The following is a 113,640-nucleotide window of genomic DNA, read 5'->3' as shown; positions in this document are numbered from 1 at the left end:
AAGGTCACCGCGCCGGCATGGTGCGGGCCTATGGCCATATCGAGAAGCTGACCAATCTCGACCAGCTGCCGGCCACCGGTTTCCAGATTTCCTGCTTCCCGTTCAAGATCCACAAGGCCTCGGCCGGCTTCTGCCGGGCGGTCGCGATCTTCGAGAACTGAGCGCCATGAAACTCGTCACTTTCGCCGGCGCCCAGGGCCGGCAACGCGTCGGCGTGGTCGTTGGCGACGCTGGCGCCGAACGGGTGCTGGATCTCGCCGCCGCGGCGACGCGCTCCGGCAAGCCGGAGCAGGCCTTCGGCTCCATGCTGGCGCTGATCGACGCAGGGCCCGCCGGGCTCGATCTCGCCCACGCCCTGGTCGGGACAGGTGCCGGCGACGAGGACCTGTCGCAACCGCTCGGCGCCACCAGGCTGCTGGCACCGGTGCCCGTGCCGCCGCAAATGCGCGACTTCTCGGTCTTTCCCGGCCATATCATCAATGCGCCCGTCGGCATGCGCCGGATGGTCGCCCGGATGAAAGGCGACGAGGCCGGTGCGCTGGCGGTGACACCCGATGCCGACGTGCCGCAGGTCTATCGCGACAAGCCGATCTACTACATCACCAATCGCTTCAGCGTGGTCGGCACCGGCACCGAGGTGGTCTGGCCGCCCTATAGCCGGATGATGGATTTCGAGCTCGAATTCGGCATCGTCCTCGGCAAGGGCGGCGCCGACATCGCCAGGGACCGGGCCAGGGAGCACATCTTCGGCTACACGATCTTCAACGACTTCTCGGCGCGCGACGCCCAGATCGCCGAGATGCAGGGCATGCTCGGCCCGGCCAAGGGCAAGAGCTTCGACGCCGGCAATGCCATGGGCCCCTATCTCGTCACCGCCGACGCGGTGAAAGACCCCTATGCGCTGAGGGCTGTCGCCAAGATCAACGGCGAGACCTGGACCGATACGACCACCGCGGGAATGCTGCATTCGTTCGAGGACATGATCGCTTATGTCTCGCGATCCGAGACGCTGCATGCCGGCGAGTTCTTTGGTTCCGGCACGGTCGGCGGCGGCTGCGGGCTGGAGCTCGACCGCTTTCTCAAGGCCGGCGACGTGGTCGAGCTGACGGTCGAGGGACTGGGCACGCTGACCAACCGGGTCGTCAGAAAAGACGCCTGACCGGCGGCTTTACGTCACCCCCGAGCAAAAGCGAGAGCTTTTGCGGGGCGAGCCCGCAGGGCGAGGGAAGGGGGTCCAGGGCAGCATGAACGACCCCGCGGCTTCATCACTTGAATGCCAACCGACGGCATCGCCCGTCGACTCCTGGATCCCCTTCCCCTCGCTTCGCCCGGCCCCGGCAAAGCAATTGCTTTGCCTTGGGATGACGCCGGAGCATTCAAAACAGGACAGCGTCAGTCAGGACGCTCACAGGGCGAGGAAACCCATGGCGAACAATCCGATCGACGGTTTCACGGTCGACCGCAGCCAGATCGGCTATGTCGGCGAGGGGCTGCAGCGCCCCGAATGCATCCTGGCCGAACGCGACGGCTCGCTATGGGCGGCCGACGCCCGCGGCGGCGTCGTCCATATCCGCCCGGACGGCACGCAGAGCCTGATCACCCAGAGCGAGGCGAGCGCCTTTTCCGGGGCGACCGACGAGGCCACCCGCTTCACCGTCGGCACCTTGCCGAACGGCCTCGCCTTCGCGCGCAACGGCGACATCGTCATCTCCAATTTCGGCACCGACCGGCTGGAGATCATGAACCGGACGACCGGTGAGACCAAGGTGCTCGCCGATACGATCGACGGAAGGCCGATCGGCAAGGTCAATTTCGTGCTGCGCGACAGCAAGGACCGGCTGTGGCTGACCATCTCGACCCGTATCGTCAACTGGATGCAGGCGGTGTCGCCCAAGATCGCCGACGGCTATATCGCGCTCTACGACCAGGGGCGCCTTCGGGTGGTGGCCGACAACATCGCCTTCACCAACGAGATCCGCTTCGACGCCAGGGAGGAATGGCTCTACGCGGTCGAGACCTCGGGGCCGAAGATCACCCGCTTCCGGCTCCAGGACGACGGCAGCCTGACCGACCGCCAGACCTTCGGTCCGGAGGATCATGGCGCGCCGATCGACGGCATCGCCTTCGATGCCTTCGGCAATCTCTGGGGCACCCATGTGATGATGGACCGCATCTTCGCCATCACCCCGGAAGGCGAGTTACGCATCCTGCTCGACGACCACGACCCGTGGACCAGCCGGCAGTTGATGACCGCATTCTACAAGGGCGAGGCGGGGCCCGAACACATGCTGGCCGCCGGCGGCCGCATCGCGCCGTGGTTCGCCTCGGTCACCTTCGGCGGCCCGGACCTGAAGACGGTCTATATCGGCTCGCTGCGCGGCACCCGCATCCCGTTCTTCCGCTCACCGGTCGCGGGCCTGCCCATGGTGCACTGGAACGAGCGCTAATACCGCGGCACATCGGGACAGGCCCATTTTGGTGCAAGCAAGTCGTGGATGCCCGGGACAAGCCCGGGCAAGACGATGTGTTGAACTCGATGTGTTGAACTCGATGTGTTGAGTTCACGACAGGTTCGATGTCGGCGCGTACCCGGCGCACGGTTGATCCAGTGCCCGTCGCTCCAAGGACAATTCTCGTCTTGGCCAGGCTTGTCCCGGCCATCCACGTCTTCATCCCGACTGTTCATGGAGAACCGCCCCTTCGGGACCGGCCTGGTCAAGGAAATGGGCGGGCCGAGGCAATTCTCGTCCGGGTCCGCCAGCCCACGCCGACCAGACCTTGATCGGCCGGATGTTGACGACCGAAGAAGTCCGCGAAAATCGTTGTTACGCCTATGCGGTGCAACGGTAAGCGTCGCCTCCTGCCCTCACGCCGTGGCGGTCGCCTGCGCCGCCTGCCGTTCCGCGGCCTTGTCGAGCAGGGACTGGCGCCAGTTTTGCAACGTCTGACGCTCCTCGTCGGTCATGCCGAGCACGGTCAGGCCGTCGTCCAGCAGCAACGCCTCGCTGCCCGGCCGGCCGACCACCGCCAGTGCCTTGGTGCCTTCCGGGTTGAGGAAGAACGGCCAGGCACCGGCCTCGAAGCGGACCGCGGTTTCCTTGCCGAGCGAGGGACCCGACGGCGTGTAGCGCCATGTGCGCCCCTTGTCGCCCTCGTCCCGATGGCCATGAATGTCGGCGATAACAGGCGTCATGACCGTATTGTGCAGCGGCTTGAACGGCTTGTTGATGCTCGCCCCGCGGCTGAACGCCTGCCGGAGCAGGGCGAAGCCGCCGCCGACGCACAAGATGATCATGCCGGCGGCCAGCAGGACCCGATCCCAGAGGTGATCGAGGGCGAGCGAGGTGGTGACCATGGCGGGATTGCCCTGCCTCTGCACGACATGGGTCGTGTAAGAGCCGAAATGCAAGTCGATGAACGCGAAATGGGTCTCTTCCCTGACCGGCCCACCGGCGGTGCGCCGCTCGATCGTCGCGTCGCATAAATGCAGAATGAGCTTGCTGCGGCACTTGCCGGTGACGACGCGCGCATTGTCCGCCGGCTCGTCATTGCCGTTGATCTGGAAGTCCTGAATCAGGCCCGGCACCGAGAGATAGACGAGGCCGCCGGCCAAGGCCATCAGGACGAAAAAGAAGAAGATTGCGGCGATCTTGCTGGTGGGTTTGGGCAGCGTGACCGGCAGGGGCCTGGTCGGGAAAATCGGATTAGCCATGGCATCCTCACGTCTGGAACGGCGGCCGAGGCGTCGACACCGTCACAACCGGTGGCGAATCTCCCTGGGGAAGATGCGCAATCTTGCCGCGAACCACGCTTGTTTCAATCTTTGTCCGTGCCACCCTGGTCTTCCTGCCGCGCAGGGCGGCATGACGCTCCTGACCGCCCGGCCTCTCGACCTCAGATCACGACATGACGCGCACGTCCCGGCCGTCCATAATGGCGCCCGACTCGTTTGAGGCTTCCCTGACCATGCACGCCGACCATCACCGCCCCGTCCGCGAAGGCGACCGCGTCTTTCTCGTCGACGCCTCGTCCTTCGTCTTCCGTTCCTATTTCCAGTCGATGAACCAGGACCGGAAATACAATTCCCGGTCGGACGGGTTGCCGACCGGCGCGGTCAGGCTGTTCGCCACCAAGATCCTGCAATTCGTCCAGGATGGTGCGCTGGGCGTGAAGCCGACCCATCTCGCCATGATCCTGGACAAGAGCGAGAACTCGTTCCGCAAGGCGCTCTATCCCGCCTACAAGGGCAACCGGCCGCCGCCGCCGGAGGACCTGGTGCCGCAGTTCCCGCTGATGCGCGACGCCATCCGCGCTTTCGGCCTGCACCCGATCGAACAGGACACCTACGAGGCCGACGACCTGATCGCCACCTATGCCGAACAGGCCAAGGGCCGCGGCGCGGACGTGCTGATCATCTCCGCCGACAAGGACCTGATGCAATTGGTCGGGCCGCGCGTCGCTTTCTACGATCCGGAAAGCGGCATCCGCGGCAAGCCCGGCTACCGGCCCGAGCGCCTGCTGATCCACGGCGACCGCTTCGAGCGCTGGAACGTGCCGGTCGACAAGCTCGGCGAGGTCTCGGAATATTGGGAAGGCCAGCCGCCGGAGAAGATCGTCGACATCCAGGCGCTGGAAGGCGACACCTCCGACAATGTGCCGGGCGCACCGGGCATCGGCCGCAAGACGGCGGCCCAGCTGATCGCCGAATTCGGCGATGTCGAGACGCTGCTGGCCCGCGCGACCGAGATCAAGCAGCCGAAGCGGCGCGAGACCCTGACCGACCCGCAGGTGATCGAGAAGGTGCGCCTGTCGCGCAAGCTGGTCGAACTGGTGCGCGACGTGAATGTCGAGATCCCGCTCGACGATACCGGCCTGGAACAGCCCGACGGCAAGACCCTGGTGGCCTTCCTGAAGGCGCTGGAATTCACCACCATCACCCGCCGGGTCGCCGAGCTCTACGGCGTCGATGCCAGCCAGATCGAACCGGACCCGCGGCTCGCCGTGGTCGCGGGCGCGCCCCGGATTGCGGCCGCCGCGCCGGGGACCGCTGACGGCGCCGCTGCGACGCCGGCCGCCGACGCCGCCTCCGGCGACATCGAGGCGACGCCACAGGCGCTCGCCGCGCGTATCGCCCAGACGCTGAAGGCCACCGCGGTCGATCGCTCCGGCTATCTCTGCGTCACCACGCTCGACGCGCTCGATGCCTTCATCGCCGCGGCGCGCGAGGCCGGCGTGGTGGCGCTCGACACCGAAACCACCTCACTCGACGCGATGAGCGCCGAACTGGTCGGCTTCTCGCTGGCGACCGCCGCCGGCAAGGCCTGTTATGTGCCGCTCAACCATCGCGCCGGCAGCGAAGGCCTGTTCGATTCCGGGCTGGTGCCGGACCAGATCCCGGTCCGCGCCGCGCTCGACCGGCTGAAGGCGCTCGCCGAGGACCCGGGCGTCCTGAAGATCGGGCAGAACCTGAAATACGACCTGCTGATCCTCGGCCGCTACGGCGTCCAGGTGGCGCCCTATGACGACACCATGCTGATCTCCTATGTGCTCGACGGCGGGCGCGGCAGCCACGGCATGGATGCCCTCTCCGAGCGCCATCTCGGCCACGAGACGATCGCTTATTCGACGGTCGCCGGCTCGGGCAAGAACGCCGTCACCTTCGACCGCGTGCCGCTCGACAAGGCCACCGCCTATGCCGCCGAGGACGCCGACGTGACGCTCCGGCTCTGGCAGGTGCTCAAGCCCCGCCTGCCGGCCGAAGCCAAGACCAATGTCTACGAGACGCTGGAGCGGCCGCTGGCCGCGGTGCTCGCACGCATGGAGCGGCGCGGCATCCTGGTCGACCGCCAGGTGCTGGCGCGGCTGTCCGGCGATTTCGCCCAGACCGCGGCGCGGGTCGAGGCCGAGATCCAGGTGCTCGCCGGCGAACCGCTCAATCCGGGCTCACCCAAGCAGCTCGGCGACATCCTGTTCGGCAAGATGGGCCTGCCCGGCGGCACCAAGACCAAGACCGGCGCCTGGTCGACGGCGGCCGGCGTGCTGGAGGATCTGGCCGAGCAGGGCCACGAACTGCCGCAGAAGATCCTCGACTGGCGCACGGTGTCGAAGCTGAAATCGACCTATACCGATGCGCTGCCGACCTACATGAATGCCGAGACCGGACGGGTGCACACCTCGTTCTCGCTCGCCGCCACCACCACCGGCCGGCTGTCGTCCTCGGAACCCAACATCCAGAACATTCCGGTTCGCACCGAGGAAGGCCGCAAGATCCGTACCGCCTTCATCGCCGCGCCCGGCATGAAGCTGGTTTCGGCCGATTACAGCCAGATCGAGCTGCGCGTGCTCGCCCATATCGCCGACATCCCGCAATTGCGCCAGGCCTTTGCCGACGGCGTCGACATTCACGCCATGACCGCTTCCGAAATGTTCGGCGTTCCGGTCAAGGGCATGGACCCCCTGGTGCGCCGGCGCGCCAAGGCGATCAATTTCGGCATCATCTACGGCATTTCGGCCTTCGGCCTGGCCAATCAGCTAGGCATCGCCCGCGAGGAGGCCGGCGCCTATATCAAGAAATATTTCGAGCGGTTCCCGGGTATCCGCGACTATATGGACGCGACCAAGGCGTTCTGCCGCGAGAACGGTTATGTCGAGACGATCTTCGGCCGGCGCTGCCACTTTCCAGCGATCAAGTCGGGCAATCCGTCCGAGCGTGCCTTCGTCGAACGCCAGGCGATCAATGCGCCGATCCAGGGATCGGCCGCCGACGTCATCCGCCGCGCCATGATCCGCATGGAAGCCGCCCTAGCCGCCGCCAAGCTCGACGCGCTCATGCTGCTGCAGGTGCATGACGAACTGGTGTTCGAGGTGCCCGAGACTGAGGTCGACCGCACCTTGCCGGTGGTCCGCCGGGTGATGGAGGAGGCGCCCTTCCCGGCGCTGCAGCTGAAAGTGCCGCTCGCCGTCGATGCGCGCGCCGCCGCCAACTGGGACGAGGCGCACTGAGGCGCGCGCAAGGAACCCGCTTTCACGGCGCCGAACATGTGGCCTTCGGCGCCGGGGCGATCGACCTCGTCAACGCGAGGCCAAGCCATGGACGCCTGGCCATCCGCGGCCCGGCAGGAGGCTATTTCGCCTGGGCCAGGCGCTTCAGCGCGCCGCGCGCCATGAAGCCGGCGCTGATATAGGTAATGACGAAAGCAATCACGAAGGCGCCCGCCAGACCCAGCGCGGCGATCGACAGGTCGAGCCTCGCCCGCCCCAGTCCGAGCATGGCGGCGAGGTTGCCGAAGCTGACGAAGCCGAAGGTGGCATAGGCCTGGATCAGCACCGCCGTGACATTGACGAACAGGGCGATACCGGCCGCGCTCACCGAGAACCGCAGCTTTTCGCCGGTGGTCATGACCCGGCCCGTGGCCCGCACGAACACGTCGAAGGCCGGCGCCAGGGCGACCACCAGCGTAATGATCCCCATCGAACTGGGAACCTGGAAATTCAGCAGCGCCGTGACCGCGTAGACGATGGCGACACACAACACGAAGGCCATCGCAAATCGGACGATAGCCGGTGTAACGCTGGCCGGTTCAGTGGCGGAAGGGGTCATCGGCAGAGCTCTATATTTTGCAAATTGATACTGTAATTTGTGAAACGACGCCGTCATCATGCAGAATGCCGGCCTCGCTCCCCGGTTGTTTTCCAGATTCCGGGGATCCGGTCCATGGCCCGAACCGGGATCGAGACATTCGGAAATGCCGGTTCGGCCAGCTCGGGGAGCAGACATATCGGCCCTATCGTGCCGCCGGCGGTCGCACGCATAAGAAAAATGGCAGGCCGAAATGCGCTTCGGCCTGCCATCCTCAACGCGTCCCGCCCGGGCAAAGCGATCGTTTCCGCGCTCCGCGGGCGCCGGGCCCCATTCGGCCGGCGTCGGCCCCTGGGGGAAAGCCGACGTCAGGAGGCCCCGCGCGTCATGCCCTGGGGAAGACGACGGCGACGAAATGGGTCCCGCCGACTGTCTTGATCTTCAGCAGCACGGCCTTCTTGCCGTCCTGCTTCGCCGCGGCGATGTCCGCGGTCACATCCGCCGGCCGGGCAACCGTCTTGCCGGAAACCTCGAGGATGACGTCACCGTCCGAGATCCCCTTGCTTGCGCCCGCGCCATTGGGATCGACCCCGACAACCACCACGCCCTGGTCGCCCGCGCCGGGCACCTGGTTGGCCGGCGCCAATTGAAGGCCGAGGACCGGTGCGCCATTGTCCTGCTGCACGTCCGTCCTGGCGACCTGCTCGGGCCCCTGCGTGCCCAACGCCAGATCGGCGGTCTGCTCGCGTCCGTCGCGAAGGAACGTCAACCGGATCTTGTCACCGGGCTTCAGAGCACCGATCTCGCGGGTGAGCTCGCGGGCATCCTTGATCAACCGGCCATTCAGCCCGGTGATCACGTCGCCCGATTTCAGTCCGGCCCCGGCGGCGGCGGTGCCGGGCTCTGCCCGGTCGACCAGCGCGCCACGGGCGTCCCGAAGCCCGAGGCCGTCGGCGATGTCCTGGCTGACCGGCTGGACTTGCACGCCGAGATAGCCGCGCGACACCACGCCGCCATGTTCGAGCGAATTGATCACGGTGCCGACCGTGCTGGCCGGGATGGCGAAGGCCAGGCCGACGCTACCGCCGGACGGCGAGAAGATCGCGGTGTTCACCCCCACCACCTCGCCCCGCAGATTGAAGGTCGGGCCGCCGGAATTGCCCTTGTTGATCGGCGCGTCGATCTGGAGGTAATTGTCGTAGGGACCGGAGCCGATATCTCGGCCATCGGCCGAGACGATGCCGGCCGTCACCGTGCCGCCAAGGCCGAAGGGGTTGCCGATCGCGACCACCCAATCGCCCACCTTCGGAGCCTCCTTGGCCAGCGACACGAAGGGATAGTCGCCTCTTTCGGTGACTTTCAGCAGCGCCAGGTCGGTTTTCTGATCGGTACCGACAACGCTGGCGTCAAGTGTGCGGCCGTCATCCGTCGTGACGGTCACCGTCCTGGCACTGCCGACGACATGGTTGTTGGTCACGACATAGCCATCGGCCGAAATGAAGAAGCCGGAGCCGAGCGCGATGCCGCGCTGGGGCGCCTGGCGTGGCGCGGCGCCGCCATTCTGCTCGCCGAAGCGCTTGAAGAACTGCTGGATCTCCGGCGGCAGGTTGTTCAGCTGGCCGGACTGATCCCCCGGTTCGGCGGCTACGTTCACGACATTGACCCTGATCGCGACGACCGCCGGCTTGATGCGCGCAACCAGGGGCGAGAAGGACGGCATGGCCTGGGCCTGCAGGTCGGAGGTCACGACCGCCGCGGCCCTGGCCGGTGCGACGGGCGACAGAATTGCGCCTCCGACGGCGCCCGATACGACAAGCGTCAACGCCGCCACCGATGCCATCAGGCGATTGCGCCCGCGGCGCGTGATATTCGAGTTGAAGCTTGCCATAGCTTGCCTCCTCCGCTGGGAGGATCGCGACATGCGGTCCATGATCCAACCATGGACCGGCCCGCCTCTCCGCGAGATGGCCGCCGGGTTACGCTTTATTTAATCTTCCGGGGCGCGCCACCGGCCGGCCAGCCGCGCCAGCCTGTCGGGTGACGCAAGGTCTTTGCCGGCACCGACGAAGGCCGCGCCCCCCGAAAATGAGACGGCCGCGGCGGGACCTCCGCGAGCCCTCCGGCATTCGCCGCCAAGGTCTCTAGCGCCGGTCAGCCAGCACCTGGGCGATGGCCGCGCGCAGCTCCGGGATGCCCTGGCCCTTGCGGCTGGAGGTGGCGATGATCTCCGGGAAAGCCGCCGCCCGCTTCTTCAGGGCCTCGAGCGTGGTGGCAACCAGTGCCTCGAGTGCGGGAACGGCAATCTGATCGGCCTTGGTCAGCACGATCTGATAGGACACCGCCGATTTGCCGAGTTCGTCGAGCACCTGGATATCGACCGGCTTCAGCCCGTGGCGGGCATCGACCAGGACATAGACGCGGGCGAGGTTCTGCCGGCCGCGCAGGTAGTCGTGGATCAGCTTCGTCCACTCCTTCACCTTGGCTTCGGGCGCCGCGGCAAAACCGTAACCCGGCATGTCGACGATGATCAGGTCGGTCGGCGCGCCCTGCTCCGGCGGCACGTGGAAAAAGTTCAGCTCCTGGGTGCGGCCAGGCGTGTTCGAGGTCCGCGCCAGGCTGTTCTGGTTGACCAGCGCATTGATCAGGCTGGACTTGCCGACATTCGAGCGCCCGGCAAAGGCGATCTCGGTGCCGTTCATCGGCGGCAGGTGCTGCATGTTCGGCGTGCCGCGCCAGAAGTCCCATGGCCGGGCGAACAGCTTGCGGCCGGTTTCGATCAGGTTGTCGCTCACGCGCCGTCTCCGATAGGCCGATGCGCACCGCTGCCGGCCCGCAACCGAGCCGGGCCGGTCACGGCCGGCGCGGCTCTCGCATAAGAAAAGGCCCCCGCGGCGGATATTATCCGTCGCGGGGGCCTGATGAATAGCCGTCCTGACGTCAGGTCGCCGGCTTCTTGCCCGCGCCGAACATCGACTTGACGTTGTCCCAGAGCTCCAGCTTGACGCCGTAGCGACGCATGATCACCGCCTGCTGCAGCACGGAAAGCGTGTTGTTCCAGGCCCAGTAGATCACCAGGCCGGCCGGGAAGGAGGCCAGCATGAAGGTGAACATGATCGGCATCCACTTGAAGAAGGTGGCCTGGATCGGATCGGTCGGCGCCGGATTCATCTGCATCTGCACCCACATCGTCACACCCATGATGAGCGGCCAGACGCCGATCAGCAGGAAATGCGGCACGGTGAAGGGCAGGAGCCCGAACAGGTTGAACAGCGAGGTCGGATCGGGCGCCGAGAGATCGTGGATCCAGCCGAAGAACGGCGCGTGCCGCATTTCGATGGTGATGAACAGCACCTTGTAGAGCGCGAAGAACACCGGGATCTGGATGACGATCGGCCAGCAGCCGGCCAGCGGGTTGATCTTCTCGCGCTTGTAGAGCGCCATCAGCTCCTGCTGCTGCTTCATCTTGTCGTCCGCGAAGCGGTCGCGGATTTCCATCATCTCGGGCTGCACCTTCTTCATCATGGTGATGGAGGCGTAGCTCTTGTTGGCCAGCGGGAAGAACAGGCCCTTGACCAGCAGCGTGACCAGCAGGATGGCGATGCCGAAATTGCCGGTCTTGAGGAAGATCCAGTCCATCACCGTGAACAGCGGCTTGGTGATGAAATAGAACCAGCCCCAGTCGATCAGCCGGTCGAAACGGTCGACGTTCAGGCTGTTGGCATAGCCGTCGACGACGGCGACTTCCTTGGCGCCGGCGAACAGGCGCGTGGCGGTCTCGGCGGTCGCGCCGGGCGCAATGGTCAGCGCCGGCTTGAGGTAGTCGGTCTGATAGCTTTTCAGCCCATTGGCCTGGAAGAACTTGAAGCTCGAATCGGTGTCGGTGGTCTGATCCGGGATCAGGGCGGCGGCCCAATATTTGTCGGTCATGCCGAGCCAGCCGCCGCGCGACTTGAAGCTCTGGGTGCGGGCCGTCTCGATGGCGGAATAACCGACCTCCTGCAGGCCCTTGTCGCCGAACACGCCGATCAGGCCTTCGTGCAGGATGTAATAACCCGAGGTCTGCGGCGTGCCGTGACGCGAGATCAGCCCATAGGGATGCAGCGTCGCCGGAGCGGTGCCGGCATTGACCACGGCGTCACGCACCGTGACCATATAGGTCGGGTCGATCTCGAAGGTGCGGCGGAAGGTCAGGCCCTGGCCGTTGTCCCAGGTCAGCGTCACCGGGCTCGAAGGCGTCAGCTTGCCGCTGCCGACCTGGGTCCACGTGGTCTGGGCGTTGGGCACGGCGATGGTCTGGCCGGCGCCGGCGACGAAGCCGAATTCCGCATAGAAGGGCTGGCGGTGGTTGAGCGGGTCGATCGGCGAGCCCTGCGGCGACAGCAGAATGACATTGGCGCTGGTCTTGTCGACCGTCTCGCGATAGGTCGCCAGCACGAGATCGTCGACGCGCGCGCCGACGAGATTGATCGAACCGGTCAGCCGCGGCGTCTCGATGGCGACACGCGGGGTCGCGGCGATGACCTGCTCGCGCGACTGGCTGACGACGGCGGCCGGCGCCACCGTGCCGGGCGCGGCCGGAGCGGTCGCGGCACCGGGCACGGGGGCCGCCCCGGGGGCGGGCGCAGTGCCCGGCGTGGGCTGGGTGGCGGCCGGCTGCTGGGCCTGCTGCTGACGCTGCGCCTCGCGCTGCCGTTCCATCTGCGGCATGCCGATGAAATATTGCCAGCCGACCAGCACCAGAATGGAGAGCACGATCGCGAGAATGTAGTTGCGGTTGTTGTCAGCCATCGGTCCGTCCGGGTGCGGTCGGGGGGAAATCGGGGTGATTAGCGCCCCTTGGGCGCGGCCGCGCGCCGAAGCGCCTCGGCCAGATCGGTGAGCAGCGTGTCGAAGGGACGGTCGAGGGCGGCACGATTGAGCACCAGCACATAATCGGACCCCGGCCGCGCAGCCTCGCGCGTGCCGAGCCGCACGACCTCCCTGAGGCGGCGGCGCATGCGGTTGCGTTCGACGGCGCCACCGGTCTTCTTCGTGACCGTGAAACCGAAACGCGGAGCAGCGGCATCGCCGCGCTGACGTTCCTGCAAGACAAAGGCCGCCGTTGCGACACGGCGGCCCTTGGAACAGGCGATGAAATCGGCGCGACGGACGAGGCGGCTGGGCGGTGTGAAACCGGTCATCGTCGCCCTCCCGTCAGGCGAAACGGCCGAAAGATCGGCCGTGACGGGTCACGCCGACAAGCGCTTGCGGCCACGCGCGCGGCGCGCCGAAAGAATACGCTGACCGCCCTTGGTAGCCATGCGGGCGCGGAAGCCATGCCGGCGCTTGCGCACGAGCTTGGAGGGTTGGTAGGTGCGTTTCACGGGACATCTCCGCGCGGGTCTTGATCAAAGCGATCGGATGGGGTTCAGGGTGGCTCGCCTGCGGCAGTTCGAGAAACGAACGACGCCCCGGGCGCGGGCCGCTCCCAAGTCGGCCGGGTTATAAGCAGGACCCCGCCGAAAAGTCAACGCATCAGACGGGGTGCCGTTGCCGCAGGCCGCAAGACGGCCGAAGCCGCCGGGCCGCCGGCCTCAGGTCAGCGGGATCCCGGCGACATGCAGCCGGAACGCCCGACGCTCCAGCATCGCCGCGTACCAGCGGTCGAGATGGGGAAGCGTCGGCGCGTCCGGGATCAAGGCATAATAACGGAAGGCCACGACACCGAGCGGGATATCGGCAACCGAGAAAGTATTGCCGACGACGTGGCTGTGCCGGCCGAGCTCGGCATCGAGAATGGTCATGGCGGCGATCGACTTGACCCGGCCGTCCTCGATCGCGGCATGGTCGCGCTTGGCGGGCTCGGTGCGCACCAGCCCCCAGAACACCGGGGTGAGCGCCGGCATGGCCTCGGTCTGCTGCCAGTCCATCCACATGTCGACGCGCGCCTTGTCGGCGAGCGCGGCCGGCATCAGGCGGCCATGCTTGCGCGCGAGATGCCGGCACACGGCATTCGATTCCCACAACACGACGCCGTCATCCTCGACCGTCGGCACCCGGCCGTTCGGGTTCTTGGCGCGATAGTCCGGTTCATTGACCACGCCGAACTGGCGGCCCGCGTCGACCCGTCGATGGGCGAGCCCGAGCTCGCCGACACACCACATCACCTTCTGCACGTTGGACGAATTGGTGCGGCCCCAGATCTTCAGCATGGTCCATTCCTATCGCTGGCAGGTCGGACAGTAGAACGTCGATCTGTTCGACTGCACCATGCGGCGAACAATGTTCCCGCAACCGGGCTTCACGCAAGCCTCGCCTTCGCGGTCATAGACCTGGAACCGGTGCTGGAAATAGCCGAGCTCGCCGGAAGGCTGGGCGTGGTCGCGCAAGGTCGAGCCGCCGGCCTCCAGCGCCTCGGCGATGACGTCATGGATGACCGGCACCAGGCGCGCGAGGCCGGCACTGGGCGCGCCAGCCTTGGTGACCATGGTCCCGGCCTTGCGGGTCGGCGCGAGGCCCGCGCGGAACAAGGCCTCGCAAACATAGATATTGCCGAGGCCGGCAATGATCGACTGATCGAGCAGGGCCGCCTTCAGCGGCGCCTGCTTGTCCTTGAACCGGCCGGCGAGATAATCCGCCGACAGGCTGTTGCCGGTGGGCTCGACGCCGAGATGGGCAAACAGCGGATGCTCGGGCAGGCGGGCGCGATCGGTGAGCAGCATGAAGCCGAAGCGGCGCGGGTCGTTGTAGGTCACCGTGGCGCCGGAACTCAGATGCAGCACGACATGGTCGTGGGTGGCATTGCGCGAGCGCTCGTGATGGAAATCGCCGGCGACCTCCTGCTCGATGCGGAACGAGCCGGACATGCCGAGATGCATGATCACCACCTCGCCGCCATCCAGGTCGACCAGCAGGTATTTGGCGCGCCGCCCGAGGCTCTCGATGCGCCGGCCGGTGAGCCGCGCGCCGAAATTCTCGGGGAAGGGAAAACGCAGGTCCTTGCGGCGCACCTCGGCGCGGCTGATCGTCGCCCCTTCCATGACAGGGGCGAGGCCGCGGCGAACGGTTTCGACTTCAGGCAATTCGGGCATGGGCTGCTCGCCGTCCGGTTTCGCCGCGGGCGGGCGGACGTCGCTCCCGCGGTCCACTCGTCATAGCGTCGGCCGGGAGGTTCCGCTATGGTCCCGCCGGATTCACGAGGCTCCCCGATGACCGCCGCCGCCCATGACACCGATTTCGGCTTTCGCCGCGTCGATCTCGACGCCAAGCAGGGCTTGGTCGACGACGTCTTCCACAAGGTGGCCGGCCGCTACGACCTGATGAACGACCTGATGTCGGCCGGCCTGCACCGGGTCTGGAAGGACGTGATGGTGAACCGGCTGGGCATTTCCCGGACCCGGCCTTTCGCCCATCTCGACGTCGCGGGCGGCACCGGCGACGTCGCCTTCAAGGTGGTTGGCGCCGGCGCCGAAGCCCATGCGACGGTCTGCGACATCAATGGCGAGATGCTCAAGGTCGGCAAGCAGCGCGCCGAAAAGCGGGGGCTGGAAAGCCGCGTCGAATTCGTCCAGGGCAATGCCGAGGCGCTGCCGTTTCCATCGGGCTCGTTCGACGGCTACACGATCGCCTTCGGCATTCGCAACGTGCCGCGCATCCAGCTGGCGCTCGACGAGGCCTATCGGGTGCTGAAGCCCGGCGGCCGCCTGCTGGTACTGGAATTCTCGCCCGAGGTGATCCCCGGCATCGACCGCGTCTACGACTTCTATTCGTTCAACGTCATTCCGCCGCTCGGCAGGCTGGTGACCGGCGATGCCGAACCCTACCAGTATCTGGTCGAATCGATCCGCAAGTTCCCGCGTCCCGAGGCTTTCGCCGAGATGATCCGCAAGGCCGGTTTCGGCCGTGTCGAGATCACCCCGATGACCGGCGGCATCGTCTGCCTGCACGGCGGCTGGAAGGTCTGATCTTGCTCGGCGGACTTGTTCATATCCTGCGGCTCGGCCGCGCCGGCTTCGTCTTTGCCCGCGAGGGCGTGTTCGGACTGGTCGATCCGGAAACCCTGCCGCGGCCGGCCCGGCTCGGCCTGCGCGTCGCGCGCCTGATCGAGCGGCGGCGGTCGCGCACCCGTTCCGACAAGCTGACCGCCGCCCTGACGCGGCTCGGGCCGACCTATGTCAAGCTCGGCCAGTTCCTGTCGACCCGGCCCGACGTGGTGGGCCCGGCGATCGCCCGCGACCTGGAAGCATTGCAGGACCAGGTGCCGCCCTTCGACCAGGCCGAAGCCGAACGGATCGTCGGCGAAACGCTGGGGCAGCCGGTCTCCGAGCTGTTCGCCACCTTCGGGCCGCCGATCGCGGCGGCCTCGGTCGCCCAGGTCCACAAGGCCCGCACCCGCGACAACGGCGTCGAGCGCGACGTCGCGGTCAAGGTCCTGCGGCCGGGCGTCGCCGACCGGTTCCGCGCCGATCTCTCCGATTATTATTTCGCCGCGCGCTTTGCCGAGCGTTTCGCGCCCGACAGCCGGCGGCTGCGTCCCATCGGCATCGTCGACACGCTCGCCCGCTCGATGGCGATCGAACTCGACATGCGCCTGGAGGCGGCCGCCGCCTCCGAGATGGCCGAGCGGACCAAGGACGATCCGGGCTTTCGTGTGCCCGAAGTCGACTGGAACCGCACCGGCAAGCTGGTGCTGACCACCGAATGGATCGACGGACTGCGGCTGAACGATCGCGACGGGCTGGCCAAAGCCGGCATCGACCCGGAAGCCCTCGGCCGCACGGTGATCCAGAGCTTCCTGCGCCACGCGCTGCGTGACGGCTTTTTCCATGCCGACATGCACCAGGGCAACCTGTTCGCCGATACCGGCGGCAATCTGGTCGCGGTCGATTTCGGCATCATGGGGCGGATCGGACCGAAGGAACGGCGCTTTCTGGCCGAAATCCTGCTCGGCTTCATCACCAAGAACTATCGGCGCGTCGCCGAAGTGCATTTCGAGGCCGGCTATGTGCCGGCCCACCATTCGATCGACGAATTCGCCCAGGCGATCCGGGCGATCGGCGAGCCGATCCATTCCCGGACCGCCGATCAGATTTCGATGGCGAAACTGCTGTCGCTGCTGTTCGAAGTGACGGCGATCTTCGAGATGACCACCCGCACCGAGCTGATCCTGCTGCAGAAGACCATGGTGGTGGTCGAAGGCGTGGCGCGCTCGCTCGACCCCAAGCTCGACATGTGGTCGACCGCCGAACCGGTGGTGCGCGAATGGATCACCCGCAATCTCGGTCCGGTCGGACGGCTGCAGGATGTCGGCGAGGGCGCGCTGACGCTCGGCAAGATCGTCAGCGACGTGCCCATGCTGCTCGCCCGCGCCGCCATGCTGTCGGAGCGGATCGACGAACTGACCCGCGACGGCTTCGTGCTGGCACCGCAATCGCTGAAGGGCATCGGCGAGGCGGAAGCGCGGCGCAACCGCTGGGGCACGGTGGCGCTCTGGCTGATCGCCGCCCTGCTCGCCGCCCATCTGCTGCTCGACTGAAGCGCGACCTTCCGGTTGCCGCCGGCTGCGACTATGTTCTGTCATGGCTCAGTTATTGACCCCCGATACCGCCGTCGACCGCCTGGAACAGCTCTATGCCGAGGCGACCGGCGCGTTGCGCGCCGCGCTGGCGCGGTTCCTGGCCGGCGGACCACCGCCCTCGACCGAGGAGCGCGCGCAATTCGTCTATCCCGAGCTCGCCGTCACCTATGCGCCCGACCGGGCGGCACCGCGCAACCGGCGCGCCTACGGGAAATTCGCCCATCCCGGCCTTTACACCACGACGGTGACCCATCCCGGCGAGTTTCGCCGCTACCTGCTCGATCAGTTGCGCCCGCTGGTGTCCGAATATGGCGCCGTCATCGAGGTCAGACCGAGCACGCAGGAAATCCCCTACCCCTACGTGCTCGACGGCGGCAATGAATTCTCCGCCGGCAACGCCACGCCGGGAGAGCTCGCCCGGTTCTTTCCCGTGCCGCTGCTGGCGCTGGTCGGCGACGAGATCGCCGACGGCACCTATGACGGCCCGGCGGTCAGCGGCCGGCCGCTGTCGCTGTTCGACGCGGTCAGGGTCGACTATTCGCTGCGCCGCATCATCCATTATACCGGCACCGACTGGCGGTCGGTGCAGCCCTGGATCCTGCTGACCAATTATCACCGCTATGTCGACCAGTTCGTCGCCTGGGCGGTCGAGGAAATCGCCGAAGGCCGGGCGCTCCGGCTGATCGCGCCGGGCGGGCTCAGCGTCGACGCCAGCAATCTGGAGGGCGCGGTCGAGCGGATCAGCGCCTCCGCCTGGCATCGCTTCCAGATGCCGGCCTATCATCTGGAACGGACCGGCACGCCGGGGGTGACGCTGGTCAATATCGGCGTCGGGCCGTCCAACGCCAAGAACATGACCGATCACCTGGCGGTGCTCCGGCCGCATTGCTGGCTGATGGTCGGCCATTGCGGCGGCCTGCGCCAGGCCCAGGAGATCGGCGACTACGTGCTCGCCCATGCCTATCTCCGGCGCGACCGCATCCTCGACGCGCTGGTGCCGCCGGAAATTCCCATTCCGGCGCTCGCCGAGATCCAGACCGCCTTGCAGGAGGCCTGCGCGGCGGTGACCGGGGCAAGCGGCGACACGCTGAAGCACCGGCTGCGCACCGGCACCGTGGTGACCAATGACGACCGGAACTGGGAGCTGCGCTATACCCAGGAAAAGCGGCTGATCAACCTGTCGCGCGCCATCGCGGTCGACATGGAAAGCGGCACGATCGCCGCCCAGGGCTACCGGCTCAGGGTGCCCTACGGCACGCTGCTCTGCGTCTCCGACAAGCCGCTGCACGGCGAGATCAAGCTGCCCGGCGCCGCCAATGCCTTTTATGCCAATGCGGTCGCCCAGCACCTGCTGGTCGGGCTCGACGCGATCGAGCGGCTGAAGCGGACCGGTGGCGCGATTCACTCGCGCAAGCTCAGGAGTTTCGACGAACCGCCGTTCCGCTGACCTTTCAGCACGAACCAAAGGCGATCTTGATCGGCCTCGACAACCGGTTAGGGTCGTGCTCCCCTCGCGACCGGGCTCATCCCACCATGCTCCAGTCCAAACGTATCCTTCTGATCATCGGCGGCGGCATCGCCGCCTACAAGTCGCTGGAGCTGATCCGCCGATTGCAGGATCGCGGCGCCAGCGTGCACTGCATCCTGACCAGGGCCGGCGCCGAATTCGTCACGCCGCTGTCGGTCGGCTCGCTCAGCGGCGCCAAGGTGCATCAGGAGCTGTTCTCGCTGACCGACGAGGCCGAGATGGGCCATATCGAGCTGTCGCGCGACGCCGACCTGCTGGTGGTGGCGCCGGCCACCGCCGACCTGATGGCCAAGATGGCCCATGGGCTGGCGAGCGACCTCGCCTCGACGACGCTGCTCGCCACCGACAAGCGGGTGCTGCTGGCGCCGGCGATGAATGTGCGCATGTGGCTGCACCCGGCGACCCAGCGCAATCTCGCGATCCTGAAAGCCGACGGCGTCGCGGTGGTCGGCCCCAATGACGGCGGCATGGCCTGCGGCGAGTTCGGCCCCGGCCGGATGGCCGAGCCGCATGAGATCATCGCGGCGATCGAGCGGATGATGCTGGACCCGGCGGTCAGCCGGCCGCTCCTCGGCAAGCGGGTGGTGGTGACGTCGGGACCGACGCGCGAGCCGATCGATCCGGTGCGCTACATCTCCAACAACTCCTCGGGCAAGCAGGGCCATGCCATCGCCAAGGCGGCGGCCGAAGCCGGCGCCGAGGTGATCCTGGTGACCGGCCCGGTCAGCCTGCCGGACCCGGTCGGCGTCACCGTCGTGCATGTCGAAAGCGCCCGCGACATGATGACGGCGGTCGAACAGGCCCTGCCGGCCAGCATCGGCGTCTTTGCCGCGGCGGTCGCCGACTGGCGGGTGGCCGAGACGGCGGGCGCCAAGCTGAAGAAGGGGCCGGCGGGCCCGCCGAGCCTCGCCTTCGTCGAGAACCCGGACATCCTGGCGACCATCGCCAAGCACCCGACCAAACGCCCACAGCTGGTCGTCGGCTTCGCCGCCGAGACCGAGGCGGTCATCGACAATGCCCGGGCGAAACTCGCCCGCAAGGGCGCCGACCTGATCGTCGCCAATGACGTCGGCACGGCGACCGGCACCTTCGGCGGCGATGCCAATACGGTTCACATCGTGTCGGCCGACGGCGTCGAAACCTGGGCCAGGCAATCCAAGGACGACGTCGCGCGGGCGCTTGTCAGCCTGATCGCCAAGAAGCTCTAGCGGAAACGTCGACCGCAGCTTTGACCCGGCTTTCGAGCGCGGTTCGGACCGAAGCTTCGGGCGAGGCCTTGAACGGCGTCGCCAAAAAACAATCTGAGCGCGAAAATAGAGGTATCATGACCACGCCCCTGCCGATCCCGGTGCAACGGCTCGCCCATGCCGAAGGCCTGCCCCTGCCGGCCGCCCAGACCAGCGGCAGCGCCGGCATGGACCTGGTCGCGGCGCTGCCCGAAACCGAGCCGGTGACGCTCGCGCCCCGCGCCAGGGCGGCCGTGCCCACCGGCCTCGTCCTGGCCATCCCCGAAGGCTTCGAAGGCCAGGTCCGGCCTCGGTCCGGCCTGGCTTTGAAGCATGGCCTGACGGTCGCCAACGCCCCCGGCACGGTCGACGCCGACTACCGCGGCGAGGTCAAGGTGATCCTGATCAACCTCGGCGAAGAGGCTGTGACAATCCGCCGCGGCGAGCGGATCGCCCAGCTGATCATCGCGCCGGTCACCCGAGCGGAACTGTATCTGACTGATACATTGGATGAAACAGGACGCGGAGCCGGCGGCTTCGGCTCGACCGGACGTTGAGGGCGCGACCCCTGCGCTGCAATCAGAGGTCGTATGCAAAACTTGCCTATTATGAGTCGGGCGACATGTGCTCCCTTTCCGTAAAGGGAAACCAACGTTAGTCCCGGACGTTGAGGTTTGCATGCCCATCCTGTCTCGTCGCGGCCGGCTAGCGATAGCTGCCGTTCTCGATATCGCGATCCACGGCCGCCACGCGCCCGTGGCCGCAAAAGCTTTGGCGCAGCGGCACGCTTTGCCGCCGCGCCACCTGGAACCCCTGCTGCAGGGGCTCGTCCGTGCCGGCATCCTGAAAGGGCTGCGCGGTCCGCGCGGCGGTTATGATATTGCCCGCGACCGGCGCAAGATCAGCTGTGGCGAGATCGTCCGCGCCGTCGCGACCCATGGCGACGACGAAGCCGAGAGCATGACCTTGCTGGTTTCGACGGTGATCGAGCCGGCGATCGCCGAGGCCGAAAGCCGGTTCTACGCCGCGCTCGACCGGATCTCGATCGCCGAGCTCTGCGCCTCGGCCGAAGGGCAGTCCAGGCCGTCACTGGCGCTGGCCTGAGGCGCGCCCGGGCGAATCACCGGATCCGCCGGGCAAGTTCCCGGCGGCGCCGCTATCTGGCCGTGATCGGGGTTCGGCTCAGGCTGCCCGCGACATCACCCGGGCGAGCCGCTCCAGCGCGCCGTCGAGCGTCTCGTCTTTCTTGGCGAAGCAGAAGCGCACCACCGAGGTCACCGGCGTCTCGGCATAAAAGGCCGAGACCGGAATGGCGGCGACGCCGTGGTCGGTGACCAGCTTCCGGCAGAAGGCGACGTCATCGGTGATCCCGGCGGAAGCCAGATCGATATTGATGAAATAGGTCGCGGCGCTCGGAAGAACCTGGAAGCCGGCCTGTGCGAGGCCACCGGCGAACCGGTCGCGGGAGCGTTGCAGATCGGCGCGCATGCCGTTGAAATAGCCGTCGTCCTTGGCCAGCCCATAAGCGACCGCCGCCTGAAGGTTGGGCGGCGTGGTGAAGGTGAGGAACTGGTGGGCCTTGGCCAGCACCTTCATGAGGGCGGGCGCCGCCGCCACGAAACCGACCTTCCAGCCGGTCAGCGAGAAGATCTTGCCGGCTGAACCGATCTTCACCGCCCGCTCACGCAAGGCATCGACGGCCAGCACCGAAACGTGCCGGGCACCGTCGAAAATCACGTGTTCCCAGACCTCGTCGGACACCACGGTCGCGCCGAAACGCTCGCAGAAGCGGCCGAGCAGTTCCAGGTCCTCGCGCGGAAACACCGAAGCCGAGGGGTTGAGCGGGTTGTTGAACAGCACGACCTTGGTCCTGGCCGTGAACACCGCGGCGAGATCGGCCTCGCTGAAGCGCCAATGCGGCGGCCTGAGCGTGACGAAGCGCGGCACCCCGCCGGCGCGGCGCACCAGCGGCAGATAGGCGTCATACATCGGCTGGAACAGCACGACCTCGTCGCCCGGCTCGATCAGCGCAAACAGCGCGCCGGCGATGGCCTCGGTGGCGCCGGAGGTGATCATCACCTCCTGGTCGGGATTGAGCGACAGTCCCTGGAAGCGCGCGTAATGGGTGGAAACCGCCTGGCGCAGCTCGGGCAGGCCCATCATCGGCGGATATTGGTTCCAGCCGGAGACGACCGCGTCGGCGGCCTTCTGGCGGACATCGGCCGGACCCGGATCATCCGGGAAGCCCTGGCCGAGATTGATCGCGCCGGTCTCGCGGGCGAGTTGCGACATGACTTCGAAGACGGTGGTCGGAAGATCGGCGAAAATCGGGTTCATGACAGCACCGGGAAGACGGATCGTTCGTTACAACGAACGGGACGATCGGTATGCAGAAAGGCCGAAAAAGAGTCAATTCACGCGGCGGCCGGAGCCACCGGAGCCAGGACGGGCCGCGCGACGAAGGTCATGCGATGCGGCGTCAGCCCGAGATTGACCGGATGACGCTCCGCCGAAAAGCCGTGCGCGGCGAACAGGCCGAGCATATCGGCCTGGGAATAGGTCGACAGCCCGAGCTCGCTGCGGATCTTGCGATAGGGCGACACCGCGGTCGCGGCGAGGCCGGCGATCGAGGCGAACAGGAAGCCCTGGCCGAAGCCGTTGCGCAGGAGCGAGCCGACATCAGCGACAATGCCGGTATCGGGCGAGATGACATCGGCGATCACCAATTGCCCCGAGGGCTTCAGCTTGGCCTTGAAACGGTCCAGCAAGGTGCCCAGCTCGGCGCGGGTGAGATATTGGATCAGCGAGCTGACCACCACCAGGTCGGCCTCGTGGTCGCCGAGCACGTCGTCCAGATCTTCCGGCAGCACGCTGGCGACATTGGGCAAGGCACCGAAATGGTCGCGCAGCCTGGCGACCACCGAGGGCGCGCCGTCGCACAGCACGAGACGGCCCACCGCAGCGGCGACACGGCCGGCATCCAGCGCCTCGCCGCAGGCATAGTCGAGCACCACCGCGCCGGGACCGGCGCGGCTTTCCGCGAGATGCCGGAGGATGCCGTCGGCAATGGCGCGGTAGTGCACGGCCTTGTGCCTGGCGTTCACGTAGATCGCGTGCTCGCCGTCCCAGAAGGAGCGCCAGTCGGTCATCGCAGCCGCCTCAATGCGAGGACCCCGTCAATTTGTCCGACAGCGCCAGGAACACGCCCGACACCACGAAAACGACGTGGATCAGAATGAGCCAGGTCACCTCGCGGTCGCTCATGGCGGCGATATTCATGAAGGCCTTCAGGAGATGGATGGCGGAAATGGCGACGATGGAGGCCAGAAGCTTCAGCTTCAGGGCCGAAAAATCGATCGTGCCCATCCATTCCGGCCGCTCGTCCGCGGGGATGTCGTGCATCCTCGAGATGAAGTTCTCGTAGCCGGAGAACACCACCATGACCACCAGATTGCCGGCCAGAGACAGGTCGACCAGCGTCAGGATGCCGAGGATGACGTCGGACTCCTTGGCGCTCGGGATGATCATGACGAGATGCGCGAGTTCGCGCAGGAAGGTGATCACCAGCAGCGCCAGGCCAATGACCAGGCCGAGATAGAACGGCGCCATCAGCCAGCGGCTGGCGAACAGAACCTTCTCGACACGCCGCGCGACGGAGGCTGGAGATCGTGGGACCGCAGATGCCTGGGCCGGGCTGGGCGACGCTTCGGTCATGTGGCTTTTTTTGCACGCGGCAGACGGTCGGGCAAGAGCGCGCCCGTCCCGCGCACCGGGCTATTCGCCCTCGCCGAACCGGTCGGCGACCAGCACCGCGATGGCATCGACCGCTTCCGAGGCCTCCCGCCCGGTGGCCCTGACGGTGATCGAGGTGCCGATACCGGCCGCCAGCATCATCAGGCCCATGATCGAGGTGCCGTCCACCGTCTCGCCGCAGCGCGACACGCTCACCGCCGCGTCGAACCGATCGGCGCAGGCGACGAACTTGGCCGAGGCGCGCGCATGCAGGCCGCGCTTGTTGAGGATCGGCACTTCACGGACGATCTCGCCTTCGGCGGCCGGCGCTTCCGGCGGACAGTCAGCTTCGTCATCCACCATGGCCAAATCCTTTGCTCCTCCGCCGGCGCCTGTCGGCGCTCTCGCCTTGTCGTCCGCGATCGCCCGCATCGTGCTCAATGACCCGCGAGCACGCGGCTGGCGATGTTGATATATTTGCGGCCCGCCTCCTGGGCGTGCAGCACGGCTTCCTGCAGCGGCTTCTCGCCGCGCACGGTCGCGAGCTTGACCAGCATCGGCAGGTTGATGCCGGCGATCACCTCGACCGCGCGGCCGTTCATGACCGAAATGGCGAGATTGGACGGCGTGCCGCCGAACATGTCGGTGAGAACAGCCACGCCGTCGCCGGTATCGACATGATCGACGGCTGCGATGATGTCGCGGCGGCGCTGATCCATATCGTCGCTCGGCCCGATAGCGACCGTTTCGACCTGACGCTGCGGTCCCACCACATGTTCCATGGCGGCGCGGAACTCGACGGCGAGTTGACCATGCGTGACGATGACGAGACCGATCATCCGGCACTCCGCGCGCCACGACCCGCGCGCAAGATCACAAAAGAGGCGGATATCATCACCATGTCACCGGAGAGCGCAAGGTCCACCCTTGCGAACGATTGCAGATTGGTGCGCCGCAGCAACACAAGCCTCATGTCAACGCCTCCCCTGCAATAGCGAGAGCACAAGCGGCAACGGATCGCAACCCGGGGCCACCGGGAGCCGCGACACTATGACACCGTCGATCACGGTTTTCAGCGCCAGGACGTCCGGCATGCGGGCGCCATCGGCGGCATCCAGGTCGACCACCAGCCCGACCACCGCCACGGCCTCGTAGCGGCAGGCCAGCACGCCGCGCCCACGTTCCTCGACCAGGCCGGCGATGCGCTCGGGCGCGCGGACCAGCAGCCGGCCATGGGCCGCCTCGAGACGGACGCGGTCATCGGCCACCAGGCGGGCGAAAGACAGGCCGCCGGTGTGTGCCGCGTCGAGCAGGCCGAGCACCAGGCGCGACTTGCCCGCCCCCGACGCGCCGCGGATCAGCACCGCCTTGGCGCCCGCCAGCACGGCGCTCGCGTGAACCGTCCGGCCGGCGCCTTCCGCCACGATCAGACCGCCGGAAGCCGGACGACGAAACGCGCCCCGAGGCTGGTCGGCTCGCCTTCGTCGTCGGCCGGTCCGGGCCGGTTTTCGGCCCAGATGCGGCCGCCATGGGCCTCGACGATCTGCCGCGAGATCGACAGGCCGAGGCCGGAATTCTGGCCGTAATCCTGGTGCGGACGATCGGTGTAGAAGCGCTCGAAAATGCGCTGCAAGGCATCCGGGCGGATCCCCGGCCCGTCATCCTCGACGGTGATCTCGACGGCGCCCTTCAGCTTGCGGGCGGTGACCCGCACCTCGCCGCCCTCGGCCGAGAACGAGCGGGCATTGTCGACCAGATTGGTGACCACCTGGCTGATCCGGCTGTCATGGCCGGGCACCACGAAATCCTGCGGCCGGCCGCCTTCGAACTTCAGCGAGACCTTGACGCCGTCGGCGCGCTTGACCTCGTTGGCAATGGTGACGAGCGTGCCGAGCAGCTTGGCCAGATCGACCTTGGTGGCCTCCTGGCGCTGCAGCTCGGCATCCAGGCGGCTGGCGTCCGAAATGTCGGTGATCAGCCGGTCCAGCCGCTTGACGTCGTGCTGGATGACCTCGAGCAGCCGCGCGCGCGAGGTGTCCGACTTGGCCAGCGGCAAGGTCTCGACGGCCGAGCGCAGCGAGGTCAGCGGGTTCTTCAGCTCGTGGGCGACATCGGCGGCGAAGCTCTCGATCGAGGCGATGCGGGCATAAAGCGCGTCGGTCATGTCGCGCAGCGACCGCGAGAGATGGCCGATCTCGTCGCGGCGATGGCTGAAGTCGGGGATCTCCTCGCGCGACCGGTGATGGCGGCGCACCTTCTCGGCGCCGCCGGCGAGCTTGCGCACCGGACCGGCAATGGTGCGCGCCATCAGGATCGACAGGACCACCATGACGAAGGCGGCGACCAGGAACACCCTGAGCACCTGGAAGCGCTCGGCATCGATCACCGCGTCGATCTCGCCGCCCTGGGTGTTGAGCAGCAGCACGCCGAGCACGCCGCGGAAGCGCTGCACCGGGATCGCCACCGAGACGATGACCTCGCCGCGGTCATTGACCCGCACCATGCTGCCCTTCTGGCCGCTGAGCGCCTGGGCGACCTCCGGATAGATCTTGCCATTGCGGAAGCCGACGTCCCGATAGATCGGGAAATCGCCGCCGCCGCGCAGGAACCGGCGCACCTCGTTCCACCATTTCTCGTAGAAGGGCGGCTTCTGGCCGATCGGCGGCAGGTCGAAGGTCGAGATGTCGCCGCGGCCATAGAGGTTGCGGCTGTCGAGGATCAGGTTGCCTTCGCGGTCATAGATGCGCGCCTGGGTCTCGGTGGGCCCGGTGAGGCGGCGCAGCACCGGCGCGACCCGCTCCGGATTGATCGGAAATTCCAGCAGCGCCGCGGGATCGTCGACCGAGGCGCCGGAGCCGCCGAGCTGCATCTCGAACAGCTTGTCGGGGTCGATCGGAATGACCGAACCGTCGACCGCGGCCGAGGCGGCGATCGCCCCGGCGATGATTTCGCCCTGCACCAGCAGGCTCTGGACGCGCGACTCGATCAGCCCGGCGCGAAACTGCGACAGCCAGAGAATGCCCGAGACCAGCGCCACCAGGCCTGCCAGGTTGAGCAGCACGATGCGGCGGGTCAGGCTGGAGAACGAGCGGTTCAGCACCGCCCGCATGCCGCGCGCCAGGACCCGGACGAAGCGCGTCCAGGGCCGGGCCGCCCGCGCGTTCAGGAGCGCGGATGGGCCGTCGAGAGCGCTTGGGGGCGTCCGATCGAGCATTGGCGTTGCAGCGAGGCGGTTCGCCTCACTCCTTGAAGCGGTAGCCGACGCCGTAAAGCGTCTCGATCATCTCGAAGTCGTCGTCGACCACCTTGAACTTCTTGCGCAGGCGCTTGATGTGGCTGTCGATCGTGCGATCGTCGACATAGACCTGATCGTCATAGGCCGCGTCCATCAGCGCGTTGCGGCTCTTTACCACCCCGGGCCGCGTGGCGAGCGCCTGGAGGATCAGGAACTCGGTGACGGTGAGCGTCACCTGATGGCCGTCCCAGGTGCAGGTATGCCGCTCGGGATCCATGCGCAGCTTGCCGCGCTCCAGCACCTTGGCGTCGGTCTTCGGCTCGGCGGCGGGATCCTTGGCCTGGGCGCGGCGCAGCACCGCCTTGACGCGCTCGACCAGCAGGCGCTGCGAGAACGGCTTCCGGATGAAATCGTCGGCGCCCATCTTCAGGCCGAACAGCTCGTCGATCTCCTCGTCCTTGGAGGTCAGGAAGATCACCGGCATGTCGGTCTTCTGGCGCAGCCGGCGCAGCAGCTCCATGCCGTCCATGCGCGGCATCTTGATGTCGAGAATGGCGAGGTCCGGCGGGGATTGCTTGAATCCGTCGAGCGCGGAAGCCCCGTCATTATAGGTGACGATCCGGTAACCTTCGGCTTCGAGCGCGATCGCGACCGAGGTCAGAATATTCCGGTCGTCGTCGACGAGTGCGATGGTCGGCATTGTTCAACCTTGAATGGGGGCAAAGACCTGCCGTTCGAACGGGCTAAGCATGGCGGAAATAGGGTTCGCCTAGGATAATGCCATGGCAGAGCGATGTCATGGGCCGATTCGACCCGATTCAGGCCCGAATCCGCCGGCAGAGGGTGCGCCGCGAACGCCTCGCCGTCAAAGCAAAAGGCCGGGGGCATGCCCCGGCCTTGCGATCAGGACCTTGCCGTCAGGCTTATTTCGGCAGGGCGACCGGCGTATCGGCCTGCTGCGCCAGATAGGCCAGGAGGTCGGCGCGCTGCTGCTCCGAGCGGATGCCGGCGAACGACATGGTGGTGCCGGGAATGGCGGTGCGCGGCGCGCCCAGGAAGGCGAACAGCGCCTCGAAGCTCCAGGGCTCGGCGTTCTTGCCCTTCATCGCGGCGGAATAGTTGAAGCCCGGCGAGGCGGCATGGGGCCGGGTGACGATGCCGTAAAGGTTCGGGCCGGCGCCGTTCGGGCCACCCTTGGCGGCGTTGTGGCAGGCCTGGCACTGACGGAACACCGCGGCGCCGTTCGCCGGATTGGCGGAGGCCATCACTTCCGCGATCGGCTTGGCCGGAGCGGCCGGGGCCGCCGGCGCGCCGGCGGTCGGGGCCGCGGCGACCGCCACCTCGAAACCGGGCTTTGCCGGCTTCGTCGGCTTGAAGATCACGTCGTTGGCGAGAATGCTGCCGCCAAGCGTGCTCGTGCCCACCAGCAGCAGAGCCATCGCGATCTTGTTGAATTCAAATCCGTCCATCGGGACAAGCTCCAGGCAACCGGCGACGCGTCGAGTTCATGAGGATGCGCGAAAACCGCGCGGATGGGGCCGGCCAATTCGGGGCGGACACTATCCAATTTGCTCCTCTGGAGGCAACCCGTATAAGCACGCTTCTCGCATGCTACTTTTTGACGCCTCCAAACTGGCCTTCTACCCCAAAAAACGCTGATGACAACCTCTATCGTCCTGATCCCGGCGCGCATGAGCGCCTCGCGCCTGCCGGGCAAGCCGCTGGCCGACATCGCCGGCCAGCCGATGATCGTGCAGGTCATGCGCCGCGCCGAGGCCGCCGGCGTCGGTCCGGTGGTGGTGGCGACCGATTCGGCCGAAATCATTGCCGCGGTGGAGGCCGCCGGCGGACGCGCCGTGATGACCCGTGCGGATCATCACACCGGCTCCGACCGGATCCACGAGGCCCTGAACCTGGTCGACCCGGAGGGGCGGGTCGAGCGCATCGTCAATGTCCAGGGCGACCTGCCGACCATCGACCCGCGCGTGGTGCGCGCCTCGGCCGACCTGCTCGACGACCCCGCGGTCGATATCGGCACGCTCGCCGCGGTGATCACGCGCCACGAGGAGATCAACAATCCCAACGTGGTCAAGGTGGTCGGCACGCCGCTGAACGAGCGCCGGCTCAGGGCGCTCTATTTCACCCGCGCCACGGCGCCCTCGGGCGACGGCCCGCTCTATCACCATATCGGCCTCTACGCCTATCGGCGCACCGCCCTCGACCGTTTCGTCGCGCTGCCGCCGGCGCCGCTCGAAAGGCGCGAGCGGCTGGAGCAGCTGCGCGCGCTGGAACACGGCATGCGCATCGACGTCGCCGTCGTCGATGCCGTGCCGCTCGGCGTCGACACTCCTGCCGATCTCGAACGGGCCCGTGCGCTGCTCGCGACATCCTGATAGATCGACGATGACCCAGACCGAAGATCGCCCCACCGAAGACCAATCCCCTGAGCGGAGCTCGCGTCCCATGATCCTCGCGCCGAAGCGCATCTCCTTCCAGGGAGAACTCGGAGCCAACTCGCACATCGCGGCGAAGGACGTCTTTCCGGACGCCGACGTGCTGCCCTGCCCGAGCTTCGAGGACGCTTTCGCCGCCGTGCAGAACGGCGAGGCCGATCTCGGCATGATCCCGATCGAAAACTCGATCGCCGGCCGGGTCGGCGACGTGCACCACTTGCTGCCGCGCGCGGGGCTGAGCATCATCGGCGAATATTTCCTGCCGATCCGCTTCCAGCTGATGGCCATCAAGGGCGCGTCGCTCGCCACCATCAAGACCGCGCGCAGCCACATCATGGGCATCGGCCAATGCCGGCTGATGATCCGCAAGCTCGGCCTGAAACCGGTGGTTTCCGGCGACACGGCCGGCTCGGCACGCGAGGTGGCCGAGGCCGGCGATCCGACCCAGGCGGCGATCGCGCCGCGGCTCGCGGCCGAAGTCTATGGCCTCGACATCCTGGCCGAGGACATCGAGGACGCCGCCCACAACACCACGCGCTTCGTCATCCTGTCGCGCCAGAAGATCTGGGCCGCGCCCAACCAGAACTGCCTGACCAGCTTCGTCTTCCAGGTGCGCAACGTGCCGGCGGCACTCTACAAGGCCATGGGCGGGTTTGCCACCAATGGCGTCAACATGACCAAGCTGGAAAGCCACATGATCGACGGCCGCTTCGTGGCGACCCAGTTCTACGCGGAGATCGAAGGCCATCCGGACGACCGGTCGGTGAAACTGGCGCTGGAAGAACTCGCCTTCTTCGCCAAGGAGCTGACCATTCTCGGCGTCTATCCGCAGAACCCATGGCGGAACGAAGTGGAAAAGCAGATCGCCGAGTAAGACCGCAAAGGTTCGCCAGAAAACCCGAATCGCGGCAATGTCGCCGGGGCAACGGGCTTGCGTCATGGATTACGAGACATTTCGCCTCGCGGTGGCGCTGGCCGATAGCGGCGACCTCGGCGAGGCCGGCACGCGCGCCGGCGGCGTCGGCAAGCGCACGGTGACGGCGCGCATCGCGCAGCTGGAGCGGCGCATCGGCGCGCTGCTGTTCGACCATTCCGGCAAATCGATCCGGCTGACGCCGGCCGGCGAAGCCTTTGTCGGCGAGGCGCGCCTGGCGCTGGCGGCTTCCGAACGGGCCGAACGGCTGGCCCGCGCGGTCGCCGACCGGCCGGAAACCATTGCCATCGGGGTCGCGTCCGGCGCGCTGTTCGGACCGGTCCGCGACATTGTCGAGGATCCCGCCTGGGCCGAGGCGGGACTTGCACCTGATATCCACGACATGCCGGCCGGCGACCAGCTGCAGGCGCTCGCCGACGGCCGGCTGGTGCTCGGCTTTCTCGCCCCGCCCTTCGCCGCGACGCCCCGGCTCGACCATCGCATCGTCGCCGTGTCGAAATGGTCGGCGGCGGTGCCCGAGGCCGACGCCCACCTGCGCAAGACGGTCAGCCTGGCCAATCTCGCGCGCAAGCCGCTGGTCATGCTGGCGCGCGACCAGGCGCCGCTGATCCATGACGGGCTTCTCGCCGCGCTCAGGGCGACCGGCGCCGATCCCTATGTCGCCCAGACCGGCCGGGAATGGTCCTCGGTGCTCGCCATGGTGGCGCTCGGCCTCGGCTCGACGCTGGTGCCCTCGACCATCGCCAAGCGCCTGACCATCGACGGCGCGACCATCCTGCCGCTGATCGAGGCGAACGACCTGCCGCCCTGGACGACGGCCTGCGCCTGGATGCCCCAGCCGCCCGGCTCGCGCGGGGCGCAAGCCATCGCACTGGTCCGGAGCCGTTTCGGCTGAAGCTCGGCCGGCTCAGCTCTTCAGCACCAGGCCGCCGTCGACGAAGGCCCGAATCAGGTGATGGGCGATCGCCACCGGCGGCGGGCAGGAGAACCGTTCCGGGTGCTGGCGGGCGAGCATCATCCAGCACTCCTCGCGGGTGAACCAGCGCGCGTCCTCGAGCTCGTCGGTGTCGATCTCGATCTCCCGTGAAGTCGCTTCCGCATGGCAGCCGATCATCAGCGAGCCCGGGAACGGCCAGGGCTGATCGAAGAGATAGCCGACCCGGCCGACCGAAATATGCGCCTCTTCCATGATTTCACGGCGCACCGCATCGGCGATCGTCTCGCCCGGCTCGAGGAAACCGGCGAGCGCCGAATACATGCCGGGCGGAAAGCGGCGCTGGCGGCCCATCAGGCAACGGTCGCCGTCGACCGCCAGCATGATCACCACCGGGTCGGTGCGCGGAAAATGCACGGCCTGGCAGGTCGGACAATCGCGCCGCCAGCCGGCCTGGGTCATGGTCGAGGGCGCCCCGCATTTGCCGCAGAAACGGTGATTCGAATGCCAGTAGAGCAGCGCCTTGCCCTCGGCCATCGGCCCGAGGTGATGCGGCTCGACGAGGCCTGCCACCGCGATCGAGCGCATGTCGGTGATCAACAGGCTCGGATCGGCGACCTTCACCTCGGGCAGGCGATAGGCCTCCGGGTCGGGCTTGGCGAAATCCGGCAGGAGCCTGGCGAAACGGGGCGCGCCGTTGGCCAGGCCGAGAAAGGCGGTCTCCAGGCCCGGACCGAAAGGCTCGGCCTCGGCGAGCGTGAACAAGGGGTCGCCCATGTCGCCATTGCGCCGGAGCACCGGGGTCTCGCCGCCGAACAGGTAGAGCCGGGCGCGCGGGTCGGCGAGCGTCGCGGCCACCCAGGCCTCGTCGCCGCGCTTGGCGCTCATCCGGTCGAGATTGTTTTCGGTATAGCCGAGCGTGATCGCGGGCAGTTTCGGCAGCGGGTCGAAATCGGACATCGGGAACTTCTTTTCGATCTGAAGGGGCTGACGCTCGCACGGCTCATCGGCCCGAGCAACGCGTCAGCCGGAGACGAGCCTTGCGGCCAGCGCCGCGACCAGGCCGGCGCGCGGCGCGTCGCCATAGGGCTGGGCCGGCGCCTTGCCCCAGACCGGGCCGGGCCAGGCCGGGTCGCCGCGGAACCGGGCGATGACATGGACGTGAAGCTGCGGCACCATATTGCCGAGCGCCGCCACGTTGAGCTTGTCGCAACGGGTCATGCCCCGCAGCACGTCGGAGGCGGCCGCGATCTCGTCCATCAGGGCGATACGGTCGGCCCGCGCCAGATCGGCGATTTCCACAGCCCCGTCGCGGCGCGGAATCAGGATGAGCCAGGGATAGGTGGCATCGTTCATCAGCCTGATATGACAAAGTGAAAGGTCGGTCACCGGCACCGAGTCGGCGGCCAGCCGCGGGTCGATATCGAGGTCGTGCGGTTCGGTGGTCATGGCAGATGCCTTTCGAATCGGCTTGAGTTCGGCGTCCCGACGCTCCATATAGACCCTGGGAGGTTGGCGGTGGACGAGACTCTCGCCAACCCGGTCAGGTCCGGAAGGAAGCAGCCGTAACGAGCCCGTTTCGGGTCGCGTGCCAGCCTCCCACTTCAACCCATGTCGAGCACGTTATGGATTCCACGCCCGAGAACGAACCCGGGTTCGATCTCGGGGTGACAGAGCCCGCGGCAGGCGCGAGCTACCGGGTGCTCGCCCGCAAATACCGCCCGCAGAGCTTCGAGGACCTGATCGGCCAGGAGGCCATGGTCCGGACCCTGTCGAATGCCTTCGACACCGGCCGGATCGCCCAGGCCTATGTGTTCACCGGCGTGCGCGGTGTCGGCAAGACCACCACCGCCCGCATTCTCGCCCGCGCGCTCAACTACGAGCTGCCCGGCGAAGTCGACAAGCCGTCGATCCATCTGGCCCGGCCCGGCATCCATTGCCAGGCGATCATGGAAGGCCGCCATGTCGACGTGATGGAAATCGACGCGGCCTCCCATACCGGTATCGACGACGTCCGGGCGATCACCGACGGCGCGCGCTACGCACCGGTCTCGGCCCGCTACAAGGTCTATATCGTCGACGAGGTCCACATGCTCTCGGAGAAGGCGTGGAACGCCTTCCTGAAGACGCTGGAGGAACCGCCGGCCCATGTGAAATTCATGTTCGCCACCACCGAGATCCGCAAGGTACCGGTGACCGTGCTGTCGCGCTGCCAGCGCTTCGACCTCCGGCGCGTCGACGCCGACGTGCTGGTGCGCCATTTGCAGACGATCAGCGGCAAGGAAAAGGTCGAGGTCGACGCCGACGCGCTCGGCCTGATCGCGCGCGCCGGCGAGGGCTCGGTGCGCGACAGCCTGTCGATCCTCGACCAGGCGATCGCCCATGGCGCCGGCAAGGTCAGCTCCGACGAGGTCCGCCGGATGCTCGGTCTCGCCGACCGGGCGCGCGTCATCGACCTGTTCGAGCACCTGATGTCGGGCAATGTCGCGGCGGCCATGGCCGAGCTGAAAAGCCAGTATGACGACGGCGCCGACCCGGAAATCGTGCTGACGGAACTCGCCGAATTCGTCCATTTCGTCACCCGCGTGAAGGTGGTGCCGCAGGCCGCCGACGATCTCTCGTTCAGCGAGACCGAGCGCGACCGCGGCCGCATCTGCGCGGCCAAGCTGTCGCATCGGGTGCTGACACGCGCCTGGCAGATGCTGATGAAGGGCATCGAGGAGGTCGGCCGCTCGCCGAAGCCCTTCGCCTCCGCCGATATGGTGCTGGTCAGGATCGCTTATGCCGCCGACCTGCCGACGCCGGACGAGGCGCTGCGCATGCTGGCCGACGGGGCGATGGGATCCGGCGCCGCGCCGGCGCCCCGCGCGCCGTCGGGCGGCAATCTCGGAAATGGCGGCAATATCAGCCAGGGTGGCGGCGGCGCGGCCAGCGCGGCGCTTGCCCCGCGGCTGCAGTCGGTCGCCATGCCGGAGCGCGCGCCAATCGCGATGCAGACGCCGATGCAGGCGCCCATGGCGCCGCCGGTCCAGGCCGGCATCGTGCTCGGCTCGTTTCCCGAGGTGGTCAAACTCGTCAATGACAAGCGCGACATCCTGCTCAAGGGCGCGCTCGAACGCGACGTGCATCTGGTGCGCTGCGAGGATGGGCGGCTCGACATCCGGCTGACGCGCCAGGCGGCCCCGACGCTGGCCGGCGACATCCAGAAGAAACTGTCCGACTGGACCGGCAAGCGCTGGATGGTCACGGTGTCCTCGGAGGAGGGCGAGCCGACCTTGCGCGAGCAGCAGGAGGCGGCCCAGGCCGATCGCGAACGCGGCGTGCGCGCGCATCCAACCGTCCAGGCCATCCTGGCGCGCTTTCCGGGTGCCGAGATCGTCTCGGTCCGGCCGCTGAACGATCAGACCGGCGGCGCGGTCGCGGCCCCCGTCGAGCCCGACGACGACGACGACAGCTGGGAGCCGGTGGCTCCCTGGGACGATGATTTCTGATTTGAGGATGACGCCATGAAAGACATCATGGGCTTGATGAAGCAGGCGCAGGCCATGCAGGCGAAGCTGCAGGAAGCGCAGGCCGACATGGAGCGCACCGAGGTCGAAGGCTCGTCCGGTGGCGGCCTGGTCAAGGTGCGGTTGACCGCCAAGGGCGACATGAGGGGCCTGTCGATCGACGCCTCGCTGTTGAAGGCGGACGAGAAGGAAATCGTCGAGGACCTGATCGTCGCCGCCCATGCCGACGCGCGCAAGAAGGCCGAGGTGGTGATGGCCGAACGCATGAAGGCGGTGACCGGCGGCCTGCCGCTGCCGCCGGGGATGAAACTGCCGTTCTGAGGCGGGGCGGGGTGGTCGTCGAGTGAGGGCCAGCGCTTTCACGTCACTCGGCACCAACGTCACCCCCGGCGAGCGAAGCTCGAAGGACGGCCGGCCGAATTGCAGTGTGGAGCACCTGCTTCGTCCCGATGCATTCCACCTCGCGAGCCTTTTTCGGCCCGCGAGAACCGACCTTCCCTTCGCCCGAGACGAGATCCGATGCAGAGACGTGTCACCGGCCCGGAGATCGAGCGGCTGATCCAGTTGCTGGCCAAGCTGCCGGGCCTCGGGCCCCGGTCGGCCAGGCGCGCCGCGCTGCACCTGGTCAAGAAGCGCGAGAGCCTGATGCAGCCGCTCACCGCGGCGCTGGAGGAGGCGCTGGCCAAAATCGTCATTTGCTCGACCTGCGGCAATGTCGACACCTCCGACCCCTGCACGGTGTGCAGCGATCCGCGCCGCGACGGCTCGGTCATCGTGGTGGTGGAAGACGTGTCGGATCTCTGGGCGCTGGAACGCGCCAGCGCCATCAACGCCAAATACCACGTGCTCGGCGGCACCTTGTCGCCGCTCGACGGCGTCGGGCCGCAGGACCTCAATATCGAGGGCCTGCTGACCCGGGTGCGCGAGGGCGGCGTACGCGAGGTGATCCTGGCGGTGAACGCCACGGTCGACGGGCAGACCACCGCCCATTACGTCACCGACCTGCTCGCCCATACCGACGTGAAGGTGACGCGGCTGGCGCATGGCGTGCCGGTCGGCGGCGAGCTCGACTATCTCGACGAGGGTACGATCACCGCGGCCATCCGCTCGCGCACCGCGTTCTGAACCAAGTCTTCACGGTATCAAGCGGTCACAGGATCAGGTCCCGGCGCGCCACCCGTGCCGCGGTCTCGCGCGCACCGGTGCGGAACAAGCTGTCGAGCGCCCGGGTCACCGGTTCGACGACGCGCGGATCGACCGCGAAATCGGCGCCGAAGATCTCGCGGGTCGCGAGCAGCGCCGGCGCGAGCCTCGCCGCCACCGGTCCGGCCTCGGCGGCGACCGCCTTGAGCCGGTCGGCCAGCGGATCACGCAGGTCGATGGCGACACCTGTCTCGTCCACCGCCGTCACGTAACGCATCCAGGCGGCGATGCCGAGCGCCATGACGCCGATCGGCTGGCCGAGCGCCAGCCGCTCGCGGGCCGGTCCGACGAGGCGCTGCGGCAATTTCTGCGAACCGTCCATGGCGATCTGCCAGGTGCGGTGGCGCAGCGCCGGATTGGCGAAACGCAGCCGGAGGTTCCGCTTGTAGTTTTCCAGGTCGAAACCCGGCAGCGGCCGCAAGGTCGGCGTCGCCTCGTCCATCAGACGGGTCACGACGCTCAGGATGCCGGCATCGGCAACGGCATCGGCGACCGTCTCATAGCCGGCGAGATAACCGAGATAGGCGAGCGTCGAATGAGCACCGTTGAGCAAGCGGAGCTTCATCAGTTCATAGGGCGCGACGTCGCCGACCATTTCGACGCCGCTGGCGGCGAGATCCGGCCGTCCCGCCGGAAAATGATCCTCCACCACCCATTGCCAGAATGGCTCGGCCACCACCGGCCAGGCATCGGCGACGCCGAGCGCGCCGTCGATCTCGACGCGGTCGGCATCGGTGGTCGCCGGCACGATGCGGTCGACCATGGTCGAGGGACAGGCGAGCTCGGCTTCGACCCAGTGGCCGAGATCGGCGTCGCGCAGGCCGGCAAAGCGCGTCAGCACCCGCTTCACGGTCTCGCCATTGGCCGGCAGGTTGTCGCAGGACAGCACGGTGAAGGGAGCATGGCCGGCACGACGGCGGCGGCGCAGCGCCTCGACCAGATAGCCCGGGGCCGAGCGCGGCAGGTCATGGGCGAGATCGTGCCTGATATCGGGATGATCCTCGGCGAGCGCACCGGTCGCCGGGTCGTGGCAATAGCCCTTTTCAGTCACCGTCAGGGAGACGATGCGCACCGCCGGGTCGGCGAGCCTCGCCAGCAGCCGTTCGGGATCTTCCGGCGCCACCAGCACCTTGGAGATCGCGCCGATCACCCGGAAACGGGTCGGTTCCGCCGAGCGGATGCCCAGCGTGTAGAGCCCATCCTGGGGCTTCAGCGCATCGCGGGTGTCGCCGGCGCGCAGCGACGCGCCGACAATGCCCCAGGCGGTTTCGCCGGCGGCCAGGCGATCGTCGATCACCACGGCCTGATGGGCGCGATGGAAGGCGCCGATGCCGAGATGGACGATGCCGGTGGAAACGGCGGTCCGGTCATAGGCGGGGCGGGCAATGCCGGCGGGAAGGCCGCCGAGACTCGCATCGGAGAGACGACTTGCATCGGAGAGACGGGTCACAGCCGGTAAGCCTTCTTCGCGAGGCCATAGGCGAGGTCATGCGCCAGGTCGCCGGCCTCGTCCTCGTCGAGCCGTCCGGACAGCACGAGTTCGGCGAGATGGGCGCAATCGACACGGCGGGCGACATCGTGGCGCGCCGGGATCGACGGGAAGGCCCGGGTGTCGTCGTTGAAGCCGACGGTGTTGTAGAAACCGGCGGTCTCGATCGCCAGGTCCTTGAAGCGCTTCATGCCTTCGACCGAATCGTAGAACCACCAGGGCGGCCCGAGACGCAGCGCCGGATAGTGTCCGGCGAGCGGCGCGAGCTCGCGCGAATAGGCGGTTTCGTCGAGGGTGAACAGGATGATGGTCAGGCCGGGCTCGTTGCCGAAGGCGTCGAGCAGCGGCTTCAGGGCGCCGACATAGTCGGTGGGCCCTGGAATATCGGCGCCCATGTCGCGGCCGAAACGGGCAAAGACCTGGCTGTTGTGATTACGCCGCGAGCCCGGATGGATCTGCAGGACCAGTCCGTCGTCGAGGCTCATGCGCGCCATTTCGGTGAGCATCTGGCCACGGAACAGGTCGGCCTCGTCGGCGCCGGCCTCCCCCGTGACGATGCGATGGAACAGGCGCTCGATCTCGACCGGGCCGAGATTGGCCGTCCGCGCCGAGGGATGACCGTGGTCGGAGGCGGTGGCGCCATGGGCCTTGAAAAAGGCCCGGCGCTTGCGATGGGCGGCGAGATAGCCGGTCCAGGTCGCGGTGTCCTCGCCGGTAATCTCGCCGAGCTTCCTGACATTGTCGCGGAAGCCCTCGAAATCGGGATCGACCACCGCGTCAGGACGGTAGGTGGTGACGACGCGGCCGGTCCAGCCGGACGCGGCGATCTTGGCATGCCATTGGAGATCGTCGAGCGCGCCTTCGGTGGTGGCGATCACCTCGATGTCGAAGGTCTTGAACAGGGCCCGCGGCCGGTAAGCGGGCGTCTGCAGCGCCGCGGCGATGCGCTCATAGGCGGCATCGGCATTGGCGGCCGAGAGCCGCTCGTCGAGACCGAACAGGGCGGCGAAGGCATGGTCGAGCCAGAGCCTGGTCGGGGTCGCCCGCAGCAGGTGATAATGGCCGGCGAACAATCGCCAGATCTTGCGCGGATCGGTCTCGACGGCCGAACCGTCCTTGGCGGCGATGCCGAGCGCCTCCATCGGCACGCCCTGCGAATAGAGCATGCGGAACACGTAGTGATCCGGGATGACGAAGAGCCTGGCCGGATCGGCGAAGGGTTCGTCCTCGGCATACCAGCGCGGGTCGGTATGGCCATGGGGCGAGATGATCGGCAGCTCGGCGACGCTGTCATAGAGCCGCCGGGCGACCGCCCGGGCCTCGGGTTCGATCGGCAGCAGCCGATCCGGCGAACAGATGCGGCTTGCAGCGGGCGGCAGCCTCAGCGGCGTCATGCGACCTCCTCAGCGGGCTCGTTCGGCCCGACGATGATCATTTGGACATGGGTGAGATGGGCGAGCATGGCGGCGCGTGCCGCCGCCGGATCACGGCGCGCCAGCGCGGCGACGACCGCCTGGTGATCGGCAAGCGTCATCCGGCGGTTCTCCGGCAGGCCGGTGCGCGCCGAGACCACTTCGAACAAGGGCGAGAACATCCGGTCCCACAGCCCTTCGACGATCGACACCAGCACGGTATTGCCGGTCGCCCGGGCAATGGCGACGTGAAAGGTCCGGTCGACGGTCTGGCTGGCGCGGTGATCGGGGCTCGCGGCGAGCTCGGCGATCAAGGCCTCGAGCGCCGCGACATCGGCGGGAGAGCCAAGGGCCGCGGCGAGCGCCGCGATTTCCGGCTCGATCAGGCGCCGGGCCTGGATCAGCTCATGCGGGCTCGGCCCGGCATCGAAGGCGACAACGCGCGACGGCGGCGCCTCGCTGACCGTGATGCCCGAACCGGTCCTGACCTCGACCAGGCCGGCGATCTCCAGCGCGATCATCGCCTCGCGCACGGTCGGGCGGCTGACGCCGAACATGCGGGCGAGTTCGCGTTCCGCCGGCAGCCGCTCGCCCGGTTTCAGGTCGCCACGGGCAACGAGATCGGCGACCTGGCGGGCGACGCGCTCATAGAGCCTGTCCTGATCAACGGCTTGAAACGGCGACACCAGGGTCTCCCGACGTGAGCCGGGCAAGCTAATGGGGCGCCGCGATTTGTCAAATGGTCAGGTGGTAAGGCCAATTTTCAAGAGGGCGCAGCGCAGCCTGACGAGCCATGCCTCGCGGCAGAGCCGCGGCCGGCTCATGGGTGATCTGATGCTGCGTTCGGAGGAGCTCGGGCACCGGAAGAAATTCGCGCGCTTGCCCGGCTCTCGACCCAAGCGATGCCCTTGCGCGCTTTCAAGCCGTCTCGGCCCGCACCCGCTTGCCCGGCCCGGCCACCGGCACGACGCTTTCGCCTTCGCCCAGCCGGACGAAGACATAGTCGCAGCGGCCGTCGTCGATGATCTGCACGCGATGGATGACGCCCTTGCCGAAAAAGCCGAAATCCCCCGCCGACATGATCGACGACTTGCCGGCATCGCCCCAGTCGATGCGGCAGCGGCCGGAGGTCAGATACATGATGCTGTCGTAATTGGCGTGGTGGTGCCATTGGCCCGGCTCGTCGCGGGCCGTGACGTCGCAATAGCCGACCCAGATGTCGTCATTGACGAAGGCCTTCTCGCGCAGCTGGCCGCGCGTGACCGGGCCCGGCTCGCGCTGGTCGGGCCGCACGAAGATGAGATCGTCGGGGAACATGTCGGGCCCCGGACCGCTGCGAACGCGCGGTCCCGGCTGGTCGACCGCGACGACGCTCTCACCCTCGCCCAGCCGGACGAAGACATAGTCGCAGCGGCCGTCGTCGATGATCTGCACGCGGTGGATGACGCCCTTGCCGAAAAAGCCGAAATCGCCGGCCGCCATGATCGCCGACTTGCCGGCATCGCCCCATTCGATGCGGCAGCGACCCGACATCAGATACATGATGCTGTCGTAATTGGCGTGGTGATGCCATTGGCCGGGCTCGTCGCGGGCGGTGATGTCGCAATAGCCGACCCAGATGTCGTCATTGACGAAGGCCTTTTCGCGCAGCTGGCCGCGCGTGATGGGCCCCGGCTCGCGCTGGTCCGGCCGAACGAAGATCAGGTCGTCCGGGAACATCGAATGGGCTGCAAACATGGAATCGCTCATGGTCCACCTTGGCGTCGAAAGAGCCGGGGTCACGGAAGCGCAGGCAGCCGGCGGCGCACAGGACCACTTTCGACGACCCCGCTGGTCCACCTCCGCGATACCCGACGATGGCCGCGGCCTGCGACTGGTCTTGTCGCTCAACGCAAACCGGTCATGTGTCGGCCGGAAGACGGCTCCTAACATGACCTGGCTGCGGCAACGGCCGGCAGGTCGCCGTGAACCCCCGGCATGAGACGGCTGCCTGCCGATGAAATGCCCCGAGACGTCAAGGGCCTGGTCGGTGAAAGATGCACGCCATATTCCGCAGCATTCCGCTTTCGGCCGGGTCGGTCACGCGGCAGCTCACCGCTGGAATTCGCGACAAGATCACCGGCGGCCATATCCCGATTCATACCCGCATGCCCTCGCAGCGGGCGCTTGCGAAACTGCTCGGCGTCTCGCGTGGCGTCGTCGTCACGGTCTATGAACAGCTGATGATCGACGGCCTGCTGGTCTCCCGGAACGGCTCGGGGACCTTCGTCGATTTCGACTACCGGCCGAAGGTCGAAGCGCCGCGGATTCGCTATTCCGGCCGGATCGCGAGCTTCCACGAGCATTCGCGCGACGCCGCGCGTTCGACCGGCACATTATTGCTGCCGGGCAACAACCATCCCGATCTGTTTCCGCTGATGCAATGGCGGGCGGCCGAGCGCCTCGCCGAGAACGCGGCGCGCTCGGTGCGCACCCATCGGACCGACACCCTGTGGCAGATCAAATCCTTCGTCAGCAGCCGGCTCAGGATATCCAGCAACGTTCATGCCCATCCCGACAACATCCTTGTGACCAAGGGGACGTGGCCGTCCCTGTCCTTGCTCGGCATGGCGCTGGCAAACCCGGGAGAACGCTGCGTCGTCGAGGACCCCGGACATCCCATGTCCTGCGCGGCCCTGCGATTTTCTGGCCTCGACATCGTCCCCGTCGGTAGCGACGCCGAGGGGCCTCTGCCGTTCGACCTCGATCCGGCCGGCGTCCGAATGATCCTCACCGCATCGGCCGTTCAGTTTCCAACGGGAACGCGGGTCAGCCTCGACCGAAAACGGCAGATCGTCGCCTGGGCGCGCGCTCATCGCATCATGATCGTGGAGGATGACTACGAAGGCTGCCTGGGCGTCTATACCGAGAACCGAGCCCCCTACTATTCGCTGATCGAGCAAGGCGGCGCGATCTATGTCGGCTCGCTGAGCAAGTTCTTTTCCTACCGCAACCAGCTGGGGTTTCTGCTCGCTCCGAAAGACATCGTCGATACCTTGCAAAACCTTCAGTCGTTCCTTGGCCTGTCGCCCGAGAGCGGCTCCTTGTCGGTCATGGCCGAATTCATCGGCCGGGGTTTCATGGACGACCATATCGACAATGTCAGAACCAAGATGGCCGAACGGAAGAAGCTGTTCTTCGACGCATGGCGAGAGGCCGATCTGGCGCCGGGCGAGCACTTTTCCGATAGCCCCGGCATTCACGTCACGATCCCGAGCCTAGCGGCCAGCGGCGGCTTTCGACACAGAGGTCAGGGATCGCCCGGTGGCATTCTGGGCGCCAGGAATGTCGGCGAATACTCCATGACGGGACGTCACACCGGCAAACTGGCCATCGGCCTGTCGAAGATCACTGCCCGCAATATCCATTTCATCATCGCTCAGCTGGCCCGGCGCTACGCGAGGTCATGACGACGCGTGACTGCGACTGCGTGCAATGGGCCGGCCACTGTCGGCCGCGGCTCGGGCGGCATGGCCGGTCCGGTCGGCAAAAGTGGTCCTGTGCAAGGCCTGCCAGCCGGTCTGAGATCGTGCGGAACAGGCCTGCCTGCCCGGAGGACCCCCATGTTGAGCCGTCGTTCCCTTCTGTCGGTCGCGGCAGCCTCGGTGGTGGCGCCGGCCGTCGCGCAGTCGACACGCGAGAAAACCCTGAAGTTCGTGCCGCAGGCGGGTCTCTCCTCGCTCGACCCGATCTGGACGACCGCCGCGGTCGTCCAGAACCACGGCTTCTACGTCTTCGACACGCTTTATGGGCTTGATGCCAAATTCAACGTCGTCCCTCAGATGGCGGCGGGACATGGCGTCTCCGACGACAAGCTGACCTGGACGGTGACGCTGCGCGACGGGCTGACCTTCCATGACGGCGCAACGGTCCGCGCCATCGACTGCATCGCCAGCCTGAAACGCTGGGCGGCGCGCGACGTGCTCGGCCAGTTGCTCGCGGCAACGGTCAACGAATGGATCGCCAGGGACGACAAGACGCTGGTCATCCGGCTCAAGCAGCCCTTCCCGCTGATGCTGTTCGCCCTGGCGAAACCCGCGACCAACGTGCCGTTCATCATGCCCGAGCGTCTGGCGATGACCGACCCCCTGAAACAGATCACCGAGATGGTCGGCTCCGGCCCCTATCGTTTTCTCGCCGAGGACTTCGTGTCCGGCACGCGCGCGGCCTATGCGAAGTTCGCGGGCTACCGCCCGGCTCCGGGAAGCCCTGAGCGAACCTCCGGCGCCAAGATCGCGCATTTCGAGCGGATCGAATGGACCGCCATGCCTGACAGCGCCACGGCGCTCGCGGCGCTCCAGACCGGCGAGATCGACTGGTGGGAGCAGGTGCTCGCCGACACGGTGCCGCTGTTGAAACGCAACCGCAACATCGTCGTCGGCGACGGTGATCCGAACGGTTATATCGGCGTCGTCAGGTTCAACAGCGCGCAGGCGCCGTTCAACAACGCCAAGCTGCGCGAAGCGGTGCTGCGCGCCGTCAACCAGGCCGATTATCTCGGCGCGATCACCAATAACGACCCGACCGCCTACCAGACCTGCCATACCACCATTCCATGCGGCACGCCCTATAGCGTCACGCCGGCCAGCAGTGGGATGTCCGAGGCGCCGGATCTCGCCCGTGCCCGCGAACTGGTCAAGGCATCGGGGTATGATGGCGAAAAGATCGTCATCCTGAACCCCGCGGACTTCCCGACGATCCGGCCGATGGGCCAGATCACCCATGACACGCTGTCGAAACTCGGCCTCAATTCGGAGCTTCTGGAGACCGACTGGGGTACGGTGCTGCAGCGGCGCGGCAGCCGCGAGCCGGCGGACAAGGGTGGCTGGAGCATTTTCCACACCTGGTTCCAAGCGGTCGGCAATACCTTGCCGCCCATGCTCAGCTACACGCGCGGCCAGGGTGCCGCCGGATGGTTCGGCTGGTATGAAAGCAAGACTGCCGAGACGCTGAACCAGCAATGGCTGGCGGCCAGCACCGAGGAGGAACGCCTCAAGCTGGCAGGCGATATCCAGAACGTCGCGGCACAGGAGGCACCCGTCGTGCCGCTCGGCCTGTTCAAGATCCGCACGGCCTATCGCAACAGCCTCACCGGCATGGTCGAGGGCGTCAGCCCGTTCCCCTGGGGCGTTCGCCGCGTCTGAGCGGCGAGAGCGAGGCTCGTCTTTGATCGCGAGGTTGCGCTGCCGCCTGGTCCCGGCGCGTCGGCGATCTTGACAGTTCGTTTTGCGTTGTGCGTATATCGCTCTTATGTGCGCTTAGTGCACAATGAACATCAAGAGCGATGGACGCCCCGATGCAGATCTATTTCCACGAGACGCTCGATCCGGTGCGCGCGCCGGGCGCGCATAGCCGCTATCTCGACCAGCTCGGCGAGATCGTGCATCGCGAGGGCAATGCGGAGGGGTCCGCCGGCGGCGAATTGATCGCCATGTGGATCCCGATCTTCCTGACCGGCCATTGGCCGCAAATGGTGTCGTTCTGGCAGGGGCCGGGCAGTTGGGACGGTTTCGGCGCCCATTTCGACAGCCACCAGGACCTGTTCCACAAGCCGTTGGAACGCTGGTATGGCGAGCGCAGCGGCGGCTTCGACCGCGTGCTGGTCGGTACCGACTATACCCCGACACGCGAGGCGCTGATCGAAAGCGGCCGGCGCGCGCCGGTGGTGCTGCACCAGACCATTCGCTTGAAACCGGGCGGGGCCGCCGGCTATCTCGCTCGCCTCGGCGAGGCGCGTCAGGCCATCGGCACGGCCTATGGTTTCAGCCTGCTCGGCGCCTATGAGGTCGCCTTCCGCAATGGCGGCGAAGTCATTCTGCTCTGGTCCTTCCCCGACGTCCTGTCGGTGACGCGGGCCGAATCCCGGCCTGAGGATTTTCCCGCATGGGCCGCCTGGATCCGGCAGTCGCACGAGCTCGAACAGGATCATGTCGGCGTGGTCATGCGGCCGACCGACTGGTCCTTCGTGAAGTGACCGCCCCGCCTCCGACCGGAACGACAGCAATGGGAGATGATGCGATGAACAGGCGCAATATGGTCGTCGGCGGCCTCGGCCTGACCACCCTCGCGGGCGATGCGACGGCGCAGCCGAGCGCGCCGCGGCGCGCGCCGATCGTGCTGGTGCACGGCGCCTGGCACGGCGGCTGGTGCTGGTCGCGCGTCAAGCCGCGGCTCGCCGCCGCCGGCCACCCGGTCAGCAGCCCGACACTGACCGGGCTCGGTGAAAGACGGCATCTGATCTCGCGATCCGTGGTGCTCGACACCCATATCCAGGACGTGGTGCAGCATATCGAGAACGAGGAGCTGAACGACGTCGTGCTGGTCGGCCACAGCTATGGCGGTTTCGTCGTCACCGGTGCCGTCGAACTCCTGGGCGCACGGGTATCGCATCTCATCCTGCTCGACGCCTTCTTTCCGCTCGATGGCGAGACGGTGAACACATATGCCGGCGAACAAGCGACCATCGAGCGCAACGCCAAGGCCGTCCTCGACCCCAACTGGAACATCCCGCCGCTCGGCGCCGCCGCTTTCGGTGTCACCGACAAGGCCGACGCCGCCTGGGTCGATGGCCGGACAAGCGCACAGCCGTTCGGTACCTATGCCCAGCCGATCCGCCTGCCGAAGGGCGTCGGTCACCTGGCGCGCCGATCCTATATTTCCTGCGACGACCCCGGCGTGGCGTTCTTCGAGGCGACGCGAAACCGGATCAAGGCCGACCCATCCTGGCATTTTGCCGGATTGAAGGCGCCGCATGACGCGATGGTCACCCATCCGCAGCTGCTTTCGGATACGCTGCTGCAGCTGATCGCCTGAGGTGGTGCACGTGACACCCGCTTCCGCTACCAATCCGCCGCGCCTCTTATCGCTGGCGCATCTGACCGTCATCGATGCCGGACCGGTCGAACTGATCCGGGCCGCCGCCGCCGGCGGCTTCGACCACGTCGGCCTCAGGATCGTCGCCCCCACCCCTTCCGACCGGATCGTGCCCGTCATCGGCGATGAGGCGATGATCCGCGCGGTCCTGGCTGAAATGGCGGCGACCGGCGTCGGCATCCTCGACGTCGAGGCGATCTGGCTGACGCCGGACACGGATCCCGCCGCCTTCATGGCCATCGCCGAAACCGCCGCCCAGCTCGGCGCGGCCCAGGTGCTGGCCATCGGCCATGACCCGGAGCGGCATCGGCTGGTCGAGAACTTCGCCAGGCTCGCGGAAACCGCGCGCGCCCATGGCCTCGGCACGCAGCTCGAATTCATTCCCTATTGCGTGATCAACAGCATCGCCGCGGCGCAGGCGGTGATCGATGCCGCCGGCATCCCCGGCACCGGCGTCATGGTCGACGCGCTGCATCTCGCGCGCTCGGGCGGCAAGGCCGCCGATCTCGCCGCCATTGCGCCCGACAGCCTCCGCTATATCCAGCTTTGCGACGCCCGCCGCGATCCGCCCTTTCCCGACGACCTGCGCCGGGAGGCGCGCGGGGACCGGTTCTATCCGGGCGACGGCGACCTCGATCCCGCCGGCCTGCTCGCGGTCCTGCCGGCCTGCATGCCGCTCAGCATCGAGGCCCCGGTGGCAGCTCACGCCGGACTTTCGGTCATCGAACGCGCCCGGCTTTGCGGCGAGCGCACCCGTGCCACGCTCGAGGCGCTCGGCCAGCGCTGACAGGCCGGCGCCGTCAATCGACGCGCAATCCGAGCTCGCGGATCAGCCCGCCCCAGCGCACCGTCTCGGCGGCGATCAGCGCGCCGAACTGCTGCGGCGTGCCGCCGATCGGCTCGATGCCGAGCAGGGCCAGCTTCTGGCGAACATCGGGCGCCTGAAGCGCCACATTGATCGCCGCGTTCAGCCGCCTGACCAGGGCCGGATCGGTGCCGGCGGGCGCCAGGATGCCGAACCAGCCGGTGACGTCGAAACCCGGCCGGACCGCCTCCGCGACGGTCGGCACGTCGGGCAGGATGCTCGATCGCGTGGCGGTGCTGACCGCCAGGGCCCTGAGATCACCCGAGTTCAACAGCCCGACGGCGCCCGACAGCGTGTCGAACTGGAAGTCGATGACATTGCCCATCAAGGCGACATTGGCCGGACCCGAGCCGGGAAAATTGATGACGACCGCGTCGAAGCCGACCTCCTTGCGCAGCAGCATGGCCGAGAGCGCCGTCAAGGTCGCGCCGCCACCGCCGGTGCCGAAATTGAGCTTGCCCGGATTGGCGCGGGCGGCATCGAGCAGGTCCTGCAAGGTCCGGTAGCGCGACTTGCCGTTGACCAGCACGACGATCGGCGACTGGGCGAGCGCGATGACCGGCGCGAAATCCTTCTGGTTGTCGAAGCTCAGATTGGGATAGAGCGCCGGCGCGCCGGCATGGCCGCTGGTGACCAGCAGCAAGTTGGCGCCGTCCGGCTGGGCCTTGGCGACCGCCGCGGCGGCAAGCGTGCCGCCGGCACCCGCCCGGTTGACCACCACGACGGTCTGGCCATTGGTTTCGCGCAGCTTTTCGGCGACCACCCGGGCCAGGACATCGGCCGGGCCGCCGGCGGCAAAGCCGACATGCAAATTGATCGGGCGGTTGAGCAGCGGTTGCTGCGCCGGCGCCGGGGCGGGCGCCAGAACGAGCCCGAGCAAGGTCGCGGCGGCGAAGCGGATCATGGCGAGTTTCCTCATGGCTTTCGTCGGTTTCTTGTTGGGATATCAGGCATTGCGGCGCAGAAACGGCACCAGCAGTGCCAGCACATCGTCGGGCGCTTCCTCGGCCTGCAAGTGGCCGGCATCGACGGCGGCGCCCTCGACCTGGTCGGCCCAGCCTCGCCAGATATCGGCGGGTGTCTCGCCGGTTTCGTGGCGGCCGGCCTCCCAGGTGACCAGCACCGGGCAACCGAGCTTACGTCCCGCCGCGCGGTCGGCCTTGTCGTGGTCGTGGTCGATTGTCGCGGCCGCGCGGTAGTCGTTCATCATGGCATGGCGGACGGCCGGGCGCCGGATCGCTGCGCGATAGGCCGCGACCGCCTCGGGCGCCAGCCTGTCACGATAGCGGGTCATCTTGCGCAAGGTGCGGTCGAGGAAATCGTCGGGATCGGCGCCAATGAAACGCTCCGGCAGGTCGAAGGCCTGGGCGAACAGGAACCAGTGCCACGCCCCCATGGCGAAGCCCATGTCGACCCGCTGCCAGACGTCGATGGTCGGCACGACGGTGAGCGACACGAAGGCCCTGACATCGGCGGGGCGGTCCAAGGCCAGACGGTAACCGACCCGGGCGCCGCGATCATGGGCGACCACGGCGTAGCGATCGAAGCCGAACCGCGCCATGACCGCGACCTGGTCCAGCGCCAGGGCCCGCTTCGCCATGCTTTCCGGCCCCGCGACGTGAACCGAGACGGTGCTGTCGCCATAACCGCGCAGATCCGGCGCGACGACGGTGAAATCGCGCGCCAGCACCGGCGCGATCCGGTGCCAGGCCATATGGGTCTGCGGATAGCCGTGCAGCAGCAGGACCGGCGGGCCGGAGCCGGCGATGGCGACCCGGATCGCGGCCTCGCCGGTCTCCACCGTATGATAGGCAAATCCATCGAGCATGGCGGGCCTGCGGGCTCAAAGTTGCGGCGGCGGCCGATAGCCGCGCCGGCTGCCCGGCGTCAGCGCGCCGAAGCGCGGCCAGCGGATCGGCGCGCCGACATCGTCGAGCAACGCCTGCAGGTCGGCGAGCCGGCCGGCATCGGCCCGCACCGCGCGTGGCGGCAGGCCGTGTTTCACGGCATAGGCCGCCAAGGTCCCGACCGCCTCCCCGATGCTCCACTCGACCACATGGACCCGGTAGGCGCCGCTGGTGATGCGCGTGGTGCCGAGATTCTTGCAGGCCGGCAGCAGGTTTTCGACACGCACCGGGATGAGCGCGCCGAGCGGGATCTCGAAGGGATAGCTGTCGATGTCGACGGTGTCGCGGGCCCGGGTGGTCGGCGGATGCAGGTCGATGCGATAAGCACCGATGCCGACGCTGTCGAAGAAGCTCTCGGCGGCGGTCGCGCCCGGCCGCGCGGCGACGCCGATATGCTGCTCCCTGACGGTGAACTCGGCTCTGATCCGGCGGCCCTCGCGGTAATAGACCTGCTTGGCCAGGCCATCCGACGTGCCGAGCACGTCGCCGCGCGGGCGCAGGCCCGGATAGCCGTAGCCCCGGTCGTGGCGTGGCGCCTCGGTCTGCATCCAGTAGAGGAAGGACAGGCTGAACTGCCGGCACTCTTCGAGCGCCGCGTCGCGTGCTTCCGGCGAGACGCCGATGACCGGCTTCAGCCAGTAATCCATCTGCGGCCAGTTCGCGAGCGTGATGTCGCTTGCATAAGTGCCGGGCTCGAAGCTGCGCCGGCAGGCGATGCGGCGGGCATGCCAGAGATCGAACAGATAGTCCTCGTCGCTGTCGCCGGCGAACAGGGCGCGTTTCAGCGGCTGATGGGTGACATGGTTGCTGACCGTCCAGTCGAACTGCCGGTTCGGCCAGAAATCGAGCTTCAGGTCGCGGAACTCGGCATAACGCGCCGGGCGGGTGATGGTGTGGTCCTCACCGGGCAAATGGTCCATGGCGAAACACCAGGTCAGCGCCTGCTGGTCCATGGGATCGGCGACCTGCAAGGCGTGCAATTCGCCGGTCTCGGCGGCGGATTCGGCGCCGATGACATGCTCGACCCCGGCAAGTTCCAGAAGTTCGCCGGTTTCGGTGGCGTCGACCACCAGCACGGCCTCGATGTCGATGTGCCCACCGGTCTCGAGGTTGCGGAAGGTCAGGCCGGAGATGCGGTCGCCGTCCCGATGGGCGGTGACCGCCGCGTGCCGGCGCAACACGGTGAGCCGGCCGGCGCTTTCATAGGGCGCCAGCATGTCGTCGATGACCCGGACCGCCACTTTCGGCTCGTGGCAAAGCGTGCCGACATTGCCCATGCCGGGATTGAAGGGAGCGCGGCCGCGAGCTTCCGCCGTCACCGGATAATGGGTGAGGTAGTAGTCGCGGATCAGCCGGCGAAAGCGGGAATAGCTGCGCGAACCGACATCGAGTTCGACCCAGGGATGCTCGTCGAGCGGCACGCCCTGGGCGGTCAACTGGCCGCCGAGCCAATCGAGTTCCTCGACCAGGACGACCCGGCGACCGAGGCGCGCGGCCGCCAGCGTCGCCGAGACACCACCGAGACCGCCACCGACAACAAGCACGTCCGTGCGCATGAAACAAACCTCTCCCGCCGGACGCCGGGTGTCCCGCGCGGCCGCTGCATTGTTGCCGCTTCTCTCATCGTGCTAGAAGCGCATTTGTGCGATATATATACAAACGTGCGTTCTGCGCACAAGAGGAAATTCCGATGACGAACGAGACCGCCTCGCCACCCGCCCCTGCCCTGTCCGGCCGGACCACCGTCCTGACCATTATCGGCCACCCCATCGCGCAGGTCCGCTCGCCTGTGACCCTCAATCCGGAATTCCGCCGCACCGGGGTCGATGCGGTACTCGTGCCGGTCGACCTGGAGCCGGCGGCACTGCCGGGGTTCATCACGGCGCTGCGCGGCTGGCGCAATGCGCCGGGCTGCATCGTCACCGTGCCGCACAAGATGCCCTGCGCCGGCCTCGTCGACGACCTGACCAACCGGGCCCGCCTGCTCGGTGCCGTCAACATGATCCGGCGCCGGCCCGACGGCCGGCTCGCCGGCGACATGAGCGACGGTCCGGGCTTCCTGAAAGCGCTCGCCAATGGCGGCTTCGATCCGGCGGCCAAGAACGCCGTGGTGTTCGGCGCCGGTGCCGTCGGCCGCGCGCTGCTGCTCAGCCTAACCGAGGCCGGTGTCAACCGTATCGCCTTCCACGAACCCGACGACGCCAGGCGCGCGGCGCTGGTCGCTCTGGCCGAGGCCGCCGGCGTCACGGATCGCTTCAGCACCGATGTCGGACCGGATCTCGGCGGTTTTCAGCTCGCGATCAATGCAAGCCCGGTGGGCATGGGCGCGGATGGACGCCTGCCCTTCGACCCCGCGAGCCTGCCGCGCGACGCGCTGGTCGCCGACGTCGTCACCGAACCGGTCGAGACGCCGCTGCTCAGGGCGGCACGCGCCCATGGCTGCCGTGTCCAGACCGGGCTCGCCATGTCGGACGCCCAGGTCGCCATGCAGATTGCCTTTTTCGACCTCGGGCCGGTCGGCTGAGCCCTTTTTGCTCAGCCTGTCCCAAGCGCCAGGGCGGGACGGGCCCGATGCCATGGGGTCGCGTCCTGGAACAGGCCGGCGGCGCGCAGCAAGAGCGCGTCGCCACCGCGCCGCGCCATCATCTGCAGCCCGATCGGCATGACGTCGCGGGTCGAGCCCGCCGGCAGGGACAAGGCGGGAAGCCCGGCGAGATTGGCGGGAGCGGTGAATTGCGGATGATCGAGAAAGCCGAGGGTCGAAAGCGATGCAAGGTCCGGCGCGGGCCGCGCCGAGGTCGGCGTCACCAGGATGTCGACATCGTCGAAGGCCCGGTCCAGGGCGGCGGTGAGCTCCAGGCGCAGGACGCGTGCCTCATCCGCCGCGATCGGCAGCCGCGTAGGCCCATCCTGTAGCCGGCTCCTCAACGTTGCGCCGAACAGCTCCGGACGGGTTGCCAGCGCCTCGCCATGGATCGCCCGTGCCTCGTCCATGAGAATGGCGAAACAGGCCGAGTGATAGTCGCCGAGCGGTGGCAGGACGACCTCCCGCACGACGGCGCCGAGCGCGCGAAACTGATCGACCGCGCGGGCAAAGGCCAGGCCGGTCTCGCGATCGACGGGCGGCGTGCCGGCGAGCCACGGCATCGGCAGGCCGATGCGCGGCATGCCATCCCGACGCGGCGGAGCCGGTTCATCCACGGGATCGGCAAGCGCCGCGAACAGCGCCGCGACATCCTCGGCCGAACGGGCGAACAGGCCGCAATGGTCGAGCGACGGCGCCAGGGGCGCGATGCCGTCGAGCGGGATCCGGCCGTAGCTCGGCTTGAAACCGACGACGCCGCAAAAACCCGCCGGCGCGCGGACCGATCCACCGCTGTCGGTGCCGAGCGCCGCCGGCACGAGACCGGCCGCCACCGCGACCGCCGAACCGCTCGACGAGGCGCCGGTCCAGCGTGCGCGGTTCCACGGGTTCAATCCCGGTACGGGGCGATCCGGCTCCACCGTGCCGAAGGCCAGTTCATAGGTGGCGAGCTTGCCGATGAGCACCGCGCCCGCCGCCCTCAGGCGCGCCGACACGGTGGCATCCGCGATCGCCGGCGCATCGCAACCCGCCAGGGAGCCGTGGCGGGTCGGCTGCCCCCTGACGTCGATCATGTCCTTGATGCCGATCGGGACGCCATGGAGCGGGCCAAGCCGCGCGCCGCCGCGCACCGCTCGCCGCGCGGCGATCGCGGCACGCCGCGCCTCCGCCTCGTCCAGGTGGACGAAAGCGCCCAGCTGATTGTCCAATGCTTGGATGCGGACCAGGTGCGCATCGAGAATCGCGACCGGATCGAGCTTGCCCGCCGCGATCAGGCGGGCGGTCTCGACCAGGCCGAGATCGGTCAGCGCAGCACCGGCCGGACCGGCCGGAACCGGCATGCTGCTCACTTGACGAAAACCAGCGACAGGCCGGGAACCAGCACGGTGACGGCGAGCACGGCCAGCATGATGGCGATGAACGGCATGACCGCGCGGCAGATCAAGCCGAAGCTTTCCTTGAAAGCCGCCGTCGCCACGATCAGGTTGATCGCCACCGGCGGCGCCACATAACCGACCTGCAGGTTGACGATGACGATGATGGCGAAATGGATGGGGTCGAAGCCATAGGCCGCGCCGAGCGGCGCGATCAGCGGCGCGAAGATGACGATGGCGGAGCCCTCGTCCATCAGGGCGCCGGCGATCAGCAGCAGGACATTGATGGCCAGGATCATCGCCCAGGGGTCGTGCACGATCGTCTGGGCCATGTCGACGAGGGCCTTCGGCACGCCCTCATAGTCCAGGATGACATTCAGGCTGCCGGCGACCGCCAGCAGCGGCAGCATGTTGCCGAGCAGCTTGACGGTCTCGACCGCGATATCCTTGATGTCGCCGAGCTTGACCTCGCGATGGACCGCAAGCTCCACCAGCAGGGCATAGATCACCGAAAGCGCCGCGGATTCGGTCACCGTGAAGCGGCCGGAATAGATGCCGCCGAGCAGGATCACCGGCATCAGGATGGCGGTCACCCCGGTCCGGGTCGCGATCAGCAGCTCGCGCCAGTCGAAGGGCGTCGTCGCGCGGCTCCAGCCGATGACCACGGTATAGAGGCAGAGCGCGGCGGTCAGCAGCAGGCCCGGTCCCCAGCCGGCCTTGAACAGGTCGGTGATCGAGATATTGGTGGTGATGCCGTAGAGCACCATCAGGATGCTCGGCGGGATGATGATGCCGAGCGTGCCGCCCGAGCAGAGCATGCCGAGCGAATAGTGCTTGCCGTAGCCGTTGGCGATGAGCGCCGGATACATCAGCGTGCCGATCGCCAGCATGGTGACGACCGACGAGCCCGAGATCGCCGAGAAGGCGGCCATGGCGAGCACGCTGGCGATGCCGAGACCGCCCGGGATCCAGGAGGTCAGCGCGACCATGACCCGCACCAGCCGGCCGGCAATGCTGCCGCGCGACATCAGCACGCCGGCGAACATGAACATCGGGATCGACAGCAGGACCTCCCTGTCGACGGTGAACCAGAGGTCCTGGACCAGATATTCGACCGAGCTGCCACGGGCGAGAAAGGCATGGACGAAGGCGACCGCCACCGCGACGGTCAGGATGACGTTCTGGCGCAGCACCAGAAGGCCAAGGATGAGGGCGGGAAGGGCTGCGGCCATCATGGCGTCGGCTCCAGTTCGGCCGGCCGCAAGTCCGGGATGAGCGCAAAGATCAGGTAGCGAAGGCCGGCCGAGATGAACATCCAGGGCAGAACGATCTGGAACGGCCAGACCGGCACGCCGAGCGACAGGGCCTGCTCGTTCTGGACATAGGTCTGGGCGACATAGAGCAGCGACCAATAGGCGAAGGCTGCGCAGATGACGAAGGACAGGCTGTCGGCGATGCGCTCGATCGATGGTTCGAGCCAGGCCGGCAGGAGCTTGTCGAGCAGGTTCACACGCATATGAGCGCCAGCCGCCGTGCACAGGCCAAAACCGATCAGGCCGGCAATGGCGGTGGCATAGACGGCGGCGCGCAGCGCACCGAACAGGCCCTGGCCGAACAGTTCGCGGCCGACGACGTCGGCGAACAGGATCGTCGCCACCGCCAGGAGGGCCGCGACCGCGATGGCGGATTCGAGCCAGAAGAGTGCCGCGAGGACGCGGCGGGCCGTTGCGACCATGACGTCGCCCCCTTGTAAGAGAGATTTGAGATGTGGGCCGGGTGGCCGGGCGGCTAAGAGCGGGTCGCGGCGAAATCGCGCCGACCGGCCTGGACAGCCTCGAAGAAGGCCGCCGAGGGCGCTCCGAGGCCGCCGACGAAAGTCTGCTGGCGGGGAGCGATGGCAGCGATCCAGCCGCGCCGCTCCTCCTCGCTCAGCGCGTGGATGCTGCCGCCGGTGGTGCGGAACTTCCCGGCGAGCTCGGCCTCGGACTGCTCGAACTCGCGGTTCAGCGTCTCGAGCGTCGGCAGGCCTGCGAGCACCCCCGCCTTCTGCGCCGCCGAGAGCTTGTTCCAGGCGGCGAGGTTCACGACCACCCCGCTGAAATTATAACCGTGACGGGTCAACGTGTAATGCGGCGTGCTGACCGCCGCGGGCGAGGCGACGTAGAAGGTGAAGGGCAGGTCGGCGCCCTCGACCAGGCCCTGCTCGAGCGCCGAGAACAGCTCGCCGATCGGCAGCTGCACCGGGTTGGCGCCGAGGCTCGACCAGAAGAACTGCGAGGCCGGCGCCGGCGAGGCGCGGATCTTGCGGCCGCGCACGTCGGCTGGCGATGTGAGGGCGGTCCTGGTGGCCACATTGACCCAGCCGCCGGCGGCGAAACCGACCAGCGCCAGGCCCTTCGCCTCCAGCAGCGGGCGCAGGCGATCGGCCAGGCGGTTGCGGATCACCCATTCCGCCTCGGCCTCGGTCTCGAACAGGAACGGCGTCAGCAGCACGCCGGCCTCGGGCACGATGGCGCCGAGCGCGATCATCGAGATGATGCCGCCCTGCAGGCGGCCGCGCGCGATCTGCTGCAGCGCCTCCTGCTCGCTCGATACATATTGGAAGGCCGACTGCACCGCGCCGGCGCTGGCGGCGCCGATCTTGAGCGCGATACGTTCGTGATGCTCGCGCAGGATGCCGGTCGAGGGCGCCGCGGAGGCGATCCGCCAGTGCTCCTGCCCATGCGCCCCGGAAATGCCTGAAGCCAGGGCGCCTGCCGCGCCGAGAGCCGGCAATGCACGGATCACCGCGCGCCTCGATATCCGCATGAACCTTCTCCTCTGAGGGGGACGGCTGCTGGCCGCCGCTTGGTCTTTTTGAGCGCTTAGCGCTCATTTGTGCGTTATATAGCAAAATAGAATCGTCCGTCAAACGGAGCGCGCGCTGACGACCCCGGCAAACTCGACTAGGGTCTGCGAGCCAGGCGGCCGAAATGGCGGATTCGAGACTTTGTCACACGCCGAAGGGACAGGAATGGCCGAGGCCGACCCGAAGAAGAGCTATCGTTTCGTCTCGGGCTTTGCCCGCGGGCTTTCCGTCATCGAGGCGTTCGGGCCAACCGCCCGGCAATTGACGGTCGCCGATGTCGCGACGAAGACCGGGCTTGACCGCGCGGTGGCGCGGCGCCTCCTCTTGACGCTGCAGGAACTCGGCTTCGTTTCGGTCGAGCGGCGTAAATACGAGCTGACCCCACGCATCCTGCATCTCGGCTATTCCTACCTCGCAACCGTCGGGCTCGACGGCGCGACGCAGCCCTTCCTCGACGCCCTGTCACGCGAGATCGGCGACACGGTTTCGCTGTCGGTGCTGTCGGGCGACCGCGTGGTGTTCATCGCGCGCTCGGATGCCTTTGCCGGCCATTCCGAGGCCGGGCGCATTTCCTATACGATCACGCCGGGGATGACGGTGGCGGCCTATGCCTCGGCCTCGGGCCGCATGCTCATGAGCGCCCTGCCACCGGCGGAGATGCAGGCCATTCTGGCGCGCAGCGAATTGAAACGCCTGACGCCCCATACCGAAACCGATCCGGCGCGGCTGGCGGCGATCGTCGCCGAGACGCGCGCCCGGGGTTACGCCTTGAACGAACAGGAAACCGAACTCGACCTGCTCGGTGCCTCGGTGCTGGTGCGCAGCCGTGCCGGGCGGCCGGTGGCGGCGCTCAACACCAGCTCCTATCTCGGCCGGGTCGACCGGCACCGGATGATCGCGGAGGTCATCCCGAGACTGCGGGCCTGCGCCGAAAAGCTCACCGGCATCCTGCTCTAGGCGATATCGGCGGCCGGCCGCGGCCTGCCCAATGCATCCGGCTTGCCCAATCCGTCGCTCGCCTATTATGCAGGCTGGGTGGGCGGCCGCGACCGGTGCCCCGGGGGGCATCGATGAACGACGGCGACGCACGGCAAAGCCAGACCTTCGTGACCGGGTTCGCACGCGGCCTGTCGGTGATCGAGGCCTTCGGACCCGGCCACCGCAGCATGTCGGTGGCCGAGGTCGCCCAACGCATCAAGCTCGACCGCGCGGTGACGCGCCGGCTGCTGCTGACGCTGACCGAACTCGGCTTCGCCAAGGTCAATGGCAAGCAGTTCGAGCTGACGACGCGTGTCCTCCGGCTCGGTTATTCCTTCCTGGCCTCGGTCGGCCTCGGCGCGGCCTTGCAGCCCTATCTCGACGAGCTGTCGCGAACCATCGAGGAGACCGTGTCGATCTCGGTGCTCGATGAGGCCGAGGTTGTTTTTGTCGCCCGCTCCGACATGCCCGGGCGGCGCATGGCCTTCGTGGTGACGATGGGCATGCGCCTGCCGGCCTTCACCGCAGCCTCCGGCCGGGTGCTGCTCGCCGCCCTGCCGGCTGGCGAGGCGGAGGCCCTGCTCGCCCGCATCCAGGTCGAAAAGCTGACGCCGAACACGATCACCGCGCGCCGCGAGCTGCTGAAGATCGTCGCCGCCGCCGGCACCGACGGCTACGCCATCAACCGGGAAGAGCTCGAGGAAGGGCTGATCGGCATTTCGGTGCCGGTGAGGAACCGCGCCGGACTGGTGGTCGCCTCGCTCAATGCCAGCGCCAGCGCGCTCCGGACGTCGGAGGAACGGCTGCTCGGCGAGATCCTGCCGCGGCTGAAGGAAGGGGCCACGGGGATGTCGGCCATGCTGCCGTAGCTGGCGGGGCTCGGCGTCCGGCAGGGGCATGGGCAACCGGTCGACCCAGCGACCTTCGGTCCAAGGACGATTCTCGTCTGGGCCGAGCTTGTCCCTGATATCCACGAATTGCCTTGACCGCGAGAGCAGACGTGGGTGCCCGGGACAAGCCCGGGCGAGACGAAGTGGTGCGAGCATGACGACGTGATGCCATTCCGCCGTTCGGCGCGCCTCTCCGTCCTAGCCAGCGGTACCAGCCCGCGGCGCGCGTTCAGGATATCTTTTTCCGAGGGGTATTTGGTGGAGCCAGGCGGGATCGAACCGCCGACCTCTTGAATGCCATTCAAGCGCTCTCCCAGCTGAGCTATGGCCCCACACGTCCCTGTCGGACGCTCGGGCGGATCTTGGGGTATCCGCCAGGAGGCCCTCCGGGGAGGGCCGGTGCAGCGCGGGCCGAGCGGCCTGCGTTGCGGAGCGCGTGTCTCGCACATTTCCACCGCAGCATCAAGCGCCCTTCCGATGTAATTTTACGAAGTCGTGACAGGGGCCCGGAATGGCCTCCCGAGCCCGCTCCGGAACGGCCAAATCCCTGGCCAAATCAGGGACCTGATGCCACTTGGCCAGTTTTCCACATTACGCAACGTTAGCGAAACCTCTTCTTAATGGCGCCCCGCTAGTGTCCGGGCCAGAACCGCATCGTCGGATAAATCTGGGATTGGGGTGTCGATGGCAGCGGCCGCGACGATCATCGAAGAACTGGAACATGTCATTGCCCGCGGTCCGAGCGACCGGCGCGTGGAGACGCTTCGAAAGGTCACCGATCTCTTCCTGGGGGACGCGGCGCGCTATACGCAGACGCAGATCTCGCTGTTCGACAATGTCATCGTGCGGCTTTCCGCGGCGATGGAGAAAGCCGTCCGCCAGGAGCTGGCGGAACGCCTGGCGCCGGTCCCGAACGCCCCGCCGATCATGCTGCGCAGCCTCGCCCAGGACGACGAGATCGATGTCGCCCGCCCGGTGCTGCTGCTGGCGGCCCAGCTCGACGACAGCCTGCTCGCCGATATCGCGGAGACCAAGAGCCAGGAGCACATGGCGGCGATCGCATGCCGCAAGAAGGTCTCGGAAGCGGTCACCGACGTGCTGGTCAAGCGCGGCAACGACAAGGTCGCCCTGACCGTCGCGTCCAACGAAGGCGCCACCTTCTCGACCGAGGGCTACGGCGCGCTGGTATCGCGCGCCAAGGACGACGACGTGCTGGCCGAATGCATCGGGCTGCGCAAGGACATTCCGCCCTATCTGTTCCGGGTGATCCTGGCGAGCGCCAGGGAAGGCGTCCAGGAGCGCCTGCTGGCTTCGACCGCCGCCAAGGACCGCGCCCAGGTGCGCACCGCGCTGGCCGGCGTCGCCGACCGGATCGCCGTCGGCTCCAGCAAGGAATTGCGCGACTATACCGCCATTCACCGGGCGATCGTCGGGCTGCATCACAAAGGCAAGCTCGGCGAAGCCGAACTCAAGTCCTATGCCAAGCAGGGCAAGTTCGAGGAGACGGTCTGCGCGCTGTCGGTGCTGTGCGGCGTGCCGATGGACATGGTCGAACGGCTGTTCCTCGGCGAGCGCGCCGACCCGATCCTGATCCTGGCGCGCGCCGCCGGCCTGTCCTGGACCGCGGTCAAACATGTGCTGAAGGTACGGCCGAACAGCTCAGCCATGGCTCCCGCGACGCTCGAACTGGCGCGCGAAAGCTATGACAAGCTGACCACCAACACCGCGCTTCGGGTGTTGCGGTTCTGGCAGGTCCGCGGCAAGTCGGCCAAATCCCACTGATCACCGCCGGACACAGCCGGCCGGTCCGTGAACGCCGGTCAACGGCGCCGCGGACGGCCGGCATGGCCGGGCGTCAGGGCGAAAAGAAATCAGTGCAGACTGACGGTTTCGAGCTCGTTCTGCCAGGCACCCGCCACCGCTTCCTCGCGGCGGTCGGTCACCATGATCGGTGAGCCGTCGGCAGATATCAGCGCGAACAGGTCGAGGCCGGGCGGCAGCGGCGGGGCCTGCGGAAACATGCGGGCCATGTCGTCGGAGCGGATCGCCTTGACATAGGCGACCTTGGCCAGGCCGAGCTGGGCGAGAACTTCAGGGGTCATCATCATATTCATGGTCAAACCTCCTCCATAGGCAGGTCGAACAAGGCTCAGTCGTGAGCCGCGATATCAATGCGCCGCACGATCCGTTCAGGCTCCGGGCGGGCAAGATCAACCGAGAGCAACCCGTTCTTCAGGTCCGCCCCCATCACTTCCATGCCATCGGCCAGCACGAAGACGCGCTGGAATTGCCGTGCCGCGATACCCCGATGGATGAAGGTCCGGCCCTCGCCGTCGTCCTGTTGACGGCCGCGAATGGTCAATTGGCTTTCTTCCACCGTCACATCCAGCTGGTCCCGGGTGAAACCCGCGACAGCCAGCGTGATTCGAAGCCGATCCGGCAGGCCCGCATCCGCGGCGATCCGCTCGATATTGTAGGGCGGATAACCGTCGGCTGCCTTGGTGACCCGGTCGAGCACCCGCTCGAGCTGGTCGAAACCGAGCAGAAACGGCGACGAAAGAGACGGCACACGCGACATGGTCGAAGTCCTCGACTGAGCGACATCGGCCGGGCCCCGAAGGCGCCCAGCGCCGCGGAGCGTTCCGCGACCCCCCGAATATGGAGGTCGCGACCGTCAGGTTCAAGATCAGGGACGCAAGCCGGTCCGCGGGTGCCGGGGCCGCGCCGCTAAAGACGCTTGCCGCTCGCCTCATCGAACAGGTGCAGGTGTTCGGCCGGCGCCATCACCGAAATCGGCGTGCCCGGCGCCAGCAGCGCCTTGCCCGGCAGGCGCGCGATGATTTCCGCCCCCGTGCCGTCGAGCGGCCCGTAGACGAAGGTTTCGGCGCCGACCGCCTCGACCGCCGAAACCGGGAAGGTCAGCCCGACGGCGTCGTCCGGGACGGGACCGGTGACGACGGCGAGGTGCTCGGGGCGAATGCCCAAAAGCGCGCCGCCGGCCGGCACGGCAAGGCCCTTGCCGCCGGTGACCCCGGCCAGATGCGGCCCGGCCGGGCCCTGCCCGACCTTGATCAGGTTCATCGGCGGCGCGCCGATGAAGGTCGCGACGAAGGTCGTCGCCGGCCGCTCATAGAGCTCGAGCGGGCTGCCGGCCTGCTCGACATGGCCCTTGCTCATGACCACCAGGATATCGGCCAGCGTCATCGCCTCGAGCTGGTCATGGGTGACATAGACGGAGGTGGTGCCGAGCGCGCGCTGCAGTTTCTTGATCTCGACCCGCATCTGCATGCGCAGCTTGGCGTCGAGGTTGGACAGCGGTTCGTCGAACAGGAAGGCCTTGGGCTTGCGCACGATGGCGCGGCCCATGGCGACACGCTGGCGCTGGCCGCCGGAGAGCGCGCGCGGCTTGCGGTCGAGGAACGGTGTGATCTCCAGGATGCGGGCGGCTTCGCGCACGCGCGTGTCGATCTCAGGCTTGGGCGTGCCGCGGTTGCGCAGGCCATAGGCCATGTTGTCGTAGACGCTCATATGCGGATAGAGCGCATAGTTCTGGAACACCATAGCGATGTCGCGCTCGGCCGGCTCCAGCTCGTTGCAGACGACGCCGCCAATGGTGATGGTGCCGCCGGTGATCGTCTCCAGCCCGGCGATCATGCGCAAAAGCGTCGACTTGCCGCAGCCCGACGGCCCGACCAGCACGCAGATCGCGCCGGTCGGCACCTTGATGTCGATGCCCTTCACGGCTTCGACGCCGCCGGCATAGACCTTGCGGACCTGCTCGAGAATGACCTCGCTCATCGATATGTCCTCATTTTTCCGTCTCGACGAGGCCCTTGACGAAGAGCTTCTGCATGACCACCACGACGAAGACCGGCGGCAGCATGGCGAGGATGGCGGTCGCCATGGCCAATTGCCATTCGGTCAGGGCATCCTGGGTGACGATCATCTTCTTGATGCCGATGACGATGGTCTGCATGTCGTCGCGCGTGGTGATCAGGAGCGGCCAGAGATACTGGTTCCAGCCATAGATGAACTGGATCACGAACATCGCCGCGATCGAGGTGATCGACAGCGGCAGGAGCGTGTCCTTGAAGAACTGCATGGCGCTGGCGCCGTCGATCTTCGAGGCCTCCACCAGCTCGTCCGGCACGGTCATGAAGAACTGGCGGAACAGCAGCGTTGCGGTCGCCGAGGCGATCAGCGGCACGGTCAGTCCGGTATAAGTGTCGAGCAATCCGAGATCGGCGACGACCTTGTAGGTCGGATAGATGCGCACCTCGACCGGCAGCATCAGGGTCATGAAGATCACCCAGAAGGCGGCCATCCGGAACGGAAAACGGAAATAGACCACGGCGAAGGCCGAGATGATCGAGATCATGATCTTGCCGATGGCAATGACCATGGCCATGACCAGGCTGTTCAGCATCATGCCGCCGACCGGCTCGCGGGTCGACGAGGCGGTGCCGACAAAGATGGTCTTGTAGTAGTTCTCCAGGAAATTCGGCCCGGGCCAGAGCGGCATCTGGCCGTTGGCGATGGTCGAGGCGTCCCAGGTCGAGGCGACGAAAGCCACGTAGACCGGGAAGGCGACGATGGCGATGCCGATCAAAAGGATCAGATGCGGCAGGAAATCCAGGAAGCTCTTGCGCTCGACCATCAATATTGGACCTTGCGCTCGATATAGCGGAACTGGATCGCGGTCAGCCCGATCACCATGATCATCAGGATCGCCGACTGCGCCGCCGAGCCGCCGAGATCGCCGCCCAGGCGGCCGTCGGAATAGACCTTGTAGACCAGGGTCTCGGTGGCCTTGGCCGGGCCGCCGCCGGTGGTCGAATCGATGATGCCGAAAGTGTCGAAAAAGACATAGACGACGTTGACCACCAGCAGGAAGAAGGTGGTCGGCGACAGGAGCGGGAAGATGATGGTCCAGAACCGGCGCATCGGCCGGGCGCCGTCGATCGCCGCCGCCTCGATGACGCTTTTCGGAATGGCCGCGAGACCGGCCAGGAAGAACAGGAAATTGTAGCTGATCTGCTTCCAGGTCGCCGCCATGACCACCAGGGTCATGGCGTGATTGCCGTTCAGCAGCGGGTTCCAGTTGAAACCGAGCGCCCGGATCGCCTGGCTGACCAGGCCGAGCGAGGGTTGGAACATGAACAGCCAGAGCACGCCGGCGATCGCCGGCGCGACCGCATAGGGCCACATCAGGAAAGCCTTGTAGGCGCCCGTGCCGCGGATCTGCTTGTCGGCCTGGGTGGCGAGATAGAGCGACAGCGACAGCGACAAGAAGGCGACGAGACCGGAAAAGATCAGCGTCGTCACCATCGACCGGTAATAGTCGCCCTTGGACAAAAGGTCGTGGTAATTTTCGAACCAGACGAACTCGGTGGACAGGCCGAAGGCGTCCTGAATCTGGAACGACTGCCAGACCGTCTGTCCTGCCGGCCAATAGAAAAAGATCAGGGTGACGGCGAGCTGCGGCGCCAGCAGCAGATAGGGCAGCAACTTGCCGTCGAAGACGACGCGCTTTTCCATGATCCCCCCAAAGGCACGGTCCGGAGCGGGCGGGCAAGCCCGCCCCGGCATCGTATCGGTCAGCGCGTGACGGTGCGCTCGAACTGGCGCAGCATGGTATTGCCGCGCGCGACCGCCGCGTCGAGCGCCGCCTGGGCCGGCTTCTGACCGGCCAGCGCCGCCTCGATCTCCTCGGCCCAGACGTCGCGCAGCTGGACCATGTTGCCAAGGCGCAGGCCGCGGGAATTCTCGGTCGGCTCCTTGTTGGTCAGCTCCAGCAGCGGCGTCTCGAGATAGGGGTTCTGCACGTAGAAGCCCGAGGCCTTCACCTTGGCATAGGCCGCCCGGGTGATCGGCAGATAGCCCGAGTCGGTGTGCAGCTTGGCCTGGCGGTCGACATCCGACAGGAAGGTGAAGAAGCGCGCCACGCCACGATATTCGGCGGCCGGCTTGCCGCCCATGACCCAGAGCGAAGCGCCGCCCAGCGTCGAGTTCTGCGGCGCGCCGGCGACGTCAGGGTAATAGGGCATCGGCGCATTGGCCCATTCGAACTTCGCATTGGCGCGAACGTTGCCGTAGAAGCCCGAGGAGGTCAGCATGATCGGGCATTCGCCCGAGGTGAAGCGGCCCTCGCCGGTATTGGTGCGGCCCGAATAGCTGAAGGTGTTGTCGCGCTGCAGCTCGATCAGGTTCTGCAGGTGGCGGACATGCAGCGGCGAATTGAAGCGCAGCTCGGTGTCGAAACCGTCGATGCCGTTGGCCCGGGTCGACAGCGGCACGTTGTGCCAGAGCGAGAACTGCTCGATGTTGAGCCAGGTGATCCAGGCCGAGGAGAAGCCGCATTTGTCATAACCGGCGGCGCGCAATTTCTTGGCGGCCTCGAAGACATCAGGCCAGGTGCGCGGCGGCTGGTCCGGATTGAGGCCGGCGCGGCGGAACGCGTCCTTGTTGTACCACATGACCGAGGACGACGAATTGAACGGGAATGACAGCATCTCGCCGCGCGATGTCGAATAATAGCCCGCGACCGCCGGCAGATAGGCGCTGGGCTCGAAGGGTTCGTTGGCTTCCGCCATCATCTGGTAGACCGGCTTGATGGCGCCGCGGGCCGCCATCATGGTCGCCGTGCCGACCTCGAAGACCTGCAGGATATGCGGCGCATTGCCGGCCCGGAAGGCCGCGATGCCGGCGTTCATCGTGTCGGGATAAGACCCTTTATAGGTCGGAACCACCCGGTATTCACGCTGCGAGGCGTTGAACTCCTCGGCGAGCTTGACCACCACCTCGTTATTGGCGCCGGTCATCGCATGCCACCACTGGATCTCGACCTGGGCCGAGGCGGGGCTGGATACGAGCGCGGCGGCGGCGGCAACCGCCAGCATGAAACGGCGATTCAACATCGATAACCTCCCAAAGGGCGCGAGCTCAGCGCCAATGCGGCTTGGCGGGGCGAAACCCGTGCCGTTCTTGGGTCCGCCGAACGACGGACGGATGACACTCTAATGAAGCTTCGATGACAGAGTAAGGGGCGGCCCGCCAGATTTCCCCGATATCGCAACAGCCTGGCGGCCGAGCGGCGCCGGGCCGGCGGCCCGGTCAGCGCGTCGCCGCGCGGGCGCTGGCGGCGACGGCCACGAGCAGCGCCGCGACCACCGCGAAGGCCAGCGGCAGACTGGTCGCCTGCGCCACGAAACCGATCAGGGCCGGGCCGGCCAGGATGCCGGCATAACCGACCGTCGTGACCGCCGCGACGGCCAGGGACGGCGGCATCGCCGTCTGCCGGCCGAGCGCCGAATAGAGCACCGGGACGATATTGGCGGCACCCAGCCCGACCAGGGTGAAACCGCCGAGCGCCGCCGGCCATGACGGGACCGTGATGGCGAGGCCGAGCCCCAGGGCCGCGCCGATGCCGCCGAGGACCATGACCGTAGGACCGCCGAAGGCCCGCACGATGCGGTCGCCATTGAGCCGGCCGAGCGTCATGGCGACGGCGAAGGCGGCGTAGCCGAGGCCGGCACGAGCCGGCTCGACATCGCGCACCGAGGTCAGGAAGACGGCGCTCCAGTCAAGCATCGCGCCCTCGGCCAGGAAGACGATGAAGCAGAGCAGGCCGATCAGCACCACCCGGCCATGCGGAAGCACGAACAGCGGCGCGCCGTCATCGCCGCCGTGGGACAGAAGGTCGCGCCCGAAGCCCGCCAGCAGGCCGGCGACGACCGCCGCGGCCGCGAGCATGGCCGCAAGCGGCGAGGCACCGAGCCAGAGCAGCAGGCTGACGCCGGCGGCACCGACGATGCCGCCGGCGCTGAACAGGCCGTGGAACCCCGACATCAGCGTGCGGCCGGCGGCCTTCTCGACGATCACCGCCTGGATATTGGTCGCGACATCGACGGTGCCGACACCGGCGCCGAACAGGACGAGCGCGGCGGCGAGCGGCGGCAGGCTCGCGCCCGTGGCAAGAAAAGGCAGCGCCGCCGAGATCATCAGCCCGGCGGCCCAGATGACCGCGCGGCAGCCGAACCGGGCGGCCAGAGCCCCGGCCAGCGGCATCGCCACGATCGAACCCGCGCCCAGGCACAGCAGGAGCAGGCCCAGCGCACCATCGTCGAGCCCGGCGCGCGCCTTGGCGAAGGGGACCAGGGGCGCCCAGGCCGCCAGACCGAAACCGGCGAGGAAAAATGCCGCGCGTGTCGACGCCCTGGCCGCGGCGGAGGCAGCATGGCGGGCTTCGGCCTCGGCGCGGCTTGTCATATGCGTCTTGTTCAAGGCGGACCCGTCCTGCTTCCGCGGCCGACCCGAGCCGGTCCGGCGCCAGCCGATCAGGCGCGATGATAGGGGTGGCCGGCCAGGATCGTCATGGCGCGGTAGAGCTGTTCGAGCGCCATCACCCGCACCAGCTGGTGGGGCCAGGTCATCGCGCCGAAGGACAGGACCAGGTCGGCTTCGGCATGCAGCGCCGGATCGAGGCCGTCGGGCCCGCCGATGACCAGGGTCGCGGCTTCCTCGCTTGCGTCCTTCCAGCGGCCCAGACGCTCGGCGAAGGCCTCGCTGCCCAGGCTCTTGCCGCGCTCGTCGAGCAGGATCAGCCGGCCGACGCGCTGGCGGCGGATGGCGCCAGCCTCGTCAGCCTTGCGCTGCACGGCGTCGGGCGCGCGGCTCTCGTCGAGGGTGACCACGTCGAGGCCGCGAAAGCCCAGCGCCTTGCCGGCCTTCACCGCGCGATCCTGATAACGCGTGGCAAGATCCGTCTCCGGACCAGCCTTGGTCCGGCCGACGGCGACCAGGATCAGTCGCATGAGGTCTCAGCCCGGCGCCGCGATTCAGCCGGCCAGCCGGTCGGCCGGACGCGCCGCCGACCACATCTTCTCGAGATTGTAGAAGGTGCGGACTTCCGGGCGGAACACGTGAATGATCACGTCGCCGGCATCGACAAGCACCCAGTCGCAGGCGGGGACGCCCTCGACCCGGACCTGCGGCACGCCGGCCTCCTTCAGCGCCTGCACCAGATAGTCGGCGAGTGCGCCGACATGGCGGTGCGAGCGTCCGGACGACACCACCATGGCGTCGGCAATGGACGTCTTGCCCTTCAGGTCGATGGTCTGGATTTCCTCGGCCTTGTTGTCTTCAAGGGTGTCGAGGACGATTTTGAGGACCTCGGCTGGAGCGGGGCTCGTCGCGGGGGTCCCGGTCAGCGGCGCACTCTTCGCCGTTCCCGGCAGGTTGGTGGTGGACAGGGGTCCGATCCTCTCTGCTACGCGCCGCACGGGCGCACAAACCTCATAATAGTCGAAAACATGGCAATTAGACAACGCGGCCTGACAAGCTCACCCGCGAAGCCGCCACACCCCGGTGCGCTTGATCTCGAGATCCTCCAGCGCGCGGGTCACCGGAACCTCATATTCGGCAAGCTTTTCAAGCCTGTCCCTGGGCAGGTAGGTGCGGCCGGGATCGCCGATCAGCACGGTGCGGCCGGCCAGGGCGAGCGGTCCGAGCCAGCCGAGCATGGCGTCCGTCATGTCGCGCTGATAACAGATGTCGCCGGCCAGAATCACCTTCCAGCCATCGTCGCTGCCGGTCGGATCGACGGTCGAGGCTGCGATCGCGACGCCGTTTTCCGCCGCGTTGAGCGCCACCGCGACCTCGGCGAAGGCATCGATGTCGACGGCCCGGACAGAAGCCGCCCCGGCCTTCGCGGCGGCAATGGCGACCAGGCCGGAACCGGTCGCGACGTCGAGCACCGACCGGCCGGCCACCGTCTCGGGGTGATCGAGCACATAGCGGGCGAGCGCCTGGCCACCGGCCCAGGCAAAGGCCCAGAACGGCGGCGGCAGGCCGATCGCACCGAGTTCCTCCTCGGTCTTCTGCCAGAGCGTGGTCGCCTCGTCGGCGAGATGCAGCCGGATCTCGGGCGCATGCGGCACGGCGAGCAGGCGGGTGTTGTCGCGAATGAACGCGGCGCGATCCAGAATCATGCCGTCACCATCATGCCACCACCTCAAAATGGAAAAAGCCGGGCGCGAAGCCCGGCTTTCCTTAGTCTTGCAAGGCTTTTCAGCCTTACTGGGTTAGGGCCGGGCCGCCCTGGGCCTGCGGGTTCTCGGCGATGCGCTGGCGATAGAGCGCCGCGAAGTCGACCGGATCGAGATAGAGCGGCGGGAAGCCGCCATCGCGGGTCGAGTTGGCGATGATCTGGCGCGCGAAGGGGAACAGCAGGCGCGGGCACTCGATCAGGACGATCGGGTGGACCGCCTCGGCCGGCACGCCGGCAATGCGGAAGATGCCACCATAGACCAGTTCGAACTTGAACAGGATCAGGTCCTTGGTCCGCGCGTCGCCGTCGATGGTCAGCTCGATCTGGAACTCAGTCTCGCTCATCGGGTTGGCGTTGACGTTGATCTGGATATTGATCGCCGGCTGCTCCTGCTGGGGCATCAGCGAGCGCGGAGCGTTCGGATTCTCGAAGGAGAGATCCTTGATATACTGCGCCAGCACGTTGAGCTGAGGCGCGGCTTCCATTTCATTGCCGCCGTTGGGGGTCATCAGGGTCGTCTCCGTTCACGCCGCATCGGCCGCGGCTGGGGAATGCGTGATTGGCGCGCTCGCTAGCACGGGCGGATAGAGCCGGCAAGAACGCGATCGGTACGGCGGCGGCTATTCCCGGTCGATGCGGCGGGTGCCGCGGCGCACGCGTGCCGCCTCGGTCTCCTCGCGCCAGTCGCCGGGCTCGAGGTCGAGCACGCCGGGCGGCGGCGGCGTCCGGCCCGGGCCACGCGGCGCCACGTCCCGCGTGCCGAAGAACAGGGCCTTGAAGGCCGGCAGCAGCAGGGCGACCGCGACGAGGTCGGTGACGAAGCCGGGAATGGCCAGCAGCAGGCCGGCGAGCGCGGTCAGCATGCCGCTGCGCGCGGCGCCGGCGTTCAAGAGCATGACCCGGCCGGTGGCGAGCTGGGTAAACAAGAGCCGCGCGCCGCCCTTCAGGATCATGATGCCGAGCACCGAGGTGGCGATGACGCTGACGAGCGCGGTCAGGAAGCCGATACGCCCGGCAACCCACCAGAAGGCGGCGAATTCGACGAAAGGAAGTGCGATCACTCCCAGGATCAGCCAGCGCAACCGGACCATCGATCTCCCCTTGGCCCCGCAGTCTCGCGCTGGCCGAAACCGCGCGCGAGAAATCCAGGCGAGCGTCTTAGCTGTGGTGCCGCGCCCCAAGATTCAAGCGGACTTTCGGTCGCACCGCCGCCAGCTATGATGGCCGGACCAGTTCCAGCCGTGGATGAGAACCATCATGCCGACCTCCCGACGCGCCTTCGGCGCCCTTTCACTCGGTCTGCTGGCAGGCCTCGGCAAGGCCCGGGCCGCGGATGCCCCGGCCTGGCGGCACGGCCTCTCGCTGGTCGGCGCCCTGCGCTACGGACCGGATTTCAGGCACACAGACTATGTCGATCCGCAGGCGCCGAAGGGCGGCGTCGTCCGCCTGTCGATCGATGGCGCCTTCGACAGCTTCAACCTGATCCTGCCGCGCGGCGCGGCGCCGCCGATCGCCAGCCTCGTCTATATGCCGCTGTTCGAGGACAGCCTGAACGAGGTGTCGACCTCCTATGGAGCGATCGCCGACGCGGCGCGTCACCCGGACGATTTCTCGTCCGCGACCTATCGGATCCACCCGAGGGCGCGCTGGCACGACGGCCAGCCGATCACGCCGGAGGACGTGATCTGGTCGATGGAGCAGATCAAGAAGAACGACCCGCGCATGGGTTTTTACTACCGCAACGTGGTGCGGGTGGAGAAAACCGGCGAACGCGAGGCGACCTTCGTCTTCGACGGTCCGGGCAATCGCGAGAAGCCGCATATCGTCGGCCAGTTGCAGATCCTGCCGCGGCACTGGTGGGAGGGCACGGACGCGCAGGGGCGCAAGCGCGACATTTCGCAGACGTCGCTGGAGCCGCCGCTCGGCTGCGGCCCCTATCGCGTCAAGAGCTTCGAGGCCGGCCGCAATGTCGTGATGGAGCGCGTGACCGACTGGTGGGCCAAGGACCTGCCTGTCTATGTCGGCCAGCACAATTTCGACGAGCTGCGCTTCGAGGTCTATCGCGACGACACGGTGGAGCTCGAAGGCTTCAAGGCCGACCAGGTCGATTTTCGCACCGAGAACACCGCCCGCTACTGGGCGACCGGTTATGATTTTCCGGCGGCGCGCGACGGCCGGGTCAAGCTCGAGACCTTCGTCGACCGCACGCCCGCCGGCATGCAGGCGATCATCCTCAATTTGCGCCTGGCCAAATTCGCGGATGTCCGGGTGCGGCGGGCGCTCGACCTGATGTTCGACTTCGAGAGCATGAACGCCAACCTGATGTTCGGCGCCTACCGGCGCACGGCGAGCTTCTTCGAGGATACGGAACTGGCGGCCCGTGGCCTGCCGACCGGCCAGGAGCTGGCGATCCTGGAGACGGTGCGCGCGCAGGTGCCGCCCGAGCTGTTCACCACGCCTTACGCCAATCCGGTCAATGGCAGCCAGGATGCCCAGCGGGCCAACCTGCGCGAGGCGACGCGCCTGATGCGCGAGGCCGGCTACGAGGTGCGCGACCGGCGGATGGTCGAGATCAGGAGCGGCCAGCCGCTGCGGGTCGAACTGCTGATGAACGGCTCGACCTTCGAGCGTGTCGCGCTGGCCTACAAGACGTCGCTCGGCCGGCTCGGCATCGAGCTCGTGCCGCGCCTCGTCGACACCGCCCAATATATCAACCGGATGAACGAGCGACGCTTCGACGCGCTGGTCTCGAGCTATCCGCAGACGCTGTCGCCCGGCAACGAGCAGCGCGACTTCTTCGGCTCCGAAGCCGCCGACCGGCCAGCCTCGCTCAATCGCGCCGGCATCAAGAACCCGGCCATCGACCAGCTGATCAACCGGGTCATCTATGCCAAGGACCGGGCCGAACTGGTGGCCGCGACCAAGGCGCTCGACCGGGTCCTGCTGGCCAATCACTACATGATCCCGACCTGGTTCTCGGCGGATATCCGCACCGCGCGCTGGAACCGCTTCGGCCGGCCGGAGCGCATGCCCGAATATGGCGGCGCGGCCTTTCCGAACATCTGGTGGTGGGATCCGCAGCTGGCGCAAAGGGCGGGGACACGCTGAGGGGGGTGGCGGAGCGTGGTGGGGATGTCTCATCCCCGGTCAGCCTGGCACTTACATCACCCCCGGCGAGCCGGAGCAGAAGCCCTTGCTTCTGCGGAGTGCGAGGGAAGGGGGTCCAGGAGTTGCAGAGCCCTGTCCTCAACGTCGCGAAATCACGTAAACATATGCGCTGAGGGCGCGGCCCGTTGGCTCCTGGCCTCCCTTCCCTCGCTTCGCTCGCCGGGGGTGACGTCAGGGGTTCCAGCGCGCTCTCGTGAGCGGCGGCGCACCTATCACCCGCCTCACGCCACCTTGGGCGTGCGGCCGCTGAGCACGTTGAGCATGACCGGCCGGTCGATGTTCTGGCCGCTGAGGATGACCGCGGCTTTCAGGCCCTTGAGCGCGCCCGCCTCCTTGGCGAGAGCGGCAAGCGCCGCGGCACCTGCCCCCTCGGCGGCGTTGTGCGTGTCGGTCCAATAGGTCCTGACCGCCTCGGCAATGGCGTCTTCGGAAACCTTGACGATCCGCTCGGCGCCCCTGGCGATGATGGCGAGCGCTTCGGCCGAGGGGACGCGCACGGCGATGCCGTCGGCGAAGGTCGATACGCTGTTGACCTCGACGACACGGCCGGCGTCGAACGACAGGGCATAGGCCGCCGCATCTTCCGAGACGACGCCGACGATACGGGTGTTCAGGCCGAGCAGGTCGCGGGCGCTGATCAGCCCGCAAATACCGGAGCCGAGGCCGATCGGCGCGTAAAGCACGTCGATATCGGGATGGGCCGTGAACAGCTCCAGCCCATAGGTCGCGACACCAAGGACCAGATCGCGATGGAACGAGGGCACGAATTCGTAGCCGCGTTCGGCCGCGATCCCGGCCGCCCGCTCGCGCGCCTCGTCGAAATCGCGGCCATGTTCGATCAGCTCGGCGCCGAAAGCCTTCATGGCGGCATTCTTCTCGATCGAATTGCCATGGGGCACGACGATGGCGAGCGGCAGTCCGGCATGGCCGGCGGCAAAGGCCAGGCTCTGGCCGTGATTGCCGCGGGTCGCCGAGACGATGCCTTTGACCGCGGGGCGCTCGCGCTTCAGCCGGTCGAGATAAACGATGCCGCCGCGCACCTTGAAGGCGCCGATCGGTGTGTGGTTCTCGTGCTTGACGATGACCGGCAAGCCATAACGCTTTGCCAGCAGCGGCCAGGCATAGGCCGGGGTCGGCGGCATGGCCGCGTGGACGAGCCGGGCCGCGCCATGGAGTTCATCGAGCGAGAACAGGGGCATGGTCATGCGGCCCGCGGCGGGAACACACCGGCGCGGCTGAGCGCCGCCGGCAGCGGCTTGCCGAGCACGCCGGACAGCCAATGGGCGGTGTCGATCAGGGCGTCGATGTCGAGCCCGGTCGCGATGCCCATGCGATTGAAGCTGTAGACGAGGTCTTCGGCCGCGACATTGCCGGTCGCATTGGGGGCGAAGGGGCAGCCGCCGACCCCGCCGACGGAGGCATCGAGATAGTCGACGCCAGCCGCCACGGCGGCAATCGCATTGGCGACGCCGGTATTGCGGGTGTCGTGGAAATGGCAGCGCAGCTTCACCGTCGCCGACAGCGCCTTGGCGCGCGCCAGCATGTCGGTGACCTGGCTCGGCACGCCGCAGCCGATGGTATCGGCAAAACCGATCTCATAGGGGTCGAGGCGCAGCACCTCAGCGGTGATCGCCATGACCCGCTCGACCGGCACCTCGCCGTCGAACGGGCAGCCGAAGGCGGTGGCGATCGAAATGGCCAGCGGCTTGCCGGCCGCCTTGGCCAGCCGCGCCACCTCGCCGGCGCCGGCCACCAGCTCGGCCGTGGTGGCATTCTGGTTCTTCTGCGCGAAGGTTTCGCTGGCGACGCAGACATAATTGATCTGGTTGCAGCCGGCGGCCAGCGCCCGCTCGGCGCCCTTCACATTGAGCGCCAGGCCGACCAGCGTGCGGTCGGCATAGCGGGGCAGGATGCCGGCCATGACCGCCTCGGCATCGGCCATTTGCGGCACCCGCTTCGGATTGACGAAGCTGGTCACCTCGACCTTCCGGAAGCCCGCGGCGAAGGAGCGCTCGATCAGCGCGATCTTGTCGGCGGTCGAGACCGGCACCTTCTCGTTCTGCAGGCCGTCGCGCGGCGCGACCTCGATGAGCTCGACCGAGCGGGATATTCGCGGCACGGGCATGGCGACCTCCAGGATGGCCTCCTTTGTCGGAAATGGTCCCGGCGAATGCAACCCACCGAACGGGCGAGGCAGCTTTTCGCCGGCAGCGCCCCGTCATCGAGGCCGGCCAAGGCGCAAGGAACCCGGCGGGCCCGCGCCCCTGTCTCAGGTGCCGCGCGGCTTGGCCCGGTGGGTCGCCGCCGCGGCGGCGGGATCGTCGGGCCAGGGGTGGCGTGGATAACGCCCCTTCATCTCGCTCTTCACCGCCTGGTAGGAGCCCTTCCAGAAGCCCGGCAGGTCGCGCGTCACCTGCACCGGCCGATGCGCCGGCGAAAGGAGCTCGACCACCAGCGGGATTTTTCCGCGCGCGACGCTCGGGTGCGCGGCAAGACCGAACAGCTCCTGGACACGGATCGACAAAGTCGGCTCCTCGCCTTCGTAGTCGATCGGGTGGCGCTGGCCCGAGGGTGCATCGAAATGCGACGGCAGGTCGGCCTCGATCCGCCGCTTGACGTCCCAGGGCACCAGCTGGTCGAGCGCCACGCCGAGATCGTCAGCGCCGATCTGGGCGAGCGCCGTCTTGCCGAGAATGTGCTGCGGCAGCCATTCGGTGACCGAAGCGGCCAGGGCCTCGTCGGACAGATCGGGGAAACTCTCGTCGACGCGGCGCAGGAAGGCGACCCGGTGACGGGTGGCGAGCTGGGCCTTCGACCAGGGCAGCCGGTCGATGCCGAGCGCCGCGATGCCCTCGGCCAGCGCCATCGCGCTCGCCTCGTTCAACGGCACGGCCAGCGTGTCGACGCCGAGCGCGATGGCACCGAGGCGCCGGGCGCGGCGGGCACGCAGGGCCGCCGCCGGCTTGTCGAACACCACCTCTTCGCGCGTCGCGATGCGGTCGGCGAAACCTTCCTCGATCTCGGCGAGGCTGATCGGGGCGGCCGAGAAAATCCGCGAACGCGCGGCGACGCCGCCGATCTCGGCGATCGCCAGGAAGGGCTCGCGCGCCAAGGGCGAGGCGGCATCGACCGCGGCGCCGCGGCCATTGGCCAGCAGGAACTCACCGTCGCGGCCACGCGCCTTTGCGATCCGGTCGGGGAAGGCCAGAGCCAGGACGGCGCCGGCGCGCTCGGCCCCCGAACCTGTGTCGCGGGCAGCGTTCACATCCCTCAGCCAGCCGGCGGCCATGCGCCGGCTGTCCTCCGCGCGCTTGCCGCGCTCGAAACGCAGCCGGTCGAGCCGGTGGCCGAGATGGACATCGTCGCCGCCGAGCCCGCGCTCGGAAACCAGCAGCGCCAGATCGGCGCCGATCCGCCCCTCTCCGCGCCTGGCGGCGTCGACCACCATGCGGGCGAGCCGCGGCGCCAGAGGCAAAGCACGCAGCCGCTGGCCCTCGGCATTGATCCGGCCATCGGGTTCGAGCGCGCCGAGGCTTTCGAGCAGCGCGCGCGCTTCGGCCAGCGCCGGCTTCGGCGGTGGATCGAGAAAGGCCATGGTCAAGGGATCGGTGACGCCCCAGGAGGCGCAATCGAGCAGCAGCGAGGACAGGTCGGCTGCGAGGATCTCGGGCACGGCATAGGCCGGAAACGAACCCTCCTGCGCCTCGTCCCAGAGGCGGTAGCAGACGCCGGGCTGGGTTCGGCCGGCGCGGCCACGGCGCTGATCGGCGGCGGCGCGCGACACCCGCACCGTCTCGAGCCGGGTCAGGCCGAGATCCGGCTCGAAGCGCGGCACGCGGGCCAGGCCCGAATCGACCACGATACGCACGCCCTCGATGGTCAGCGAGGTCTCGGCGATCGAGGTCGCCAGCACCACCTTGCGCCGGCCGGCCGCGGCCGGCTCGACGGCCCGGTCCTGTTCGCGCGGGTCGAGGGCGCCATAAAGCGGCACGATGTCGACGGCGGGATCCTTGACGGTCGCCGCCAAGAGGTCGGCGACCCGCCGGATCTCGGCGGTGCCGGGCAGGAAGACCAGGGCCGAGCCGGGTTCCTCGGCGAGCGCGCGGCGCACCACGCGGGCGACCTCGTCCTCGAGGCGGGCGGCGGGATCGCGGCCGGTGAAGCGGGTCTCGACCGGAAAGGCCCGGCCGGCGCTTTCGACCACCGGCGCGTCGCCGAGCAATTTCGCGACACGCGCGCCATCGAGGGTCGCCGACATGACGAGGATGCGCAGGTCCTCGCGCAGGCCGCCCTGGGCGTCGAGCGCCAGAGCCAGGCCGAGGTCGGCATCAAGGCTGCGCTCGTGGAATTCGTCGAACAGCACCGCCGAGACATCGGATAGCGCCGGGTCGTCCAGGATCATGCGGGTGAAAATGCCCTCGGTGACCACCTCGATGCGGGTGCGGGCGGAGACCTTGGAACCGAAGCGGACGCGCAGGCCGACAGTGGCGCCGACCGGCTCGCCCAGGGTGCGGGCCATGCGGTCGGCGACCGCGCGGGCGGCGATGCGCCGGGGTTCGAGCACCAGGATCTTGCCGGTGCCGATCCAGGGTTCGCCGGCCAGCACCAGCGGCACGCGGGTCGACTTGCCGGCGCCGGGTGGCGCGACCAGCACGGCCGAAGGCGACGCCGCGAGCGCGGCCTTCAGCCCGGGCAGGGCTTCATCGATGGGGAGCGCGGACATGGACACCTGGCGCGTTTACGGTTCCTTCACCGCATCCGCAAGCGCCAGTGCCGCAACCGCCTGAAAAGCGTCCGGGAGGCCTCGTCCTTGCGACGTGCCCCGGTGAGGACAGCCACCGTTCCAATCCGGAACAGGCGTCCCGAAAAGGGAAGGCGGCCAGCGTGATGACCCGGGATCGAAAGGATAACCAGCCCGATGACGCCACCGCGCGGACATTGCTCGACGTGCTCGTCGCGCAGGATCGCCGCTGCACCTTCCTGCTCCAGACCCCCGTCCGGAGTTCCGATGATCCCCCGCCCAAGGGATCCTCGGTCCGGGCGGAGGAGTGACCGTTCCCTGTTCCTCCAGGGTCACTCCAAAGGACGGCCCGCGGCGCCCCCGCCGCGGGCCGTTTGCTTTTCGGGTGACAGGCCGGCGTTCCGATGCATCGCGCCCCTTGCGAAGCCGACATGGCTGCGGCTATGGTCGCGCCGATCCTGAGCGGGCGTAGTTCAGTGGTAGAACGTCAGCTTCCCAAGCTGAATATGCGGGTTCGATTCCCGCCGCCCGCTCCAATCCTTCCAACGACGTGATCTCGTTCGGTCCTGATGCGAGCGGCTTTCCGCCTGCTCGCGCCCCAGCTTTGTCTCAAATCAGGACATCCTGCGCGGAGCCCGGCATGGCCGCCGGAGCCCCCATCACGCCGATGCGCGGCTCAGCCCACCGCCACCCGATTCTGATAGACCGAGAGATGCGCATAGGCCGTGGCGAGCAAGGGCGTCGCCAGTCCGGCGCTGCGGCCGCGCGCGAGGAGATCGCCGATGATCTGGTCGGCCTCGATGGCGCCGCCGCCCTGCAGGTCCCGGTACATGGACGAGGTCTGGTTCGAGCCGGCGGCGGTCATCTGCGCCCGGGTGTTGGCGACAAATGCAGGGCTCGGCGCCTTGCCCACGGCCTCGACCACCGAGACGACCTCGTCGAGGAAATGGTGGGCGAATTCGGTGCCGCCGTGGGCGGCAGCGACCTGCCCGACGGTGCCGCGCATCAGGCAGGTGATGCCGCCGAGTGTCGCCAGCAGCACCCATTTTTCCCACATCTCGCGCGCCACCGTCGGTGACAGCCTGGCGTCGAAGCCGGCGCCCTGCATGAAGGCGTCGAGCGCCTGGGTGCGCGGCGACGGCGCACCATCGAGCTCGCCATAGACCAGCTCCTGAAACTTGGCGAGTTGCACGATGCGGCCCTGGTCATCGATCGTCGCCGCGACCTTGCAGACGCCGCCGATCACCGACGTGTCGCCGAAGCGGGTGGCCAGCACATCCATGTGCCTCATGCCATTGAGCACGGGCATGATCATGGTGTCGGGCCCGATGGCCGGAGCGACGTCGTCGAGCGCCGGCTCCAGCGCGAAAGCCTTGACGGTGAGCAGCACGGCATCGAAAGGCTCGGTCAACTGGCCGGCGGTGACCAGTTTCGGCTTCAGCGTCACATCGCCGTGCGGGCTGACGATCCGCAGCCCGTTGGCCTCGATCTGGGCGGCACGCCTCGGCCGGACCAGGAAGGTCACGTCGCGGCCGGCCGCGGCCAGGCGACCGCCGAAATAACCACCGGTCGAGCCGGCTCCGACCACCAACAGGCGCATGGTACTCTCCGCTATCGAGGCGAACCGCCCGGCCCATGCCGGCCGCGGTTCGCCGTCCCGCCAATCCCATTATAGGCGAACGGCCGGGCGCGCCGCTCGCGCAATCGAGCCGCCCCTGCATTGACGGCGCGTCGGCTTGCACCGCGCCGGATGTGGCGGCGACTGTCGGCCAAGGCGCCAGGCCCGCCTATCGGCAGCCGCCCGTCGCCGGCGACTGCAATCCGCCTCACTCCTTGCCGCCGCCGCCGGCCATGGCGCGGGCGTTCGAGGCCGCCATCAGGGCCTCCCTGATATTGTCGAGGTGGCGTGACATGGCGGTGCTCGCCTTCCTGGCGTTTCTCGCACGCACCGCCTCGTAGATCGCCTCGTGGTCGGCGAGCCACATCGGCCGGTAGTCCTCCATCCGCATATGGACGTGGATCTCGCGCCAGATGCGCGACTCGATCTGCCCGCGCCACAGCGAATCCGAGATCGCGACGAGGGCGCCGTTGCCGGTCGCCTCGGCCAGCAGAATGTGGAAGCGGTGGTCGGGGCCGTCGGCCTCTTTGCCCTGCGAATGCTCCCAGCGCATCATCGCCAGGGCCTCGGCGAGCTGCGCCAGGATCGCCTCCGAGGCGCGCTGCGCGGCGATGGCGGCGATCTGCGGCTCGACCAGCCGGCGCGCTTCCAGATTCTCGAACGGCCCGAAGCCTTCGAGCGCCTGGACGTCGGGCGCCTCGTGCCGGCTGATGACATAGGCGCCGCTATTGCTCTTCACTTTCAGCATGCCTGCCATGGCGAGCGACAGGATCGCCTCGCGAATGGTCGGCCGCGACACGCCGAAACTCTTGGCCAGATCGCGCTCGGCGGGCAATCGCTGGCCGATCTTGTAGCTCGACTGGACCATGGCGGCGATTTGCCGGGCCACGGCCTCGAAACTGCGCGGCGGAGAGGAAGGCGGATCAGGCAGCATGGCGAACAGAGCCGTGGGGGTTTTCGGTTTGACAAGCCCGGTATAGCCGAGACAATCTGGTCAGGCCAATTTGGTAAGACCAAAAAGAGGGCACGGCCCCATCTTTCTCCCCGATGCATGACGCCCGCCGCGGCGGCAAGAGGAGCTGACCTGGTATGGCGAACCTGAAGCCGAATTCGGCGGAAGCACGCGACGTGCTGTTTCACCTGCATTCGCAAACCAATCCGGGGCGGCATGCCGAGGTCGGGCCGCTGATCATGACCCGCGGCGAAGGCGTTCATGTCTTCGATGCCCAGGGCAAGCGCTACCTGGAGGCCATGGCGGGGCTCTGGTGCACCTCGCTCGGCTTTTCCAACGAGCGCCTGAAGGCGGCGGCGGCGGCGGCCTATGACAAGTTCGGCTTCTACCACAGCTTCAACCACAAGACCCCCGACGTCACCATCGACCTCGCCGAACAGCTGGTGGCGCTGTCGCCCATCCCGGACGCCCAGGCCTATTTCGCCACGTCCGGGTCGGAAGCGACCGAGACCATGGTCAAGCTCGCCTGGGTCTATCACGCCGCCCGGGGTCACCCGGCCAAACGCAAGATCATCGGCCGCGACCGGGGCTTCCATGGCTCGACCATCGTGGCGGCCTCGATGTGCGGCCTGCCGCGCATGCATCGCGAATACGGCCTGCCCTTGCCGGGCTTCCTGCACACCCATTGCCCCGACGCCTATCACGGGGCACTTCCCGGCGAGACCGACGAGGCTTTCGCCAGCCGGCTCGCCGCGGATCTCGAGGCGACGATTTTGGCCGAAGGTCCCGATACGATCGCCGCCTTCATCGCCGAGCCGATCAATGCCGGCGGCGGCATCGTGGTGCCGCCGCAAGGCTATTTCGCCAGGATCGAGGCGGTGCTGCGCCGCCACGACATCCTGGTCCTGGGCGACGAGGTGGTCTGCGGCTTCGGCCGTACCGGCAACTGGTTCGGCTGCCAGACGGTCGGCATGCAGCCGGACATGATAGCGCTCGCCAAGGGCCTGTCCTCGTCCTATTTCCCGATTTCGGCGGTGCTGCTCGGCCGGCCGATCCGCGACGCACTCGCCGAGATGAACAAAGCCGGCGAACTGTTCGGCCATGGCTTCACCAATTCCGGCCATCCGGTCGGCGCCGCCATCGCGCTGGAGACGCTGCGTATCTATCACGAGATGGATGTGGTCGGGCATGTCCGGGCCATGGGCGCGCGGCTGAAGACCGGACTCGAGGCCATTGCCGCCCGCTCCGCCATTGTCGGACAGGTGCGCGGCGAGGGCCTGATGATCGGCGTCGAACTGGTCGCCGATCCCGCGACGCGCAGGGCATTCGACCCGGACCTGAAGATCGGCGCGCGGTTCGACGCCCTGGCACTGGCCAACGGGCTGATCATTCGCGCCATGGGCGACACCATCGGCTTCTGCCCGCCGCTGATCATCGACGCGGCCGGGATCGACGAGGCGCTGGACCTGTTCGCGCGGACGCTCGGCCAGGTCGAAGCCGAGGTCGGCGAAACCCGGTTGCCGGTCCATCCTGGCCAGGCCGCGGAGTAGCGACCAGATCCCGCACAGCCAAGACCTGCATCCCCACCACCCGCGAGGAGAGCGTGCATGCATCGTCGAGACCTGCTTCGTTCCACGCTTGGCGCCGGCCTCTGCGCCGCTCTCGCAAGCCCCGCCCTCGCCCAGGCTCAGGCGGCACGGACACTGCGCTTCGTGCCGCAGGCCGACGCGGCCATTCTCGATCCGATGATCACCACCGGACTGGTCAATCGCAACCACGGCTTCCTGGTGTTCGATACGCTGTACGGCGTCGATGAGCAGCTTCGGCCACAGCCGCAAATGGTCGCCGGCCATGTGGTGGAGAATGACGGCAAGACCTGGGTGATGACGCTGCGCGACGGCCTGAAATTCCACGACAACGAGCCGGTCAGGGGCCGCGACGTGGTCGCGAGCCTGCGCCGCTGGGCCTCGCGCGACGCCTTCGGCAATTCGCTGTTCAGCGTGGTCGACGAGATCGCGGCGCCCGACGACCGCACCATCCGCTGGCGGCTGAAGAGCCCGTTCCCGATGCTGCCGGAGGCGCTCGGCAAGGTCGGCGCGATCATCGCCTTCATCATGCCGGAGCGGCTGGCCCTGACCGACAGCAACCTGCCGGTGAAGGAACTGATCGGCAGCGGGCCGTTCCGTTTCCAGGCCGACCAGCACGTGCCCGGCTCACGCATCGTCTATTCGCGCTTCGACAACTACGTGCCACGGCCGGACGGCGCGACCAGCCTGCTGGCCGGGCCGAAACAGGTGCATTTCGACCGGGTCGAATGGCTGATCATGCCGGATGCGGCAACCGCCGCCGCCGCCTTGCAGCGTGGCGAGATCGATTGGTGGGACCAGCCGATCATCGATCTCCTGCCGCCGCTGAAGCGCAACAATGCGCTGAAGGTCGAGCTGCTCGACCCGATCGGCAATGTCGGCGTGCTGCGCTTCAACCATACCTTGCCGCCATTCGACAATCCCGCGATCCGGCGGGCGGTGCTGTCGGCGGTCAGCCAGCGCGATTTCATGTCCGCCATCGCCGGCGACGACCAGAGCCTGTGGCGCGACAAGGTCGGCTTCTTCCCGCCCGGTTCGACCATGGCGAGCGACGAAGGCATGGCGGCGCTCAATGGCCCGCGCGACCTCGCCGCCGCCGCCAAGGCGATCAAGGAAGCCGGCTACAAAGGTGAGAAGGTGATGCTGATCGCGCCGGGCGATTTCCCGGTCATCGGTGCGATGAGCGAGGTCACCGCCGACCTGTTCCGCAAGATCGGCATCAATGTCGACTACGCTGTCATGGACTGGGGCTCGATGCTGCGCCGCATGGCCAACCGCGAGACGCCGGACAAGGGCGGCTACAACGCCTTCTGCACCTATTCGGCGGGGGTCACCCAGCTCAATCCCTCCGCGCACAATTTCCTGCGCGGCTCCGGCGACAAGGCGACCTTCGGCTGGTCGTCGAGCCCGAAGCTCGAGGAAATGCGCGACGCCTGGTTCGTGGCTCCGGATGCGGCGGCGCAATCGAAGATCGGCATGGCAATGCAACGCCAGGCCTTCGTCGACGTGCCCTATGTGCCGCTCGGCGTGTTCTACCAGCCGACCGCCTACAAGAAGGAGCTTCAGGGCATGCTGAAAGGCCTGCCCTTGTTCTGGAACGTCCGCCGCGCCTGAGACACGATCGCATCGAGGATCCGAAATGCTGCCCATCACTGGCTATGTCGACCGCTGGAGCGTGCGCCCGGGCGAGAAGCTGAATTTCAAGATCGGCGTGCGCGGCGGCGGACGCTATTCGGCCCGCATTGCCCGCGTGCTCTGCGGCGACCCGAACCCCAAGGGCCCGGGCTATCGCGACGTGCCGGTGGCCTGGGCGCTGGAGGGCGCGCATCAGGGCGAGGAACAGCAGATCGCGCTCGGCTCGTGGGTCGACATAGCCCGGCTCGACCTCGGCGCTGCCGGACGGCCGGTCGCCTTTGCCGCGACCGTCTGGCCGACCTTGCGCTCGGCAGGGCGGCAGGCGGTCGTCAACTGGTCGGGCAATGGCGCGGCGTTGACGCTCGGCATCGGTCCCTCGGGTGCGTTCTGCCGCCTGGCGACCGCCGCCGGCACGCTCGAGGTCGAGGCCGGCATGGCGCTGACCGAACGGGCCTGGCACGATATCGCCTGCCTCTATGACCCGGCGAGCCACACGCTTCAGCTCGGCCAGGCGCCACGCCGGATCCGGCTCGACCGGGACGAGCGGCGAACCATCAGCCAGACCGCGGCGGCCGGCGCATTGGCCGGGCTCGGCAGCGCGGCGATCGCGGCGGAGCGGGTGGGCACGGCGGTCACCGCGCATTTCAACGGCAAGATCGAACGGCCGCGCGTGCTCGACGGCGCCGACGGCCTCGACGCCATCCTGGCCTCGCAAGGCTCGGGCCTGGCGACATCGGCGAGCGGCCTGATCGCCGAATGGGATTTCGCTTTGGATATCCCGACCGATACGGCAACCGATATCGGCCCCGGCGGGTTTCACGGCCGCTGCGTCAACCTGCCGACCCGCGCCATGACCGGCTCGCGCTGGACCGGCGCGTTCCATCGCTGGACCGAGGCGCCCGGCGAATGGGCGGCGATCCATTTCCATGACGACGACATCGGCGATGCCGGCTGGAAGACCTCGCTCAGCTTCACCGTGCCGGATGACTGGAAAAGCGGGGTCTATGCCCTGCATCTCGAAAAGGACGGGGCACGCGACAATATCGTGTTTTATGTCCGCGCCGCCGTGCCGGGCTCCCAGGCCAAGGTCGCCTTCCTGGCGCCGACCTTCAGCTATACCGTCTACAGCCAGTACCAGAAGGCCGGGCGGCAAGCGCTCATCACCGAGCGGTCGCTCGCCTGGGGCGCGCTGGCGCAAGCCCCCGACGGCCATCCCGAATACGGCGTCTCGCCCTATAACTTCCATTCCGACGGCAGCGGCGTGGTCATGTCGACCACCCGCCGGCCGCTGATCGACAAGCGGGTCAATCAGATCCACCTGGTCGATCCGAGCCCCAACAGCTCCGGCCTCTACTGGATATCGGCGGACAGCTACATCACCGACCTGCTGACCCGAAAAGGCATCGCCTTCGAGGTCATCACCGATCACGATGTCCATGCCGAAGGCGCCGACCTCCTGTCGAAATACCAGGTGGTGCTGACCGGCCAGCATCCGGAATATCACACGACCGAGACGCTCGACGCGCTGGCCGCCTATTTCGGCGGCGGCGGCCGCTTCGTCTATCTCGGCGGCAACGGCTTCTACTGGAAGGTCGTGCCCCATGGCGACGGCCCCTGGGCGTTCGAGCTGCGCCGGGCCGAGGGCGGCATCCGCCTGTGGGAGACCTTGCCGGGCGAGAGCTACCACGCCTTCGACGGTTCCTATGGCGGGCTCTGGCGCCGCCTCGGCCGGCCGCCGCAGGCGCTTGTCGGCGTCGGCTTCAGCACCCAGGGCGAATATAAGGGCTATCCCTACACGTTCCTCGACGGCATCCTCGATCCGCGCGTCGCCTTCATGCGCCAGGGCATGGAGGACAAGGCCGTGCCCGGCACGGTGTTCGGCGAGCGCGGCCTGATGGGCGGCGGCGCCGCCGGCCATGAGCTCGACCGCGCCGACACGCTGCTCGGCACGCCGCCGCACGCCATCATCGTCGGCCGCGCCGTGGTCGAGGATCCCACCTATCAGCCGGTCAACGAGGAACGCCGCGACCATACCTGGCCGGGCAAGCGCGAGGACATCATCCGCTCCGACCTCACCTTCATGGAAACCGCCAATGGCGGCGCGGTGTTCTCGGTCGGCTCGATGAATTTCATCGGCGCCTTGCCGATCGATAATTACGACAATCCGGTTGCCGGGCTGATCACCAATATCGTCAGGCGCTTCGCCGATCCGGCGCCCTTCCCGGCGCCGCAAGAGCCCGCATCGGACTGACCGGTCGCGCCGATGGTCGACGGGCCGGCCTTGCCGTCAGCCGCCCTTGTCGCCATCGGCCGGCGCCGGCTTTTCCACCATCGCGAGCGCCAGCTTCTCTTCCCTACGGCCGAGCCAGAGGCTGTTCAGCAGCCAGGCCACCGAGGCGAGGCTCGCGATCGCCGAAACCGCCGTCAGCCCCAGCCCGAAATGGCCGAGCGAGGCAAAGGACCACGCTCCCACCTGGTCGCCCAGCCGATAGACGACGGTGTCGATGAAGCTCTTGGTCTTGTAGCGGTCCTCACGCGGAACGACGGTGAACAGGATTTCGCGAGCCGGCCGGGCAATGGCGAAATTGCCGGATCGGCGCAACACCTGCGCCGCCACCACCGACGAGACCGCCGGCCACAGCGCGACGGCGGCGAAACTGACGATGCTGAAGGCCGGCAGGATCGCCAGCGTCGCGCCGACCCCGATCCTGCGCAGCAGCGGGCCGGTCAGGACGATCTGGCAGACCAGCGTCAGGACGTTGACGGCAAGATCGACGGTCGCGAAAAACGCCGTCTGGGAGGCGCGATCGTGAAAGGCCCGGCTGACGATCGTCGCCTGCTGGAAATAGAGAAAGGTCGAGGTCACCGCGAACAGCAGCAGGAACAGGCTGACGTTCAGGAGATAGGGCGATGCGATGGCGTCGCGAAAGCCGGCCAGGCCGCTGCCGCCGATGGGCTCGTCACCAGCATCCGCTCGCGGATCGCGCGACAGGGCCGGGGACAGCCGCGATAACCGCCCGACGCAGAACACCGCGACCTTGAGCAGGCATGCCGCGCCGATCATCAGATGCCCGGCCGACAGATGGCGCGCCGTCGTCGCCGTCACCGCCGACCCCGCGATCGATCCGACGGTCGCGCCCGCGGCGATGAAGCCGAACAGTCGCTTGCCCTGTTCCGACGAGAAGATGTCGACGATCAGGGCCCAGAAGATCGACACCACGAACAGATTGAAGATCGAAGTCCAGATGAAAAAGCAGCGACCGCCCCAGATCGCCTGTTCCGGCGTCGCGACATAGAGCGCCACGGCGAACAACAGGATGTTGGCGCTGAAGAAGCGATAGGCAATCGGAATGAAGGTGGAGCGCGGAAAGCTCTTGATCAGGAAGCCGTAGGGAAGGTTGAGGATCAACATGCCCGCGAGCGTACCCGTGAACAGCCATGGCAGGTTTTCGACTCCGCCCGCCACGCCCATCTGGTCGCGGATCGGGCGCAGGACGTAATAGGCCGACAGCACCGAGAAGATGTAGAGCCACGACCATGCCAGCGCCGAGACCTCGGCCGGCCGGACGTCGACAACCCGGTTCACGGCGCGGAGGGCGGCCTGGGTGAAGCCGCCGGGAACCGCGGCCGGAGCAGGCACGCTCACCTGAGCGCCTCGATGCGCCGACGCATCTCGGCGGCGGTGAGCTGTTGGCCGTAGAGGGGCGCACCCTGGGCGAAATCCCTTGCCCGCGCCAGCGGTCCGACCACGACCGGATCGAACCCGGCGCTGGTGACCAGCGCGGAAGCGACCGCCAGCGCCGGCTGGTCGTCGCCGGCGATCGGAATGGCCATGCGCGCGCCGGCCCGGTTCGCATTGTCGTGGAGGATACGATAGTTCAGCGTGTTGAAGGCGCGCACGATCCGCGCGCCGGCCAGATAGCCGGCGGATGTCTCACCGATGCCGCCGTCGCGCGCCTCGGTCGCGATCTCGCCGTCGCGCGCCGGCACGGCATTGCCGGCATCCAGGACGACCTTGCCCGCCAGCGCCCCGGCATTGTCCTTGCCGATCTGCGGATAGGCCCGGTAGGGCACCGCCATCAGGGCCGCGTCGCCGAAGGCAAGCGCATCCGGCACGCTGCCGGTTCGCGCCAGGGGCCCGAGACTTTGCGCGAGCGCGGCGAGCTCTTCCGGATGGCGGGACGAGAACAGGACGGGATGGCCAGCCTTCACCCACAGCGCGCCGAGCGTGCCGCCGATATGGCCGGACCCGACAATGCCGATCCGGATCGGGCCCGCCGACGGCGCGGATTGGCCGGATGCACGCTCCGCTGCAGCAATCGCCAGGACGGCCAGCGCACCGGCGCGCAGCAGAAGCCGGCGCGAACAACCGAAACCAGAATTCTCCGTCACGACGACCTCCGCTCCATTTGCCGGCCGCACCAGGCCGGGATGCCGGAGCGAAAAGCTCCCGTCGGCATGACGCCCCGGTGGGGCGCGCGCCGGCCCGTCACAATGCGTCGAAGAACGCCGCCATGGCCCGGCGCTGCGCGGCGTCGGGTAAGCGGCCGCGGCCCGCGGCCAGATTGTCCGCCATGTGATCGGGGTTGCCGGTGCCGGGAATGACCGCGGTCACGGCCTCATGGCCGAGTAGGTATTTGAGAAAGAATTGCGGCCAGGTCGCCGCGTCGAACGCTTCGGCCCAGTCCGGCAAGGTCCGGCCGGCGACGGCGCGAAAGATCGACCTGCGGCCGAAGGGCAGCGCGGTCAGGACGGCGGCCCCCACTTCGGCCGCGGCCGGCAGCAGCCGCGTCTCGGCCTTGCGTTCGGCGAGCGAATAGTCGACCTGCAGGAAGTCCGGCTTCTCGCGCCGCAGGATCGCTTCGGCGGCGGCGTAGTCGCGATCGGAGGTCGTGGTGATGCCGACATAACGGCAGAGCCCCTCCGCCTTCCAGTCGCGGAAAGCCGCGAGGCTCTGGCTCGCCCGGCTGACATTGTGCAGCTGGAGCAGATCCACCTGGCCGGTGCGCAGGCGGTCGAGAGACCGGCGCAGTTCCGGCGCGCCGGCCGCCAAGTCGGCATTTTCGAGCTTGGTGGCGAGGAAGAGCCGGCCGCGGGCCCCGGGCGGAATGATGGCGCCCAGAACCTCCTCGGCCGAGCCATAGGACGACGCGGTATCGATGAGCTTGCCGCCATCCTCGATCAGCCGGTCGATCACCGCGCCAAGTGCGGCCCTGCGGCCTTCATCGGCGCCGACGCTGAAATTCGCGGCGGTTCCCAGGCCGACGACCGGAACCTGTTCGCCCGAATGCGGGATCGGCCGGGTCGCCACGGGCAGGGCGCGCGCGCCGGCCGCCGGCGCGGCGAAGACCCCGCCGATCGCCAGACCCGCGCCGATCGCGAGAACATGGCGACGGGTCGCGGCCGCTGCATAACGCGGATGATGGTCGCGAAAGTCTGTCATTGTGGGCGCCGAGGCCTGGAGGACCATGACGGATCGCAGCCCCGATAGTCCGGCCGGCCGGCGGCCACGGCAATTCACAAGCCTCCCACGGCGCTTCACAAATGAGCGACCCGCGGCGGGCACGTCCGGCCGGAGCCGGTCGCCGCCGCGGGTCACCGCGTTCCGGTCGCGCTTCCGGCCTTTGCGCTCGTCGCAAGCATGTCAGGCGCCGCCGCCGGCTGACTTCAGGCCGAAATCGTAGCGAAGATGGCGCCAGCGCTCCGGCGCCGGCGTGCCGTCGGGATAGGCGGGTTCCCGGCGCTCGGGCAGCGCGGCGACGAGGCTTTCCTTGACCCCGAAAACCGCATCGCTCTCCAGCCACGGATCGCCGGAAATGAAGACATGGGTCACCAGGGTCTCGAACCCGGGCGCCGAGACGTGGAAATGGACATGGGCCGGCCGCATCGGATGGCGCTTGGTCGCCTCCAGAAGCTGGCCGACCGGCCCGTCATGCGGGATGGGATAGCTCGACGGCACGATCGACTTGAAGTGGAAGCGGCCGGCCTTGTCGGAAATGAACCGGGCGCGCAGCGAGGCCTCGTCGGGCTCGCTCTTCTGGGCATCGTAGAAGCCGTCATCGTCGGAATGCCAGATATCGATCACCGCGTCCCCCAGCGGTGCGCCGTCGGCGGTGCTGACCTGGGCCTCGACATACATCCGTTCACCGTCCATGCCGGCGGCGATATCGCTGCCATGGGCGGTGACCCGGTGCTCGCCGAGATAGAACGGCCCGAGCACCGTGGTTTCGGTCGCGCCGTCGGGCAGCCGGTGATTGATGGCATCGACCAGCATCGACACGCCCATGACATCGGACAGCAGGATGAATTCCTGGCGCTTGTCGTCGCACATGTGGCCGGTGCGGGTCAGGTAGTCGATGGCGAAACTCCATTCGTCCTGGGTCAGCTCGACCTCCTTGACGAAGGCATGGCTGTGGCGGACCAGGGCCTGGACGATCTGTTTCAGCCGCGGATTCTCACAGCCCTCGAAACGGGCCAGAACTTCCTCGGTCAGGTTGTGCTCGTTGAAGCTCAGCATGGATGGCTTTTCCTCGGTTCTGGTCGGCCGGCGCGGTCAACCGGCGGATAACGGCCGATCGCCGGCCCAGGCCCTGGCGATCAGGTCGCGGATCGCCGCGCGGTCGATCGGACGCGGGTTCCAATAGGGGTTCTTGACCGCGAGGTCGGCGGCCTGATCGATGCCGGCCTCGGCCATGCCGAGATCCTTCAAGGCGCGTTTTGCGCCGACCCGGCCGGCGAGATCGAACAGACCCTGGGGGGCATCGGCGACGCCGAGGGCCCTGGCGACACGCGCCAGGGCCTCCGGCGCGGCCGCGGCATTATAGGCCGCGGCATGCGGCAGCACGACCGTATGGGTTTCGGCATGGGGCAGGTCGAAAGAGCCGCCGAGCGTGTGGCAGAGCTTGTGGTGCAGGGCCATGCCGACCGAACCGAGACAGGAGCCGCAGAGCCAGGCGCCGTACAGCGCCTCGCTACGGGCCTCATGGTCGGCGGGGTTCTGGACGATGCGCGGCAGAGCGCCCGACAGGGCCCGGATGCCCTCCTCGGCCATCAGCGAGACGATCGGATTGCGGTCCTGCGCGTAAAGCGCCTCGACGGCGTGGGCGATGGCGTTGATGCCCGAGGTGCCGGTCAGCCCGACCGGCAAGGACAGGGTCAGGTCGATGTCATAGATGACCGTTTCCGGCAGCACGTCGAGGCTGCGCACGGTGGTCTTCAGGCCGTCCTTGGTCTCACCGAGGATCGGCGTCATCTCGGAACCGGCATAAGTCGTCGGCACGGCGATCTGGCTGACGCCGGTGCGCAGCGCGAGCGCCTTGCCGAGCCCGATGGTCGAGCCACCGCCGAGCGAGACCACGCAATCGGCATCGGCGTCCCGCAGGACCGCCATGGCAGCGCCCGTCACTTCGACCGGCGTATGCATGACCGCGCCGCTATGGACACCCGCGGACAGCGGGCCGAGCAGGTGCGTCAGGCGCTCGCCCTCGGCGGCCTGGTGCGGCGTGGTCAGCACCAGCACCCGCCTCGCCCCGAGGCGCGTGGCTTCGTCGGCCAAGGTCGACAGCGTGCCGCTGCCGAACACCACGCGGGCCGGCAAAGCGCCATAAACGAAAGAGCCGATCATCGGCCCGCCTCCTCGGTTCGATCCCTGCCTGCCGGGCGGTTCGCGAAAAAGCGCCCACCCTGTTCACCTGATATATCCGCCCGTTCAGTCAATCGGCGGTCCCGGCCCTTCAACCGCCGGGGATATAATCGACCTGATGCCGGTCGATGCGCAGATCGCCGAGCTCGCGCCGGACCCGCAAATGCTCGGGATGGCTGGCATAGCGCTCCAGATCGGCGGCATTGGCAAATTCCGAGACCAGGACGACGTCGCAGGCATAGTCGACATTGCTGATGTCGACGCCGACCTCGATGTCATTGAGCCCCTCGATCAGGCCGCGCAGGCCTTCGAAAGCCTGTTTCACCTTGCGGCGAGCCTCGGCCCGCTCCTCGGGCGTTTCGCCGCGCAGGCGCCACATGACGATATGCCTGATCGGACCGGCCATGGTGCCCTGCTGCGAGTTTGACGCGGGTTCAGCATCGGCTTGCGGCCAGCGGAAGAAAAGCGTGTATTGGGAAATACACTTTTTCATTTAGCGGAAAACTATGGACCGCCTCAGACAGGTCGAGATCTTCGTCAAGACCGCCGAACTCGGCAGCCTGTCGAAGGCGGCGGAACGCCTCGGCATGTCCAATGCCGCGGCCAGCCGGCACCTGAGCGCGCTGGAAGACCGGCTGGCGGCGCGGCTCATCGAGCGCAATACCCGCCGCCTCTGGCTGACCGAGGCCGGCCAGGACTTTTTCCAGCGCTGCACCTCGGTGCTTTCAGAGCTCGCCGAGGCCGAGCAGGCGGTCAATGAGCGACAGGCGGCGCCGACCGGTCAGTTGCGCATCACCTGCTCGCTGTCCTTTGCACTGATCTATCTCGCGCCGGTCCTGCCGGCCTTCCACGCGCTCTATCCGAAACTGACCGTGCAGATCATCGCCGCCAACCGCTATCCCGATTTCATCGAGGCCGGCATCGACGTGGCGATCCGCACCCGCGAGCACGAGCCCGATTCCAACATCATCGTGCGCCGGCTGAGCCGCACCCGGCGCGTGCTGGCAGCCTCGCCCTACTATCTCGCCCGGCGCGGCACGCCGACCTCGCCCGATCAGCTCGCCGAGCACGACATGCTGGTCTACAACCTCGCCAACGACCCCTATGTGCTGCACCTGAAGAAGGGCACGGCGTCACGCCAGGTCCGGATCACCAGCCTGCTCGACAGCAATGACGGCCAGATCATCCGGGCCGCGGCGGTGGCCGGCCACGGCATCCTGATCCAGCCGCTCTATATCGTGCACGCGGACATCGCCGCGGGCCGGCTGAAGGTCATCCTCGACGACTGGGACCTGCCGCCGCTGACCATGAACATCGCCTACCAGAACAAGCGGCGGCTGCCGGTCAAGATCAAGGTCTTCACCGAATTCCTGACCGCCCATATGCGGGCGAGCGCGGTGGCGCAGATGTGAGACCGGCGACCACGGCCGGTCCCTTCGCCGCCCCGTCACATGGCGGCGACCAGCCCGTCGCGCCGGCTTTCGGTGGCCGCGACATATCCCTCGCCCGGGCCGCCGAGCCGCATGACCATCTGCGCGGCGCCGGCTTCATGCGATGAGGCCGGCAGCGCGACGAGGCGATGGCCCTTGCCGGTGAGGGCCGCGAGCGTCGCCGGCGGCAGGCCCGCCTCGATCATCACCTGGCCGTCCTCGGCGATGCGCCAGCGCGGGCCGTCGATGGCGGCCTGCGGGTTCTCGCCGTGATCGACCAGCCGCGACACCAGCTGGACATGGCCCTGCGCCTGCATGGTCCCGCCCATGACGCCGAAAGCGGCGTGCGGCGCGCCGCCGGCCCGCTGCGTCATGAAGCCGGGAATGATGGTGTTGAGCGGCCGCTTGCCAGGCCCGACTTCGTTGGGATGACCACTTTCCAGCGAGAAGCCCGCTCCCCGATTGTTCAGCGCGATGCCGGTGCCGGGCACGACGACGCCTGCGCCGAAACCGCGAAAATTCGACTGGATGACCGAAGCCATGCCACCGTCGCGGTCGGCGGCGGCGAGATAGACCGTGCCCTGGGCGCGGCTCGCCTCATGACCGAGCCCCAGGGTCCGTGCCGGATCGATCCGGCCGGCAGCCTCGGCCAGCCGCGCCGCCGACAGGAGATCGGCCGGCGTCATGCGCATGAATGAGGGGTCGCCGACATGGTCGGCGAGATCGCGCAGCGCCAGGCGGGTCGCCTCGATCATCAGATGCAGGCGTTCCGGGTCGTCCGGGGCAAAACGGCCGAGATCGAAATGACCGAGAATGCCGAGCGCGGCGAGCGCGGCGATGCCCTGCCCGTTCGGCGGCGGCTCGTGGATCGCCATGTCGCGATAGGTCTGGCCGATCGGCTCGACCCAGGTCACCTCATGGGCCGCGAGGTCGGCCGCGGCGAGCGGTGCGTCATGGGCGGCGGCGAAGGCCGAGATCGCGCCGGCCAGCGCTCCCTCGTAGAAATCGCGGCCGTCGGTGGCGGCGATGCGCTCGAGGCTGCGCGCGAGATCGGCGTGGCGGAAGCGCTCGCCGGCCCGGGGCGGCCGCCCACCGGGCAGGAAGCTCTCGGCAAAGTCCGGCTGACCGTCGAACCAGGGCGCCTGCATCCGCCAGTGACGGGCGACCATGACCGGCACCAGGAAGCCGTCGGCGGCATGGCGGATCGCGGGCTCGAACAGGTCGGCGAAAGGCAGCCGGCCGAAGGCCCGCGACAGGGCGCGCCAGCCGGCCACCGCGCCCGGCGTCATCACCGTGTCCCATCCGACCAAAGGCATGGCTGCCGCATGGGCGAACCGCCGCCGCTCGAGCCGGGCGGGCGCCCGGCCCGAGGCGTTGAGGCAGCGCAGCCTGTGCCCGTCCCAGACGATCGCGAAGAGATCGCTGCCCAGGCCGTTCATGGTCGGCTCGACCACGGTCAGTGCGATGGCCGAAGCGACCGCCGCGTCGACGGCATTGCCGCCGCGCGCCAGCATGGCGAGCCCGGCCTGGGCCGCCAGCGGCTGGCTGGTGGCGACGCAGGCATCGGCGAAGACCGGCAGGCGCGTCGAGGGATAGGGGAAAGACCAGTCCATGGGACAAAACCTTATTCGACCTTGAGGCCGAGCCCGTCGACCAGCCGGCGCCAGCGCGCGCGGTCGGCCTGGAGCAGGGCGGCGAGCGCGTCCGGTCCCTCGCCGAGGGGCTGGAAACCGAGCGCCGCCAGGCGTGCGGCGAAGGCCGGCTCGCGAACGATGCCGGCAATCGCCGCGGCGAGCCTCTGGACGGCCGGGTCGGGCGTGGCCTTCGGCGCGAACAGCCCGATCCAGACCTCCGACTGAACGCCTGGAAATCCGGCTTCCGCCGTGGTCGGGACCTCGGGCAGGGAGGCCAGGCGCCGGCGCGCGGTCACCGCGAGCGCGCGCAGCCCGCCCGCCGCGATCTGTTCGCCGAGGCCCAGGGGAACGTCGACCATGAATTGAACCCGGCCGGAGACCAGGTCGCCGAAAGCCGCGGCGGCGCCCCGATAGGGCACATGCAGCGCCTGGAAGCCCGCTTCCGCGCGCAACAGTTCGGCGGTCAGATGGGAGACGGTACCAGCGCCGCTCGAACCGAAGCTGACCGCGCCCGGCCGGGCCCTGGCATCGGCCACGAGCGCCGCAAGGCTTGGATGAGGCGAGCTGCCGGGAACCACGATCAGATTGGGGGTCGTGCCGATGGTCGCGACCGGCGCGAGATCGGCGACCGGGTCGAAGCTCGCGCGGGCGCCGGCGAGCACCGGAGCCACCGCCTGGGTGCCGGCCGTACCGACCAGCAGGACACGACCGTCGGCCGGCGCGCGAGCCACTTCGCGCGCCGCGATCGAGCCCGTTGCCCCCGGCCGGTTCTCGACGATGACGCTGCCGCCGAGAACCGCCTGCAATCGCTCGGCTACGAGACGAGCGACAATGTCGGTGCCGCCGCCGGCCGCGAAGGGCACGAGCAGCCGGACCGGTTGCTCCGGCGCCGGGATTTGCGCCGTGGCCGGCATGGCCTGGAGGACAAGCCATGCGAGCGCCGCAGCGGCGTTCAGGCGGCCGAGGCCGAGGCGCCGGCCGGCGCTCCGCCGGCGGCTAGCCGAACCTGTCCCCGGGATCGCTGCCGCGCGGACCATCCGCGCGGGGCAGGTTCGATCAATGGCGTTGCACACGATGCTGGCCCTCCAGTCGGGATAGCCGTGCCCTCGCTACGCGTACCGCGCGCGGCATCGGATCTCCGCCCTCACACCGTTTCCTGTACACTGTACAATTCTCTCTTGTCCAGCGGACAGGATGACCCGAGATCCGGCAAAAGCGCGGCGGCATGGAGCACAACGGGACGTGGCGGTATCAGCCGGATCAGGCTTTGGCGGAGCCCGGATGACGCCACCGCCGGGCGCCCCGGACCTGCGCAGATTTGCCGCAGACCGGGCTTTGTTGCATATGCTCCGCTCCCGGTCAGGCAGTCTCGGCGCGCACCCATGGACCAAAGCAAGGATTTGAGCACGCCCCACCGTGCCCCGATGCGCAAGCGCGGGCTCGAACGTTTCGGCCTGCTGCTCGACGCGACCGCCGATCTGCTCACCGAGCTGGTCAACGAGGACATCAGCCTGGCCCAGATCGCCGAGCGCGCGGGCGTGCCGCTCGCTTCGGTCTATCACTTCTTCCCCAACCGCAACGCCGCCTTCGTCGCGCTCGCCCAGCGCTATCACGCCGAGCTCGGGGCTTCCGCGCGGGCCCCGGTCGAGCCGCCGCCGGAGACCTGGCAGGACTATATCGCCAACCGGCAGCGGCACGGCGCCGGCTATCTCAACGCCAATCCCGCGGCGCTGCGCCTGTTCATGGGCGCCGGGGTCAGCGTCGAGGTCAGGAATACCGACCTGAACGGCAATGCCGAGCTCGCCCGCCTCAGGGCTGCCTATCTCAGGGCGACCTTCGACATGCCGAACATTCCGGATCTCGAAGACAAGGTCGCCGTCTCGATCGCGCTGGTCGACGGCATCTGGGCGATGTCCTACAGCCTGCACCGGCAGATCGCCCCGCGCTACCTGAACGAATCCGTCCGCTCGGCGATCGCCTATTTGCGTTTATACCTGCCCGAGCTGGTCGGCCGGCGCCCGAACTGACCGCGCCGGCCCGACAGCCGGCTGCGCCCTCCTGCGCGCGACCGGCGCGGGGCTTTTCGCTCATGGACGAACCTTAGCTGTCGCAACGAGCCCCACTTCGGCCAGCCAAATTCCGGCTCCCTGACGATAGAAATTTCCATCATCAGGATTTATCCGGATGAGTCCCCTCCGCGCCTCGGCACGCCATGGGTCCCGTTGAGCCGTGATGATTATCCAATTATTTCAGCCCATTACATGCCGCATGATCTCAATCGATCGCGACTCGGCTGACCTGAACGGCACGAGCCGCCATTTCTCCCTCTGTCTTGATAGTCGAATTATTTATCACTAGCGTCGTGAGGCTATCAGAAGCGGATCAACCGCCATCGAGGACCATCTCGTCTCGCACAGCAGAGGGGCCGTTATGAAACGTCGTGACTTCCTGAAGGCGGCGGCATCCGCAGTCTCCGCCGGCATCGCCGCGCCAGGGATCGCCTGGAGCCAGAACAACAAGACCATCACCTTCGTCCCGCAATCCGACCTGACCCTGCTCGACCCCGTGCAGACCACCGGCCTGGTGACCCGCAATCACGGCCTCATGGTCTTCGACACGCTTTACGGGGTCGACGAGAAATTCGAACTGCAGCCCCAGATGGCCGCGGGCCATGTCATCGAGAAGGATGGCCTGCGCTGGACCGTCACGCTGCGCGACGGCCTGAAGTTCCATGACGGCGAACCGGTCCGCGCCAGGGACTGCGCGGCCAGCATCGTGCGCTGGTGGAACCGCGACGTGTTCGGCGGCGATCTGCGCAACGCCACGGCCGAGCTGTCGACGCCTGATGACAAGACCCTCGTCTTCGACCTCAAGCAGCCGTTCCCACTGCTCGCCTATGCACTCGGCAAGCCTTCCGGCATCTGCCCGATCATGCCGGAGCGCCTGGCGCGCCGGCCCGGCACCGAGCAGGTGACCGAGATGGTCGGCAGCGGCCCGTTCCAGTTCGCCGCCGAGGAACGGGTCCTCGGCTCGCAGGTGGTCTATAAACGTTTCGCCGGCTATGTTCCGCGCGCGTCGGGCACGGCCAGCTTCATGGCCGGCCCGAAGGTCGTCCATGTCGATCGCGTCGTCTGGCGCGCGCTTCCCGACCCCGCGACCGCGGCGGCCGCCATGCAGGCGGGCGAGGTCGACTGGTGGGAACAGCCGACGCCGGATCTCATCCCGCTGCTCCAGCGCCGGCGCAACATCAAGGTCGAGGTCAAGGACACCGGCGGCTATCTCGCCATGATCCGGCTCAACCACCTGGTGCCGCCCTTCGACAATCCGGCCATCCGCAGGGCCATCCTCTCGGCGATCAACCAGGCGGACTATATGACCGCGGTCATGGGCACCGAGCGAACCTATTGGAAGGACAATGTCGGCTTCTTCCTGCCGGAATCATCCTTTGCCAACGACGCCGGCATGGAGGTCTTCGCCGGCGCGCCAAACTACGCCAAGGCCAAGGAGGAGCTGATCAAGGCCGGCTACAAGGGCGAGCGGATCGTCTTTGTGGTGCCGACCGATCTGCATGCGCTCAATTCGATGAGCCTGGTCGCCGCCGACATGTTCAGGAAGATCGGCCTCGACGTCGACTACTACACGTCCGACTGGGGCACGGTCCTGCAGCGCATCGCCTCCCAGCGCCCGCCCGACCAGGGCGGTTGGAGCGCCTGGTGCAACTACGTCCCGGGCGCGACCACCATCAATCCCTCGACGCATACCTATCTGCGTGGCATCGGCCGCGCCGGAACCTTCGGCTGGCCGACCAGCGAGAAAGTCGAGGCGCTGCGCTACGCCTTCCTGTCGGCGCAGGACGACAAGGACAGGAACCGGCTGGTGCGCGAGATCCAGGCCCAGGCGTTCCAGGACACGCCCTATCTGCCGCTCGGCTATTACGCCCAGCCGACCGCCTATAATCAGCGGCTGCGCAACGTGCCTGCCGGCTTCGCCCAGTTCTACAATGTGATGAAGGACTGACATCGAGACCGATCGGCTTGTCCAGCGGGTCGGTCCTCATTGCCCTTGCTTCGGCGTCTGACGATGCCGGAGCGAGGCGAGGCCACTACGCAGTGATTATGACGCTTTGGCTGGGCAGGCGCAGCGCTGAGGGAGACAGTGGAGCAATGGCGGCTTGGTACCACTTCCTCATGCTCGCACCGCGTCGTCTTGGCCGGGCTTGTCCCGGGCACCCACGTATTCATCCGCTCGCGGCAATCAATTCGTGGATGGCCGGGACAAGCCCGGCCAAGACGAGAATTGTCCTTGGCAGGCCTCCATCAACCGCGCCTGGCGGATTCGCCGCCGGGTATTTCCTCAAAGATGCTGCTCGGAGCAGCCGGGATCGCGAAACATGACCAATCCGCAAGCTGAAGCCGGATATGCCACCGCCATCGATCTGCGGGAACGCTATGCCCGCGGCGGGACCTCGCCGACCGAGGTGGTGAAGGCGGTGCTGGACCGGATCGACGCGGTCAATCCCGCGATCAACGCCTTTTCCGTCGTCATGCGCGAAGAGGCCATGGCATCCGCCGGCCAGTCGGAACGCCGCCTGCGCAGCGGCGAGGCAGGCCCGCTGGAGGGCATTCCGGTCACGATCAAGGATGCCTTCGACGTCGCCGGCCAGGAAACCGCGACCAACACGCTCGCGCTCAAAGGACCGATCGCCACCAGCGACAATATCGTGGTGGAGCGGTTGCGCCGTGCCGGCGCGGTGATCATCGGCAAGACGACCATGTCGGAGTTCGGCTGGTCCGGCATCAGCCGCAACCCGGTGACCGGGATCACCCATAACCCTTGGGGACACGGCCTCAATGCCGGCGCCTCCTCGGCCGGGGCCGGCGCCGGGGCGGCGGCCGGCTTCGGGCCGCTGCATCTCGGCTCGGACGGCGCGGGTTCCATCCGCATGCCCTCGCATTTCTGCGGCGTGTTCGGGCTCAAGCCGACCTATGGGCGTGTGCCCTATGCACCCGTTTCCAACAATGACTATGCCACCTTCATCGGCCCGATGACCCGTACGGTTGCCGATGCCGCACTCATGCTGGAGACCATGGCGGGACCGCATTTCCTCGACCACACCTCCTGCGAGGCGCCGCCCGACGCCTATCTCGCCAGGCTCAAGGCCTCGATGAAGGGCAAGCGGATCGCCTTCAGCCCCGATCTCGGCCATGCGCGCGTCGATGGCGAGATCGCGGATATCGTCCGCGGCGCGGCGCGCGTGTTCTCCGACACGCTTCAGGCCGATGTCGCGGAGGTGACGCCGGATTGGGGGCCGCTCGGGCCCGAGCTCGGCCGCTTCTTCTGGGCCGTCCTGTGGGGCCGGCGCAGTCCGCTTCTGGCCGAATGGGAGGACCGGATGGGCGCGGATCTCGTCGCCTGCATCCGCGAAGGTGCGAATTTTTCGGCGACTGAATTCATCAACACGCGCGAGCGCAAATTCGCCTATGTAGCGAAGATCTCGTCCTTCCTCGAGGACTGGGACTATCTGATCACCCCGGTCGCCTCGGTTGCCGCCTTCCCGGTCGAGCGGGTGCGGCCGGCACACTGGCCGGAGCACGCCTGGGACTGGCTCGCCTGGTCGGAATTTCTCTACCCCTTCAACATGTCGGGCCATCCGGCCGCGAGCGTCCCCTGCGGCATGACCCGCGCCGGACTTCCGGTCGGCCTGCAGATCGTCAGCCGCCGTTTCAACGATCTCGGCGTGCTGCAGGCAGCCGCCGCCTTCGAGGAGGCCGTGCCGATGCACCGCCAGCGCCCGGCCTTGGCGCCGGCCGCCTGACCAGGACGCCACCTGCCCCGCACACCCGGTCGCGCCGTCGGCCGTCATCCTTCAAACCGCGTGAGGAAGCCATGAGACGAAATTCCAGGGATGCCGAACTGCGCGAGCGGGCACGGCTGGTGATCCCGGGCGGCATGTATGGCCACGAGTCGGCCGCGCTGCTTCCCGACACCTTTCCGCAATATTTCTCGCGCGCCGAGGGGGCCTATCTCTGGGACTGCGACGGCAACCGCTATATCGACTACATGTGCGCCTTCGGGCCCAATCTGCTGGGCTATCGCCACCCGGCCGTCGAAGCCGCGGCCGCGGCGCAAGGCGCGCAGGGCGACACCATGACCGGCCCCTCCGAGGCCATGGTGGTCCTTGCCGAGGACTTCGTGTCGATGATCTCGCATGCGGATTGGGCGATCTTCTGCAAGAACGGCAGCGATGCCACCAGCATGGCCATGGTCACCGCCAGGGCCTATCGGGACCGCAAGAAGATCCTGGTCGCCAAGGGCACCTATCACGGCGCCTCGCCCTGGAACACGCCCAGCCTGAAGGGCATCGTGCCCGAAGACCGCGCGCATATCATCACCTTCGACTACAACGACCTGGACAGCGCCAGGGCCGCCTTCAAGAGCGCCGAGGGCGACGTCGCGGGCGTCTTCGCCACGCCCTTCCGCCACGAGGTCTTCGCCGATCAGTTCCTGCCTTCCGCGGAGTACGCGACCGGCTTGAGGCGCCTGTGCGACGAGGCCGATGCCCTGCTCATCATCGACGAGGTCAGGACCGGGTTCCGGCTGTCGCGCGATTGCAGCTGGGCAGTCCATGGCGTCGCGCCCGATCTCAGCGCCTGGGGCAAGGTGCTCGGCAACGGCCATCCGATCTCCGCCCTGCTCGGCTCGGACAAGGCGCGGCAGGCCGCCGCGTCGATCTATGTGACGGGGTCGTTCTGGTTCTCGGCCGTGCCGATGGCCGCGGCGATCGCGACGCTGAACATCATCCGGTCGACCGATTATCTCGAGCGGATCGCCGCGGTCGCCCAGCGCCTGCGGGACGGTATCGACGAACAGGCGCGGCGGCACGGCATCGCCGTGCGCCAGACCGGTCCGGCGCAGATGCCGCAGATCCTGTTCGACGAGGATCCCGACTGGCGGAAGGGTTCGTTCTGGACCGGCACGGCAGCCCGGCTCGGTGCCTATATCCACCCCTATCACAACATGTTCTGCTGCGCGGCCATGACGCCGGCCGATGTCGACGCCACGCTCGAGATCACCGACCGCGCCTTCGCCGAGCTGAAGAATGCCTTGCCCACCTTGCCGGCCCAGCCGAATGAACGCCTGCTGCAGCGCCTCGCCCAGCGCCGCTAGCATCACTTGACGCGCCTGCGGGCCGGATGTCTCGCAAGGCCGGGATCGCCGGCTTGCGCGAGGTTCGGGCCGCGCCGACACAACGAGGACATGTCCGATGACCGAGACCGCGCCGTCGCAACAGGCCAGACAGTGGCTCGAGACGTTCGCCGAACGCCTCGCGGCGGCCGACGGCGCCGGAACGCTCGCGCTGTTCGCGCCGCATTGCTACTGGCGCGACCTCGTAGCCCTGACCTGGTCGCTGGCCACGTTCGAAGGCAAGCCCGAAATCCAGGACATGCTGGAGCGCTGCCTCGCCGGCGCCCGGCCCGCCGCGTTCAGCCTCGAGGGAGAACCACGCACGGATGCCGCCGGCGTCACCGAGGCGTGGTTCCGGTTCGAGACCAGGGTCGGGCTCTGCCGCGGCCAGGTGCGGCTGCGCGCGGGCCTGTGCTGGACCCTGTTCACCTGCCTGCTCGACCTCAAGGGTTTCGAGGAGAAGCGCGGCTCCGCGCGCGATATGGGCGTGCAGTTCGGCGCCGTCAGGGACCGCAAGACCTGGACGGACGGCCGGCGGCAGGAAACCGCCACGCTCGGCCACGACGTTCAGCCCTATTGCCTGATCATCGGTGGCGGCCAGGGCGGCGTCACGCTCGCGGCCCGCCTGAAGATGCTGAACGTCCCCGCCCTGGTCGTCGACCGGCACCCGAAGCCCGGCGACGCCTGGCGCGAACGCTACAAGTCGCTCTGCCTGCACGACCCGGTCTGGAATATTCACCTGCCCTACCTGCCCTTTCCCGATCACTGGCCGGTGTTCACGCCCAAGGACAAGATGGCCGACTGGATCGAGGCCTATGCCTCCATCATGGAGCTCAACGTCTGGATCGCGACCGAGGCCAAGGCCGCCCGTTACGACGACGCGCGCGGCGAGTGGACCGTCACGGTCGAGCGTGAGGGCGAGACCATCGTCCTGAAGCCGAAGCACCTCGTCGTCGCGACCGGCATGGCCGGCGCTCCGACCGTGCCGCACTATCGGGGCCAGGAGACCTTCGCCGGCCTCGCCTGTCATTCGAGCGCCTACCGCTCGGGCGAGGCCTTCGCCGGCAAGCGCTGCGTGGTGATCGGCTCGAACAATTCGGCCCACGACATCTGCGCCGACCTCTGGGAGCACGGCGCCGACGTCACCATGGTGCAGCGTTCCTCGACCCTCGTCGTCCGGGCGGAAACGCTCAGGAGCTTCTTCTCCAGCAAGCTCTATTCCGAAGAGGCGCTGGCCGCCGGCATCAGCACCGAGAAGGCCGACTTCACCGTCGCCTCGCGCCCCTATGCCGTCATGGCCGAGGCCCAGAAGGCGACCTATGTCGACATCCGCGAGCATGACGCGGCCTTCTATGACGCGCTGGCGCGGGCCGGCTTCCTGCTCGACTTCGGCGAGGACGACAGCGGCCTGTCGATGAAATACCTGCGGCGCGGCTCCGGTTATTACATCGACGTCGGCGCTTCCGAGCTCATCATCGACGGCCGCGTCAAGCTGAAGAGCGGCGTCGCGGTCGAGCACATCGCGAAAGACGGCGTGGCGCTGAGCGACGGCTCTGTCCTTGCCGCCGACCTGATCGTCTACGCGACCGGCTTCGACGCCATGGAGACCTGGCTCGAACGGCTCATCTCGCCGGCCGTCGCGGCCAAGGTCGGCCATATCTGGGGGCTCGGCTCCGACACCCGGCGCGATCCCGGACCCTGGGTCGGCGAACTCCGCAACATGTGGAAGCCGACACGCCAGGAGGCGCTCTGGATGCAGGGCGGCAACCTGTTCCAGGCCCGCTTCTATTCGAAGCTGCTGGCGCTGCAGCTCAAGGCCCGGATGGAGGGGCTGGAGACGCCGGTGCACGACCCCAAGGATCTCGGCAGGCCCTGACCGGATCGCTGCAACAGGCCGGGCGTCGGCCCGGTCAAGCCACCTGTTCCGGCCGCGGGGTCGCCGTCGCGCCATCGAAGCGGCGGTCGAGCAACATGGCCGCGTCTAGCAGGCGCGCCGTATAGGGGTGCTGCGGCCGGTCGAAAATGTCGTCGCGCGCGCCGATCTCGACGATGCGGCCGTTCTGCATCACCGCGACCCGGTCGGCCACCTGCTCGACCGCGCCCAGGTCATGGGAGACGAACAGGCAGGCGAAGCCGTAGCGCTCCTGGAGATCGCGAACCAGCTTGAGGATCTGCTTCTGGATCGTCATGTCGAGCGCCGAGACCGGTTCGTCGGCGACGACAAAGGCCGGCCGCCGGACGATCGCCCGCGCGATCGCCACCCGCTGGCGCTGGCCGCCGGAGAGCTGATGCGGCAGGCGGCGGAGGAATTCCGGACCCAGGCCGACCTCTTGGCAGACCTCGCGGACGCGCTCCTCCCGCGCCCGGCGATCCATGGACGGATCGAGCTTCAGCGGCTCGGCGACGACGTCGGCGATGCGTTGGCGCGGGTCGAGCGAGGAATAGGGATCCTGAAAGATGATCTGCATGTCCCGGCCCCGCGACCGGGTGGAAGAACCGTCGCCCGCGGCGATCGTCTCGCCGCGAAAGGCGATGCTGCCGGCGGTGAGCGGCGTCAGCCCGATGATGGCCCGGCCGAGCGTCGTCTTGCCCGATCCCGAGCCGCCGACAAGCGCCAATGTCTCGCCGCGGCCAATGGTCAGGTCGACGCCGTCGACCGCGCGCTTGGCCTCGCCGCGCCCGAACAGGCGCGCGCGGCCGGGATAGTCGATGACGATGCCGCGCAACTCGACCAGCGGCTCGACCGGCGGCCGGGGGCGGGCGCCACCGGCCGCGCGGCGCGGCAGGGCGTCGATGAGACGGCGGGTATAGTCATGGCGCGGCGCCGACAGCACGGCGGCGCTCGGGCCCTGTTCGACGACCTTGCCGCGATGCATCACCACGACGTCGTCGACATAATGGGAGACCATGCCGAGATCGTGGCTGATCAGCAGCACGGCGGTGCCGTTCTCGCGGGTCAGCTCGACCATCAGATCGAGAACGTCACGCTGGACCAGGGTGTCGAGCGCCGTCGTCGGTTCGTCGGCGATCAGCAGGTCCGGCTTCAGCAGCATCACCGAGGCCAGCATGATGCGCTGGCGCATGCCGCCGGAAAATTCGTGCGGATAGGCCTGAAGACAGCGCAGCGGGTTCTGAATGCTGATCCGCTCCAGCATCGCCAAGCTCTGCTCCCGGATCTCCGCCCGGCTCAGCCCGCGATGCAGGGAGAGGCCCTCGGCCATCTGGTCGCCAATGGTCATGGAGGGGTTGAGCGAGACCATCGGCTCCTGGAAGACCATGCCGATATGCGCGCCGCGAATGGCGCGCATGGACCGCGTACCCAGCCCGACCAGCTCGGTACCGTGGAACTTGATGCTGCTGCCGGCGGCGGCGATCAGCGGCGCGGGCAAAAGACCCAGAATGGCGCGGGCGGCCATGGTCTTGCCCGAGCCCGATTCGCCGACCAGCGCCAGCATGCCGCCGGGCGCGATGCGAAAGCTCGCGCCGTCCACCAGCCTGGCGCCATGGGCGCCAATGGTGACCGACAGATTGTCGGCCGCGATGACCGCGGGCCGCGGGTTCGGTTGTTCCGTCATCGGTCAAGACCCAACTTTCGAGTGGTGGGGACGCTGCGGGTGTCGGGCGGCTGGCGCCGGGATCGCGCCGCGCGCCGCGGCGCTAGGACTGCATCTTCGGGTCGAGCCAGTCGCGCAGCGCATCGCCCAGCATGTTGATGCCGAGCAAGGTGATGGAGATGCAGAGCCCCGGCAGAATGATCAGCGACGGCGCCTGGGTGATGAAGGGCCTCGCCGTCGAGAGCATGTTGCCCCAGCTCGGCGCCGGCGGGGGCACGCCGAGGCCGAGAAAGCTGAGCGCGCTCTCCGACAGGATGACCCAGCCGAACATGGTGGTGGCGAGTACGGTGATCGGCGCGACGCAGTTCGGCAACACATGGCGCAACATGGTGATCAGCTCGCTATTGCCCATGACCCGCGAGGCTTCGATATATTCGCGCTCGCGGATCGACAGCACGCTCGCGCGAGCGACGCGCACGACGGCGGGAACATAGGCGAGGCCCAAAGCGAGGATGATCGCATCCCGGCTCGCACCGGCCACCGCCATGATGCCGAGCGCCAGGAGCAGGCCGGGAAAGGCCAGCAGCGAGTCGTTGACGATCATGATCAGGCGATCGCTCCAGCCGCGCAGGAAGCCGGCGATCACGCCGAAGACGAGGCCGAAGAACACCGCGAAGCTCACGGTCGCCAGGGCAATCCAGCCGGTGTTGCGGGCACCGTAAATAAGCCGGCTCATGATATCCCGGCCGAATTCGTCGGCGCCCAGCGGATAGGCACCGGACGGCCCCTTCAGCACACCTCTGAGATTGAGCTTGAGCGGGTCATGCGGCGCCAGCGCCGGACCGAAGATCGCCAGCAAGGCGAGCAGGAGGACGATGCCGCCGCCGATCATGAGGTTGACGCGGCCATTGGCGAGCCTGGGAAACATGCGGGTCATCGCGCCATCCTCGGATCGAAGAACGGGTAGAAGAGATCGACAACCAGATTGACCAGGACGTAGTTGAGGCTGACGAACAGGATGCAGCCCTGCACCACCGGGTAGTCGCGCGAATAGATCGCTTCGACGAGCAGGCGGCCGAGGCCCGGAATGGTGAAGACCGTCTCGGTGACGGCGATACCGCCGAGCAGGCCGCCCAGGATCAGGCCGATCAGCGTCCAGGTCGGCGCGAAGGCATTCTTGAAGGCGTGCCGCCACATGACCGACGCCTCCGAAAGCCCCTTGGCGCGGGCATGGGTGATGTAGTCGAGCCGCGCCACTTCGATGGTGCTGGCCCGCGCCATGCGCACGATCGGCCCGAGCTCGACGAGCAGCAGCGTCAGCACCGGCATGAAGACGAACATCAAGGCCTGGCGCATATCGTCGCTGAACGGGACATAACCGACGATCGGGAACCAGTTGAGCCAGAGGCCGAAGACCAGAAGGATCATCAGCCCGAGCCAGAAGCTCGGGATCGACAGAAGCAAGGTCGAAATCGCCACCGCGCCGAGATCGGCAAGGCCGCCCTGCCGCCAGGCCGCCAGCATGCCGGCCGGCACGGCGATCAGCGAGGCGAGCACGACCGCGGCGACGACGATGGTCGCCGACACGGCGAACCGGTCCAGCATCAGCGGCAAGACGGCGTCGCCGGTGGTGATCGACTTGCCGAAATCGCCGGACAGGATGTTGCCCACCCAAAGCAGGTATTGGGTCGGGATCGAACCGGACAAGCCCATGCTCTGCCTGAGCTCTTCGACCTGTTCGGGACTGGCGAGATCGCCCAGCATGATCGCCGCCGGGTCGCCCGGGATCATTCGCATCATGAAGAAGACCGCCAGTGAAACGATGATCAGGGTTGGTATGGCCTGCGCCAGACGCCCGAGCAGAAAACGGCTCATGACCTGATTGCCCTGTCTTGTCTGAATTAAGAAAATGGCGCGCCCCGGGGCGAATGGCGGCCCGGCGATCCGGACGCGGAATGCCCCACGGCCGGTTCACGACCGCCCCGTCGCGACGGATCGCCGGCGAGCGGCGCCCCCCCGCCTCAGACGCCGGCCATGCCTGTCGCCGCGCGCGACGGCCTCGCCGCGGCCATCCGCTCATGCCGGGCCATGCGGCCGTGGAGCGGTCGATCCAGGCCCGATGGGCCGGCCCGATGAAGATTGAGCATGGCGTCGAATTCCCCGATGGCGCCGGCATTGCGGCATGGCCGCGTCTTCTGACGCGACCACCTTCTTGTAAATGCGATCGACGATCGACGCAATCATTTTGCCGAACGCAATGCTTTCTGTATCTATCTATCTGTTTTTTCTATGTATAATGATCCTTTACGACATCATTTCGCACCAAAAACTGGTCGGAAACTGCATTTCGCAATCGACATTTTGTACTCGTGACACCTCGCCCTCAATCCACGTCAAGAGCCCGCCTGATCGCATGAAATGCCCGCAACGTCTCGATCGACCGCCCGGCGCTGACCACCTCCGGCCAGGTCGACAGTTTGATGGCGGCGAAACCGGCCTCGGGGTCGACATAGATGAACTGGCCATAAATCCCGCGCGCCAGATAGGCTCGGCGCCCGCCATCCTCGATCCAGACCTGGTTGTGATAGGCGCCGTCAGGCAGGACCTCGCGATAGATGCCCTGGAACAGATCGGCCCGGCCGTTGCGCGTCTCCTCGATCCAGCCCGCCGGCACGATCTGGCGATCGCCGCGACGGCCTCCATCGAGCAGCAGCCGGGCGAAGCGGCCGTAATCCCGCAGCGTCGCGCAGAAGCCGCCATCGGCGAGCGCCGCGCCGCCGTGGTCGACGGTAAAATAGGCATCCTCCTCGGCGCCCATCGGCGCCCACAGCTCGCGACCGAGCAGGACCGGCAAGGAGGTGCCCGTCGCGCGCTCGAGGGCGAAGCCCAGGACGTCGGTTTCGATCGAACGGTAGCGGAACAGCGAGCCATGGGGGCGGTCCTGCTCGGTCAATGACAGAACCAGCTCCCAGACCGTGCGCGGCCAGCCGTCCGGCCGCTGGTCGCGCCAGCCGCAGGCGTAGCCGAGCTTCATCATATGCGACCCGGGGGTGTCGTAGGATTCGTCGAAGACGACGCCCGTCGTCATGTCCAGGACATTCTGGACGCTGGCCCCACGATAGGCCGTGGCGCCGAGCTCGGGCAGGTAGTCGGTGATCGGCGCGGCCGGATCGATCAGCCCCTTGCCGATGACGATGCCCGCGAGAACTCCGACGATCGATTTCGCCACCGACATGGACAGGTGCTGGTCATGCGGCATCATGTCGTTGAAGTAGCGCTCATAGACGACCGATCCGCGATGGATCACCAGAAACCCATCGGTTGCATCGGCCTCCAGGAAGCTGTCGACGGTCATCGCGCGGCCGCCGGCTTCGAACGCGACCGGTCCCAGGTCCACCGGCCGCTCGGGCAAGGGCATGACCGGCCCGCGCCCGCGCCAGACCTGCGCCGTCGGCGTCATCTCGCGGGTGTGCTGAAAGGTCCAGCGGTGAAGGGGCGGCCGGCTCCAGCCGCTGCGCGGCAGCAGGGGCGCGCCGGGATTCGACGGGTCGCGAAACTCTCGTGGTGCTGCGGGGTCGGTCACGCCTGGATCCTCGTCTTGATGGCTCGATCTCGCCGGCCGGCCCCGGCGCGGCCGACGCGGGACCATCGGCAGGCGCCGGGAAATGCCTCGGCAAACGGCGCGCAGTTAAGGGGATCCGGCCGCGCAGCGCAACGTCATTTTGCGATCGACGATCGCACTTTCGAAACCAGCGTGCGGCTGGTGACGGGCTACCGGGGTCCGGACGTCCCGGTCCTGTCGGGCCGTTCGGACGACCTGATCGGCTCCCGCCGATTCATATTCTATGTCATACAGTTTTCGACGCAGATCGCGTCGAAGCGCGAGCGGCAAAAAACAGAACAATTCTAATGAAAGGCGCTATTTATCAGACAATTAGACGCCAATTCGATTCTGTCGGGACCGGGCTTGCGGCGGCACAGGGTTTCGCTACAATGCGATTGTCGATCGCAAAAATCGACAAACAGACCGACAAAATTCCGCGGGGCGGCCCGGTGACGGCGCAATCGCGGAGGTGAGGCCCATGTCAGGAAATAGCCCCTACCGGATCTTCGACGCCACGCTCGCCGCGAAACGGCTCTTGTCGCCGCATATGATGCGCCTGACCTTCGCGGGTGCCGATGTCACCGACATGGCGACCCATGCTCCGGATCAGCGTATCAAACTGTTCTTTCCGCACGCGGACGGCCGGCTGCCGTCACTGCCCGACAGCCCCGACTGGTATGACATCTACCGGTCGGTGCCGCCCTCGGAGCGCGTGCCGATGCGCACCTACACCATTCGCCACCTGCGCGCCGCGCGCGGCGAGGTCGACGTGGACTTCGTGCTCCATGGCGAGACCGGCCCGGCGTCGAAATGGGCCCTCAACGCCGATATCGGCGATTTCATCCAGATCTGCGCGCCCGGGCGCGGGTTCGAGGGCGAATGTGGCGGCTATGAATGGAAACCGCCTGCTGATGTCGGGCAAGTGCTGCTGATCGCCGACGAAACGGCGCTGCCCGCGGCGGCCGGCATCATCGAGATGATGGCCGCCTGGCCGCGCCCACCGGCGACGCAGGCCTTTCTGGAAGTGCCCGAGGATGCCGATCGGCTGGACCTGCCGCGTTTCGACGGGCTCGACCTGCACTGGCTCGTCCGTGACGCCGAAGGGCGGCAGGCGGGGTTCGGCGAGCTGATGGTGCAGGCGGCCGGCCGCGCCCGCCTGCCCACCGCTGCCGCCGCCGGCCCTGCCGATACCGCACTTGCCGATGTCGACATCGACCAGGACGTGCTGTGGGACCGGGCCGAACAGACCGACAGCCCGTTCTACGCCTGGGTCGCCGGCGAAACCGGCGCGGTCAGCCAGATCCGGCAATTCCTGATCAAGGACAAGGCGATCGACCGGCGGCAACTGAACCTCATGGGTTACTGGCGGCAAGGCCGCATCCGCGAGTAGGACACACGGAATTGACGCTTCGCCGCCTGATCCATCTGATCTGGACCGATCGTCCGGCGGTCACGCCGTCGCGACGGACGCGCTTTTCCGAACTGCTGCGGCTCTGCGCGCGCATCGGCTACTCGCCACATGGCTTTCCCGGGCACGTCATCGCTTCCCCGATTTGAACCCAGGAAAGGGTCGTTCCATGACCTATCAGAACTATTCGCGCGCCCAGCTGCAGAAGATCGACGCCGCGCATTACCTTCACCCCTTCACCAATCACAAGGACCTGCGCGCCGCCGGCGCCCGGATGATCGTGCGTGGCGAAGGACCGTTCATCTACGACACCGAAGGCTTCGAGATCCTCGACGGCATGGCCGGGCTCTGGTGCGTCAATATCGGTTATGGCCGGCATGAGCTGGCGGAAGCCGCCGCCACGCAAATGAACGAGCTGCCGTTCTACAATTCGTTCTTCGCCTGCGCGACGCCGACGCCGGTGCTGCTGGCCGGCAAGCTCGCCGAGCTGGCGCCGGCCAATATCAACCAGGTCTTTTATGGTTCGTCGGGCTCGGAGGCCAATGACACCGCGCTCCGCCTGGTGCGGCACTACTGGGCGCTGGAGGGCAAGCCGGAAAAGAACATCGTCATTTCCCGCACCACCGCCTATCACGGCTCGACCATCGCGGCGACGTCACTCGGCGGGATGGCGCGCATGCACAAGCAGCTCGGCGGCGCGGTTCCCAATATCGTCCATGTCATGCCGCCCTATGCCTTCGACCTGGCCCTGCCCGGCGAAACCGATCACGATTTCGGCCTGCGTGCCGCTCGCGCGGTCGAGACGGCGATCCTGGAGGCGGGGCCGGAGAACGTCGCCGCCTTCATCGGCGAGCCGATCATGGGGGCCGGCGGCGTGCGCATCCCGCCGGCGAGCTACTGGCCGGAGATCCAGGCGATCTGCGAGCGCCACGACGTCCTCCTGATGCTCGACGAGGTGATCACCGGCTATGGCCGCACCGGCGAGTGGTTCGCCGCCCAGACGCTCGGCATCAAGGCCGACACCATCACCACCGCCAAGGCGCTGACCTCGGGCTACCAGCCCCTGTCGGCGCTGCTGGTCGGCGACCGGATCGCCACGACCCTGGTCGAGAAGGGCGGCGAATTCACCCACGGCTATACCTATTCCGGTCATCCCGTCTGCTGCGCCGTGGCGCTGAAGAACCTGGAGATCATGGAGCGCGAAGGGCTGGTCGAGCGCGTCCGCACCGAGACCGGGCCCTATTTCGGCGCCGCGCTCCGGCAGCGGCTCGCCGATCACCGGCTGGTCGGCGAGGTTCGCTCCATCGGCCTGATGGGCGCGGTCGAAATCGTCAAGGACAAGGCGGCTCGCGCCCGCTACCAGCCGCAAGGCGAAGCCGGCATCATCGTGCGCGAGCATGCCATTGCCAGCGGCCTGATGATCAGGGCGGTGAACGATACCCTGGTGATTTCTCCGCCCCTGATCTGGACCCGCGAGACCATCGACATGGCCTGCGACCGCCTGCTGCGCGCGCTCGACCTGGCGGCCGCCGACCTCGACGGCAGGGCCTGAGGCACGAGACCATGGTTCCGGCCGCCGGCAACGGTGGCCGGAGCCAGTGTCCCGCCGATCCGGGCAAGACCCGGGCGGTCCGCGGGGCCGTCAGGCCGTCAGGCGCTCTCGTCGTGGAAGCGCGCGCTCTTCAGGAGATAGGCTTCGCCCTCACGGATGTCGTTCTCGATCGCCTGGCGCGCCCGGACGCCGTCCTTGTCTTCGAGCGCGGCCAGTGCCTCGGCGTGATAGTCGACGGCGATCATCTCGGACAGGTCGCCTTTGAACCAATCGGCCATGTTGCGCAGGAACGGCCCCACCTGCATCCACAGGGTCTCGATCAGAAAGATCATCTGCTCGTTGCCGCAATGGCGGTAGATGGCGAATTTGAAGTCGTAATTGGCGCGCAGATACTGGCCGATATCGCCGGCGCGGATCGCATCGATCCGCTCCGCGCAGTTGCGCCTGATGGTGCGCAGATTGTTGCCGTTGATCTTGCCGGCGGCGCGTTCGGCGGCGGCGCCCTCCAGCACGGTGCGGGCATCCATGAGATTGGAGAAGGCGCTCGACGTCATCAGCGGCACTTCCATGCTGCCGTTCGGAAGCGGCCTGAGAGCGCGCAGCGACTGCAGGCGCAGCAAGGCGCTGCGCACCGGCATGTCGCTGGTGCCGAGCTCCTGAGCGAGCTTTCGCGAGGTGAGCTTCTGCCCGGGTTCGAATTCGCCGGACATGAGAGCCCGGACGATTTCGAGATAGACCTTTTCGTGCAGGGGAGCAGCGTCGAGCGGTGTAAGGCCGAATTGCGGTTTGTTCGCCATTGTTGTCCTGACCACGGAATCGCGTGGGTTTATTGTCTGATCGCACCTGTGGACCTGACGAGCAAGCCGCTCCGATCACGGACCCTCGCGCCAAGGCCGCCCGGAAGCGGGGACGCGCGGGACGGGTTGCACGGCCCCGCAAGGCTCGGCGGTCGCCCGCAGAGCGCCGCTTCAGCGCCCGCCCACGTGATCGCGGATGCAGCGGAAGGCGGCAAGTGTTTCGAGCGATCGCTCCGGGCTGGTGAATTCCGGCCAGGTGGAAAGCTTGACCGCCGCGAACTCGGCGTCGGGATCGCAGAAGATGAACTGCCCGAAAATGCCGCGCGCCAGATAGGTCCGCCGGGCCGTGTCCTCGATCCAGAACTGGTTGCGGTAAGCGCCCTGGGGCAGAACGGTCGTATAGGGCGCCTGGAACAGCTCGCCCTTGCCGTCCCGGATGTCGGCGATCCATTCCGCGGGCACGATCTGGCGGCCGCCACGGCGGCCATCGGCGAGCAGCAGCATGGCGAAACGGCCGAAATCGCGCAATGTCGCGCAGAACCCGCCATCGGCCAGCGCCGTCCCGGCGTGATCGACGGTGATATAGGCATCCTCCCCCGCCCCCATGGGCGCCCAGAGCTCGCGGCTGAGCAGCTCGGCGAGCGACGAGCCGGTCGCCCGCTCGAGCACGAAACCGAGCACGTCGGTCTCGATCGAGCGGTAGCGGAACCGCGTGCCATGGGGACATTCGCTTTCGCGCAGCGACAGCACCAGGTCCCACATGGTGCGCGGCCAGCCCGGCTTGTCATGCTCTTTCCAGCCGCAGGCGAGGTCGAGCTGAACCATATGCGAGCCCGGCGTCGTATAGGATTCGTCGAAGACGACGCCGCTCGTCATGTCCAGCACATGCTGAACCGTGGCGCCGCGATAGGCCGTCGCCTCCAGCTCCGGCAAATAGCGGGTGACCGGGGCTGACACATCGAGCAGCCCCTGGCCGGCGACGATGCCGGCGAGAATGCCGACGATCGACTTGGTCACCGACATGGCCAGATGCGTGCCATGGGGCCGCATGCCGTTGAAATAGCGCTCGGTCAGAATGGCGCCGCGATGCAGCACCAGGAAACCGTCGGTGAAACTTTCGTCGAGAAAGGCTTCGATGGTCCGGCGCTGCCCCTCGAAATCATAGGCGAGCCCCCCGAGATCCTCGAGCGCCTCGCGCATGGGCATGACGGGACCGGCGCCACGCCAGACCTGCGCGGTCGGGGTCATTTCGCGAATGTGCTGGAAGGTCCAGCGATGCCAGGGCGGCAGGTCCCAGTCGCGGCGCGGAATGATCGGCGCGCCTGGATGGTTCGGATCGCGCGGGTCGGGCATCGGCATCTCGGTGGTCATGGCATCACAATCGATTTGGCATCACAGCCGATTTGGCATCACAGCCGGCTTGGCTTGGGGCGATCCGGCCCGGATGGGCGGCAGGGCTAAAGCTCGATCTCGACATCGCCGACCGGCTGCGTCGAGCACGCCAGGACGTAACCCTGTTGCTTGTCCTCGTCGGACAGGACGGAGCGGCCGGGATCGGCGCAATTGGAGGCCAGGCGCCAGTCTCCGGATGCGACCCGGACACGGCAGGTGCCGCAAATGCCGGCTTCGCATTCGGCCGCGAGATCCAGGCCTCGCGTCCTGGCGAGTTCGAGCAAGGTGACGGCGCCAACGCCTTCGGCCGTCAGGCCGCTTGCGCGAAAGCGGACACGATAGGGCGCGGCCGTCTCGGGCTGGCGCGCGGCGGCATCGTCCGTCCCGAAGCTCTCCTCGAGAAAGCGCCCGGCGACCGCCGGCAACCAGGCTTCGTGCATCCGCCGGGCCGCCTGCCGGAAGCCGTCCGGTCCGCAGCACATGACGGTGCGCGTCGCCAGGTCGGGACAGATCGATCGCAGCATCTCGGCGTCGAGCCGGCCCTCCAGCAGCCGGATGGCGCCGCTTGCCACCATCGCCGCCAGACGCGCGCCATCATGGGCTTGCGCCCCGGCGGGACGGGTCAGGTTCCAGGACAGGCGGATCATCGTCTTGTCCCGGCCGAGCGCCAGCAACTCGTCGAGGAAGGCCATGTCGGCCTCGCCGCGTGCGCTGTGATGGAACACGATGTCGCGCGCCAGGTTCCGGTCGGCCATCGTGCGCATCATCGCGATCATCGGCGTGATGCCGCTGCCCGCCGAGAGCAGCAGCAGCTTGGCGTCAGGGGCTGCCGCCGCCAAATGAAACCGGCCATTCGGCCCGGTCGCCCGCAGGGTATCGCCGATGCCCAGACGATCGTGCAGCCAGTTCGACCGGTGGCCGCCGGCGACCCGCTTGACCGTGACGGCCAGCTCCCCCGGGCGGGAAGGCGCCGACGACAGCGTATAGTTGCGGCGCGCCCGCCGGCCGTCCTGGTCGAACAGCAAGGTGATGAACTGGCCGGCTTCATAGGCCACCGCCTCGTCCGGCTCGGTCCGGAAGCGGAAAGTCCTGACGTCATGGGTTTCGTCGATGACGCCGACGCAGCGCAGCGTCCGCTCGCCATGGACCGTTCGCGCCGCGGCAGGCGCCGCCCCCACGGCACGACCGACCACCGGCGCCGTCGCGGGCTTCAGCGCGACCGGCGCCTTGCGCGAGAGCACGGTGAGCTTGTCGCCGAGGAACAGCCGGCCGGGTCCGCGCGGCACCAGGAACTGGCCGAAATAGACCTTGCCGTCCTCGCCGCGCCGCTGGCGGCCGAGCATGGCGAGCGGCTCCTGGTCGTCGCGTCTGGCGCCCGAGCTGGGATCCAGCGTGACCATGACGCATCGATCACAGGCGCCGACGGCGTCGAACTCGACCTCGCCGATGCGGATATGGCCCCAGCCGTCCTCGGCATAGGCATCGGGCCCCGATATCACCAGATTGGGCCGGAAGCGCGCCATCTCGACGGGGTCGTCGAGGTAGAGGTTGAGATCGGCGAGCGAGGCGGCATTGGTCAGGAGCAGCGGCGCCGTGTCGGCGAAAGACACCGGGCCGCCTGGACCGATCGACAGCGGTCGATGGGTCAGCGGCCCCTTCAGGACCAGCCGGCATTCTCGGTCCAGCACGCCCGACAGCCACGCCGCGGCGGCATCGCCGACATCGAGCGGGGTCAGCCGATCCCGCCAGATCGTCACCTCGCGCGGCAGGGGCCTGAGGCCGGCCCGCGCGACCACGAGGGGTGCCGTGCCCGGCGCCATCAGCACGATCTCGTCGCCGTCGATGTCGCAGCGGACCGTCAGCAGGTTCGGCGCGGTGCGCGCGGTCAGAACCTTGTCGTCGCTGCCGACGACCATCAGCCGCCGGTCCGCGACCAGTCCCTCCTCCTCGACGCGGACGCTGTCGCGGGTGAGCGCCGCCGCCGATTTCAGCGGATAGACATGCAGGCTTTCCAGCCGGCCGTCGTGAAGCGGCCGGTCGCGGCTCAGGTCGGGCTCGATCCCATCGGTCGACGGCGTCCGCAGCACGGCTGTCTTACTCCCATGATCGCGGGACATGCGACCTTGTCGCCCCCAATCACCGCTCGACGGCCGCGCCGGAGTGCGCGTTCCGTCTCGCCGCCTCTCCTTATAGTGCGATCGACAATCACGCAATATTGCGTTGGCGGCGTCACCAAAAATGCTCGCAACAGTCTGTACTTCATCAATTTTTCTGCCCACCCTTCCGATGGACGAGTTCAAGAAACTGGAATTCCGATCGGCTGCGCGGCCTTGGGCGCAGCCTGTTCATCACACCAACAACAAAAAAGCCGACCCACGGGCCCTGGCCCGTGGGTCGGCTGATGTCCCCGCTCTGGGGCGGACGACGCGTGGCCTTATTCGGCGGCGAGCACGACGGCTTCGTCGGCGGCTTCCGACACGTCCTGGCCCGACAGCACCGCCTGGAGCCGCGCCTCGTCGAGCTCGCCTTCCCAGCGGGCGACCACGA

103 protein-coding genes, 2 tRNA genes and 1 other RNA gene (2 of these 106 only partly in view) are annotated in these 113,640 nt (G+C 67.7%); 41 read left to right on the top strand and 65 right to left on the bottom strand.

Features of this window, described 5'->3' with window-relative positions; translation table 11 throughout:
* The 3 genes from AC07WJ_RS13580 to AC07WJ_RS13570 all read left to right on the top strand — a co-directional run.
* A protein-coding gene (locus AC07WJ_RS13580; protein WP_494935121.1) for a cyclase family protein crosses the window boundary here: on the top strand, positions 1–161 show its end. It extends 616 nt beyond the left edge of the window; only the last 161 of its 777 coding nucleotides appear in the window; its start codon lies off the left edge, out of view; the stop codon is at positions 159–161.
* Positions 162–166: 5 nt separating this feature from the next.
* A complete protein-coding gene (locus AC07WJ_RS13575; RefSeq protein WP_494935120.1) occupies positions 167–1,159 on the top strand; it encodes a fumarylacetoacetate hydrolase family protein in 993 nt (330 codons plus the stop codon).
* 265 nt (positions 1,160–1,424) lie between these two features.
* Complete coding sequence (locus tag AC07WJ_RS13570; protein WP_494935119.1) at positions 1,425–2,447, top strand: SMP-30/gluconolactonase/LRE family protein; 1,023 nt, start codon at positions 1,425–1,427, stop codon at positions 2,445–2,447.
* A gap of 419 nt (positions 2,448–2,866) precedes the next feature.
* On the opposite strand, the gene AC07WJ_RS13565 is transcribed toward AC07WJ_RS13570, so the two are convergent.
* On the bottom strand, positions 2,867–3,712 hold the full coding sequence (locus AC07WJ_RS13565; RefSeq protein WP_494935118.1) for a hypothetical protein: 846 nt from the start codon (positions 3,710–3,712) through the stop codon (positions 2,867–2,869).
* Between the two features lie 254 nt (positions 3,713–3,966).
* Between AC07WJ_RS13565 and polA the strand changes: the two genes are divergently transcribed.
* Positions 3,967–7,002: a DNA polymerase I gene (gene polA, locus AC07WJ_RS13560; protein ID WP_494935117.1), complete on the top strand. Its 3,036-nt coding sequence runs from the start codon at positions 3,967–3,969 to the stop codon at positions 7,000–7,002.
* Between the two features lie 121 nt (positions 7,003–7,123).
* Here the strand turns inward: polA and AC07WJ_RS13555 are convergent, their stop codons facing one another.
* From AC07WJ_RS13555 to mutM, 8 genes are all read right to left on the bottom strand, one after another.
* Entirely contained in the window at positions 7,124–7,600 is a 477-nt protein-coding gene (locus tag AC07WJ_RS13555) for an ABZJ_00895 family protein (protein ID WP_494935116.1), read from the bottom strand.
* A gap of 364 nt (positions 7,601–7,964) precedes the next feature.
* Entirely contained in the window at positions 7,965–9,467 is a 1,503-nt protein-coding gene (locus tag AC07WJ_RS13550) for a Do family serine endopeptidase (protein WP_494935115.1), read from the bottom strand.
* A gap of 253 nt (positions 9,468–9,720) precedes the next feature.
* Complete coding sequence (gene yihA / locus AC07WJ_RS13545; protein ID WP_494935114.1) at positions 9,721–10,371, bottom strand: ribosome biogenesis GTP-binding protein YihA/YsxC; 651 nt, start codon at positions 10,369–10,371, stop codon at positions 9,721–9,723.
* A gap of 145 nt (positions 10,372–10,516) precedes the next feature.
* Positions 10,517–12,367: a membrane protein insertase YidC gene (gene yidC / locus AC07WJ_RS13540; protein ID WP_494935113.1), complete on the bottom strand. Its 1,851-nt coding sequence runs from the start codon at positions 12,365–12,367 to the stop codon at positions 10,517–10,519.
* 38 nt (positions 12,368–12,405) lie between these two features.
* Positions 12,406–12,759: a ribonuclease P protein component gene (gene rnpA, locus AC07WJ_RS13535; protein ID WP_494935112.1), complete on the bottom strand. Its 354-nt coding sequence runs from the start codon at positions 12,757–12,759 to the stop codon at positions 12,406–12,408.
* 48 nt (positions 12,760–12,807) lie between these two features.
* Positions 12,808–12,942: a 50S ribosomal protein L34 gene (rpmH, locus tag AC07WJ_RS13530; protein WP_136960844.1), complete on the bottom strand. Its 135-nt coding sequence runs from the start codon at positions 12,940–12,942 to the stop codon at positions 12,808–12,810.
* 210 nt (positions 12,943–13,152) lie between these two features.
* Positions 13,153–13,770, bottom strand: coding sequence for a glutathione S-transferase family protein (locus AC07WJ_RS13525; RefSeq protein WP_494935111.1), 618 nt, complete (start codon positions 13,768–13,770; stop codon positions 13,153–13,155).
* Between the two features lie 9 nt (positions 13,771–13,779).
* On the bottom strand, positions 13,780–14,649 hold the full coding sequence (gene mutM, locus AC07WJ_RS13520; protein WP_494935110.1) for a bifunctional DNA-formamidopyrimidine glycosylase/DNA-(apurinic or apyrimidinic site) lyase: 870 nt from the start codon (positions 14,647–14,649) through the stop codon (positions 13,780–13,782).
* Between the two features lie 117 nt (positions 14,650–14,766).
* Here mutM and ubiE point away from each other — a divergent pair, with 117 nt between their 5' ends.
* The 6 genes from ubiE (at position 14,767) to AC07WJ_RS13490 (ending at position 20,993) form a co-directional block, all read left to right on the top strand.
* On the top strand, positions 14,767–15,522 hold the full coding sequence (gene ubiE, locus AC07WJ_RS13515; protein WP_494935109.1) for a bifunctional demethylmenaquinone methyltransferase/2-methoxy-6-polyprenyl-1,4-benzoquinol methylase UbiE: 756 nt from the start codon (positions 14,767–14,769) through the stop codon (positions 15,520–15,522).
* A gap of 2 nt (positions 15,523–15,524) precedes the next feature.
* The gene (gene ubiB, locus AC07WJ_RS13510; RefSeq protein WP_494935108.1) at positions 15,525–17,093 is read left to right on the top strand and encodes a 2-polyprenylphenol 6-hydroxylase; all 1,569 of its coding nucleotides are present in this window, start codon (positions 15,525–15,527) and stop codon (positions 17,091–17,093) included.
* A 43-nt stretch (positions 17,094–17,136) separates the two neighbouring features.
* Positions 17,137–18,582, top strand: a complete 1,446-nt coding sequence (locus AC07WJ_RS13505; protein ID WP_494935107.1) for an AMP nucleosidase — start codon at positions 17,137–17,139, stop codon at positions 18,580–18,582.
* Between the two features lie 86 nt (positions 18,583–18,668).
* The gene (gene coaBC, locus AC07WJ_RS13500; RefSeq protein WP_494935106.1) at positions 18,669–19,871 is read left to right on the top strand and encodes a bifunctional phosphopantothenoylcysteine decarboxylase/phosphopantothenate--cysteine ligase CoaBC; all 1,203 of its coding nucleotides are present in this window, start codon (positions 18,669–18,671) and stop codon (positions 19,869–19,871) included.
* A 116-nt stretch (positions 19,872–19,987) separates the two neighbouring features.
* The gene (gene dut / locus AC07WJ_RS13495; RefSeq protein WP_494935590.1) at positions 19,988–20,446 is read left to right on the top strand and encodes a dUTP diphosphatase; all 459 of its coding nucleotides are present in this window, start codon (positions 19,988–19,990) and stop codon (positions 20,444–20,446) included.
* Positions 20,447–20,567: 121 nt separating this feature from the next.
* Positions 20,568–20,993, top strand: a complete 426-nt coding sequence (locus tag AC07WJ_RS13490) for an RrF2 family transcriptional regulator (RefSeq protein WP_494935105.1) — start codon at positions 20,568–20,570, stop codon at positions 20,991–20,993.
* A 78-nt stretch (positions 20,994–21,071) separates the two neighbouring features.
* Here the strand turns inward: AC07WJ_RS13490 and AC07WJ_RS13485 are convergent, their stop codons facing one another.
* The 9 genes from AC07WJ_RS13485 to AC07WJ_RS13445 form a co-directional block, all read right to left on the bottom strand.
* The gene (locus AC07WJ_RS13485) at positions 21,072–22,226 is read right to left on the bottom strand and encodes an aminotransferase (RefSeq protein ID WP_494935104.1); all 1,155 of its coding nucleotides are present in this window, start codon (positions 22,224–22,226) and stop codon (positions 21,072–21,074) included.
* A 77-nt stretch (positions 22,227–22,303) separates the two neighbouring features.
* Positions 22,304–23,038, bottom strand: coding sequence for a class I SAM-dependent methyltransferase (locus tag AC07WJ_RS13480; protein ID WP_494935103.1), 735 nt, complete (start codon positions 23,036–23,038; stop codon positions 22,304–22,306).
* A 10-nt stretch (positions 23,039–23,048) separates the two neighbouring features.
* Entirely contained in the window at positions 23,049–23,603 is a 555-nt protein-coding gene (locus tag AC07WJ_RS13475) for a TIGR00645 family protein (RefSeq protein ID WP_494935102.1), read from the bottom strand.
* A 60-nt stretch (positions 23,604–23,663) separates the two neighbouring features.
* On the bottom strand, positions 23,664–23,984 hold the full coding sequence (locus AC07WJ_RS13470; RefSeq protein ID WP_494935101.1) for an HPr family phosphocarrier protein: 321 nt from the start codon (positions 23,982–23,984) through the stop codon (positions 23,664–23,666).
* Positions 23,985–24,058: 74 nt separating this feature from the next.
* Positions 24,059–24,460: a PTS sugar transporter subunit IIA gene (locus tag AC07WJ_RS13465; protein WP_494935100.1), complete on the bottom strand. Its 402-nt coding sequence runs from the start codon at positions 24,458–24,460 to the stop codon at positions 24,059–24,061.
* 135 nt (positions 24,461–24,595) lie between these two features.
* Positions 24,596–25,045: an HPr kinase/phosphorylase gene (locus tag AC07WJ_RS13460; protein WP_494935099.1), complete on the bottom strand. Its 450-nt coding sequence runs from the start codon at positions 25,043–25,045 to the stop codon at positions 24,596–24,598.
* A 2-nt stretch (positions 25,046–25,047) separates the two neighbouring features.
* Positions 25,048–26,835, bottom strand: coding sequence for a sensor histidine kinase (locus AC07WJ_RS13455; RefSeq protein ID WP_494935098.1), 1,788 nt, complete (start codon positions 26,833–26,835; stop codon positions 25,048–25,050).
* 25 nt (positions 26,836–26,860) lie between these two features.
* Positions 26,861–27,556 carry a response regulator transcription factor gene (locus AC07WJ_RS13450; protein ID WP_494935097.1) on the bottom strand — a complete coding sequence of 232 codons (696 nt, stop codon included), beginning with the start codon at positions 27,554–27,556 and terminating at the stop codon, positions 26,861–26,863.
* Between the two features lie 223 nt (positions 27,557–27,779).
* A complete protein-coding gene (locus AC07WJ_RS13445) occupies positions 27,780–28,325 on the bottom strand; it encodes a c-type cytochrome (RefSeq protein WP_494935096.1) in 546 nt (181 codons plus the stop codon).
* Between the two features lie 189 nt (positions 28,326–28,514).
* Between AC07WJ_RS13445 and AC07WJ_RS13440 the strand changes: the two genes are divergently transcribed.
* From AC07WJ_RS13440 to AC07WJ_RS13430, 3 genes are all read left to right on the top strand, one after another.
* A complete protein-coding gene (locus tag AC07WJ_RS13440) occupies positions 28,515–29,249 on the top strand; it encodes a 3-deoxy-manno-octulosonate cytidylyltransferase (RefSeq protein ID WP_494935095.1) in 735 nt (244 codons plus the stop codon).
* 70 nt (positions 29,250–29,319) lie between these two features.
* Positions 29,320–30,183, top strand: a complete 864-nt coding sequence (locus AC07WJ_RS13435; protein ID WP_494935094.1) for a prephenate dehydratase — start codon at positions 29,320–29,322, stop codon at positions 30,181–30,183.
* Positions 30,184–30,247: 64 nt separating this feature from the next.
* Positions 30,248–31,138, top strand: a complete 891-nt coding sequence (locus AC07WJ_RS13430; protein ID WP_494935093.1) for a LysR family transcriptional regulator — start codon at positions 30,248–30,250, stop codon at positions 31,136–31,138.
* Positions 31,139–31,150: 12 nt separating this feature from the next.
* Here the strand turns inward: AC07WJ_RS13430 and nudC are convergent, their stop codons facing one another.
* Together nudC and AC07WJ_RS13420 are read right to left on the bottom strand one after the other, a co-directional pair.
* Entirely contained in the window at positions 31,151–32,137 is a 987-nt protein-coding gene (gene nudC / locus AC07WJ_RS13425; RefSeq protein ID WP_494935092.1) for an NAD(+) diphosphatase, read from the bottom strand.
* Positions 32,138–32,200: 63 nt separating this feature from the next.
* A complete protein-coding gene (locus tag AC07WJ_RS13420) occupies positions 32,201–32,626 on the bottom strand; it encodes an HIT domain-containing protein (protein WP_494935091.1) in 426 nt (141 codons plus the stop codon).
* 58 nt (positions 32,627–32,684) lie between these two features.
* On the opposite strand from AC07WJ_RS13420, the gene ffs reads away from it, so the two are divergent.
* From ffs to recR, 4 genes are all read left to right on the top strand, one after another.
* Positions 32,685–32,780, top strand: an RNA gene (gene ffs, locus AC07WJ_RS13415) — signal recognition particle sRNA small type.
* A 22-nt stretch (positions 32,781–32,802) separates the two neighbouring features.
* Complete coding sequence (locus tag AC07WJ_RS13410; RefSeq protein ID WP_494935090.1) at positions 32,803–34,668, top strand: DNA polymerase III subunit gamma/tau; 1,866 nt, start codon at positions 32,803–32,805, stop codon at positions 34,666–34,668.
* 15 nt (positions 34,669–34,683) lie between these two features.
* Complete coding sequence (locus tag AC07WJ_RS13405) at positions 34,684–35,007, top strand: YbaB/EbfC family nucleoid-associated protein (RefSeq protein WP_494935089.1); 324 nt, start codon at positions 34,684–34,686, stop codon at positions 35,005–35,007.
* A gap of 198 nt (positions 35,008–35,205) precedes the next feature.
* Entirely contained in the window at positions 35,206–35,811 is a 606-nt protein-coding gene (gene recR, locus AC07WJ_RS13400) for a recombination mediator RecR (RefSeq protein WP_494935088.1), read from the top strand.
* Between the two features lie 25 nt (positions 35,812–35,836).
* Here recR and AC07WJ_RS13395 read toward each other — a convergent pair whose 3' ends face one another.
* The 4 genes from AC07WJ_RS13395 to AC07WJ_RS13380 all read right to left on the bottom strand — a co-directional run bounded on the left by AC07WJ_RS13395 (position 35,837) and on the right by AC07WJ_RS13380 (position 40,539).
* Positions 35,837–37,339 (bottom strand): mannitol dehydrogenase family protein, encoded by a 1,503-nt coding sequence (locus AC07WJ_RS13395; RefSeq protein WP_494935087.1) that lies wholly within the window; start codon positions 37,337–37,339, stop codon positions 35,837–35,839.
* A complete protein-coding gene (gene uxaC, locus AC07WJ_RS13390; protein ID WP_494935086.1) occupies positions 37,336–38,772 on the bottom strand; it encodes a glucuronate isomerase in 1,437 nt (478 codons plus the stop codon). Before uxaC ends, AC07WJ_RS13395 begins: the two co-directional genes overlap by 4 nt.
* Entirely contained in the window at positions 38,769–39,476 is a 708-nt protein-coding gene (locus AC07WJ_RS13385) for a FadR/GntR family transcriptional regulator (protein ID WP_494935085.1), read from the bottom strand. The genes uxaC and AC07WJ_RS13385 overlap by 4 nt, the downstream gene beginning before the upstream one ends.
* Before the next feature lie 232 nt (positions 39,477–39,708).
* Positions 39,709–40,539, bottom strand: coding sequence for a cupin domain-containing protein (locus AC07WJ_RS13380; protein ID WP_494935084.1), 831 nt, complete (start codon positions 40,537–40,539; stop codon positions 39,709–39,711).
* A gap of 287 nt (positions 40,540–40,826) precedes the next feature.
* On the opposite strand from AC07WJ_RS13380, the gene AC07WJ_RS13375 reads away from it, so the two are divergent.
* From AC07WJ_RS13375 to AC07WJ_RS13355, 5 genes are all read left to right on the top strand, one after another.
* Complete coding sequence (locus tag AC07WJ_RS13375; RefSeq protein ID WP_494935083.1) at positions 40,827–42,239, top strand: aminotransferase-like domain-containing protein; 1,413 nt, start codon at positions 40,827–40,829, stop codon at positions 42,237–42,239.
* A 153-nt stretch (positions 42,240–42,392) separates the two neighbouring features.
* Complete coding sequence (locus AC07WJ_RS13370; protein ID WP_494935082.1) at positions 42,393–43,973, top strand: ABC transporter substrate-binding protein; 1,581 nt, start codon at positions 42,393–42,395, stop codon at positions 43,971–43,973.
* Between the two features lie 152 nt (positions 43,974–44,125).
* Positions 44,126–44,803 carry a hypothetical protein gene (locus AC07WJ_RS13365; RefSeq protein WP_494935081.1) on the top strand — a complete coding sequence of 226 codons (678 nt, stop codon included), beginning with the start codon at positions 44,126–44,128 and terminating at the stop codon, positions 44,801–44,803.
* A 44-nt stretch (positions 44,804–44,847) separates the two neighbouring features.
* Positions 44,848–45,642, top strand: coding sequence for an alpha/beta hydrolase (locus AC07WJ_RS13360; RefSeq protein ID WP_494935080.1), 795 nt, complete (start codon positions 44,848–44,850; stop codon positions 45,640–45,642).
* Positions 45,643–45,652: 10 nt separating this feature from the next.
* Positions 45,653–46,489, top strand: coding sequence for a sugar phosphate isomerase/epimerase family protein (locus tag AC07WJ_RS13355; protein ID WP_494935079.1), 837 nt, complete (start codon positions 45,653–45,655; stop codon positions 46,487–46,489).
* A 13-nt stretch (positions 46,490–46,502) separates the two neighbouring features.
* On the opposite strand, the gene AC07WJ_RS13350 is transcribed toward AC07WJ_RS13355, so the two are convergent.
* From AC07WJ_RS13350 to AC07WJ_RS13340, 3 genes are read right to left on the bottom strand one after another with little or no spacing between them, the layout of a single operon-like run.
* The gene (locus tag AC07WJ_RS13350; protein WP_494935078.1) at positions 46,503–47,471 is read right to left on the bottom strand and encodes a tripartite tricarboxylate transporter substrate-binding protein; all 969 of its coding nucleotides are present in this window, start codon (positions 47,469–47,471) and stop codon (positions 46,503–46,505) included.
* A gap of 42 nt (positions 47,472–47,513) precedes the next feature.
* Positions 47,514–48,395 carry an alpha/beta fold hydrolase gene (locus AC07WJ_RS13345; RefSeq protein ID WP_494935077.1) on the bottom strand — a complete coding sequence of 294 codons (882 nt, stop codon included), beginning with the start codon at positions 48,393–48,395 and terminating at the stop codon, positions 47,514–47,516.
* Between the two features lie 15 nt (positions 48,396–48,410).
* Positions 48,411–50,030, bottom strand: a complete 1,620-nt coding sequence (locus AC07WJ_RS13340; protein WP_494935076.1) for an FAD-dependent oxidoreductase — start codon at positions 50,028–50,030, stop codon at positions 48,411–48,413.
* Between the two features lie 134 nt (positions 50,031–50,164).
* Here AC07WJ_RS13340 and AC07WJ_RS13335 point away from each other — a divergent pair, with 134 nt between their 5' ends.
* Entirely contained in the window at positions 50,165–50,998 is an 834-nt protein-coding gene (locus AC07WJ_RS13335) for a shikimate dehydrogenase family protein (RefSeq protein WP_494935075.1), read from the top strand.
* Between the two features lie 11 nt (positions 50,999–51,009).
* On the opposite strand, the gene AC07WJ_RS13330 is transcribed toward AC07WJ_RS13335, so the two are convergent.
* From AC07WJ_RS13330 to dctP, 4 genes are read right to left on the bottom strand one after another with little or no spacing between them, the layout of a single operon-like run.
* The gene (locus tag AC07WJ_RS13330; protein ID WP_494935074.1) at positions 51,010–52,398 is read right to left on the bottom strand and encodes an amidase; all 1,389 of its coding nucleotides are present in this window, start codon (positions 52,396–52,398) and stop codon (positions 51,010–51,012) included.
* A 5-nt stretch (positions 52,399–52,403) separates the two neighbouring features.
* A complete protein-coding gene (locus AC07WJ_RS13325) occupies positions 52,404–53,666 on the bottom strand; it encodes a TRAP transporter large permease (RefSeq protein WP_494935073.1) in 1,263 nt (420 codons plus the stop codon).
* Positions 53,663–54,166 (bottom strand): TRAP transporter small permease, encoded by a 504-nt coding sequence (locus tag AC07WJ_RS13320; RefSeq protein ID WP_494935072.1) that lies wholly within the window; start codon positions 54,164–54,166, stop codon positions 53,663–53,665. The genes AC07WJ_RS13325 and AC07WJ_RS13320 overlap by 4 nt, the downstream gene beginning before the upstream one ends.
* Positions 54,167–54,219: 53 nt before the next feature.
* Positions 54,220–55,239, bottom strand: a complete 1,020-nt coding sequence (dctP, locus tag AC07WJ_RS13315) for a TRAP transporter substrate-binding protein DctP (RefSeq protein WP_494935071.1) — start codon at positions 55,237–55,239, stop codon at positions 54,220–54,222.
* 205 nt (positions 55,240–55,444) lie between these two features.
* On the opposite strand from dctP, the gene AC07WJ_RS13310 reads away from it, so the two are divergent.
* Both AC07WJ_RS13310 and AC07WJ_RS13305 read left to right on the top strand, forming a co-directional pair.
* Positions 55,445–56,236, top strand: coding sequence for an IclR family transcriptional regulator domain-containing protein (locus tag AC07WJ_RS13310; protein ID WP_494935070.1), 792 nt, complete (start codon positions 55,445–55,447; stop codon positions 56,234–56,236).
* A gap of 113 nt (positions 56,237–56,349) precedes the next feature.
* Positions 56,350–57,126: an IclR family transcriptional regulator domain-containing protein gene (locus AC07WJ_RS13305; RefSeq protein WP_494935069.1), complete on the top strand. Its 777-nt coding sequence runs from the start codon at positions 56,350–56,352 to the stop codon at positions 57,124–57,126.
* 277 nt (positions 57,127–57,403) lie between these two features.
* On the opposite strand, the gene AC07WJ_RS13300 is transcribed toward AC07WJ_RS13305, so the two are convergent.
* A tRNA-Ala gene (locus AC07WJ_RS13300) sits at positions 57,404–57,479 on the bottom strand.
* Positions 57,480–57,831: 352 nt separating this feature from the next.
* Between AC07WJ_RS13300 and AC07WJ_RS13295 the strand changes: the two genes are divergently transcribed.
* Positions 57,832–58,929, top strand: a complete 1,098-nt coding sequence (locus tag AC07WJ_RS13295) for a DUF2336 domain-containing protein (RefSeq protein WP_494935068.1) — start codon at positions 57,832–57,834, stop codon at positions 58,927–58,929.
* 89 nt (positions 58,930–59,018) lie between these two features.
* On the opposite strand, the gene AC07WJ_RS13290 is transcribed toward AC07WJ_RS13295, so the two are convergent.
* The 12 genes from AC07WJ_RS13290 to AC07WJ_RS13235 all read right to left on the bottom strand — a co-directional run bounded on the left by AC07WJ_RS13290 (position 59,019) and on the right by AC07WJ_RS13235 (position 68,286).
* Positions 59,019–59,261 carry a BQ00720 family protein gene (locus AC07WJ_RS13290; protein WP_494935067.1) on the bottom strand — a complete coding sequence of 81 codons (243 nt, stop codon included), beginning with the start codon at positions 59,259–59,261 and terminating at the stop codon, positions 59,019–59,021.
* A 35-nt stretch (positions 59,262–59,296) separates the two neighbouring features.
* On the bottom strand, positions 59,297–59,725 hold the full coding sequence (locus AC07WJ_RS13285) for an Hsp20 family protein (RefSeq protein ID WP_494935066.1): 429 nt from the start codon (positions 59,723–59,725) through the stop codon (positions 59,297–59,299).
* A 149-nt stretch (positions 59,726–59,874) separates the two neighbouring features.
* Positions 59,875–60,945, bottom strand: coding sequence for a sn-glycerol-3-phosphate ABC transporter ATP-binding protein UgpC (gene ugpC, locus AC07WJ_RS13280; RefSeq protein ID WP_494935065.1), 1,071 nt, complete (start codon positions 60,943–60,945; stop codon positions 59,875–59,877).
* Positions 60,946–60,955: 10 nt separating this feature from the next.
* Positions 60,956–61,804, bottom strand: a complete 849-nt coding sequence (gene ugpE, locus AC07WJ_RS13275) for a sn-glycerol-3-phosphate ABC transporter permease UgpE (protein WP_494935064.1) — start codon at positions 61,802–61,804, stop codon at positions 60,956–60,958.
* Positions 61,804–62,685: a sn-glycerol-3-phosphate ABC transporter permease UgpA gene (gene ugpA, locus AC07WJ_RS13270; protein WP_494935063.1), complete on the bottom strand. Its 882-nt coding sequence runs from the start codon at positions 62,683–62,685 to the stop codon at positions 61,804–61,806. Before ugpA ends, ugpE begins: the two co-directional genes overlap by 1 nt.
* 59 nt (positions 62,686–62,744) lie before the next feature.
* Positions 62,745–64,064 carry a sn-glycerol-3-phosphate ABC transporter substrate-binding protein UgpB gene (gene ugpB, locus AC07WJ_RS13265; protein ID WP_494935062.1) on the bottom strand — a complete coding sequence of 440 codons (1,320 nt, stop codon included), beginning with the start codon at positions 64,062–64,064 and terminating at the stop codon, positions 62,745–62,747.
* A 196-nt stretch (positions 64,065–64,260) separates the two neighbouring features.
* On the bottom strand, positions 64,261–65,415 hold the full coding sequence (locus AC07WJ_RS13260) for an MFS transporter (RefSeq protein WP_494935061.1): 1,155 nt from the start codon (positions 65,413–65,415) through the stop codon (positions 64,261–64,263).
* A gap of 68 nt (positions 65,416–65,483) precedes the next feature.
* Complete coding sequence (gene rlmH, locus AC07WJ_RS13255) at positions 65,484–65,960, bottom strand: 23S rRNA (pseudouridine(1915)-N(3))-methyltransferase RlmH (protein ID WP_494935060.1); 477 nt, start codon at positions 65,958–65,960, stop codon at positions 65,484–65,486.
* Between the two features lie 24 nt (positions 65,961–65,984).
* On the bottom strand, positions 65,985–66,428 hold the full coding sequence (gene rsfS / locus AC07WJ_RS13250) for a ribosome silencing factor (protein WP_494935059.1): 444 nt from the start codon (positions 66,426–66,428) through the stop codon (positions 65,985–65,987).
* Between the two features lie 60 nt (positions 66,429–66,488).
* On the bottom strand, positions 66,489–67,136 hold the full coding sequence (locus AC07WJ_RS13245; RefSeq protein ID WP_494935058.1) for a class I SAM-dependent methyltransferase: 648 nt from the start codon (positions 67,134–67,136) through the stop codon (positions 66,489–66,491).
* Between the two features lie 85 nt (positions 67,137–67,221).
* Entirely contained in the window at positions 67,222–67,704 is a 483-nt protein-coding gene (gene secB, locus AC07WJ_RS13240) for a protein-export chaperone SecB (protein WP_494935057.1), read from the bottom strand.
* 111 nt (positions 67,705–67,815) lie between these two features.
* Positions 67,816–68,286, bottom strand: a complete 471-nt coding sequence (locus tag AC07WJ_RS13235) for an FxsA family protein (RefSeq protein WP_494935056.1) — start codon at positions 68,284–68,286, stop codon at positions 67,816–67,818.
* 166 nt (positions 68,287–68,452) lie between these two features.
* On the opposite strand from AC07WJ_RS13235, the gene AC07WJ_RS13230 reads away from it, so the two are divergent.
* Entirely contained in the window at positions 68,453–70,303 is a 1,851-nt protein-coding gene (locus AC07WJ_RS13230) for an extracellular solute-binding protein (protein WP_494935055.1), read from the top strand.
* Between the two features lie 281 nt (positions 70,304–70,584).
* Here AC07WJ_RS13230 and AC07WJ_RS13225 read toward each other — a convergent pair whose 3' ends face one another.
* From AC07WJ_RS13225 to hrpB, 3 genes are all read right to left on the bottom strand, one after another.
* Positions 70,585–71,556, bottom strand: a complete 972-nt coding sequence (locus tag AC07WJ_RS13225) for a threonine dehydratase (protein ID WP_494935589.1) — start codon at positions 71,554–71,556, stop codon at positions 70,585–70,587.
* Between the two features lie 8 nt (positions 71,557–71,564).
* Positions 71,565–72,488: a hydroxymethylglutaryl-CoA lyase gene (locus AC07WJ_RS13220; RefSeq protein WP_494935054.1), complete on the bottom strand. Its 924-nt coding sequence runs from the start codon at positions 72,486–72,488 to the stop codon at positions 71,565–71,567.
* Positions 72,489–72,632: 144 nt separating this feature from the next.
* On the bottom strand, positions 72,633–75,086 hold the full coding sequence (hrpB, locus tag AC07WJ_RS13215) for an ATP-dependent helicase HrpB (RefSeq protein ID WP_494935053.1): 2,454 nt from the start codon (positions 75,084–75,086) through the stop codon (positions 72,633–72,635).
* A gap of 480 nt (positions 75,087–75,566) precedes the next feature.
* Between hrpB and AC07WJ_RS13210 the strand changes: the two genes are divergently transcribed.
* Positions 75,567–75,640, top strand: a tRNA-Gly gene (locus tag AC07WJ_RS13210).
* A 140-nt stretch (positions 75,641–75,780) separates the two neighbouring features.
* Here AC07WJ_RS13210 and panE read toward each other — a convergent pair.
* On the bottom strand, positions 75,781–76,704 hold the full coding sequence (gene panE / locus AC07WJ_RS13205; protein WP_494935052.1) for a 2-dehydropantoate 2-reductase: 924 nt from the start codon (positions 76,702–76,704) through the stop codon (positions 75,781–75,783).
* Between the two features lie 226 nt (positions 76,705–76,930).
* Positions 76,931–77,611: a FadR/GntR family transcriptional regulator gene (locus AC07WJ_RS13200; protein ID WP_494935051.1), complete on the bottom strand. Its 681-nt coding sequence runs from the start codon at positions 77,609–77,611 to the stop codon at positions 76,931–76,933.
* Positions 77,612–77,811: 200 nt separating this feature from the next.
* On the opposite strand from AC07WJ_RS13200, the gene AC07WJ_RS13195 reads away from it, so the two are divergent.
* From AC07WJ_RS13195 to AC07WJ_RS13185, 3 genes are read left to right on the top strand one after another with little or no spacing between them, the layout of a single operon-like run.
* Positions 77,812–79,224, top strand: coding sequence for an aminotransferase (locus AC07WJ_RS13195; protein WP_494935050.1), 1,413 nt, complete (start codon positions 77,812–77,814; stop codon positions 79,222–79,224).
* Between the two features lie 57 nt (positions 79,225–79,281).
* A complete protein-coding gene (locus AC07WJ_RS13190; RefSeq protein WP_494935049.1) occupies positions 79,282–80,874 on the top strand; it encodes an ABC transporter substrate-binding protein in 1,593 nt (530 codons plus the stop codon).
* 25 nt (positions 80,875–80,899) lie between these two features.
* Positions 80,900–83,146 carry a N,N-dimethylformamidase beta subunit family domain-containing protein gene (locus AC07WJ_RS13185; protein WP_494935048.1) on the top strand — a complete coding sequence of 749 codons (2,247 nt, stop codon included), beginning with the start codon at positions 80,900–80,902 and terminating at the stop codon, positions 83,144–83,146.
* Between the two features lie 36 nt (positions 83,147–83,182).
* Here the strand turns inward: AC07WJ_RS13185 and AC07WJ_RS13180 are convergent, their stop codons facing one another.
* The 6 genes from AC07WJ_RS13180 to AC07WJ_RS13155 form a co-directional block, all read right to left on the bottom strand.
* The gene (locus AC07WJ_RS13180; protein WP_494935588.1) at positions 83,183–84,535 is read right to left on the bottom strand and encodes an NTP/NDP exchange transporter; all 1,353 of its coding nucleotides are present in this window, start codon (positions 84,533–84,535) and stop codon (positions 83,183–83,185) included.
* Between the two features lie 2 nt (positions 84,536–84,537).
* Positions 84,538–85,287: an NADPH-dependent F420 reductase gene (locus AC07WJ_RS13175; RefSeq protein ID WP_494935047.1), complete on the bottom strand. Its 750-nt coding sequence runs from the start codon at positions 85,285–85,287 to the stop codon at positions 84,538–84,540.
* Between the two features lie 97 nt (positions 85,288–85,384).
* On the bottom strand, positions 85,385–86,338 hold the full coding sequence (locus AC07WJ_RS13170) for an aldo/keto reductase (RefSeq protein WP_494935046.1): 954 nt from the start codon (positions 86,336–86,338) through the stop codon (positions 85,385–85,387).
* A 201-nt stretch (positions 86,339–86,539) separates the two neighbouring features.
* Entirely contained in the window at positions 86,540–87,412 is an 873-nt protein-coding gene (locus AC07WJ_RS13165; RefSeq protein ID WP_494935045.1) for an intradiol ring-cleavage dioxygenase, read from the bottom strand.
* A 36-nt stretch (positions 87,413–87,448) separates the two neighbouring features.
* Positions 87,449–88,519: a maleylacetate reductase gene (locus tag AC07WJ_RS13160; RefSeq protein ID WP_494935044.1), complete on the bottom strand. Its 1,071-nt coding sequence runs from the start codon at positions 88,517–88,519 to the stop codon at positions 87,449–87,451.
* Between the two features lie 109 nt (positions 88,520–88,628).
* On the bottom strand, positions 88,629–88,943 hold the full coding sequence (locus AC07WJ_RS13155; protein ID WP_494935043.1) for a Dabb family protein: 315 nt from the start codon (positions 88,941–88,943) through the stop codon (positions 88,629–88,631).
* 100 nt (positions 88,944–89,043) lie between these two features.
* Here AC07WJ_RS13155 and AC07WJ_RS13150 point away from each other — a divergent pair, with 100 nt between their 5' ends.
* Entirely contained in the window at positions 89,044–89,949 is a 906-nt protein-coding gene (locus AC07WJ_RS13150; protein WP_494935042.1) for a LysR family transcriptional regulator, read from the top strand.
* 35 nt (positions 89,950–89,984) lie between these two features.
* On the opposite strand, the gene AC07WJ_RS13145 is transcribed toward AC07WJ_RS13150, so the two are convergent.
* Positions 89,985–91,580 carry a gamma-glutamyltransferase family protein gene (locus tag AC07WJ_RS13145; protein ID WP_494935041.1) on the bottom strand — a complete coding sequence of 532 codons (1,596 nt, stop codon included), beginning with the start codon at positions 91,578–91,580 and terminating at the stop codon, positions 89,985–89,987.
* A gap of 11 nt (positions 91,581–91,591) precedes the next feature.
* Positions 91,592–92,515: a Bug family tripartite tricarboxylate transporter substrate binding protein gene (locus tag AC07WJ_RS13140; protein WP_494935040.1), complete on the bottom strand. Its 924-nt coding sequence runs from the start codon at positions 92,513–92,515 to the stop codon at positions 91,592–91,594.
* A 468-nt stretch (positions 92,516–92,983) separates the two neighbouring features.
* Between AC07WJ_RS13140 and AC07WJ_RS13135 the strand changes: the two genes are divergently transcribed.
* From AC07WJ_RS13135 to AC07WJ_RS13115, 5 genes are all read left to right on the top strand, one after another.
* Complete coding sequence (locus AC07WJ_RS13135) at positions 92,984–93,628, top strand: TetR/AcrR family transcriptional regulator (protein WP_494935039.1); 645 nt, start codon at positions 92,984–92,986, stop codon at positions 93,626–93,628.
* 403 nt (positions 93,629–94,031) lie between these two features.
* Entirely contained in the window at positions 94,032–95,618 is a 1,587-nt protein-coding gene (locus AC07WJ_RS13130) for an ABC transporter substrate-binding protein (protein ID WP_494935038.1), read from the top strand.
* 373 nt (positions 95,619–95,991) lie between these two features.
* Positions 95,992–97,416 carry an amidase gene (locus AC07WJ_RS13125; protein ID WP_494935037.1) on the top strand — a complete coding sequence of 475 codons (1,425 nt, stop codon included), beginning with the start codon at positions 95,992–95,994 and terminating at the stop codon, positions 97,414–97,416.
* A 71-nt stretch (positions 97,417–97,487) separates the two neighbouring features.
* Positions 97,488–98,768: an aminotransferase class III-fold pyridoxal phosphate-dependent enzyme gene (locus tag AC07WJ_RS13120; RefSeq protein ID WP_494935036.1), complete on the top strand. Its 1,281-nt coding sequence runs from the start codon at positions 97,488–97,490 to the stop codon at positions 98,766–98,768.
* Between the two features lie 97 nt (positions 98,769–98,865).
* Positions 98,866–100,662, top strand: a complete 1,797-nt coding sequence (locus AC07WJ_RS13115; RefSeq protein WP_494935035.1) for an NAD(P)-binding domain-containing protein — start codon at positions 98,866–98,868, stop codon at positions 100,660–100,662.
* Between the two features lie 34 nt (positions 100,663–100,696).
* Here AC07WJ_RS13115 and AC07WJ_RS13110 read toward each other — a convergent pair whose 3' ends face one another.
* The 4 genes from AC07WJ_RS13110 to AC07WJ_RS13095 form a co-directional block, all read right to left on the bottom strand.
* Positions 100,697–102,361: a dipeptide ABC transporter ATP-binding protein gene (locus AC07WJ_RS13110; protein ID WP_494935034.1), complete on the bottom strand. Its 1,665-nt coding sequence runs from the start codon at positions 102,359–102,361 to the stop codon at positions 100,697–100,699.
* Positions 102,362–102,443: 82 nt separating this feature from the next.
* The gene (locus tag AC07WJ_RS13105) at positions 102,444–103,277 is read right to left on the bottom strand and encodes an ABC transporter permease (protein ID WP_494935033.1); all 834 of its coding nucleotides are present in this window, start codon (positions 103,275–103,277) and stop codon (positions 102,444–102,446) included.
* Positions 103,274–104,215 (bottom strand): ABC transporter permease, encoded by a 942-nt coding sequence (locus AC07WJ_RS13100; protein ID WP_494935032.1) that lies wholly within the window; start codon positions 104,213–104,215, stop codon positions 103,274–103,276. The genes AC07WJ_RS13105 and AC07WJ_RS13100 overlap by 4 nt, the downstream gene beginning before the upstream one ends.
* Positions 104,216–104,723: 508 nt before the next feature.
* Positions 104,724–105,923, bottom strand: coding sequence for a serine hydrolase domain-containing protein (locus tag AC07WJ_RS13095; RefSeq protein WP_494935031.1), 1,200 nt, complete (start codon positions 105,921–105,923; stop codon positions 104,724–104,726).
* 18 nt (positions 105,924–105,941) lie between these two features.
* Between AC07WJ_RS13095 and AC07WJ_RS13090 the strand changes: the two genes are divergently transcribed.
* The 4 genes from AC07WJ_RS13090 (at position 105,942) to AC07WJ_RS13075 (ending at position 108,904) form a co-directional block, all read left to right on the top strand.
* Positions 105,942–106,250, top strand: a complete 309-nt coding sequence (locus AC07WJ_RS13090; protein WP_494935030.1) for a hypothetical protein — start codon at positions 105,942–105,944, stop codon at positions 106,248–106,250.
* Between the two features lie 172 nt (positions 106,251–106,422).
* Entirely contained in the window at positions 106,423–107,334 is a 912-nt protein-coding gene (locus AC07WJ_RS13085) for a siderophore-interacting protein (RefSeq protein ID WP_494935029.1), read from the top strand.
* Positions 107,335–107,345: 11 nt separating this feature from the next.
* Positions 107,346–107,501 carry a hypothetical protein gene (locus AC07WJ_RS13080; protein ID WP_494935028.1) on the top strand — a complete coding sequence of 52 codons (156 nt, stop codon included), beginning with the start codon at positions 107,346–107,348 and terminating at the stop codon, positions 107,499–107,501.
* Between the two features lie 20 nt (positions 107,502–107,521).
* The gene (locus AC07WJ_RS13075) at positions 107,522–108,904 is read left to right on the top strand and encodes an aspartate aminotransferase family protein (protein ID WP_494935027.1); all 1,383 of its coding nucleotides are present in this window, start codon (positions 107,522–107,524) and stop codon (positions 108,902–108,904) included.
* A gap of 98 nt (positions 108,905–109,002) precedes the next feature.
* Here AC07WJ_RS13075 and AC07WJ_RS13070 read toward each other — a convergent pair whose 3' ends face one another.
* The 4 genes from AC07WJ_RS13070 to AC07WJ_RS13055 form a co-directional block, all read right to left on the bottom strand.
* Positions 109,003–109,701, bottom strand: a complete 699-nt coding sequence (locus AC07WJ_RS13070) for a GntR family transcriptional regulator (protein WP_494935026.1) — start codon at positions 109,699–109,701, stop codon at positions 109,003–109,005.
* Positions 109,702–109,872: 171 nt separating this feature from the next.
* Positions 109,873–111,072: a serine hydrolase domain-containing protein gene (locus tag AC07WJ_RS13065; protein WP_494935025.1), complete on the bottom strand. Its 1,200-nt coding sequence runs from the start codon at positions 111,070–111,072 to the stop codon at positions 109,873–109,875.
* Between the two features lie 86 nt (positions 111,073–111,158).
* Positions 111,159–113,180, bottom strand: coding sequence for an MOSC N-terminal beta barrel domain-containing protein (locus AC07WJ_RS13060; RefSeq protein WP_494935024.1), 2,022 nt, complete (start codon positions 113,178–113,180; stop codon positions 111,159–111,161).
* A 347-nt stretch (positions 113,181–113,527) separates the two neighbouring features.
* A protein-coding gene (locus AC07WJ_RS13055; protein WP_494935023.1) for a dicarboxylate/amino acid:cation symporter crosses the window boundary here: on the bottom strand, positions 113,528–113,640 show its final stretch. 1,219 nt of this gene lie beyond the right edge of the window; only the last 113 of its 1,332 coding nucleotides appear in the window; the start codon falls outside the window, past its right edge; its stop codon occupies positions 113,528–113,530.

The sequence above is a fragment of the Phreatobacter sp. GW821-FHT04C01 genome (genome assembly GCF_059420385.1).
Note: the sequence above shows the minus strand (reverse complement) of the source record. Positions and strands in the feature narration are given on the sequence as shown.

Bases quoted from the DNA above. Each gene is read 5' to 3' on its own strand.
- AC07WJ_RS13120 (WP_494935036.1), top strand. From the start codon at position 97,488: ATGAGACGAAATTCCAGGGATGCCGAACTGCGCGAGCGGGCACGGCTG.
- AC07WJ_RS13555 (WP_494935116.1), bottom strand. From the start codon at position 7,600: ATGACCCCTTCCGCCACTGAACCGGCCAGCGTTACACCGGCTATCGTC.
- AC07WJ_RS13235 (WP_494935056.1), bottom strand. From the start codon at position 68,286: ATGGTCCGGTTGCGCTGGCTGATCCTGGGAGTGATCGCACTTCCTTTC.
- nudC (WP_494935092.1), bottom strand. From the start codon at position 32,137: ATGTCCGATTTCGACCCGCTGCCGAAACTGCCCGCGATCACGCTCGGC.
- AC07WJ_RS13065 (WP_494935025.1), bottom strand. From the start codon at position 111,072: ATGACCACCGAGATGCCGATGCCCGACCCGCGCGATCCGAACCATCCA.
- ugpC (WP_494935065.1), bottom strand. From the start codon at position 60,945: ATGAGCGAGGTCATTCTCGAGCAGGTCCGCAAGGTCTATGCCGGCGGC.
- AC07WJ_RS13470 (WP_494935101.1), bottom strand. From the start codon at position 23,984: ATGGTGGATGACGAAGCTGACTGTCCGCCGGAAGCGCCGGCCGCCGAA.
- recR (WP_494935088.1), top strand. From the start codon at position 35,206: ATGCAGAGACGTGTCACCGGCCCGGAGATCGAGCGGCTGATCCAGTTG.
- ugpE (WP_494935064.1), bottom strand. From the start codon at position 61,804: ATGGTCGAGCGCAAGAGCTTCCTGGATTTCCTGCCGCATCTGATCCTT.
- AC07WJ_RS13220 (WP_494935054.1), bottom strand. From the start codon at position 72,488: ATGCCCGTGCCGCGAATATCCCGCTCGGTCGAGCTCATCGAGGTCGCG.
- AC07WJ_RS13260 (WP_494935061.1), bottom strand. From the start codon at position 65,415: ATGACAAGCCGCGCCGAGGCCGAAGCCCGCCATGCTGCCTCCGCCGCG.
- dut (WP_494935590.1), top strand. From the start codon at position 19,988: ATGACCACGCCCCTGCCGATCCCGGTGCAACGGCTCGCCCATGCCGAA.
- AC07WJ_RS13135 (WP_494935039.1), top strand. From the start codon at position 92,984: ATGGACCAAAGCAAGGATTTGAGCACGCCCCACCGTGCCCCGATGCGC.
- AC07WJ_RS13090 (WP_494935030.1), top strand. From the start codon at position 105,942: ATGGCTCGATCTCGCCGGCCGGCCCCGGCGCGGCCGACGCGGGACCAT.
- AC07WJ_RS13465 (WP_494935100.1), bottom strand. From the start codon at position 24,460: ATGATCGGTCTCGTCATCGTCACGCATGGTCAACTCGCCGTCGAGTTC.
- rlmH (WP_494935060.1), bottom strand. From the start codon at position 65,960: ATGCGACTGATCCTGGTCGCCGTCGGCCGGACCAAGGCTGGTCCGGAG.
- AC07WJ_RS13115 (WP_494935035.1), top strand. From the start codon at position 98,866: ATGACCGAGACCGCGCCGTCGCAACAGGCCAGACAGTGGCTCGAGACG.
- AC07WJ_RS13230 (WP_494935055.1), top strand. From the start codon at position 68,453: ATGCCGACCTCCCGACGCGCCTTCGGCGCCCTTTCACTCGGTCTGCTG.
- AC07WJ_RS13410 (WP_494935090.1), top strand. From the start codon at position 32,803: ATGGATTCCACGCCCGAGAACGAACCCGGGTTCGATCTCGGGGTGACA.
- AC07WJ_RS13130 (WP_494935038.1), top strand. From the start codon at position 94,032: ATGAAACGTCGTGACTTCCTGAAGGCGGCGGCATCCGCAGTCTCCGCC.
- AC07WJ_RS13430 (WP_494935093.1), top strand. From the start codon at position 30,248: ATGGATTACGAGACATTTCGCCTCGCGGTGGCGCTGGCCGATAGCGGC.
- AC07WJ_RS13435 (WP_494935094.1), top strand. From the start codon at position 29,320: ATGATCCTCGCGCCGAAGCGCATCTCCTTCCAGGGAGAACTCGGAGCC.
- AC07WJ_RS13320 (WP_494935072.1), bottom strand. From the start codon at position 54,166: ATGGTCGCAACGGCCCGCCGCGTCCTCGCGGCACTCTTCTGGCTCGAA.
- AC07WJ_RS13145 (WP_494935041.1), bottom strand. From the start codon at position 91,580: ATGGACTGGTCTTTCCCCTATCCCTCGACGCGCCTGCCGGTCTTCGCC.
- uxaC (WP_494935086.1), bottom strand. From the start codon at position 38,772: ATGACGCCGCTGAGGCTGCCGCCCGCTGCAAGCCGCATCTGTTCGCCG.
- ubiE (WP_494935109.1), top strand. From the start codon at position 14,767: ATGACCGCCGCCGCCCATGACACCGATTTCGGCTTTCGCCGCGTCGAT.
- AC07WJ_RS13490 (WP_494935105.1), top strand. From the start codon at position 20,568: ATGCCCATCCTGTCTCGTCGCGGCCGGCTAGCGATAGCTGCCGTTCTC.
- AC07WJ_RS13565 (WP_494935118.1), bottom strand. From the start codon at position 3,712: ATGGCTAATCCGATTTTCCCGACCAGGCCCCTGCCGGTCACGCTGCCC.
- AC07WJ_RS13450 (WP_494935097.1), bottom strand. From the start codon at position 27,556: ATGCCGACCATCGCACTCGTCGACGACGACCGGAATATTCTGACCTCG.
- AC07WJ_RS13070 (WP_494935026.1), bottom strand. From the start codon at position 109,701: ATGGCGAACAAACCGCAATTCGGCCTTACACCGCTCGACGCTGCTCCC.
- AC07WJ_RS13475 (WP_494935102.1), bottom strand. From the start codon at position 23,603: ATGACCGAAGCGTCGCCCAGCCCGGCCCAGGCATCTGCGGTCCCACGA.
- AC07WJ_RS13295 (WP_494935068.1), top strand. From the start codon at position 57,832: ATGGCAGCGGCCGCGACGATCATCGAAGAACTGGAACATGTCATTGCC.
- AC07WJ_RS13100 (WP_494935032.1), bottom strand. From the start codon at position 104,215: ATGAGCCGTTTTCTGCTCGGGCGTCTGGCGCAGGCCATACCAACCCTG.
- AC07WJ_RS13190 (WP_494935049.1), top strand. From the start codon at position 79,282: ATGCATCGTCGAGACCTGCTTCGTTCCACGCTTGGCGCCGGCCTCTGC.
- AC07WJ_RS13150 (WP_494935042.1), top strand. From the start codon at position 89,044: ATGGACCGCCTCAGACAGGTCGAGATCTTCGTCAAGACCGCCGAACTC.
- mutM (WP_494935110.1), bottom strand. From the start codon at position 14,649: ATGCCCGAATTGCCTGAAGTCGAAACCGTTCGCCGCGGCCTCGCCCCT.
- AC07WJ_RS13455 (WP_494935098.1), bottom strand. From the start codon at position 26,835: ATGCTCGATCGGACGCCCCCAAGCGCTCTCGACGGCCCATCCGCGCTC.
- AC07WJ_RS13160 (WP_494935044.1), bottom strand. From the start codon at position 88,519: ATGATCGGCTCTTTCGTTTATGGCGCTTTGCCGGCCCGCGTGGTGTTC.
- AC07WJ_RS13505 (WP_494935107.1), top strand. From the start codon at position 17,137: ATGGCTCAGTTATTGACCCCCGATACCGCCGTCGACCGCCTGGAACAG.
- AC07WJ_RS13420 (WP_494935091.1), bottom strand. From the start codon at position 32,626: ATGACCACCGAACCGCACGACCTCGATATCGACCCGCGGCTGGCCGCC.
- hrpB (WP_494935053.1), bottom strand. From the start codon at position 75,086: ATGTCCGCGCTCCCCATCGATGAAGCCCTGCCCGGGCTGAAGGCCGCG.
- AC07WJ_RS13345 (WP_494935077.1), bottom strand. From the start codon at position 48,395: ATGCTCGATGGATTTGCCTATCATACGGTGGAGACCGGCGAGGCCGCG.
- dctP (WP_494935071.1), bottom strand. From the start codon at position 55,239: ATGCGGATATCGAGGCGCGCGGTGATCCGTGCATTGCCGGCTCTCGGC.
- coaBC (WP_494935106.1), top strand. From the start codon at position 18,669: ATGCTCCAGTCCAAACGTATCCTTCTGATCATCGGCGGCGGCATCGCC.
- AC07WJ_RS13075 (WP_494935027.1), top strand. From the start codon at position 107,522: ATGACCTATCAGAACTATTCGCGCGCCCAGCTGCAGAAGATCGACGCC.
- AC07WJ_RS13105 (WP_494935033.1), bottom strand. From the start codon at position 103,277: ATGACCCGCATGTTTCCCAGGCTCGCCAATGGCCGCGTCAACCTCATG.
- AC07WJ_RS13155 (WP_494935043.1), bottom strand. From the start codon at position 88,943: ATGGCCGGTCCGATCAGGCATATCGTCATGTGGCGCCTGCGCGGCGAA.
- AC07WJ_RS13405 (WP_494935089.1), top strand. From the start codon at position 34,684: ATGAAAGACATCATGGGCTTGATGAAGCAGGCGCAGGCCATGCAGGCG.
- AC07WJ_RS13570 (WP_494935119.1), top strand. From the start codon at position 1,425: ATGGCGAACAATCCGATCGACGGTTTCACGGTCGACCGCAGCCAGATC.
- AC07WJ_RS13575 (WP_494935120.1), top strand. From the start codon at position 167: ATGAAACTCGTCACTTTCGCCGGCGCCCAGGGCCGGCAACGCGTCGGC.
- AC07WJ_RS13480 (WP_494935103.1), bottom strand. From the start codon at position 23,038: ATGACCGACTGGCGCTCCTTCTGGGACGGCGAGCACGCGATCTACGTG.
- AC07WJ_RS13310 (WP_494935070.1), top strand. From the start codon at position 55,445: ATGGCCGAGGCCGACCCGAAGAAGAGCTATCGTTTCGTCTCGGGCTTT.
- AC07WJ_RS13440 (WP_494935095.1), top strand. From the start codon at position 28,515: ATGACAACCTCTATCGTCCTGATCCCGGCGCGCATGAGCGCCTCGCGC.
- AC07WJ_RS13305 (WP_494935069.1), top strand. From the start codon at position 56,350: ATGAACGACGGCGACGCACGGCAAAGCCAGACCTTCGTGACCGGGTTC.
- AC07WJ_RS13125 (WP_494935037.1), top strand. From the start codon at position 95,992: ATGACCAATCCGCAAGCTGAAGCCGGATATGCCACCGCCATCGATCTG.
- secB (WP_494935057.1), bottom strand. From the start codon at position 67,704: ATGACCCCCAACGGCGGCAATGAAATGGAAGCCGCGCCTCAGCTCAAC.
- AC07WJ_RS13360 (WP_494935080.1), top strand. From the start codon at position 44,848: ATGAACAGGCGCAATATGGTCGTCGGCGGCCTCGGCCTGACCACCCTC.
- ugpB (WP_494935062.1), bottom strand. From the start codon at position 64,064: ATGTTGAATCGCCGTTTCATGCTGGCGGTTGCCGCCGCCGCCGCGCTC.
- AC07WJ_RS13330 (WP_494935074.1), bottom strand. From the start codon at position 52,398: ATGCCGGTTCCGGCCGGTCCGGCCGGTGCTGCGCTGACCGATCTCGGC.
- AC07WJ_RS13550 (WP_494935115.1), bottom strand. From the start codon at position 9,467: ATGGCAAGCTTCAACTCGAATATCACGCGCCGCGGGCGCAATCGCCTG.
- AC07WJ_RS13170 (WP_494935046.1), bottom strand. From the start codon at position 86,338: ATGACAGACTTTCGCGACCATCATCCGCGTTATGCAGCGGCCGCGACC.
- AC07WJ_RS13285 (WP_494935066.1), bottom strand. From the start codon at position 59,725: ATGTCGCGTGTGCCGTCTCTTTCGTCGCCGTTTCTGCTCGGTTTCGAC.
- polA (WP_494935117.1), top strand. From the start codon at position 3,967: ATGCACGCCGACCATCACCGCCCCGTCCGCGAAGGCGACCGCGTCTTT.
- yidC (WP_494935113.1), bottom strand. From the start codon at position 12,367: ATGGCTGACAACAACCGCAACTACATTCTCGCGATCGTGCTCTCCATT.
- AC07WJ_RS13335 (WP_494935075.1), top strand. From the start codon at position 50,165: ATGACGAACGAGACCGCCTCGCCACCCGCCCCTGCCCTGTCCGGCCGG.
- AC07WJ_RS13245 (WP_494935058.1), bottom strand. From the start codon at position 67,136: ATGATTCTGGATCGCGCCGCGTTCATTCGCGACAACACCCGCCTGCTC.
- AC07WJ_RS13325 (WP_494935073.1), bottom strand. From the start codon at position 53,666: ATGATGGCCGCAGCCCTTCCCGCCCTCATCCTTGGCCTTCTGGTGCTG.
- AC07WJ_RS13380 (WP_494935084.1), bottom strand. From the start codon at position 40,539: ATGAGCGATTCCATGTTTGCAGCCCATTCGATGTTCCCGGACGACCTG.
- AC07WJ_RS13165 (WP_494935045.1), bottom strand. From the start codon at position 87,412: ATGCTGAGCTTCAACGAGCACAACCTGACCGAGGAAGTTCTGGCCCGT.
- AC07WJ_RS13445 (WP_494935096.1), bottom strand. From the start codon at position 28,325: ATGGACGGATTTGAATTCAACAAGATCGCGATGGCTCTGCTGCTGGTG.
- AC07WJ_RS13185 (WP_494935048.1), top strand. From the start codon at position 80,900: ATGCTGCCCATCACTGGCTATGTCGACCGCTGGAGCGTGCGCCCGGGC.
- AC07WJ_RS13085 (WP_494935029.1), top strand. From the start codon at position 106,423: ATGTCAGGAAATAGCCCCTACCGGATCTTCGACGCCACGCTCGCCGCG.
- AC07WJ_RS13485 (WP_494935104.1), bottom strand. From the start codon at position 22,226: ATGAACCCGATTTTCGCCGATCTTCCGACCACCGTCTTCGAAGTCATG.
- AC07WJ_RS13365 (WP_494935081.1), top strand. From the start codon at position 44,126: ATGCAGATCTATTTCCACGAGACGCTCGATCCGGTGCGCGCGCCGGGC.
- ugpA (WP_494935063.1), bottom strand. From the start codon at position 62,685: ATGGAAAAGCGCGTCGTCTTCGACGGCAAGTTGCTGCCCTATCTGCTG.
- AC07WJ_RS13350 (WP_494935078.1), bottom strand. From the start codon at position 47,471: ATGATCCGCTTCGCCGCCGCGACCTTGCTCGGGCTCGTTCTGGCGCCC.
- AC07WJ_RS13375 (WP_494935083.1), top strand. From the start codon at position 40,827: ATGCACGCCATATTCCGCAGCATTCCGCTTTCGGCCGGGTCGGTCACG.
- panE (WP_494935052.1), bottom strand. From the start codon at position 76,704: ATGCGCCTGTTGGTGGTCGGAGCCGGCTCGACCGGTGGTTATTTCGGC.
- AC07WJ_RS13525 (WP_494935111.1), bottom strand. From the start codon at position 13,770: ATGCTGAAGATCTGGGGCCGCACCAATTCGTCCAACGTGCAGAAGGTG.
- AC07WJ_RS13290 (WP_494935067.1), bottom strand. From the start codon at position 59,261: ATGAATATGATGATGACCCCTGAAGTTCTCGCCCAGCTCGGCCTGGCC.
- AC07WJ_RS13195 (WP_494935050.1), top strand. From the start codon at position 77,812: ATGGCGAACCTGAAGCCGAATTCGGCGGAAGCACGCGACGTGCTGTTT.
- AC07WJ_RS13140 (WP_494935040.1), bottom strand. From the start codon at position 92,515: ATGCCGGCCACGGCGCAAATCCCGGCGCCGGAGCAACCGGTCCGGCTG.
- AC07WJ_RS13110 (WP_494935034.1), bottom strand. From the start codon at position 102,361: ATGACGGAACAACCGAACCCGCGGCCCGCGGTCATCGCGGCCGACAAT.
- rnpA (WP_494935112.1), bottom strand. From the start codon at position 12,759: ATGACCGGTTTCACACCGCCCAGCCGCCTCGTCCGTCGCGCCGATTTC.
- AC07WJ_RS13340 (WP_494935076.1), bottom strand. From the start codon at position 50,030: ATGCGCACGGACGTGCTTGTTGTCGGTGGCGGTCTCGGTGGTGTCTCG.
- AC07WJ_RS13370 (WP_494935082.1), top strand. From the start codon at position 42,393: ATGTTGAGCCGTCGTTCCCTTCTGTCGGTCGCGGCAGCCTCGGTGGTG.